At 36.9% G+C, this 92,091-nt stretch carries 90 protein-coding genes and 1 pseudogene; 33 read left to right on the top strand and 58 right to left on the bottom strand.

Annotation, left to right across the window (positions count from 1 at the left end; translation table 11 throughout):
• Together LNTAR_RS18410 and LNTAR_RS18405 are read right to left on the bottom strand one after the other, a co-directional pair.
• Positions 1-854: acetylxylan esterase (locus LNTAR_RS18410; RefSeq protein WP_007280263.1), on the bottom strand; the 854-nt coding region annotated here is incomplete at its 3' end.
• A 689-nt stretch (positions 855-1,543) separates the two neighbouring features.
• On the bottom strand, positions 1,544-2,413 hold the full coding sequence (locus LNTAR_RS18405) for an AraC family transcriptional regulator (RefSeq protein ID WP_083800084.1): 870 nt from the start codon (positions 2,411-2,413) through the stop codon (positions 1,544-1,546).
• Positions 2,414-2,531: 118 nt separating this feature from the next.
• On the opposite strand from LNTAR_RS18405, the gene LNTAR_RS18400 reads away from it, so the two are divergent.
• The gene (locus tag LNTAR_RS18400) at positions 2,532-4,937 is read left to right on the top strand and encodes a glycoside hydrolase family 31 protein (protein WP_007280261.1); all 2,406 of its coding nucleotides are present in this window, start codon (positions 2,532-2,534) and stop codon (positions 4,935-4,937) included.
• 92 nt (positions 4,938-5,029) lie between these two features.
• Here LNTAR_RS18400 and LNTAR_RS18395 read toward each other — a convergent pair whose 3' ends face one another.
• From LNTAR_RS18395 to LNTAR_RS18375, 5 genes are all read right to left on the bottom strand, one after another.
• Positions 5,030-6,175 (bottom strand): alpha/beta hydrolase family protein, encoded by a 1,146-nt coding sequence (locus tag LNTAR_RS18395; protein WP_007280260.1) that lies wholly within the window; start codon positions 6,173-6,175, stop codon positions 5,030-5,032.
• 155 nt (positions 6,176-6,330) lie between these two features.
• Positions 6,331-7,008 (bottom strand): ThuA domain-containing protein, encoded by a 678-nt coding sequence (locus tag LNTAR_RS18390; RefSeq protein WP_007280259.1) that lies wholly within the window; start codon positions 7,006-7,008, stop codon positions 6,331-6,333.
• Between the two features lie 2 nt (positions 7,009-7,010).
• Positions 7,011-8,006 carry a hydroxyacid dehydrogenase gene (locus tag LNTAR_RS18385; RefSeq protein WP_007280258.1) on the bottom strand — a complete coding sequence of 332 codons (996 nt, stop codon included), beginning with the start codon at positions 8,004-8,006 and terminating at the stop codon, positions 7,011-7,013.
• A 2-nt stretch (positions 8,007-8,008) separates the two neighbouring features.
• Positions 8,009-8,638 (bottom strand): SGNH/GDSL hydrolase family protein, encoded by a 630-nt coding sequence (locus LNTAR_RS18380; protein WP_007280257.1) that lies wholly within the window; start codon positions 8,636-8,638, stop codon positions 8,009-8,011.
• A gap of 1 nt (position 8,639) precedes the next feature.
• Positions 8,640-10,622 carry a hypothetical protein gene (locus tag LNTAR_RS18375; RefSeq protein ID WP_007280256.1) on the bottom strand — a complete coding sequence of 661 codons (1,983 nt, stop codon included), beginning with the start codon at positions 10,620-10,622 and terminating at the stop codon, positions 8,640-8,642.
• 171 nt (positions 10,623-10,793) lie between these two features.
• Here LNTAR_RS18375 and LNTAR_RS18370 point away from each other — a divergent pair, with 171 nt between their 5' ends.
• From LNTAR_RS18370 to LNTAR_RS18270, 22 genes and pseudogenes are all read left to right on the top strand, one after another.
• A complete protein-coding gene (locus LNTAR_RS18370) occupies positions 10,794-11,828 on the top strand; it encodes a GntR family transcriptional regulator (RefSeq protein WP_007280255.1) in 1,035 nt (344 codons plus the stop codon).
• Between the two features lie 441 nt (positions 11,829-12,269).
• Positions 12,270-12,470, top strand: coding sequence for an EF-hand domain-containing protein (locus LNTAR_RS18365; protein ID WP_007280254.1), 201 nt, complete (start codon positions 12,270-12,272; stop codon positions 12,468-12,470).
• Between the two features lie 420 nt (positions 12,471-12,890).
• A complete protein-coding gene (locus tag LNTAR_RS18360; protein WP_007280253.1) occupies positions 12,891-16,049 on the top strand; it encodes a beta-galactosidase small subunit-related protein in 3,159 nt (1,052 codons plus the stop codon).
• A gap of 32 nt (positions 16,050-16,081) precedes the next feature.
• Entirely contained in the window at positions 16,082-16,873 is a 792-nt protein-coding gene (locus tag LNTAR_RS18355; protein ID WP_007280252.1) for a carboxylesterase family protein, read from the top strand.
• A gap of 232 nt (positions 16,874-17,105) precedes the next feature.
• Positions 17,106-18,560 carry a glycoside hydrolase family 28 protein gene (locus LNTAR_RS18350; protein WP_007280251.1) on the top strand — a complete coding sequence of 485 codons (1,455 nt, stop codon included), beginning with the start codon at positions 17,106-17,108 and terminating at the stop codon, positions 18,558-18,560.
• 135 nt (positions 18,561-18,695) lie between these two features.
• Positions 18,696-19,736, top strand: a complete 1,041-nt coding sequence (locus tag LNTAR_RS18345) for a TRAP transporter substrate-binding protein (RefSeq protein WP_007280250.1) — start codon at positions 18,696-18,698, stop codon at positions 19,734-19,736.
• Positions 19,737-20,261 carry a TRAP transporter small permease gene (locus LNTAR_RS18340; protein ID WP_007280249.1) on the top strand — a complete coding sequence of 175 codons (525 nt, stop codon included), beginning with the start codon at positions 19,737-19,739 and terminating at the stop codon, positions 20,259-20,261.
• Positions 20,261-21,556: a TRAP transporter large permease gene (locus LNTAR_RS18335; protein ID WP_007280248.1), complete on the top strand. Its 1,296-nt coding sequence runs from the start codon at positions 20,261-20,263 to the stop codon at positions 21,554-21,556. The genes LNTAR_RS18340 and LNTAR_RS18335 overlap by 1 nt, the downstream gene beginning before the upstream one ends.
• A 35-nt stretch (positions 21,557-21,591) precedes the next feature.
• Positions 21,592-23,001 (top strand): glucuronate isomerase, encoded by a 1,410-nt coding sequence (gene uxaC / locus LNTAR_RS18330; RefSeq protein WP_007280247.1) that lies wholly within the window; start codon positions 21,592-21,594, stop codon positions 22,999-23,001.
• 156 nt (positions 23,002-23,157) lie between these two features.
• A complete protein-coding gene (locus tag LNTAR_RS18325) occupies positions 23,158-24,087 on the top strand; it encodes a hypothetical protein (RefSeq protein WP_007280246.1) in 930 nt (309 codons plus the stop codon).
• A 304-nt stretch (positions 24,088-24,391) separates the two neighbouring features.
• Positions 24,392-24,946 carry a glycosyl hydrolase gene (locus LNTAR_RS18320; RefSeq protein WP_007280245.1) on the top strand — a complete coding sequence of 185 codons (555 nt, stop codon included), beginning with the start codon at positions 24,392-24,394 and terminating at the stop codon, positions 24,944-24,946.
• Positions 24,943-25,538: pseudogene (locus tag LNTAR_RS26050) on the top strand (glycoside hydrolase family 26 protein). Before LNTAR_RS18320 ends, LNTAR_RS26050 begins: the two are co-directional and overlap by 4 nt.
• A gap of 109 nt (positions 25,539-25,647) precedes the next feature.
• A complete protein-coding gene (locus LNTAR_RS26730) occupies positions 25,648-26,400 on the top strand; it encodes a type II secretion system protein (protein WP_193363967.1) in 753 nt (250 codons plus the stop codon).
• Between the two features lie 255 nt (positions 26,401-26,655).
• Positions 26,656-27,417, top strand: coding sequence for a type II secretion system protein (locus LNTAR_RS18310; RefSeq protein ID WP_007280242.1), 762 nt, complete (start codon positions 26,656-26,658; stop codon positions 27,415-27,417).
• Positions 27,418-27,479: 62 nt separating this feature from the next.
• Entirely contained in the window at positions 27,480-28,178 is a 699-nt protein-coding gene (locus LNTAR_RS18305; RefSeq protein WP_007280241.1) for a carboxylesterase family protein, read from the top strand.
• Positions 28,179-28,192: 14 nt separating this feature from the next.
• Positions 28,193-29,425, top strand: coding sequence for a serine hydrolase domain-containing protein (locus tag LNTAR_RS18300; protein WP_052607341.1), 1,233 nt, complete (start codon positions 28,193-28,195; stop codon positions 29,423-29,425).
• A 16-nt stretch (positions 29,426-29,441) separates the two neighbouring features.
• The gene (locus tag LNTAR_RS18295; protein ID WP_007280239.1) at positions 29,442-30,959 is read left to right on the top strand and encodes an arylsulfatase; all 1,518 of its coding nucleotides are present in this window, start codon (positions 29,442-29,444) and stop codon (positions 30,957-30,959) included.
• A 4-nt stretch (positions 30,960-30,963) separates the two neighbouring features.
• Positions 30,964-33,486: a glycoside hydrolase family 95 protein gene (locus LNTAR_RS18290; RefSeq protein WP_007280238.1), complete on the top strand. Its 2,523-nt coding sequence runs from the start codon at positions 30,964-30,966 to the stop codon at positions 33,484-33,486.
• A 233-nt stretch (positions 33,487-33,719) separates the two neighbouring features.
• Positions 33,720-35,240: a sialate O-acetylesterase gene (locus tag LNTAR_RS18285; RefSeq protein WP_157473693.1), complete on the top strand. Its 1,521-nt coding sequence runs from the start codon at positions 33,720-33,722 to the stop codon at positions 35,238-35,240.
• Between the two features lie 34 nt (positions 35,241-35,274).
• Positions 35,275-36,792: a sulfatase gene (locus LNTAR_RS18280; RefSeq protein ID WP_007280236.1), complete on the top strand. Its 1,518-nt coding sequence runs from the start codon at positions 35,275-35,277 to the stop codon at positions 36,790-36,792.
• Positions 36,793-36,807: 15 nt separating this feature from the next.
• A complete protein-coding gene (locus LNTAR_RS18275) occupies positions 36,808-37,182 on the top strand; it encodes a hypothetical protein (RefSeq protein WP_007280235.1) in 375 nt (124 codons plus the stop codon).
• 57 nt (positions 37,183-37,239) lie between these two features.
• Positions 37,240-38,424, top strand: coding sequence for a hypothetical protein (locus tag LNTAR_RS18270; protein WP_162026427.1), 1,185 nt, complete (start codon positions 37,240-37,242; stop codon positions 38,422-38,424).
• A 122-nt stretch (positions 38,425-38,546) separates the two neighbouring features.
• Here LNTAR_RS18270 and LNTAR_RS18265 read toward each other — a convergent pair whose 3' ends face one another.
• The 6 genes from LNTAR_RS18265 to LNTAR_RS18235 form a co-directional block, all read right to left on the bottom strand.
• The gene (locus LNTAR_RS18265) at positions 38,547-39,113 is read right to left on the bottom strand and encodes a hypothetical protein (protein ID WP_157473689.1); all 567 of its coding nucleotides are present in this window, start codon (positions 39,111-39,113) and stop codon (positions 38,547-38,549) included.
• 245 nt (positions 39,114-39,358) lie between these two features.
• Complete coding sequence (locus LNTAR_RS18255; RefSeq protein WP_007280231.1) at positions 39,359-40,924, bottom strand: prenyltransferase/squalene oxidase repeat-containing protein; 1,566 nt, start codon at positions 40,922-40,924, stop codon at positions 39,359-39,361.
• 175 nt (positions 40,925-41,099) lie between these two features.
• Positions 41,100-43,505, bottom strand: a complete 2,406-nt coding sequence (locus LNTAR_RS18250; protein ID WP_007280230.1) for a DUF1592 domain-containing protein — start codon at positions 43,503-43,505, stop codon at positions 41,100-41,102.
• 1 nt (position 43,506) lies between these two features.
• Positions 43,507-44,724 carry a DUF1552 domain-containing protein gene (locus LNTAR_RS18245; protein ID WP_040915276.1) on the bottom strand — a complete coding sequence of 406 codons (1,218 nt, stop codon included), beginning with the start codon at positions 44,722-44,724 and terminating at the stop codon, positions 43,507-43,509.
• Between the two features lie 158 nt (positions 44,725-44,882).
• Positions 44,883-45,530 (bottom strand): prepilin-type N-terminal cleavage/methylation domain-containing protein, encoded by a 648-nt coding sequence (locus LNTAR_RS18240; RefSeq protein ID WP_007280227.1) that lies wholly within the window; start codon positions 45,528-45,530, stop codon positions 44,883-44,885.
• A 135-nt stretch (positions 45,531-45,665) separates the two neighbouring features.
• Positions 45,666-47,129 (bottom strand): sulfatase family protein, encoded by a 1,464-nt coding sequence (locus tag LNTAR_RS18235; protein ID WP_007280226.1) that lies wholly within the window; start codon positions 47,127-47,129, stop codon positions 45,666-45,668.
• 288 nt (positions 47,130-47,417) lie between these two features.
• On the opposite strand from LNTAR_RS18235, the gene LNTAR_RS18230 reads away from it, so the two are divergent.
• The 8 genes from LNTAR_RS18230 (at position 47,418) to LNTAR_RS18195 (ending at position 58,864) form a co-directional block, all read left to right on the top strand.
• Positions 47,418-48,671 carry a DUF1552 domain-containing protein gene (locus LNTAR_RS18230; protein WP_007280225.1) on the top strand — a complete coding sequence of 418 codons (1,254 nt, stop codon included), beginning with the start codon at positions 47,418-47,420 and terminating at the stop codon, positions 48,669-48,671.
• The gene (locus LNTAR_RS18225; protein WP_007280224.1) at positions 48,668-51,067 is read left to right on the top strand and encodes a DUF1592 domain-containing protein; all 2,400 of its coding nucleotides are present in this window, start codon (positions 48,668-48,670) and stop codon (positions 51,065-51,067) included. Before LNTAR_RS18230 ends, LNTAR_RS18225 begins: the two co-directional genes overlap by 4 nt.
• A gap of 10 nt (positions 51,068-51,077) precedes the next feature.
• Entirely contained in the window at positions 51,078-51,806 is a 729-nt protein-coding gene (locus LNTAR_RS18220) for a 3-keto-disaccharide hydrolase (RefSeq protein ID WP_157473685.1), read from the top strand.
• A complete protein-coding gene (locus LNTAR_RS18215) occupies positions 51,803-52,861 on the top strand; it encodes a lactonase family protein (protein WP_007280222.1) in 1,059 nt (352 codons plus the stop codon). The genes LNTAR_RS18220 and LNTAR_RS18215 overlap by 4 nt, the downstream gene beginning before the upstream one ends.
• 107 nt (positions 52,862-52,968) lie before the next feature.
• Positions 52,969-53,655: a type II secretion system protein gene (locus tag LNTAR_RS26045; RefSeq protein ID WP_007280221.1), complete on the top strand. Its 687-nt coding sequence runs from the start codon at positions 52,969-52,971 to the stop codon at positions 53,653-53,655.
• Positions 53,656-53,853: 198 nt separating this feature from the next.
• Positions 53,854-54,465 (top strand): RNA polymerase sigma factor, encoded by a 612-nt coding sequence (locus tag LNTAR_RS18205; protein ID WP_007280220.1) that lies wholly within the window; start codon positions 53,854-53,856, stop codon positions 54,463-54,465.
• A 1-nt stretch (position 54,466) separates the two neighbouring features.
• A complete protein-coding gene (locus LNTAR_RS18200) occupies positions 54,467-56,455 on the top strand; it encodes a serine/threonine-protein kinase (RefSeq protein WP_007280219.1) in 1,989 nt (662 codons plus the stop codon).
• A gap of 321 nt (positions 56,456-56,776) precedes the next feature.
• On the top strand, positions 56,777-58,864 hold the full coding sequence (locus LNTAR_RS18195; RefSeq protein WP_007280218.1) for a glycoside hydrolase domain-containing protein: 2,088 nt from the start codon (positions 56,777-56,779) through the stop codon (positions 58,862-58,864).
• 392 nt (positions 58,865-59,256) lie between these two features.
• Here the strand turns inward: LNTAR_RS18195 and LNTAR_RS18190 are convergent, their stop codons facing one another.
• From LNTAR_RS18190 to LNTAR_RS18130, 14 genes are all read right to left on the bottom strand, one after another.
• Entirely contained in the window at positions 59,257-59,568 is a 312-nt protein-coding gene (locus tag LNTAR_RS18190) for a type II toxin-antitoxin system RelE/ParE family toxin (RefSeq protein WP_007280217.1), read from the bottom strand.
• Positions 59,556-59,747 (bottom strand): hypothetical protein, encoded by a 192-nt coding sequence (locus tag LNTAR_RS18185; RefSeq protein WP_007280216.1) that lies wholly within the window; start codon positions 59,745-59,747, stop codon positions 59,556-59,558. The genes LNTAR_RS18190 and LNTAR_RS18185 overlap by 13 nt, the downstream gene beginning before the upstream one ends.
• A 134-nt stretch (positions 59,748-59,881) precedes the next feature.
• Positions 59,882-60,376 carry a hypothetical protein gene (locus LNTAR_RS18180; RefSeq protein WP_007280215.1) on the bottom strand — a complete coding sequence of 165 codons (495 nt, stop codon included), beginning with the start codon at positions 60,374-60,376 and terminating at the stop codon, positions 59,882-59,884.
• Positions 60,377-60,464: 88 nt separating this feature from the next.
• Positions 60,465-60,989, bottom strand: coding sequence for a DUF2262 domain-containing protein (locus LNTAR_RS18175; RefSeq protein ID WP_007280214.1), 525 nt, complete (start codon positions 60,987-60,989; stop codon positions 60,465-60,467).
• Between the two features lie 71 nt (positions 60,990-61,060).
• Positions 61,061-61,273, bottom strand: a complete 213-nt coding sequence (locus tag LNTAR_RS18170) for a hypothetical protein (protein ID WP_040915274.1) — start codon at positions 61,271-61,273, stop codon at positions 61,061-61,063.
• Positions 61,274-61,384: 111 nt separating this feature from the next.
• A complete protein-coding gene (locus LNTAR_RS18165; RefSeq protein WP_007280213.1) occupies positions 61,385-61,804 on the bottom strand; it encodes a hypothetical protein in 420 nt (139 codons plus the stop codon).
• Positions 61,805-61,807: 3 nt separating this feature from the next.
• The gene (locus tag LNTAR_RS18160) at positions 61,808-62,260 is read right to left on the bottom strand and encodes a hypothetical protein (RefSeq protein ID WP_007280212.1); all 453 of its coding nucleotides are present in this window, start codon (positions 62,258-62,260) and stop codon (positions 61,808-61,810) included.
• A gap of 95 nt (positions 62,261-62,355) precedes the next feature.
• Positions 62,356-62,805 (bottom strand): hypothetical protein, encoded by a 450-nt coding sequence (locus LNTAR_RS18155; RefSeq protein ID WP_007280211.1) that lies wholly within the window; start codon positions 62,803-62,805, stop codon positions 62,356-62,358.
• Between the two features lie 99 nt (positions 62,806-62,904).
• Complete coding sequence (locus LNTAR_RS18150; protein WP_007280210.1) at positions 62,905-63,579, bottom strand: hypothetical protein; 675 nt, start codon at positions 63,577-63,579, stop codon at positions 62,905-62,907.
• Positions 63,580-63,652: 73 nt separating this feature from the next.
• Positions 63,653-63,946, bottom strand: coding sequence for a hypothetical protein (locus tag LNTAR_RS27315; protein ID WP_157473683.1), 294 nt, complete (start codon positions 63,944-63,946; stop codon positions 63,653-63,655).
• 52 nt (positions 63,947-63,998) lie between these two features.
• Positions 63,999-64,532 (bottom strand): hypothetical protein, encoded by a 534-nt coding sequence (locus tag LNTAR_RS18145; protein WP_007280208.1) that lies wholly within the window; start codon positions 64,530-64,532, stop codon positions 63,999-64,001.
• Between the two features lie 72 nt (positions 64,533-64,604).
• The gene (locus tag LNTAR_RS18140) at positions 64,605-65,114 is read right to left on the bottom strand and encodes an ankyrin repeat domain-containing protein (RefSeq protein WP_007280207.1); all 510 of its coding nucleotides are present in this window, start codon (positions 65,112-65,114) and stop codon (positions 64,605-64,607) included.
• Between the two features lie 86 nt (positions 65,115-65,200).
• Entirely contained in the window at positions 65,201-66,451 is a 1,251-nt protein-coding gene (locus tag LNTAR_RS18135; RefSeq protein ID WP_007280206.1) for a hypothetical protein, read from the bottom strand.
• A 71-nt stretch (positions 66,452-66,522) separates the two neighbouring features.
• On the bottom strand, positions 66,523-67,038 hold the full coding sequence (locus tag LNTAR_RS18130) for a hypothetical protein (RefSeq protein WP_007280205.1): 516 nt from the start codon (positions 67,036-67,038) through the stop codon (positions 66,523-66,525).
• Between the two features lie 1,078 nt (positions 67,039-68,116).
• On the opposite strand from LNTAR_RS18130, the gene LNTAR_RS18120 reads away from it, so the two are divergent.
• A complete protein-coding gene (locus LNTAR_RS18120) occupies positions 68,117-69,433 on the top strand; it encodes an IS110 family transposase (protein ID WP_007280203.1) in 1,317 nt (438 codons plus the stop codon).
• A gap of 494 nt (positions 69,434-69,927) precedes the next feature.
• Here LNTAR_RS18120 and LNTAR_RS18115 read toward each other — a convergent pair whose 3' ends face one another.
• The 31 genes from LNTAR_RS18115 to LNTAR_RS17960 form a co-directional block, all read right to left on the bottom strand.
• The gene (locus LNTAR_RS18115; RefSeq protein ID WP_007280202.1) at positions 69,928-70,173 is read right to left on the bottom strand and encodes a hypothetical protein; all 246 of its coding nucleotides are present in this window, start codon (positions 70,171-70,173) and stop codon (positions 69,928-69,930) included.
• 92 nt (positions 70,174-70,265) lie between these two features.
• Entirely contained in the window at positions 70,266-70,466 is a 201-nt protein-coding gene (locus LNTAR_RS18110) for a hypothetical protein (protein ID WP_007280201.1), read from the bottom strand.
• Between the two features lie 1,062 nt (positions 70,467-71,528).
• Positions 71,529-72,032 carry a hypothetical protein gene (locus LNTAR_RS18105; protein ID WP_007280200.1) on the bottom strand — a complete coding sequence of 168 codons (504 nt, stop codon included), beginning with the start codon at positions 72,030-72,032 and terminating at the stop codon, positions 71,529-71,531.
• 83 nt (positions 72,033-72,115) lie between these two features.
• Positions 72,116-72,361, bottom strand: a complete 246-nt coding sequence (locus LNTAR_RS18100) for a hypothetical protein (RefSeq protein WP_007280199.1) — start codon at positions 72,359-72,361, stop codon at positions 72,116-72,118.
• Between the two features lie 127 nt (positions 72,362-72,488).
• The gene (locus tag LNTAR_RS18095; protein ID WP_007280198.1) at positions 72,489-72,824 is read right to left on the bottom strand and encodes an outer membrane protein assembly factor BamB family protein; all 336 of its coding nucleotides are present in this window, start codon (positions 72,822-72,824) and stop codon (positions 72,489-72,491) included.
• A 97-nt stretch (positions 72,825-72,921) separates the two neighbouring features.
• Positions 72,922-73,416, bottom strand: coding sequence for an SMI1/KNR4 family protein (locus tag LNTAR_RS18090; protein ID WP_007280197.1), 495 nt, complete (start codon positions 73,414-73,416; stop codon positions 72,922-72,924).
• A 417-nt stretch (positions 73,417-73,833) separates the two neighbouring features.
• Positions 73,834-74,049: a PF20097 family protein gene (locus LNTAR_RS18080; RefSeq protein ID WP_007280195.1), complete on the bottom strand. Its 216-nt coding sequence runs from the start codon at positions 74,047-74,049 to the stop codon at positions 73,834-73,836.
• Between the two features lie 65 nt (positions 74,050-74,114).
• Positions 74,115-74,498, bottom strand: a complete 384-nt coding sequence (locus LNTAR_RS18075) for a hypothetical protein (protein ID WP_007280194.1) — start codon at positions 74,496-74,498, stop codon at positions 74,115-74,117.
• An 837-nt stretch (positions 74,499-75,335) separates the two neighbouring features.
• On the bottom strand, positions 75,336-75,755 hold the full coding sequence (locus LNTAR_RS18070; RefSeq protein WP_007280193.1) for a hypothetical protein: 420 nt from the start codon (positions 75,753-75,755) through the stop codon (positions 75,336-75,338).
• A 664-nt stretch (positions 75,756-76,419) separates the two neighbouring features.
• Positions 76,420-76,836: a hypothetical protein gene (locus LNTAR_RS18065; RefSeq protein WP_007280192.1), complete on the bottom strand. Its 417-nt coding sequence runs from the start codon at positions 76,834-76,836 to the stop codon at positions 76,420-76,422.
• 79 nt (positions 76,837-76,915) lie between these two features.
• Entirely contained in the window at positions 76,916-77,299 is a 384-nt protein-coding gene (locus tag LNTAR_RS27600; RefSeq protein WP_007280191.1) for a hypothetical protein, read from the bottom strand.
• A 75-nt stretch (positions 77,300-77,374) separates the two neighbouring features.
• Positions 77,375-77,740, bottom strand: coding sequence for a hypothetical protein (locus LNTAR_RS18060; protein WP_007280190.1), 366 nt, complete (start codon positions 77,738-77,740; stop codon positions 77,375-77,377).
• A gap of 519 nt (positions 77,741-78,259) precedes the next feature.
• On the bottom strand, positions 78,260-78,574 hold the full coding sequence (locus LNTAR_RS18050; protein ID WP_007280188.1) for a hypothetical protein: 315 nt from the start codon (positions 78,572-78,574) through the stop codon (positions 78,260-78,262).
• Positions 78,575-79,087: 513 nt separating this feature from the next.
• Complete coding sequence (locus LNTAR_RS18045) at positions 79,088-79,381, bottom strand: hypothetical protein (RefSeq protein ID WP_007278965.1); 294 nt, start codon at positions 79,379-79,381, stop codon at positions 79,088-79,090.
• Between the two features lie 327 nt (positions 79,382-79,708).
• A complete protein-coding gene (locus LNTAR_RS27595) occupies positions 79,709-79,969 on the bottom strand; it encodes a hypothetical protein (RefSeq protein ID WP_162026425.1) in 261 nt (86 codons plus the stop codon).
• Positions 79,970-80,052: 83 nt separating this feature from the next.
• Entirely contained in the window at positions 80,053-80,691 is a 639-nt protein-coding gene (locus LNTAR_RS18040; RefSeq protein ID WP_007280174.1) for a hypothetical protein, read from the bottom strand.
• Positions 80,692-80,792: 101 nt separating this feature from the next.
• On the bottom strand, positions 80,793-81,215 hold the full coding sequence (locus LNTAR_RS18035; RefSeq protein ID WP_007280186.1) for a hypothetical protein: 423 nt from the start codon (positions 81,213-81,215) through the stop codon (positions 80,793-80,795).
• 110 nt (positions 81,216-81,325) lie between these two features.
• Positions 81,326-81,691 carry a hypothetical protein gene (locus LNTAR_RS18030; protein WP_007280185.1) on the bottom strand — a complete coding sequence of 122 codons (366 nt, stop codon included), beginning with the start codon at positions 81,689-81,691 and terminating at the stop codon, positions 81,326-81,328.
• Positions 81,692-83,101: 1,410 nt separating this feature from the next.
• Positions 83,102-83,467: a hypothetical protein gene (locus LNTAR_RS18025; protein ID WP_007280184.1), complete on the bottom strand. Its 366-nt coding sequence runs from the start codon at positions 83,465-83,467 to the stop codon at positions 83,102-83,104.
• 126 nt (positions 83,468-83,593) lie between these two features.
• Entirely contained in the window at positions 83,594-83,836 is a 243-nt protein-coding gene (locus LNTAR_RS18020) for a hypothetical protein (RefSeq protein ID WP_007280183.1), read from the bottom strand.
• A 419-nt stretch (positions 83,837-84,255) separates the two neighbouring features.
• Positions 84,256-84,435, bottom strand: a complete 180-nt coding sequence (locus LNTAR_RS18015; protein ID WP_007280182.1) for a hypothetical protein — start codon at positions 84,433-84,435, stop codon at positions 84,256-84,258.
• 72 nt (positions 84,436-84,507) lie between these two features.
• The gene (locus LNTAR_RS18010; RefSeq protein ID WP_007280181.1) at positions 84,508-85,404 is read right to left on the bottom strand and encodes a hypothetical protein; all 897 of its coding nucleotides are present in this window, start codon (positions 85,402-85,404) and stop codon (positions 84,508-84,510) included.
• Positions 85,405-85,865: 461 nt separating this feature from the next.
• Positions 85,866-86,186, bottom strand: a complete 321-nt coding sequence (locus LNTAR_RS18000; RefSeq protein ID WP_007280179.1) for a hypothetical protein — start codon at positions 86,184-86,186, stop codon at positions 85,866-85,868.
• A gap of 71 nt (positions 86,187-86,257) precedes the next feature.
• Positions 86,258-86,737 (bottom strand): hypothetical protein, encoded by a 480-nt coding sequence (locus tag LNTAR_RS17995; protein ID WP_007280178.1) that lies wholly within the window; start codon positions 86,735-86,737, stop codon positions 86,258-86,260.
• Positions 86,738-86,819: 82 nt separating this feature from the next.
• Positions 86,820-87,188 (bottom strand): hypothetical protein, encoded by a 369-nt coding sequence (locus LNTAR_RS17990; protein WP_007280177.1) that lies wholly within the window; start codon positions 87,186-87,188, stop codon positions 86,820-86,822.
• A gap of 307 nt (positions 87,189-87,495) precedes the next feature.
• Positions 87,496-87,864 (bottom strand): hypothetical protein, encoded by a 369-nt coding sequence (locus tag LNTAR_RS17985; protein WP_007280177.1) that lies wholly within the window; start codon positions 87,862-87,864, stop codon positions 87,496-87,498.
• A gap of 52 nt (positions 87,865-87,916) precedes the next feature.
• On the bottom strand, positions 87,917-88,384 hold the full coding sequence (gene lepB / locus LNTAR_RS17980; protein WP_083800080.1) for a signal peptidase I: 468 nt from the start codon (positions 88,382-88,384) through the stop codon (positions 87,917-87,919).
• Between the two features lie 93 nt (positions 88,385-88,477).
• Entirely contained in the window at positions 88,478-88,954 is a 477-nt protein-coding gene (locus LNTAR_RS17975) for a hypothetical protein (RefSeq protein ID WP_007280175.1), read from the bottom strand.
• Positions 88,955-89,022: 68 nt separating this feature from the next.
• Positions 89,023-89,490, bottom strand: coding sequence for a hypothetical protein (locus LNTAR_RS17970; RefSeq protein WP_007279322.1), 468 nt, complete (start codon positions 89,488-89,490; stop codon positions 89,023-89,025).
• An 83-nt stretch (positions 89,491-89,573) separates the two neighbouring features.
• Positions 89,574-90,212 carry a hypothetical protein gene (locus LNTAR_RS17965; RefSeq protein ID WP_007280174.1) on the bottom strand — a complete coding sequence of 213 codons (639 nt, stop codon included), beginning with the start codon at positions 90,210-90,212 and terminating at the stop codon, positions 89,574-89,576.
• A 104-nt stretch (positions 90,213-90,316) separates the two neighbouring features.
• Positions 90,317-90,571, bottom strand: a complete 255-nt coding sequence (locus tag LNTAR_RS17960) for a hypothetical protein (protein WP_007280173.1) — start codon at positions 90,569-90,571, stop codon at positions 90,317-90,319.
• A 639-nt stretch (positions 90,572-91,210) separates the two neighbouring features.
• Here LNTAR_RS17960 and LNTAR_RS17955 point away from each other — a divergent pair.
• On the top strand, positions 91,211-92,091 hold an 881-nt coding region (locus LNTAR_RS17955), incomplete at its 3' end, for a phage integrase N-terminal SAM-like domain-containing protein (RefSeq protein ID WP_007280171.1).

The raw sequence follows: 92,091 nt of genomic DNA, 5'->3' as shown, positions 1-92,091 counted from the left end.
TTTAGGGCCTGTAATACGCGTTTGTGTACATTGTAGTAGTAATAATTTTCTGGAGCAGAATAATCTTCTCCCTCACCATAGCCATTTAGATTTGGGTAGTTATCTGTACAGCAATCTTGGCCATGAACTTGTATATCTAAACTTACATAGCCATGTCGTGCGTGTTCGAGAGGGCGAGGACGAGCAGCGAAGCCAGCTCCTGGAAGAATGAGCATAGCGGGGAAGGGGCCTTCGCCTTGGGGCTTTGCGAGCCAACCATAAACGCGACCATTGTCGGGGCCTGCGAAACTTACTTTTTGGGAATCTACTGTGGGATGAGTAATGCCATCAGGATCGTAGGATTCAGGAAGAGCAGAATAAGCGAGGTTATATTTGTTGATGGCTTGTTCATCAAAGGTCTCGAGCTCGGATTCATAGCGTGCATCTAGATCAACTTGATCGATTTCTTCTTTGGCTTTTTGCCAAAACTCTTTAAAATCAGCTGGTCTGGAGTCGTAGAGAAACATCTCATCAGCTTTGTAAGCAAAGGTCGTTGAGCTTTTTTCAAACTCACCGTTACCTAAGTCAACATTTACTTTGAGATCATAAAAACCAGGATACAAATCTTTGGTGTTGATGTCTACAGCATAACGATTGCTGAGCTTAGCTTCAGCTTTGCCTTCTTGAAAAGCTGTACTAAAACCATTCCTGTGCAAAGACCAGATGGAGCTCACTGATTTGAGGTCGACTTGCCACATGAGGCTGAAGTCACTTTCGAAGTGAAAGTCTTCACTCTGTAGGCTGAAAAATGAGATGACTGGATTCACGGGTGGCGAACATTTTGTTCCGTGAGGTGTTGCTAGATTTAAATTCAACTTGATCTCCTTGGGATTCTAGGATCTGAAACATTAACTTATAACCTATAGTAACCTTATATTCTCCTTGTATCAAATAGATTTCATAGAAAATAACATAATAATTACAAGTTGTAAGAGATGTTGAAATTTGTTAATAACTTATTATTAACCTAATATAACTACATAGTGATAGAGGCCAGATGTCAGGACTTGACAGACAAGCTGCGCAGGATTCATTAAGTAGAATTATTTTGGTTAATTCATTATATAATCGGGAGTGTTCCGGTGTGCTGCTTAGTTTTCTTGTGTTTAGTTCACTAATTTCAATTGTAAAAGCTTAATCGAATTTAGGGCCGATGAGCTCGAAGAGGTGATTGCAGATGCCGAGGACCGTGTCGATACCGTTCGAAATTCAATTTTCTCTCAAGTCCCAATTTTTTATACTTAATTACCAAGCGTTTTCTACTCTAGACCAGCCGTCACTCATTACTTCTTTAGATATAGTACCATTCCTGACCAGTCACGTAGCTTAGAAAGTTTGAGTTGTGCGTTGATTACTTTGACTTCATTTGTCTGATCGCTGAACTGATCATGGACTGTAAATTCTTGAGGTATGGGTAATTCAATTGAATGTATAGAAAATTATCTAATATGCCTAATAGGTGAGTAGTAGAATAATTAAAATGAACTAAGCCTCTATAAAAAACTTACTCAGGTGTAAAGGTGCGATCGGGGGTCTCTCGCAAGTCTTTTGGTGAGTGATTATAGAGTTTTTTGAATTGTTGACTGAAGTAACTGGGGTTTTCGAAACCGCAGGACCAGGCGACCTCAGAGATGCTAAGTTGGGTGGATTGGAGTTGTTCTCTGGCGGCTTCTAAGCGGATTCGTCGAATATATTTACTGAGGTGTTCTTTACTTTCCTTATTAAATAAATGGGAGAGATAATCCGGATTACATTCTACGAGAGAAGCTAGCTTAGGGATGTTTAGCGAGGCATTGGAATACATAGTTCTAACGAGCTTTTTGACTTGCTCAACTTTAGCGTTGCCCAGATCTTTTTGGGGTTTTGAGTGGGTAATGATATCGAGAATACTGCTTAGTATAAAATTTTGCTGACTCATTTTGAGTGAGCTTGAGTAGGTGCTTTGATTGCGCTCTTGCTCTATGTAGTTATATACCATGGAATTGAGGAGACTGTGTTTTTTATAATTATATAAACGTATATTATTTGGACAGAAGCGATCATCGCTAAAATGCAGTTGCATGATGTTGGGGTAAAGCATAATGACAAAATGTTTGAAATGATCCTCGCCAAATTTGCTCTCTTTGTGAGAGAGCTGTGCAGGCACAATCATAATGTCGCCACTCTGCATGAGAATTTTACTATCCGGAAAACTAAATTCATTTGAACCAGATAATTGAATAAAAACCTCGTGATGACAATGGAACTCAGTTCCAGGAATCCTTTGCAGAAGTTTAGTTTCCAGCGGGACCTTAATTTTTAGTTCACCCTGGTTAACTTTTTGAATGGACATGCTAAGTAGTTGCACAATGTCCTCGTAATCACTATCTATCATAAATCTAAGAATATTTATATTTTACTAAGAATTATCATAGGATAACACTCTTGAAAGTTTTGTCTAATCGCATTAAAATACGTAAAGGTTAAAATAAGTTATAAGAGGATTTTAGTTTATGTATTTTAATAAATACCCTTATCGTTCAAATTTTGAATACCCACAAAATATCAATTTAAAAAAGACTGATTCAGGCGAAATATCAGCAGATTTTAAGGTCGTAGACTTTCAGCCAGATAATGATGAACCCATGCAAGAGATGTCGGTTCAAATGCACTGTACTCAACATGAGGGAGATGTTTACCACCTTCAGTTTAGTAGTAAAAAATGGCCTAAGAATTATTCACAGTCAGATTTAAACTTACCTAAGCAAATAAATACTCAGGAAGGGTCAACAGAGCTTGAATTAAATGATGATTTTTCTTTTTCACTCAAGGATGAGCAAGGACAGCTTCTTTTAAAAAGTGTTGAGAATCATGCTTTTGGCGTGAGCGGTAAATCATCAATCTTTCAATTTGAGCGCAATCCAGGTGATCAGTTTTATGGCATGGGTGAAAAAATGCTCGGTCTTGAGTTATCTAATGTTTCAACCAAGTTTTGGAATGTGGATGTATGGGCTGATAATGATCCAATGGTTTTTACTAATGGCCGTCCTGATCCCATGTACGTTTCCGTTCCGTATATTATTATTAAACGTGAAAATTCTTATATAGGTATATTAATCGACAACCCCTTCGCGACTTATATAATGACCAATGGTAAGGTCAATGTTGCAGGGCAGATGGATGCTACAGCTAAGTCCCATGAAGCGATTATGATGGGAGCTGAACACGGCCAACCCAACTTGATCATCATCAATGGGCCGAGCTTGGCTGAACTCACGCAAAAATTACAAAAAATTGTCGGAGTTACTCCTATGCCTCCTGCTTGGGCACTGGGTTACCAACAATGCCGCTGGGGTTACGAGTCTTTTGCTGACCTTCAGTACCTCAACGCCAGTATGGATCGGTTCGATATTCCTTGTGATGGTTTGTGGTTGGATATTGAATACATGCGTGGTTACCGAGTATTTACTTTCGAAGAAGAAAAGAATTTTCCTGACCTGAAGAATAATATAGCTGAAGTCCAAAAAAGTGGCCGACGCGTGGTTCCGATTATCGACCCAGGGGTGAAGAAAGAAGAGGGCTACGATATCTGTGAATCAGGTCTAAAAGAAGATATTTATTGTAAGAATCCCCAAGGCCAAGACTTTACGGGTTTGGTGTGGCCTGGCGAAACTTTATTTCCCGATTACTCAACCGAAAAAGGTCGCAAATGGTGGGCTGATCATGTTGAGAGCTTTGCCAAAGATTATGGTATAACTGGCGCATGGTTAGATATGAATGACCCGGCAACGGGTGATGCTTGTTGTGTGGATATGCTGTTTAATGGTGGTAAGGATAGTCACTACACCTACCACAATCAGTATGGCATGGGCATGTCGCGAGCTAGTCGTGATGGTTTTCAAGCTGCATACCCAGAGGATCGTCCTTTCCTCTTGTCACGCAGTGGCTTTACGGGGTCCAGCAAGTATGCAGCTATTTGGACAGGAGATAATGTCTCTAACTACCATTACCTCAAGGGAAGTATTGCCTGTAGTTTAAATCTGGCTTTATCAGGGATTCCATTCAATGGACCAGATGCCGGTGGCTTTGGTGGTGATACAACAGCTCAAATCATGAAGGATTGGTTTAAGGCAGGCTTCTTGTTTCCATTCTTTAGAAACCACAGCATAAAAGGTAGTGAACATCAGGAACCTTGGGTCTTTGATTCAGAAACTCGTGAAGTGTTGATTCACTACATTCGCATGCGCTATAAACTTCGCCCTTATTTATACAATCTCTTTGTCCAGCAAGAAGCCAGCGGTGAAGCTATTTTAAGACCGCTTTTTTATGATTTTGCGGATAGCGCAGAATTACCTCTCTCAACCATTGACGATCAATTCATGGTTGGACCCTACATTATGCAGGCTCCTTTTGTCGAAGAGGATCAAGAGATTAGAAAAGTTGTTCTTCCCGATGCTCAATGGTATTGCTTAGCTGAAGCACAGTGGTGTGAAGGTGCCGAAGAAGTGACTGTAATTAAAGATGACAAGACTTCGCCTATCTATATTCGCGAGGGCGCCATCCTTCCGATGTCAACAGTTGCTGATGGCGATCATACTTTCGTTTCCAATGACGTGGAGTTTCACCTCTTTAATAAAGTGGATTCTGAACTCAAAGCTGAATACACCTACACTTTTGACGATGGACAAACTTATGCTTATAAGAAGGGTGAAAGATCCCAAGTTAAAGTGAGTTCATACGCCGAAGGAAAAACACTTTTTATCGAGACGGAATTATTAGCAGATGGCTATGGCGACATCGCCGCTAGTTTTGTACTCTACGATCAATTTGAGAAGATTTACCTCAATGGTGAAGTGTTGAGTACGGCTAAGCATGACTTTACTTTTGCCGGCAAAAACTTAGAACTTTTAAAAACTTAAATTATCCTCTTAACTGGGGGGGGGTGGATTGCTAAAAATATATTTTAAGCTGATGAATAATTTTTAAATACAGCACTTATGTTCAGTTCTAATCATGAAAGCTCAATATGGGGCGATGAACATACAAGTCCGCGGTCATCGTAGACATTCAAAAATACAACTGTAGTCATATCTGGTATTTCAACCGATACCGTATTATTATTAATCTCAGCCTCCATAACATTAAACTTGCGATCCTGCCACATACCTGTTGCCCGAGTAAAAAGTATCTCTGCACGTATCAACGGCCGCGCGGACTCAAAACTAGCTTTGATGACCCAATTCTGGACTTTGTATGAAATCACTTGTGCCAAAGGAGTGCAATCTCTGAAAAGAGAATCGGTAAATGTTTGAATTTCTTCAGGCGCCCATCCAGCCTCGTGACCATGTTCCATTTCATGAATAAGGACAAGATCTGTAGTCCCCGGTACTGAGTTATACGATTTTTGAAAACTGTCTAAGGGATAGGCAAAGTCGTTGGTTCCAGTCACCCACAATGTCGGCATATTGCTATTCGGAAGATAATGCATTGGATCCCATTGCTTACGCCAAAGGAGCATTTCAGCTTCACTTGCTCCTTCATATTTTTGGTCTTTCCAAGTAGAGTTATCTGTAATAAATCCACAACCGTAAACCTGGATTGCCGCCGAATAACGGAAGTCGATCCCCATGATAAGCGAAGTAAGGTACCCGCCCCATGATATTCCAGAGACTCCGATACGCTTAGGATCTACTCCAGGCTGAGTAGCCAACAGAGTATGAGCTCTGAGTAAGGCTGTAACAGCGTGGTACTGCCATTGATCTTCTAAAGGATCACTCATTTGATGAAAAGAATTATGCCATCCTTCAGGACCAGAAAACTCATCTCTTAAATGAGGACTAGAATGATGCGCTGTAGGGTCAGGTCGTGATCCGCAAGTATCAATGGCTATCGCCGCATATCCCCGTTGATTCCAGAGACGAACCCATTGTTCAAAGGCTGTTCCACCACCGCCGTGAATTAGAACCATTGCAGGACAGTTTTGCCCCTCTTTTAAGTAGGGCATTCCCATATAGGAAAATACTCTAGTTTCTTTCCCTTTATAGGGCTCGTTAGTAAAATACAATGCCTCAACACCAGGTCGTGAATATTCACTTGCAGGAATTATCTCAGGTATTTGAGAGTATGCATCTAAGGGGAAATTAACGGGTAATGTCATAACTGGGGTCCATTTTTTAGTGTTGTAATAAAAAGACAATGAGGGGTATAGTCGGTTGAAAGTTATAAATAAACTGATTCTTTGTTATAATTAAACTCTTTGAGCTATAGAGCTTATTCATTATTTATGGGTATAAGTAAAAAACCTATAAGGCTTCATCGGGGAGTTGAAATCTGCTTGGAAGTTTTAATAAGGTCCTCGATAAGGACTTTGATATTACGAAAAATATTGGGGTGTTCTAATGTTTCTTTGCGGTGACCGGGGATAAAGGTGTGAATAATACCATCCCAGGGTGATTTATGAGTGAGGACTTGGGGGGCCGTTCCTTCATCGGTACTAATGGTCATGAGAACTTCCGTTGGGCAAACTTCTTGCAAGCCCATATATATTTCATCTTCATGTGAAATCTCTACTTCTTTGAGTTGAGTCATCAAGGGGTGCCTTGAGTCCGTCTTTAAAAGTTTGTAGGGGCGAACTGGATGAAAAGAAGCTTCTATGCCCTCTGGGTCGTTGGGACGGACCCAGCGGTATCCGACTATTTTTCTCCACCAAGACCACTCAGAAAAAGCAGCGCTTGAACCATGTAACAAAAGCATGGGCTTGCCACTTTGAAGGTATTTTTTAATCTCTGCCTCTGCGTTTTTATTTGGATGCGCTATATCACAGGTGCCACCAATGAGGTTGAGAATGAGCAAATCACAATCATCCGCAAAGGACTCCATTGCAGACCAGTCATCTTCGTAGAATTTTATCTTGTCATCATCAACGATTTGCTTGTATAGACTTAAACCTGGATGGGCTTGATAATGATTATCGGCAAAAAAGTAAATCATAACTAAGCTTTCTCCCCAATAGTTTTTGGGTCAACCTGGTAAAGAGTTTTTTCATTTTTTAGGTAACGTTTAAAGTCGGCAATCACAAAATCCGCCATTCGCACTACTTCATTGCCTAAACTACCAGCAATATGACCCGTTAGTTTAATATTATCATACTGATATAAGGGAGAATTTTCATTGGGTGGTTCTTCGCAGGTGACATCTAAAAGGGCATACAAATCTGTACGCTTTGATAGTGCTTCAACTAAGCCGTCTTCACAGACCTGTGCACCTCTGCCAGTGTTGATGAAAGTTGCCCCATTGCGCATACTGCTAAAATGTTTTGCAGTAATCATTTTTTGAGTTGCAGGAATGTTTGGTAAGTGGTTAGATACTACATAAGCACGTTTAAAAACTTCCTCTAGAGTACATATTTCGACGCCCAATTCTTGGGCTGATTGCTTGTCTAAACATGGGTCCACAACCAGAATGTTTACATCAAAGTTTTTTAATAAGTTTATTAAGACACGACCTATTTCACCAGCACCGATGATGCCCACACTTTCATTAAAAATACCGGGTGCTTTGTATAGGTAGGCATCCTTGTGACTCTTAGTTTTGTGAATCAGCTCGTTATCCTGAAAATAATTCTTTAAACAAAGTAAAATTTGGCCAAGGGCAAATTGAGCGACAGGTACAGCATTGGCCTTTGGGGCGCTAAAGATTTTTATCTGATGTTTAAATAATTGATCACAGAAGTCTTTGACTGATCCCGCAGCATAAAAAACGGCTTCTAAGTTTGGTAGTTGGGCAAGTTGTTCATCAGTAAACAAGGGGGGACCCCAAGTCGAAAAAACATATTTCACCTCACTTAATTCCCGACTATGTTTAGCAAGATCTTCGGTTTTTATGACTTCTGGATATAAATCACTGAGCTTACTAATAGTCTCCCGACGATCGGGAGTAAAAATCCTATTGATTTGCACAGGGGTGCCAATTAATAAACTTTCGTACATGTTTAGTTAAGAGCCTTTAACCAGGCTTCAGCCATGATTTTGTGACCAGCAATTGAGGGGTGAACACCATCGGGTGCCCAGTGATCTGCAGGAGCCTTTTTCATGGCTTCATCAAAAACTGATTGAAAGGGAACAAAAACAGTTTGGTAATCTTCGGCAATTTGTTTGACGATGGCACGGCGTTCGTCCAATACCTCGAACCATTCGTTAGTAATGTGACCACAGGGTAGGGCAAAGGGCTCACAGAGAATAAGTTTTATATCGGGATTTTCTTCTTTGGTCCAATCCAATAACATGCGGTAAAATTGATCGAAACGTTTTGCATCCACACCATTTTGGCTGCTAAATTCATGCCAAATATCGTTGATGCCAATGAGCAGGCTAAGTACATCGGGTTTTAAATTTAGGCAATCGCGTTTCCAGCGAGCATAGAGGTCGACAATACGATGACCAGAAACACCGCGATTAAAAATCTTATATTCTTTGTCTGATTCACTAGCTAGAAGTTCACCTGCTAAAAGATTGGCATAGCCCATGCCAAGTTGTTCGTTGTGAGCGGGGTTTTCTTTATTGCGATGACAATCAGTTATAGAGTCGCCTTGAAAGAGTATAGTTGAATCTTTTTTAAACATATTATTTCCTTGATTTATTAAACCATTCATCGATGCCTAAGAGTACCATATTGATACACCATGAGTGGCTAAAGCCCATGAAAGTTCCCTTTTGAACATGAGCTAAGCCGGGGTTCCAGCTGGCAAATATCGACCAGTCACAGATATAAAACTGTTCAGTTAGCATGCCTCTTTGGCCGTTCCACTGACCTGGCTCGCGACAAAGAAGCTGAAGTAAGAAGCAAAGATGATCCTTGGCACGCATGGCATAATGGGGGTCGTTTAATACTTCTGATAGTTTATACATATCGGAGATGCAGTTCACTTCATAACCGTGGAGATGGTTGTTGTGATTGCTGGCATAGTCGCCACCATTTGTTCTAAAATCAGCTTGAGTGAGCATGTTGTAGGGACTGAATTGAACGTTGTAAGCTTTGCGCCAAGTGAGCATATAGTCGGCAGCAATTTTCCAAGTTTTTAGCCATTTTTCACCGTCTAGATCATAGAGTCTACTATAAGCTAATACAGCATTGCCGGCATCTTCACTTGTTGGCGAGTTGCCCACGTCTTCCGGAGCACCGCACACCCACCAATCGTGAACCTTCTCTTGGTAAGCTGCACCAGCTCGACGAACACTATTTAAGAGAATTTGATTAAAATCTTGATCAGCACACCATTTTGTGACTTCTAACATGGCTGGAACCCATAGCAGGCCACCATCGCCATCAAAGCTGTAAGCCTCACCAGTTTCAGCCGAATAAATCTGTGGATGACGTCCATCTTCTCTTTGAACTTTTAGAACTGCTTTAAGAACTTTAATACAAGTTTTTTTCCAGGATTTTATTTGCGGAATTTGTCCATCTAAGAGATTAATAATACGGGCTAAATGCCAAAGTGCGTCGGCTTCGGTTCTAGCGTGGAGTTGCCCCTCTGGCAACCAGCATGAGGTGTAGCCATCTTGCTCAGGACCATTTTCATATTCACCATTTTGATTGCGTCCTTTTCCTGGGTGATATGAGGTATAGAAGAGACCACATGGTGCAAAGGCCTTTGTGGCTAGGCGATCCGTGTAGTTAATGAGGTCCTGTGACCAAGGATCACACAAAGAGATTTTTTGACGTTTGATACGACTGAGTAAACCATAAGCAATAGGGAAGCCACCAACAAAACCCAATGAGTCAAAGTGCCAGCACAGAGTTGTTCCCTTGTTATAGTTAGCATTGAACTCAACCGAGCGATCCATTGCTGCCGTGTAGATGAAATAAGCTGGTCGCCCATCTTCAGCTTCTTCTTGCCAATGCCAATCCTTTAAACCATCGTTTGCGATCTCTGCGTATTCTTCTGGTTCAATAACAAAATCTGCTGGTAGGTTATGAGGTCTAATTTCTTCTTCGACTTGGCGTTGAATTTGTGCAAAGTCATAACGTTGCCCTTCTAATTCATGCCATTGTAAATCAATACTAAAGCTACCGCCGGGCTCGAGCTCTAAATAGGGGAGTCGTTCATCAGTTAAAGGACTACGGACATGACGGGTAGGGCCTTCGACAGCAGGAATATTGACTTGTAGTTTAACAAGATCTTTTTGCCAAGAAAAACCAAAGCCTACTTGGGCTTCTTTGTCTTGGGCTCCTCTGAGCACCCCTTGTGTTAATTGATAGTGGGTATCGCTTTGCCAAATATACCATTTATTACCATTGTGAACACCAGCCATAGGTAAAGCCATACGTTCTAGGGCAAAGGACCAATGATTTTGTTGCCAAATATCTTTTGGATCGGGATCTAGGCATATCTGTGGATAAACCTTGATCAGATCTTGACGTCCAAGCCCTGAGAAAATGCCAGGAAGCATAAACCAAGGTGAAGTAATATTAAGTTCTTTTACTAGCGAAACCCTTCCAGAAAAGCCATCTTTCCCTGCTTTTGCAAAGAGTCTAATTTTTTTATTGGCTAGCTTTTGTAAGTCTACTTCAAGGGAGCCTGCAATAGTATCTATAAAATAATTCATGTATGCTTAGTCTTTAATAAAAATCACAATATAACTTATAATAACCTTATAGGTGGCGCTTTCAATCTACTTTTTTAAGTAAATTCTAAATACTAAAGATCTAATACACTTGCTTAGCTTAATAAAATAACTATCTTAATAACTAATTATAACTAGATTAAAAGATATATCATGAAAATTACAGCTCTCAAAAAACAGGGCAATCAACCCATGTATAAGCAGGTAGTTAACTGGTTTGAAGATCAGCTACGCTGCGGTGGCGTTCAACCAGGAGATAAGCTTCCATCCACAGATGAACTGGCAAAAAAAATGGGTGTGGGGCGGAAGATTATCCAGCAAAGTTTTGAAGAGCTATCGGCTCGCGGTTACCTGGATAGGGCGCCTGGCATGGGGACTTTTATTTCACCACATGTAAAAAGCAATACTATTTGTGTTGTGATGAATGAAGAATACCTGACTCAGAGAAATTTTGGTTACATGCGTTTAGTCTGTGCTGCCATGAATAAAATTGCACAAAATTATGAAGCGGAAGTTACCTACACTATTGTTAACAACAATGATATAGAAAAGACCAAGCGAGATATCGAGGCTCTAGCTGATAGCGGACGAATTCGCGCCGTATTGAAATGGGATAGTAAACTTGAATTAAAAAAATCTATCCCAACTTATAGTTTTTCTTTAAATACTGAGACTGTGCTACAAGATTCTATTCCTTATCGTGCGCTTTCGTACCTTATAGCACGTTCATGTAAGAAGATCCTCGTTATTGAAAACAGTAAAACGACTAATCTTGCCCAGCGATGTAAAGAGTCTATTTTGGAAGATTATTCCGCGGATTTAAAAATTGATTTAGAAGCTGCGAATAACGCTATAGGGCAAGAGCTCGATTTGCGTGAAAAACTACAGACTTGGCTCAAGAGAGAAAAATACGACGCTATTATTTCACTCGACGATAACTTGACTCGCAACATCATTCTCTTTCTTTATGAAATGGGAATCAAAATCCCCGATGATATCTACCTCCTGAGTCACGCCAATAAGAATAGCCCAATTGTCTGCCCAGTAGAATTAACTTTACTGGAAAATGATCCCGATTATTTAGCTGCAGAAACCATTAAAAATATTGTGGCATCATGGCGTGGTGAAGATTACCAAGTCCAAAAATACAAAGCAAAACTCATCATCGGCAAATCCTGCGGCGAATAAAATTTATAATGCTTTTATTAATGATCAGGCATCTTTATTGAGTTTTGCAACCTTTTTTTGAACATAAAAAAGCACTTACATTTCTGTAAGTGCTTGATTATCAAAGTCGGAACGACAGGATTTGAACCTGCGACACCATGTCCCCCAGACAATCATCTAAGCAGGAAACTGCTCCCTTTTTGGGTGGTTTTGCAACCTTTTTTTTGCTGTTTTCCATCAATAATATACCTCTACTCAATGCTCTCTTAGAAGCTTGAATTGTTGATACTTTTTATGATTTTTTTGAAATGTCTTTTTGGAGTTTTAGTGGACGTATAAGTATGGAGACGATAAAAAATCAAATGTGGATCATTAATGGTCTCATTTGTTGCGTCATTTGAAATTGATTTTTAAAAATCAAAGATTTATCAACAATGAAAAAATATTATTTCAGCTGTCCTGATGTTTGCGGGAAGCGTATTTGCATCAACGCTTGCGGATAAAGATACTGATAAAGACGGTAAGCTCTCTGTAGAAGAGTTTGCAGTTGATAAGAAAAAGTTAAAGAAAAAGTTTACTAAATTGGATGCTGACAAAGATGGCTTCCTCAATGAAAAGGAATTTGTCAAAAGTATGAAGATGAAAGGGGAAAAAGAGAAGTAGAAATTTGTTTTTTTAGTTTTCATATTTGTTTTGACAGAGGCCACTCCGATTTGGGTGGCTTTTTTTGTCCTCAAAAGAAAAAAGAATGAAGCTGAACCAGATGGTTACTAATTTCTTTCAGGTAATTTGACTTATACAATTTCAAGAGCTATTTACGATGAAGTGGAAGGTAACCTTGAACGAAACGTAACGATTGAATGTAAGGTTGTGCGGGGTGATCGTATAGTAGCCATTAGAAAAATGAATTAAGCTTTATGATCTGAGCTAATTTCATTTTGAAGCCTGATTGTGGTTTTAGCAGTCAGGCTTTTTCATTTTGTGAATGAGCAAAAGATTTTTTATGCAACTGTCTTTTATATGTACTGTCTTACGTATAGGTCCAACAAGAATAATATTTTTCAAATTGGAGCATTAAAATTTATGATTAAGCAATTCAATAAGACAAGGAGCAAAGCTCGTAGTTTGTTCAGCTACTTTTTCAAACAGACCTATATATCAATACTTGTCTTTGGGACGCTCAGCAGTACTCAGGCAGCTTCACCAGAATACTGGGAAACTCATAAGGTAGCTCAGGAAAATCGTGAGCCTATGCGTGCTTATGCACACCAATATAAATCAGAGAAAGATGCTTTAACAGGTGATTTTGAGAATGCTGATTTACAGCTTCTAAATGGTACATGGAAATTCAAATGGAATAAGTTTTGGGAAGAGAGTCCCAAAGAGTTTTATAAGGAGAATTTCGATGTTTCATCTTGGGATGATATTGAGGTGCCCTCAAATTGGCAGATGAAAGGTTATGGTAAGCCCCTTTATGCACGAGTGGGCTATAATGATTTCGATAAAGACAAATTCCCGGCTGTTGATACGCCTCACGGCCGTCCCTGTGCTGCTTATAAACGTTCATTTACTTATAATTCAGATTGGGATGGCAAGCAGGTTTTTGTCCATTTCGATGGTGTTGAATCAGCTTTTCAGTTGTGGGTAAATGGAAAATATGTGGGGTATTCTGAGGACTCAAAAAGCCCCGCTGAATTTAATCTGACAACATTTTTAAAAGCGGGTGAAAACTCAATTGCCTTGAGGGTATTTCGCTTTTGTGATGGAAGCTGGTTGGAAGATACAGATGGCTTCAATATGAGTGGTATTTTTCGTGATGTTTGGTTGTTTGCTACTCCAGAGGTGGCAATTCGTGATTTTTTCCTCAAATCAGATTTAGATCAGCAATACCAAAATGCGGATTTTAGTGCCGATATTAAAGTGAAGAATTACTCAAATAATAAATCTTCGGAAAGAGAAATAATTTGTAGCATTGCTGGGCTGATCCTTACGGCTAAGGTACCTGCACTTAAGGCAGGCGAAGAAAAGAAAATTCATTTAAAAACATTCGTGAAGGCCCCCCGAAAGTGGTCAGCAGAAGCACCCAATCTTTATACCGTACTTCTAAGATTAAAAGAAGATGGTAAAACAAAGCAAATTACTTCAACTGAATTTGGTTTTAGAAAACTAGAGATCAATGATCGTACTTTGATGCTTAATGGGCAACCTTATCTCCAGAAAGGGGTTAATCGTGTAGAACATGATCCAGTGAATGGGCATTACATCACTAAAGAACGCTTGGAACAAGAATTGATTCTCATGAAAAAAGCGAATATTAATGCGATCCGTACAGCACATTTTCCCAATAATTCTGAGTTCTACGTTTTGTGTAATCGTTATGGTTTTTATGTACAGGATGAGGCCAATATGGAAAGCTCTGAAAAGCGTACCCAGGATCCGTCTTGGAGAGCAGTCCACGAGGAGCGTATTAGTCGTATGATTGAACGTGACAAAAATCACCCTTGTGTGATTACCTGGTCAATGGGTAACGAAGCTCATCCACACGAAAATATGGCGGCAATGCATCGAGTTTCAAAGCGAATGGATGACACGCGACCAACGGCTTATCATTACCAGCAGGAGCCAGCTCCTTATGATATTATTGCTGGTGGTTCTCATAAAGGTGGGAAAGGTCGTTATTTTGATCACAATACTTGGGTAGAGCTCGGTAAGCAGGGCGTTAAAAAACCATATGTTCGTACAGAGGGTATGCACGCTGGCGGTAATTCACTTGGCAATTTTAAAGAAACTGTGGAAGTGATGGAGAAGTCTCCGTATATCAGTGGTCTTCATATTTGGGATTGGGTTAATCAAGGGATTTTAATTAAAGATGAAAAGGGTGAATACATTGGCTATGGCGGTGACTTTGGTGAAATCAATAGTGGCCTGACTGGGTGTTTCGATGGTATCATGCTTTCGGATCTGTCTGACTTTGGCGAATGGACTGAGCTCGCCTATTGTTATCAAAATGCTGATTTTGAATGGAGTGATTCCGGTAAAAAATCGATTAAAATTATTAATAAAAACTATTTTGTATCACTCAATAGTTTTGCAGGAAGCTGGGAGCTGTTAAAAGATGGTGTCGTAGTAAAAAGTGGTGATTTCAAAGTCCCGGATGTGGCTCCAATGACTTCTGCAATAATAGCAAGTCCAGTAGATCTATCGAATTGTTCTAATAAAAATGAATGGTTAATAAATATTTACCTCAATAACAAATCAGACCTTGTTTGGGCAAAAGCTGGTTACCCTGTGGCTAAAGAACAATTGATTGTAAGCAAATTTAAGTTTCCTACTGAAAAGACGTCCCATTCAAGTGGGATCAAAGCCGTGAAAAATGGCAATAAAACAACTTTCAGTGGGGATTCATTTAGTGTATCGCTCAATCATGCAACAGGGCTATTAGAGAACTATCAATTTAATGAGAAAGTACTTCTTGAAAAAGGCCCAAAATTAAATTTTTGGCGTCCGCCGACATGTAACGATGCAGGAAGTCGTGAAAAGTTAAACTTGAATAAATACGAGGGGATTTGGAGAAGTCGAGCGGGTTTAGACAAGCTTGAACACAAATTGATTTCCCTTGAAATTGAAGAGACAAAAATTACGGCTAAACATGAGATCTCGGGTAATAATAATGGCAGATTTATAACAAAAAGTGTAATGATAATTACTAAGGATGGACAAATTTCTTTTGATTATGATATCAAGCCTGAGGGGAATAAAAAATTCATGAATATTCCTTCGCTTCCAAAGATTGGAACGCAATGTGAACTTCCAAAATCTATCGATAACATGACCTGGTATGGAAAAGGTCCTTATCACAATTATACCGACCGTTCACGTAGCTCATTTATCGGTACTTTTAGCAAAACTGTAGATGAGATGTATATCAATTATCCTTATCCTCAGGAGTATGGCAACCGCACTGAAATTCGTTGGGTGAGTATGACAGATAAGAATGGTCTTGGGATCAAAGTGAATGGATCAGTTCCCCTTGAAACCAGTGTACGTAATTATTCCGATGAAAATATCGAGAATGCAAAACACACATACGAGCTTAAAAAAGCAAATGTCAATTTCTTCAATATTGACTACGCTCAGTGTGGTGTGGGTAATGATAGTTGTGGATCCAATCCTCCATTACCTGAATACCGTTTAAAAAATGAGCCTACTAAATTTTCTTTTACTATTAGCCCAATTAAGTAATTATTTATTCTTTTATAATTAGGTAAAATTTGATGAAATTTAAAAATATTATAGTTATCTTTGGTGTTTGTTTATTGAGCTTAACTCTCACAGCAGATAAGAAGTCATCAAAAAAGAAATTTAAGCTAGATCCGCAAGTTGAAAAGCTATATGAAAACTTGAGCGTTGACTCTATGCCCTATCGTTTGCTACGTCCCTTAAACTTTGATGACAATAAAAAATACCCAGTTATAATTTCTTTGCATGGGGCAGGTGAGCGCGGTAAGGACAATAAAAAGCAGCTCAAAGCTTGGCCCGCACAACTGACTGAGGATATAATACGCAAAGATTTCCCCTGTTATGTTGTGGCTCCTCAATCCAATAGTCATTGGGAGATTGATCGCTTTGAAAAAGTTAAAAATGTTATTCAGGAGCTTCCCGCTGTCGATAAGGAGAGAATCTATATCATGGGTCACTCAATGGGTGGACATGGCACCTTTTTGTGGATTCAGCACGATCCAAAATACTTTGCAGCTGCAGCGCCTTGTGCGGGGAGCGGTCGCAAGGGACGTGAATTTGTGAAGCCAGAACTGATTAAAGACCTTCCTCTCTGGGTTCTACATGGAGATAAAGATAATATTGTTCCCTATGAGATGTCAAAAAAGTTGTTGATTACTATGAAAAAATTAAATGGCAATATGAAGCTCACGACATGGCTTGGAGCCAAGCATGGTGTCGCGCAAAAAATTATTCCCGGGGATAAGTCTGCCATTACAGAGATGGCCTCTGACCGTTGTGATCCTGAACCCGACTTCTTGACCTGGATGTTTAAACAGTCACGATAATGACTTTAGCTTTTTTGTATTTAATGATTGATAAATGAGTGAAAAGCTATGGTCTGACTGTCTCAAGGGACCGAATCGTTTCGTACTAGTCATAAATACGGGAAACTTATGAGTATGCAGCTCTAAACTGTTGCTTTGACTCATGAAGTTTAAATGACTTCTATACTAAGATTCAAAGGTTTTTATTATGAGATTTATAAGCAGATTAAACACGTTTTTTTTCATACTTACAATGAGCTTAGCTGTGAATGCGGCTCAATACCTCGCCTCCGAAAATGGGGTTAAGGCAGATGGTGTAAGTAATAATGCATTGATCCTTCAGGGCTTGATTGATCGATGCGCATCGGAGGGAGGTGGAACAGTAGTTATAGACAAGGGTGTAGTTGTGTCTGGGGCAATTACATTGAAGAGTTATGTAACTTTGGAGATCGCAAAAGATGCGGTTCTACAAAATACCGGAGATAGGGAAGATTATCCCTATGTACCTGTAGATTTTTTATCCTATTACCCAGAGCGAAGAGCGATGATTTATGCTCAAAATCAGAAGCATGTCGCGGTAGTAGGCAAGGGGACAATAGAAGGGCGATCGGATAAGTTTAAGGCGCGCTCCTCTGAGTCGGCGAGGGTTTCTCTTATTCGTTTTGATGGCTGTGAAAACGTACTTATTAAAGACATCACATTGCAAAATGCCTCGATGTGGACGCAGCATTATTATCGTTGTGATAAAGTAAATGTATCGGGTATCACAGTTAAGAATTATATGAAAAATGATGATGGGCTCAATATCGATGGTTGCCATGATGTGAAGATTGATAATTGCGATATCAGGTCACATGATGATGCGATAACCTTAAAGACTTGTTCACGACGGGCAAACAAAAATATATTAGTGACTAATTGTCGCCTGAATTCTGTAAAATCAGCCTTCAAGTTTGGAACTGAAAGCCATGCAGGCTTCATCAATGTTACAGCACGAAATCTCAAGATTACTGGAGGTCGTGATGCCATCGCTTTATTTAGTGTTGATGGGGCCAAGATCGAAAATATCCTTATAGAAGAGATAGAAATTAAGGGTACGAAATGCCCCCTAATTGTTTACCTCGGTGAGCGTTTACGTGAAATAAAGGGAGATACTCAAGCAAGAATAGTCGGCTCGGTCAATAACCTAACAATACGTAATATAAAGGCTAGCGGAGCTGAGAGACCAATTATACTTTCTGGCATAGAAGGACATATCATTGAGAACATCAATCTCGAAGACCTAGACCTTCAATTCAATAAAGCGGCGATTTCAAAAAAGAGTAAGAGAAAGAAATCCAAAAAATCAAATGATAAAGCACTCTCAGCTTATGAGTTGAAAATTGATACCAAGGGCTACCCCTCAAGTAGTTTATTTGGCGAGCTCAATGCCTGGGGTACGTTGATTCGCTACGCAAAAAATGTGCAACTCAAGAATATCCATTTTTCTCAGGATCAGGGGATAAACAAACATGTCATGTTTATTGAAAAGGCGCAAAATATTCTTGTGAATAAATCAAATGTGGAGAGTTCTGAAAAGACGATTCCTTGGGTTATGGCCAAGGATGTTGAATCAGTAAAAGTAGAACTTAATTGGCCGAAAGACGCCATTTGGTTAAAGTCACAAGGTGATGAATCTAAAGGTCTTCATCTTGTTACAGAGTTTTAGGCTCAAAGAAGTGGATTCGAAGGGGGCTTGCAAAAGCCGCGGATATGAATTCTTCAAAAAAGTAAGTTCACTCAATCAATCTGTATTTACCCGCTCAGCATAAGTCAGCGGGCTTGGACAAAAGGGAAAAATCCTATGAAAAAAAATCAATCCTATTTTGTCGTGGGTTTATTATTGGGGGCGCTAATTGCCAGTAGCGCCTTTGCCATGTTCCTGCGCATGCAAAAACAAGATGCCCTAAATGACGCCTTAGCCGGTAAGGGTAATAGCGCAAAAATCACCCTTAAACTCGGTCATAGCCTGGATGTGAACCACCCCGTGCATCAAGCCATGAAACACATGAAAAAACGCCTGGCCGAATTATCCGGAGGTAGCGTGGATGTGGACATTTACCCCAGTAGTGTTCTGGGCAATGAAACCCAATGCCTGGAACAACTCCAAAACGGCTCCCTAGCCATGACTAAAACGGCAGCAGCAGCGATTGAAAACTTTATCCCCGAAATGCAGGTCTTTAGCTTACCTTATGTCTTTAAGAGCCGTGATCATTACTGGAATGTGCTCAATGGCGAAGTCGGCCAGGAGCTACTCCAAAAAGGTGAATCCAAATACTTGCGCGGGCTCTGTTATTACGATGGTGGCAGTCGCAATTTTTATACTAAAGAAAAAGCTATTCAGAGTCCCGATGATTTAAAGGGCGTCAAAATCCGCGTGCAAAATAATGCCACTGCCATTGCCATGGTCAAAGCCATGGGTGGCTCACCCACGCCCATCGCCTGGGGTGAGCTCTACTCGGCCTTAGCCCAGGGAACCGTGGATGGCGCCGAAAACAATTTACCCAGCTTTACTACTAACAAACACTACGAGATCTGTAAACACTTTTCTTTGGACGGCCACAGTCGCGTTCCCGACATCCTCTTAATGAGTAGCAAAGTTTGGGAAAAGCTTCCCCCGCAAGTACAAAAATGGGTTCAGCAAGCCGCCGATGAATCCCGTGAATTCCAGAAAGATCTTTGGACTCAAAAAACTTTAGAAGCCCTGGAAGAAGCTAAGAAACATGGTGTCACCATCTACGACGTCGATGTCCAGGCCTTTGCCGCCAAAGTAGCTCCCATGCTCGAACAAGTCGAAAACCCCAAAGTCAAAGACTTGCTCCACAGAATTAATGAGGTGGACTAAATGATTGCCTTCATTGTCAAAGGAAAATCTTTCCTAGTTAAGATTCTAGAACTCATGCTCATTTTCTCGGTGGGCGCCTTAGTACTGGACGTGGTTTGGGGCGTTTTTACGCGCTATGTCATGGGCGAACAAGCCAAGTGGACCGAGGAACTGGCAAGGTTTTTATTGGTTTGGGTATCGCTCTTGGGCGGTGCTTTGGCCTTCGGTACCAAGGGACACCTTGGTGTCGATTATTTTGTGGGCAAACTTCATTGCGATGCCCGCAAATTAATGACCCTCATTTCCCATTTTGTCGTACTTCTTTTTTCTGTCTCCATCTTCCTTTACGGTGGATCTTACATTGTCGCTGAATCCTTAAAACTCGAGCAAATGACCCCTGCACTCGGCTGGAAAATGGGCTACGTTTATTTGGCCTTGCCGATCTCGGGTTTCTTCATGCTTTTATTCACCCTGGAAAATATCTACGAGACCATGGTCACGCCTGCAGAGCAGCTGCATGAAGCTGACGGTGAGGAGCTCAACTAATGGAAATGACCGCTTTTATTTTAGTGACGGTTTTTGCACTGCTCTTAATTATGAATGTGCCCATTGCCGTTTCCATTGCTCTCGCAAGTTTTGCCGCCATCCTAGTTGAGGGCTCCGACCCCTCTATCGTTTTGGCTGGAAAAATGGTTAGTGGTGTAAATTCCTTTGCCTTGCTCGCCATCCCCTTCTTTGTCTTCTCGGGTCACCTCATGGGCAAGGGAGGCATGGCTCGGCGACTCATTGATTTTGCGGGCACGCTCGTGGGCTTCCTCCCCGGTGGCTTGGCTTATGTGAACACGCTCACCTGCATGCTCTTTGGCTCCATCTCAGGATCAGCTTCCGCCGCAGTGTCATCGGTGGGGGGCTTCATGATTCCCGAGATGAATCGCAAAGGCTACAATCGCGAATTCAACGTAGCGGTGACCACCACCGCGGCCACCACCGGTCTGATGATCCCCCCCAGTAATATCATGATCGTCTACTCCGTTGCGGCGGGTTCGGTTTCCATTGCCGCCATGTTTATGGCGGGAATACTGCCAGGCGTTTTAACTGGCCTCTTTATTATGCTGGTCTGTGGCTACTTCGCTCTAAAAAAGAAATACAAAGCCGAGCCGCGCTCATCTATCAAGGAAATCCTCGTGGCTTTTAAGCAGGCCTTTTTGAGTTTGTTTTTAATCGTCATTGTCATTGGCGGTATTCTCAAAGGCATCTTCACTGCAACTGAAGCCGCCGCTTTTGCCGTGGTTTATGCCTTTATTTTATCAGTTGTCATTTACCGCGAGATCAAGCTCAGGCAGATGCCGCAAATCATGCTGGAAACCGGCGTAACTACGGCGATTGTCATGCTGCTCATTGGTGCCAGCACGGGCATGAGCTGGATCATGACCATGGCCAATATCCCCCAAACAGTTAGCGCGGCGCTCATTGCTCTATCCGATAATCCCATTGTCATCTTACTGACCATAAATTTACTGCTGCTGATTGTGGGCACTTTCATGGATATGACTCCCGCGGTATTGATCTTCACCCCGATCTTTCTTCCCGTGGTTACAGCTCTAGGCATGCACGAAGTTCAGTTCGGCATCATGCTCATCGTCAATTTGTGTATCGGACTTTGTACTCCGCCCGTCGGGACCTGCCTTTTTATTGGTTGCGGAGTTGGCAAAACCTCAATAGCCAAAGTCTCGCCCATTATGATCCCCTTCTTTATTGCGATGATCGCAGCTTTGCTCTGCGTCACCTACATCGAGTCCATCACCCTGTGGCTCCCACGCTTACTCAACTTAGTTGATTAGCCCCCTCACATCTTAATTTACAAGGATACTTAAGTATGAATTCATTTATTCACGCTGACTTCTGCCTAGAGACAGAAGTCGCTCAAAATCTTTATCACAACTATGCGGCTAATCAGCCCATTATTGATTATCACTGCCACTTATCACCCCAGGAAATTGCCGAGGATAAATGCTGGGATAATATCACCCAGGTTTGGCTCTATGGCGATCACTACAAATGGCGTGCCATGCGCAGTAACGGCGTTTCGGAAAGACTCTGTACGGGCGACGCCTCAGATCGCGAAAAATTCAGTGCCTGGGCTGCCACCGTGCCTGCAACTCTGCGCAATCCGCTTTATCACTGGACGCATTTGGAGCTCAAGAAATACTTTGGCTATGAAAAACTGCTTTCACCCAAAACTGAAGATGAGGTATGGAACCTAAGTTTAGAACGCATGTCAGAAGAGAGCTTTTCGGCCCGTGGACTCATGAAAAGCAGCGGGGTTGAACTCGTCTGTACAACTGACGACCCCATTGATTCCCTAGAGCATCACATCGCCATTAAAAATGATCCGACTTTTGATATCCAAGTCCTTCCAACTTGGCGACCAGACAAGGGCATGGCCGTGGAAAATGCCGGCGAGTTTAATCAATGGCTCGATGCTTTAGCTCAGCGCTCCAATATCGACATCACCAACTTTGATTCCTACATGACCGCCCTCAATAAGCAGCACGACTTCTTCCATCAGGTGGGCTGCCGCCTTTCGGATCATGGCATAGAAACCGCTTATGCCCTGGATTATACTGACCAGGAAATCAAAATGATTTTCGATGAAATTCGCAGTGGCAAAGAACTCTCTGAACTCAAAATCTTAAAGTTTAAATCCGCCATGCTCTATCACTTTGGGGTCATGGATGCCGCAAAGGGCTGGACTCAGCAGTATCACCTTGGAGCTATTCGCAACAATAATTCACGTCTCTTCAAAAGCCTCGGGCCAGACACCGGCTTTGACTCCATCGGCGACTTTGATTTGGCTCGCCCTTTGGCTAAACTACTAGATCGCCTGGACTCCAATAATCAGCTCGCAAAAACAATTCTCTATAACCTCAACCCACGAGATAATGAAGTTCTAGCTACCATGATCGGCAACTTTCAGGACGGCAGCGTAGCAGGCAAAATGCAATTGGGATCCGGTTGGTGGTTCCTGGATCAAATGGAGGGCATGACGCGTCAAATCGAAGCCCTCTCTCAATTGGGGCTACTCTCGCGCTTTGTGGGCATGCTCACTGACTCGCGCTCCTTCCTGAGCTACACCCGTCACGACTACTTCCGTCGCATCCTCTGCAATATCCTTGGCAATGATGTCAAAAGAGGGCTGCTCCCAAACGATACCGATTTATTGGGTTCTATGGTGAGGGATATTAGTTACAATAATGCTGAAAACTATTTTGGTTTTGATCTGTAGTTGAGGATGACCTTGTAATTCATATCTTAATTTTTTTCATACTAATCAATAAAAATAACATAATAATAAATTTTAGCTGTCTTATATTAGTTTAATGTTACGAATCAGTACATAAGCCGGGGGAGGCATTTTTGAAACTTAATTAAGTGAGTACTGATGAAATATTTTATGATCATAATTATATTTTTGACAAATTTCGTGATCGCCACCGAGTTGGAATTTATAGATAGTAATGGATCGAAAGTTGATAAAGATTTAATTCCTGACCTTCTCGTAACTGAATATGTAAAAGATAAATGTAAGCTTGTCTCTGAAGGGCGTGTACAGAGAAGTTGGTCATCTTATGGTAGGTGTCAGGAAGTATGGCAGACTGAAGACTACACGATTGTATGTGGATCTTTGGGTATTTGGAAATACGACAGTAGCAATACGAGAAAAATCTTTTTTGAGCCTAAGATGCGCCCATTGGAAATTCATTCCTGTCAGCCTCTGGATGACGGGGGATTACTTGTGGCGGCAAACAAAACTCTTTTGGAATTAAGTTCAGAAGGCAAGATACGTAAATTGATTAAGATTCCTTATTTAAGGAGTCAGAAAAGACTTCAAATGAAGACTGCGCGGAAGTTAGATGATGGTGGTTATATCATTTCTGGGGCTGCCCAAAATAAAGTTTATATGCTAAATAAAAAAGGCATGGTGACTCGAATAATTGATTTATATAAACTACTAACTCCCGGTAAGGTCCGAAAAATTCATGCTGTTAAACTACTGTCAAATGGTCATGTTTTAATGAGTACAGCCAACAGTGGAAGCTTAATTGAAATTGATCAAAATGATAAAATAGTTTGGTCATTGAGCAGTGATGATGTACCTGCTTTGGGCTTGGAGTTTGTGGGAGGTTTTGAAATTAAAGGTAACGGCAATGTCATTGTAGCAGCTTACAACAGTGCTTATCCGATTTTTGAAATTGACAGAGATAAAAATATCATTTGGAAGTTGAGAAGAAATAAAGATCAGGGAATAGATCGACCTACTAGTTTGTCTCTAATTGATGAAAATATGAGTCAAGGATTAGTGTCGAACTGAGTGTCATCTTCAAAAATTTCATAATTTTTTTTATTGAGGTGTCTTTTTATATCTTTATCTATCGCATTTTTTTATAAATATTTAGAGGGGATGTCTTCTTTCAGTTTAATTGAGTTTTTTTGGTGATTGCGAACCAAGCAAGTTTACTTATGCCGATCTTAAAAAATATTCCCTATGTAGATCGAAATGCAGTATGCATATAATAATATTTCTCTATAAGCTCTATTTCGTCTTCGAGGTTTAAATTTATCAATGAATCTCTTATTAGCTTTATTTTTATCAACTTTTTTATCACTGGTGTATTATGAAAAAAATACTTTGTTTAATCTTTTGTTACGCGCTCTTGTCGGTTACAGGTAATGAGCTTTCACCGGCGGCAAAACCCATAGATGAGAAGGCAACGAAAGAGACCGTGGAACTTTTTAATTCTTTGCGTCATCAGATGGGAAAAGGAATTTTATTTGGTCATCAGAATACTACGCTTTACGGAGTGGGTTGGCACTCTCATAAGCAAGGCACAAAGACTAAATCTGATTGCTTTGAAGCTACTGGGCAGTATCCAGTTGTGTATGGTTGGGATATTAATAGCTTATGGAATCCAGTTATTCCTAAAAATAAAGTCAAAAGAAATCTGGACTGGATGAGAGAGCTGGTATTAAATGCTTATGAACGAGGAGGGGTTAATACTTTTAGTTGGCATTTATGGAATCCCATATCTCCTGAAGGTGGTAACTTCTATGATACAACTCCCGCAGTACATGAGCTCTTGTCAGGTGGTAAAAAGCATACTTGGTTTAAGGCAGAACTCGATAAGTTAGCCGATTTTTTTTATCGTGTAAAAGCAATAATGGCACGATAATACCTATAATTTTTCGCCCTTGGCATGAGCACAATGGTCATTGGTTCTGGTGGGGTCTTAAACACTGTGGGCAGAAAAATTATAATAAGCTCTTTCGTTTTACTGTGGAGTATCTAAGAGATGAAAAGCAGGTTCACAATTACTCTATGCTTTAAGCCCTAGCGGTAAGCCAGATAAAATAAAAAGTGAAGCTGATTATCTGAAAATCTCTCCAGGTAAGGATTATGTGGATTTATATGGTTTTGACTTCTATGGCAAAAGTAGTGTGGAGGCTTTAAGTGCATCAAGAACGGTGGTTAAACTAGCTGAATCCCATGGCAAAATTGCAGCGATGACGGAAGGTTGCTACCAAAAAGGAATAAACGGATTGAGTTTAAAGGACTACAGTTATACGAGAGATTTTCTTGATCCCTATAAAAATGATCCAGTTGCTAAACGCATTGCTTTTTTCATGATCTGGCAGAACTCAAAAAAAGAGACTCATTGGATTCCCATAAAAGGAGATGCCATTTATAAAGATTTTAAGAAATTTGCAAAAGATCCTGCAGTGATTTTCGGAGACCGGTCCCCTGATTTTTATGAGAAGAATTAAGATTTGTAGTTAAATAACTTTTTTTAAGATTTTTTTTTTATAAAGTGTCTTTTTACTTTTTTAGCTTACGTATGAGTAAATAATCAGCTTGGAGATTATTTTGAAAAAAGTGTTCCGCTTCAGCCTAATTGAGTTACTTGTTGTAATTGCGATAATTGCGATTCTCGCAAGTTTACTTCTGCCGATCTTAAAAAATGCTCGCCGTATAGCACGAAATGCAGTATGTGTTAATAATATTTCTCAAATAGTCCGTGGTACGCTCATTTCTACAGAAGACAATGATGGTGATTTTTGGGAACGGGGTAAAAATATTAAGCCAACACATATCGGTAGAGACGGTAATGGTGGTCAACATGAGTTTAATCTTTTTAATACATATGTTAACAGAGAGCTGTATTCTTGTCCTTTAGCGCCGGAACCCATGGATTTTGAATTTGTAGAGGGTTTAGACCCCTTAAAAACTGAGGCTCAATATCACCTACTATGGGGGCAGGACAGTGATCCAGCTTATGAATCACGATCCTTTTCAAATGTCAATGAGGGATCTTTTACTCACGTAGTGGACGGCACGACATCTAAAGAATTTAGAGTTTTGGTTATGGACTATATTTCAGAAAAACAAGGTGGCTATTATCAGGCCTCTCATGAAAACGGTCAGCCTAATGACTTTAATGATGGAGGACAATACATTCGTCGACGCGGGGGCCGTGGGGGACGAGATCCACTATGGCGAACTAATTTTGGATTTATAGATGGCGCAGTCCTGACCTATAAAAATCTCTATTGGCAGGATCCGCGTTTTGATTGGGTTAATGTGACCTCATCAGTTGATGGTTATAAAGCACCTATGCCTGCAAATTAAATTTTATTAAACATGACTTAGAAAGTTTGAAATTTAAATCACTTCATAAGTCGAAGTTTTCAGGCGATCAGGTCCTCATGCTAAGTAAGATTTAACGTTGTTTTAGCTAATTCTAAATCAATTTAGGGATGCTTTGTTTTTAAATGTAAATATTTACATATTAATGCTTTAAAAAATATATAATTTTTATTTATTTACCTGTCTTTTTCTCTTTTTTTAATACGCATAAGTGTATAAATAATTTCAGGAGAAAAAATGAAAAAACAACCTTTAAGTTTAATTGAATTTATGGTGGTACTTGCCATAATTGCTATATTGCTAAGCTTACTTTTTCCCGTTTTAGCTAGAGCGCGTAAAACTGCCCGTAATACATCTTGTGTGAATAATCTTTCACAGATTACTAAGGGGGCGATTGCCTATACAATGGACAATGATAACAAGTTTTGGAAGCGCGGCCAGGATCGTAAGCCAACTCACATAGGTAGAAGTGGTAACGGAGGTAAGCATGAATTTAATATTTTCGAAACTTATGTAACAAGAGAACTGTACTCCTGTCCTCTAGCACCGGAAGCTCTTGATTTTGATTATGTGGAGAATGAAAATTCAGAATTTACAGAGGCTCAGTACCATTTATTATGGGATCAGGACAGTGACCCAGCCTATGAATCAAGATCATTTTCAAAGCTGACTCAGAACTCTTTTACAAACATAGTTGATACTACTACACCCAAGCAATTTCAGGTTCTAGCTATGGATTACATTTCTGAAAAACAAGGCGGGACCTTTGAATCTTCTCACGAGAATGGCCAACCCGATGATTTTGGCGATGGTCGACAGTATTTTCGTCGACGTGGAGGTCGCGGTGGTCGCAATGCCATTCATAGAACCAACTATGCTTTTGTAGATGGTGCAGTTCTCATTTATAAAAATATTTACTGGAAAGATCCAAGGTTTCATTGGGTCAATGTCACTACGGCTGTGGATGGTTACAAAGCACCCATGCCATCAATGGATTAAAGGGAAGAAATCTCTTTGTGATATTTAATTTTAATTTTTTATAAGGCACTAGGGCAAAATTTATGCGTTTTCTCTTAATATTTTTTCTCATTTGTACAAAGGCTTCAGCTGATTTTCAAATTGGTCAATTACCTCAGGACGTGCACCAAAAAACGAAATGCTTAAATAAGCAGTTTTTAATTTCTAAGCCAAAAAATTCCAAACCGCAACCCGTTTTTATTTTTCTCCATGGTATCGGTAAAAGAGGCAGTGAGATAAATAAGTTAAAGAGTATGGGGAAGTTGATTTTAAAAAACACTGCTAAGTATGATATGCTCACGATTCTTCCTCAGTGTTCAATTAACAAACAAGGTAAAGGCTGGTGGGACAGTCAGGACCTCAACTTGCTTTTAGATTATTTAAAGAAAACTTATAAAGTTGATGACAAGAGAATTTACCTTTGCGGTTTCAGCATGGGTGGCTTTGGTACCTGGGACTGGGCCATGGCCAGTCCGAAAACCTTTGCGGCTATTGCACCAATAGCAGGCGGTAGTAGAAAGCAAAAAGTGGCTCAATTGAAAGAGCTTAATATATGGACTTTTCATGGTAAGAAAGATCAAACGGTGAAGTATGAAAAAACTAAGCTCTTGGTGGATGCCTTATTGAAGCTGAAATCAACAAGAGTCAAGTTCACCAGCTATGAATCTGAGGGGCATGGCATTGTTATGCAGACGCTCAAAAACCCAGAACTCTACAAATGGTTTACAGTGCAAAGTAAATAAAATCATCTGTACGAATGAATTATAAATTTAATAATATTGAGACTTCAAGAATGATAAGTTTGACTAAGTTTTTCCCACTTTTATTGGCCGGTGTTATCTTCTCGCCACATTTAAAAAACCATGCTTCAGACCAAGATAATGGTCTTAAAGAAGAAGTCGTTGATTTTAATAAAAAATCTAGCACGGAGGGGGAACTACCTCAACCTTCAGGAGAGCTGCTTAGTATTAGTCATGCACCTAAAAGTCTGGGCGATGGAATTCCTGTAGGAAGTCTTGGCATCGATGGTGGTAAGAAAGAATTGATTGTTAAGTTAGTTGATGAAATGTCTCAGGACCCGAAGAAGAAGTTTGATAGCCTACTTATTGCTTACAAGGGGAAACTGATTTCGGAGTCTTATTTCCGCAAAGGGCGTATTGATCATCCACATATTGTCATGTCTATATCAAAGTCTCTTACAGCAATGGCACTAGGTCGTGCCATGCAGCTAGGTTACATCTCTATGGCTGATCTGGATAAGCCAGTTTTGGATTTTCTGACTAAGGTCGATAAGACTAAGGTGGTCGACGGAGCGGAGCAGGTTACTCTAGCTGAAGTTTTGAATCTTCATTCAGGCATTAAGCTTGACAAAAATAAGATGAAGAAAGCAGGCAAGAAGTTGAAGGGACAGAAAATGGTAGAGGCCATGTTTAGTGCCAGTCAGCCAATTGTGAAAGAGAAACAGCAATGGCAATATGGCGGGATTGATCCAACGATTACGATGACTGTTGTAGATACCGTGGCACCTAGTAGTGCTCAAGAATTCATAAGTAAGGAGTTCTTTGGTAAGATGGGGATTAGTAACTATAAATGGCCCAAAGATAAAAATAACTTGCCGCGTGCTGCGGCAGGGGTTGAAATGACTTCGCGCGATATGCTTAAGATTGGTTTGATGATGATGGCTAATGGGAAATGGGATGGTGAACAACTCATTCCTGAGGAGTATATGAAAAAAGCGATGTCACCAATTTGGCCCGGCAAGCATAATGGAGCCTATGGTTTCTTCATTTGGAACAAAGATGTAGAAATTGGAGGTAAACGTTCTGGAGGGAAAAAAGTGAGCTGTATTTCCTGTCGTGGTGCAGCCGGTCAATTTATTTTAATTTATCCTGAGATGGATTTAGTCGTAGTTTCCAGTGCTAAAATTAAAGGTGGCGGCCCCATGCTTGACTTGGCACCTGAGAGAATTCTTCCTGCCTTTAATCAATAAACAAAAAGTTTGATCAATGAAATTAAATTTCACAAAACACTTCCACATTAGAAATATGCTAGGCCTTTTTATAAATACTTTTGCGGTGATCAGTTTTTCAAATTCAGTAATGGCGGAGAAGATTCAGCCTAATATAATTTACATCAATACTGATGACTGGGGGATTGGAAAAGTCCCAGCTTATCAAATGGATGAAGTTAGTCAGAAAATCATAAAAACCCCCAATATTGATCGACTGCGCAAAGGTGGAATGAAATTTACCCGAGCTTATGCAGGCAATGCGGTTTGCGGTCCCTCACGCTGTAGCCTCATGTCAGGAAAGCACCCTGGTAATGCCGCTTGGCGTGCCAATAGTAAAGAACCACCCGTTGAACTTTGGCCCCCAAAACATCCCATGTTGGGCAGTGTAGCCCGTGACGCGGGCTACGCAACAGCTGGCTTTGGCAAGCTCAGTGCCGGCGGTACAGAAAAACCTGAAACCATAACGGGTTATGGCTTTGATTACTGGCTTGGTTTTTTAAGTCATTTTGACTGCCGTGATTATTATCCCCACCACATTTATGAAAATGGTCAGCAAATCGAACTCCCTAAAAATAGGCCTGACTTACTGGAGGGGACAATCATCCCCTCAAATAAAAATACTTCTGGCGGTGTGGTTCCACCTGGTGTTGGAACTTTTACCGAAAATCTTTATGTTGATAAAGCTATTGAGTTTATTAAAAAGAATAGCGAAATCAAGAAACCTTTCTTTATTTATCTGGCTTCAACCGTGCCTCATGGAGGCATGCCCGGTGGTATGCGCGTACCGGACATGGCGGGCTATGATCAATATGAAGAACTTACTTTGCGTGAAAAGGTTTACTGCGCACTGATGACTCATCACGATCGTAATGTGGGTCGAATTATTGATGCTGTAGAAGACTTGGGAATTCAAAATAATACCATAATTATGTGGACTAGTGATAATGGTGATGAAGATAGCTACTATCTAAGAACGGATACTTTCAAGGGGAATGGCGATTTGCGAATGTATAAACGCTACCTCTATGAGGGAGGTATTCGCGTACCCTTGATAGCTTGGTGGCCAGGTACTATTGAATCGAACAGTACCTGTGATCTTCCCACGACTCAGTATGACCTTATGCCCACGCTTGCGGATGCGGGTGGTAAAGCTCTCACGGAGGAAATGGATGGTATTTCAATTATGCCCACTCTACGAGGTAAAAGCGAGCAACAAACTAAACGAGAGTACCTTTATTGGGAATTTTATGAACGTGGTAAACAGCAAGCCGTTCACATGGGGAAATGGAAATCCTACCGCAAGAATGGACTTAAAGGAAAGACTGAACTTTATGATTTAAGCACCGATATAAGCGAGGCAAAAAACATCGCCAAGGATTACCCGGAAATCGTTGCACGCATGGAAAAGATAATGGAAAAAGAGCATACCGTACACCCACGCTGGAGGCTTCCGGGTATTGATCCTGAGCTTGAGGGAGATCAAAAAAAGCGCAAACGAGGAAAAAATAAATAAGCAAATGAGCAAAAAATTGACGAGTATAAAATCTTTTTCATTATTGATGATTACAGCCGTAGTTTTCATGATACCCAATCTTGAAGCCGCGCGTAAAAATCGTAAAAGCAAGCAAGATAGTTTATTTAAGATACGTAATAAAGATACTAGAATTGAAGCCATAGCTAAGGCTAAATGCCGTTTGTCAGGTGAAGCTGTGGCTCCGGCTAATGACTTGAGTCTTTGGTATCGAAAACCAGCGAGTCATTGGGTCGAGGCCCTACCAGTGGGTAACGGTCGTCTCGGAGCGATGGTTTACGGCGGGATCAATAAAGAATGGCTCCAGCTCAATGAAGACACAATGTGGTCAGGTGAGCCAGTGGAGCGCGATAAGCCCAATGTTCAGGCCGGCATTGCAGAAGCTCGGAAGTTACTTTTTGATGAGAAGTATGTTGAAGCTCAGAAAGTGGTTGAAGAAAAAGTGATGGGTACAAGTTTGGGTAGGGGGACTCATAATTATCAGATGATGGCGGATTTGGAGCTTATTTTTCCCAAGCGAGACGAGGTTAGCAACTATCGTCGCGACTTGAACCTTGAAAATGCCATCTCAAGTGTGCAGTATGAATTTGCGGGCACAACGTACAAAAGAGAACTTTTTTCATCTGCCGTTGACCAGGCAATTTACCTTCGCTTGAGCAGTGATGAAAAAGCAAAAATTTCTTTTTCAGCGAGTTTAACTCGCCCTCAAAGTAGTCAGCTGAAAATGATGGAAAATGGAGCTTTAGTTTTAAAAGGTCAGGCTCGGACATCTAAAAAGAAAGTTATTGAACAATTCCCCAGTGCCGCCAAGGGCGTGGCTTTTGAAACCCATCTAAAGGTTTTAAATGAAGGGGGTAAGATTTTTTATGAAGAAGATTCAATTCGCGTCGAAAATGCCGATGCGGTTACCTTGGTTTTAGTGGCTAGTAGTGATTATTACGGCGACAAAAAGCTTACGGCGAGTTGCCAAAAGCAATTGAATCATGCGACTCAAAAAAGCTATCATCAAGCGCGCACGGATCACATTCAAGATTATCAAAAATTATTTAAACGCGTTGACCTCGACCTCGGTGCTTCTCCCTCTGCACATAAGCCAACAGACCAACGACTCATTGACCTTATAAAGGGACAGTATGATGCACAGCTTTTTGAACAGTATTTTCAGTATGGACGTTACCTACTCATCAGTAGTTCAAGACCGGGTACCATGCCAGCTAACCTTCAAGGGCTGTGGACGGATGGACTCATGCCAGCGTGGAACTCGGACTTCCATATCAATATTAACTTTCAAATGAATTATTGGCACGCTGAAACGACTAACTTAAGCGAATGCCATATGCCAGCTTTTTATTTATTGGAACGTCTTCAAGAACGGGGGCGGGAGGTCGCTCAGAAGAACTTTGGCTGTCGTGGTTGGACCGCGGGTCACACTACCGATGCTTGGTTCTTTGCCAGTCTCATTGGCAAGCCACAGTATGGCATGTGGCCGGTGGGAGGAGCTTGGTGCTCGCGTCACTTGTGGGAACACTACGAGTTTAATGGCGATAAAGATTTTTTAAGAAATCGTGCTTACCCGATCATGAAAGGGGCAGCTCTTTTCTGTATGGATTGGCTAGTGGAAAACCCCGCTACGGGCTTGTTAGTCTCTGGTCCCTCAACCTCACCGGAGAACCGTTTTAAAACTCCCGATGGTAAAGAGGCTAATCTAACAATGGGCCCCACCATGGATCATCAAATCATGCGCGACCTTTTTACCAATACTATTAAAAGCGCTGAAATTCTCAACATCGATCAAGAGTTTCGCAAGGAGCTCAATCTCATACTACAGAAGCTAAGCCCCACAAAAATAGCTAAAGATGGTCGCATTATGGAATGGGCCGAGGAACTCGAAGAAGTTGATCCAGGGCACCGTCATATTTCACATCTCTATGGACTTTATCCCGCCAAGGAAATCAATACGGCACGTACGCCAAAACTAGCCCAAGCCGCCCGTAAAAGCTTGGATCATCGCTTGAGTTCGGGAGGAGGGCACACGGGGTGGAGCCGTGCCTGGATTATCAATTTCTTAGCCCGATTGAACGATGGAGAAAAATCCCATGAAAATCTTTTGGCTTTACTTACAAAATCAACGCTCCCCAATTTATTCGATAATCATCCCCCCTTTCAAATTGATGGCAATTTTGGCGGAACTGCGGGGATCGCAGAAATGCTTTTGCAGTCTCACGCGGGAGCCATAGAGTTTTTGCCTGCCTTACCAGCTGTTTGGAAGAATGGTTCGGTGAAAGGCTTGCGTGCTCGCGGTGCTTTTGAAGTGGATGTAGACTGGAAAGAAGGCGCCTTGTATAAGGCTAAAATAAAGTCTCTAAAGGGGAATGTTTGTTTCATTCAGTCGAAATCAGAGTTGAGATTCGCGATTAACGAAACTGAACTCACACCACAGAAAGTGGATGTGGAGCTTTATAGTTTTCCAACACAGACAGGCGATGTGATTAGTATTAAACTTAAATAAATTTTTATACAGCCTTATTAAACAGACATCGGAATGAATTAACTTTATACTTTTACCCAAAAGTCTGTCTTTTTTTAATGACTCTTAACGCATAGGTATTTAAGAATCAGGGCTTTTGCTAATATCGCCTCAACGCCCAACTATGAACTAATTTATTAGAGAGTTATGAAATGAAGAAATTAAGAATTCTTTTGTCGCTTGCAGCTACTATGAGTGCCACCGCGGATGTGAAAATGTCGAAGATGTTTGGGGATGGCATGGTCTTACAACGGGAACTTCCTGTTCCTGTTTGGGGTCAAGCAGATCCGGGTGAGCAGGTGAGTGTTAGTTTTGCCGGTCAGGAAAAAACTGTAACTACAAGTGATAATGGCTCATGGCAGGTCGTTCTTGATCCGCTAGAGACTGCTAGCAAAGGTCAGATTTTGACCGTGAAAGGTTCTAATGAACTGAGTTTCAATGATGTACTGGTTGGTGAGGTGTGGCTCTGTGCCGGTCAGTCAAATATGGCAGGACGTTTTGGTGATAAAAGTCCTTTCCCTGCAAAATATGATAAAAAGAAAATCAGCCGGATGCGCTATAATGGTAAAGGAAATAAAGGCTGGGATTCAATTGATGAAAAATCAGCCAAAAGCCTCTCTCGTGTTGCTTTTTACTTTGGGGTTAATCTCTACGAGGAATTAAATATACCTATTGGTTTGATCACACGCCATAATGGTGGGACTCCGATGCAAGCATGGATGAATGCGGACGATGCAGAAGTGGCGCGTAAAGCCTTGAATATTCCAGAAGGATGGCGTGAAGAAGCCAAGAAGCAGCGCAAACCAGGTTATCAGTATAATGACAAGCTAAAAGAAGTTATCCCTTACGCAATCCGTGGTGCCATATGGTATCAGGGCGAGCGCAATGCCAAGTCGAATACGGCTCTGGAGTACGATAAACTGACGGTTCATTTTCTTGATAGCTGGCGCAAGGACTGGGGAGAGCGCTCTGGTTTAGAAACGCGTAAATTCCCGTTCTACTATATCCAGATTCCTACAGATATTCACCTGCGAAATTACGAATTCCCCTGGGTTCGCGACCGTCAGCGCCGTGCCCTCGAAATTACCGAGAATACAGGGATGGCTATCTTCTGGGAGCAGGGCCCTGGCTTACATCCAGCGGATAAAAGCCTTGCCGGAAAACGTTTGGCATTGTTGGCTTTAGCTAAAGATTACGGTCAGACTGATCTCGTCTACTCCGGGCCGCTTCTTGATCAGGTGACTTACTCTCCAAATACGGCTCGTCTTACGTTTAAACATGTTGGCAATGGACTTGTAGAACGCAAGGGTGAGAAGAGCCTAAAGTATTTTGAATTGGCTGGCGACGATGTGAAATATCACCCAGCCGAAGCTGTGATTGATGGTGACGAAGTGCTTGTCACGTGTGACGCGGTCAGTAATCCCAAATACGTGCGTTATTTATTCAATGCCAATCCTCCTGTCAAAGAGAGTAAAGAGGGGGGAGCGGGTGATAAGGCCGCGTCAAATTTCAGTTTAATGAATAAAGATGGTATACCTGCATCAGCGTTCATGACGGATGATGAAATACCTGGTCCAAGGGCAAATATTCGTTTAAAACCCAGTAAAGAAGAGAAAGCAGCAAGAAAAGCAAAACAGCAGGCTCAGAAGGAGAAAAAAGATTTGCGAGAAACGCAAAAAGATAATAAAGCTCAGCAAGAGGTGGTCGAGAATGAAAAATCTAGTAAGCATTCCTAGTTAATAGTTTGACTGATTTGAGGTAAACACGTTAATGAAAATCAAGATATATCAGCTGCTTATTTGCCTTGTTGTCTTTGCTGCATTCTCTGTTGAGGGGCGTCAAAGTGATGATAAGCAACCCAATATTATATTTTTCTTTATCGATGATATGGGGTGGAGAGACTGGGGGGGCAATGGCAATACTTTTTTAAAAACGCCTTCGATTGATCGCATTGCTAAAGAGGGAGTGATTTTTGATCAAGGTTACGTGAATGCAGCTAATTGTGCCCCATCTCGCTGCGCCTTGTTGTCAGGCCAATACAGTCCTAGGACTCATTTCTATAATGTTTGGGGAATAAACCGCGGCGATAAAAGAACTGATCGTTTATCTCTAAATGAGGTGACAGACGGTCAGGTTTTGGCAGATGAGAAAATTACTTTTGCAGAAGCCTTAAAGAAAGCTGGTTATGCCACAGCTATGTATGGTAAATGGCATGTCAGTGGACACGGTAAAGATGGCAGTGGTGTCAATGGTGGTGTTTCACCTGCAATGCAAGGCTTTGATGATGTTTTGGAGCATTCTGCTATTGAATTAAAAAAAATCGAAGATGTAGACATAGATCCAAAAAAGATTTTCACCTACACCAAACGGGCCATTTCATTTATGGAGCATAGTTATCAGCAAGATAAACCCTTTTTGATTTACATGGCTCATCACGCAGTCCATGGCCCTACGAGATGCCGCCCGGCCAGCGAAGAGCTTTTCCAGTTAAATCACGCTGAGAATACACATAATAACCCAAACGATTATGCAGGAATGATGTACGATACAGATGAATCTATCGGCATGATTTTAGATAAACTTGAAGAAATGAAAATTAAGAACAATACGGTTGTAATTTTTTTATCCGATAATGGTGGTGTGCCATCAAGGTGTACTCAGGCGCCTCTCAGAGCATACAAGGGTTCATACTACGAGGGTGGAATTCGAGTTCCGTATATTATCAGTTGGCCAGGTGAATTTAAGCCGGGGCGATCTGATGTACCTGTTATGGCGATTGATTTATATCCCACTATGATGGAACTCGCCGGAGTCGAAGATATAAAAAGTCACATCGGTTCATATGCGATAGATGGCGTCAGTCTAATGCCTTTACTCAATGGAGGAGATTTAAAATCTCGCGCAATGTATTGGCACTTTCCCGGCTACCTAATAGGTAATTCTAAATACACAGGTACGCGTGATCCTGCTTATCGTCAACGTCCTGTTTCAGTTATTCGCAAAGGTGATTGGAAATTACACCTCTTCATGGAGGAATGGAGCCTTGATGGTGGTTTTGATAAATTGACTACAAATAATGCTGTTGAACTCTACAATTTGAGAGATGATATAAGCGAATCTAATAACTTGGCTAACTCAAATCCTGAAAAGAGGAATGCCTTATTAAATGAGCTTCTAAACTGGCATGAACAAATAAAAGCCCCTGTTCCCAGTGAGCTTAACGAAATGAAATCTGATCAACCGTCTTTGAATAAACGATCTAAAAGAAAAAAACGAAAATCAAAATAAAAGAATGGTGATGACATGAAAAAGTACGTGGTATTTATGTTTGTCTTTGCTGCATTTTCGCTTTATGCAGAAAATAAGCACAAAAATGCTGCCGAAGAAAGGCAAAAGAAAAAAGAAAGTATGTCTTCTAAGGAGTGGAAAGAATTTCTCAAGGAAGAAAAAGCCAAACGAGAAGCTATAAAGGCGAAGCGTGAGGCTAAGAAAAAAAAACAGGACGTCAAGAAGTCATTACACCCATCGGGAAATGATGAAAATCCTATGATACAAAAAGAAAAGCAAACTCAATTAAAGGTAGAAGAAGAGGCTGTAGAACCTAAAGTTCAAAAAGCAACTAAAAAGATTCCGGGCGTTATTAAACCTACGAAAGTTGGTCAAAAGATCTTCATATAGATGAAAGCAAAGACCCTATATTTTATGCGATACTATTTTCTAATATTTACCTTATCAATGATGTCAGGTTTAAATGCCGATACTTCTAAAAAGCGCGATTTCGAGAAACTTTCTTTACTAAAGCCCTCAGAATTACAATCTATTCCCTCTAAATGGCAAAACAGAATTGGAACTTCATTAGCTGCGCCCAAGTATCATTTTACGAACAAACCTATTCTTATTGAAGGTGTAAAAAAAACAAAAGACTTGGGGTATGAGCTCATTAAATTATTTATCCCAGAGTTAAAAATTAGTCATGATGGAAATGCGTTAGATTATTTTTACAATTCTGATTGGGAACTCAAGCAGGGAATGACTTTGAAAGAAGTTATTTCACACGAGTATTTTCAAAAAACTTTTTCGTCTGGCTTAAAAGTTTTTGCACTCGACTGTGTGCATTCCTGGGAGGCTTTTAAACATGGTGACCCTACCGTTACTGAAAAAAGCATAGAAAATGAAATGTATGAAGCGGTCATTTACTTACTCAAAAAGTATAAAAATCAGGATGTAACCTTTATTATTCAAAACTGGGAAGGGGACTGGATGATGAGAGCTGCATTTGATGAGTGGGTGACCATCGGCGTCCCTAAAAACTGGAGAGAAAAGTCTAATCTTTTGACCAAGTGGTTAATGGCAAGACAAAAAGGTGTTGATAGAGCAAGGTCCGAAATAAAAAGGTCTAAATGTAAAGTTTTTCATGCCGTGGAAGTGAATAAAGTTTTTGATGCTAAAAAGGGCGTTCCTACCGTAGCTTCTCACATACTGCCAAAGATAAAAATTGACATGGTCTCTTGGTCAGCCTACGATGGGATTAAATATGGACATGATGATGGCTCACTAATGCATGAGGGGATAGGCTATTTGAAGAAGCAAATGAGCCCGTCTGAGTACATGAATGGCAAAAGAATAGTTTATATTGGCGAGATTGGCTTAAAAGAAAATGATCAGCAGGCTAACTCAATGAAGAAAACCAAAGAGCTATGGGATACATGGATGGCGGTTTATATGTACCATGATGTGCCGTTTATTTTTCAATGGGCTCTGTATGATAATGAGTTACTTAGGCATGACCCTCAGCTTAAACCAAGTAAAGTTTATAAAAATGAGGATATGAAAGGGATGTGGCTCATCAGAGCTGATGGAACTAAGAGTTACACACAAAAGTATTTTGATGCCTTTTTAGGAAAAGCTTCAGCCAATTGATGTATAATTTCTGGTTTCAATTGCTAGATCTCAAAGGGACTTACCTGTGATGTGTGGGGAATAATAAGCGCGAATAATACTGCGTTTATTGAAAAGTTGAGATTGGTATTGGAATAATGGCTTTATTTCAAAGCCTGTTGCCAGTCTTGCTTGTTTCCTTTAGATTCCCAAAAGGTGATATCATCCATTTTAAGTGTTCCCTGAACCGTAGAAGCAATCTGAAAAGAGTTGTTAGATGATGTTTTGAACTTTGGATTATGGCATTGAAATTTGGTGACTTGGCCAAGCTGATCTTTAATTTGGACAAATAGATGTTCTTCTCCAACTTCAGCAAGAACCTCGTACCATTTATAGGGCTCTAATTTAAATCCCTTAATCTCCATATGTAGTTTTTTTGTGACTGGCTTTGCTGTATCACTTAAAAGTTGAATTCCGTTATCTCCAAAATAAATTCTAGAAACATGATGACCAAACTCGAACATAGGCGTTTTATCATTCCCCATTTTATCATCCACCTGAAACTTAAAGTTCATGATATATGACCTTGGCATTTTACCTAGGCCAATTCTAGGGAAATCACCTAAATGGCCCTTGCCAAGTTTTTTTTCTTTTTTTGGTACTCCATGGTAGCGGGCGTACCGACAAGTTCTCCATTTTTTACTTTCCAACGCGTATTTTGCTTGATCCAAAACCGAGGTTTCTTTATGGGGATTTGTTCAGAAAAGTCGGTATGGAAAAGAAGTTTACCTTTATTGAGCACGTGAGTTTCCAAGGCTAAAAGTGAATGACACAAAAAGGTAAGAGTAAAAATAAAGCGGTACATTGTTTAAACTTATTGATGATTATTAAATTGCTGCGGGGAGCGATTGAGCCTAGTTAAAATAACTTTATCGACTAAGTAAATAACACTCATACAGGAAGTTTGATATGATGACTAAAAAATATCAATAATTTCCTCTCCATCATTAACTTTAGGGCTCGCTTTTGTCGCCCCAGATTTTTTTATAACGGAAGAGGGTAAATAACGATAATAAACAGTGAGTTGCAAAGCACAGAGCGTGGTTGAATAGACTTTGTTATCAATATCAATCATGGCATTACGGTCTGTTTCAATACCTTTTGTAGCAGGACTCAACCAGTAGCCATCTGGGTGCTGATTATCGACGAGTTGTTTTTGGAATATTTTATTCCATTTCGTCCAATCACTACCCCCGCGTTGAAAAACTGCCTGAGTTGCATAGTACATCCAATAAAGATAGAAGCCGGCAGGGGCGTTGTGTTTACCATGTTCCTCCCACTTTAGTAGCTTGATATCTTCTTTCACAATGAGGTTACCTAGTCTGCGGCAGGCAGGATCATCTTGCGCACCTAAAAGCTGCATACAAAGAACACCAACGGCACGCATTGAGGGGTCGCGTTTGTCTTTGTTCTGTAAACGATAATAAAAGCCTGTTGCAGTAGCATGTTTTTTCATGTGAGCGACTGATTTTTCAATCGCAGCTGGTAGTTCAGGTACATCACAGCCCGCAACTTTTGCAGCTTTCATGGATTGCCAATTCCAACATGCATTAGAAAAATTGGAGTCTCCAGTCTTTTTATAACTATACATATAGCCACCATTTTCATGCTGATTATTACAGATGAATCTGATGGTGTTATTCATGGGTGTTTTTAGGTTAAAGTTCCCAGTCATGGCGTAGGCTTCCGATAGTGCATAAGCCACAAGAGCATGTTCATAAACATTTCTCTCTTTTGCTCTTCCTAGAGGGAAGCTACTCGTTGAGTTTCCCCACTTTGCAAGATTGGATATACCTTTTGAAACGATCTTTCCATAGCGCTTTGATTTACCTGTTTCACCATGGGCAAGATACGTTAAGACGGCAAGACTAGTCATAGAGTGAGGGTGTCCGCTACCCCAGGTGCCATCCGGGTTTTGGTTTTTTGCCAGCCAGTCAAGAGCTTTGCCAAGTGATTGTTGTGCGACACCAGAACCACCATACTTTCTTATTGCATTAGCTTTGGCGTTGGGTGAGCGGGAAGAAAACATCTTCGCAGAAGTTAACGGAGAAGTTGAGGGCTTTACATCTGACATGAGTTCTACATCGTCCATGACTTCTGCAGCAGGTGGTTCATCAGTAATTTCGTCTACCTCAGTAGCAATATCTTCTGTTACATCTACCGTTTCGGTGATGTCGGGGTTTATTGTTTCTGCCTCAGTATCCATTTCTGGCTCAGGTGGAGGAGGCGGTGGAGGAGGCGGTGGAGGAGGTTCGTCAATAACTTCTTCCATTTTTTGACTGATTTCGACATTGGCATTTTTGGCTTTTGTTTCACCTTTAAAAAATGAAGCACAAATGATAATTATGATGTGGATACAAGTCGATATTATCGGGCCGGTTAGAGTATCTTTTAACTTTTGTTTTCGGTACTGTTCCTGAATCTCTTTCAATTCTTCGGAGCTTAAAACTCCGTAAGATTCATCGTCAAATTCTTCACTCATGTATAACCTAAGTATTGCTATATAATTTAGTTTTTAGTGATTTTCTAGTGTCATTAAAGACGATTTTATATGTCAATAATTTGATCACTAAAAAATCCTTTAAGCCATATTCGATAACTGAGGCTAATGAGAGACAGTTAAATTCAAAAATACTGACTATTTTTAGTGATTTTTTTTAGCGAATATATGGACTTTGAAAAACGGCAATCATGGTATTGATGATTTTGTAGTTTTGTTGCCTCGATAAAGTTACGATTCGATCAATCTCAGTATCCATTTCGTAACCTGGTTCTTGGCCATTAATATAAGTGATGAGTTTGCGAATGAAGCAGGCGACAATTTTGCGATCTTGACTTGCCATTATTTTTTTAAAATCATGAATGTCCTCATATTTTCTACCATCGGCTAGTTGTGATGAAGCATCGACAATGTCAGCTTTTTTACTAGTAGGGCCTTTTCTTCCTTGGTTAATTTTTACATAGTGATCACGCCACTCGCCAGCGGGCCCAAAATTTTCGAAAGCCCAGCCCCAAGGGTCAATCTTTGCGTGGCAACTTCGGCAATCGGCTTGTGAGGTGTGTTTAGCTAAAGCCTCGCGAATATTTTTGGAGTTTCTGATGTCGGGCTCTTCGATCATAAGCTCGGGGGGTGGCGGAGAAGGGTGGCTGCCAAAAAGGTTTTCTTTGAGCCAAACGCCGCGGTGAATTGGCGAAGTGACTTGTGTGTCGGAGCTTAAACTTAGAATAGCTCCCATGCCTAGGATGCCACCACGCCGACCGTCTTTAAAGTGGTATTTGCGCAGCATTGATCCTTTGATGTTTGTAATGCCATAAATTTTGGCTAAATCTTCGTTGATGAATGAGTAATCGGCCTTGATGAAATCCATTAGGCTCAAGTTTTCTTTAAGCGCGTGAGCAAAGAAAGTTTTGACTTCATTTTTCATATCTATCATCAGATCTTTTCGATGAAAGTAATGGTACAAATCTGGATCTGGAGGCATAAAACCCAGCATGTTTAGTTCAAACCAAGCATTTGGGAAGTTGTCAATAAAAGCCTGGCTCTTGGGACTTTTAAGCATGAGGCGAACCAACTTATCTAAATTGGCATTTGAGTTTAATTTATTTTGCTTTGCCAGCTGCATAAGAAGTGTATCTGGCGTAGATGACCAAAGGGCGTAACTCAATTTCGAGGCCAATGAGTATTGAGGCGATGATTTTTGATTGATGTAAAGGAAGGACGATGAACTGAGAATGAGTGTAAGCCCTTCTTTAATAGCCTCCTTCATACTGGTTTTCTTGGCTAAGGAATGGGTGTAATTGATGATCGGCAAAATCTCTTTGGAGCTCACTTCCCGTCGATAGGCTTTTTGGGCAAATTCAAGCAGAGTCGTTTTTATATTTTGAGTACTAGGCTTAGCGCCGATGAGCTTGGCTTCGACTTCAGGTGGCCAGGATTTATAGTAGGGGCCCTCAAGCTTAACACCAAAGATACGCACTCTTGGTCCACGCCAGTATTTCCAGCTCCAAGAGTTTGATTTTGCCGTCGTTTCATTAGGGTATTTTTTAGCTTCGGCCTTTATCCCAGGATGAATTTCGGGGTAGCGCTTGGGAAGACTTCCATAAAACTTGAAGTTGCCATTAAGCACCATTTTAAGGCCGTCGGTATCGAGTCCGAAGCCTAAATCGGAGCCTTTGGAAACCCATGTATTTAGGGTATAAGTCTTTCGCTTATCCTGGAGGGGCTGAATGAAGTTTTTTGAGCCAATTTTTATACTCATTTTAATGGGGTCGCTTTTGTGGACTCCTATATGCTCTTCTTTATAGGGGTAATTGCGATCAATGGCTTGAGCATCGATGGTGATTTTATAATAACCTGTTTCGGGAAATTCAGGGAAGCGGGCAATACTTTGATGATGAGAAGGCGCAATTAAATCTAGGTGATCTTTACCATTGCCAGGAGATCCTTTTGTCGTCCATCGTACTTTTTTAAAATAATGGGGTTTAAAATCATATTTTTTTGACTCAGGTTTTTGGTCGTCTAAAATGAAATTGTCTAGGATTTTGCGAGCGGTGTTGAGGTAGGCGTTCATGTGATATGAACTCATACTTAAGTTCTTGGCATTGTTATTAAAGCCATCCTCATAGGCATCTTCTAAAAGTTCTTGACTGGGAGAGTTGGTGCCCAGGTGTTCGACTCCGAGCAAGTCGCGGAGCGTATGTTGATACTCCTCCAAAGTCAGTCTTTTGGTCAGTGGTTTTTTGACTTGGCTTGGTGTGGAAGCATTGTACTGAGCAATTTTAGATTTGACCCAGCTTAGCATGAGTTTACGATTTTGGGGTGCAATTGGTGCTTGATCTTCTGGTGGCATTTCATGGCTTTCAAGCTGATCTAAAACATCGTGCCATTTATCTATGTTTTTAGCTTTGACTCCACCACTTAAATCACTTAAAGAAAATTTCCCTTTAGACTTTTTAGGATTGTGGCATTCTTGACAATTTTTAATAAATAAAGAACTCGGGCGTATCGCTTCTGCGTGTAGGCCTATGGCTAGGCTTAAGAAAAAGGGGAGTAACCTAAGCATATTAAATGTCCACAGTGCCGACGCTGGTATTGAAGCTCTCGCGTTCAATGCCAAATTTATGAAGAATGCTCAAGTAGAGATTGCAGAGCATGGTGTTTTCGCCATTTTTCCTTTTCATATCGACATGGCCTTTGTGTTTTAATCCACCACCAACAAGAAGAATAGGTAAATTGCGATTACTATGTGTTCCACCATATCCCATTGAACTGCCAAACATAACGATGGTATGATCCAGCATGGAGCCATTTTGACCGGGTTCTTTTATGGCTTTTAACTTTTTAATAAAGCGCGAGACTTGTTTGAGCTGGAAGATCTCTATTTGTTGTAAGCCATTTACAGCATCGGGCTTTTTGCCATTGTGGGTGTAGGAATGATAATTGCCTGCGAGTCCAATATCTCGAGTTTTGAATTGTCCCGGAAAAGTAACTGTAGCAACGCGTGTCGAATTTGACTGCAGCCCTAGGACGAGCATATCGAAAATGGTGTTGTACTCCTGCTCATAATCGATAAAGCTGGGCATATTAAATTTTGGCTTGGCTTTATTTTGCCACTTGCGCATGGAATTAATCTCGCGGTTTAAGTCACTCAAAGAGCTTAAGTACTGATCCATTTGTACCTTGTCATCTTGACCTAAATTTCTAAATGAATAAGCGTGTTGACCATGAAGTACTTTGAGCATTTCCTGATTGCGCTGCCATACCTCGAGTTCAGCTTTTTTTTCGCTAGCTGAGCTATTATTAAAAAGCTTGTTGTACATCTGCGTCGTATTTAAAATGGGCGTGGGCACGCCAGTGCGACTCCAACTTTCTTGAATGCTTGGACCCGCACTCACGTTCAAAGTTGGAAAGCGTACTTCGCTGCGCAGGTATTCGCCAATCATTTGATCGAGACTGATGTTGCCGTCGGGATATTGACTGGCATCACGCTTTAAAATTCCCGAAAGAAAGGCCGATTCTTTGTTGTGTCCACTCTCCATTTTGTGATCTATATGAGAAAAAATAGTCATCTCATCACGAATCCAATCAAGGCACTGAAGTTCGATGGTGGTTTTATAATCCTTGCCAAAAGTTTTTGGGAAAAAGCTTTCTGGATGCATTCCATAGGGATTACCTACAACGACCAAGCGCATGGGAGCCTTTTGCTTTGGAGCTCTGTTAAAAGCTAAGAGAGGAAGTGGCAGGCTAAATCCTGTAGCTTTGATGAAATTTCTTCTGTTCACGAAAAATACCTATGCTTACGAGTTGGCAGAAAGTAATAAGACTTTTTAGACAAGTACGTAAGATTTGTAATACATGAGACAGTAGTCTGATATTTTTATTGAAATTTCTGAATAAAACAATCGAGACTTGTGTGGAAGTAAAGTTTCAAATTTTCTAATTAAGGAATCCAAAATTCTGTAGTATTCGCCTCGCTGCCAATGATGAGCAATTGACTGCCTGTTAATGTGCTAGCATGTCCATCTACATAAACGATGTTGGCTTTACTCTGATGACGGGCAATGGCTTTTTCTTTATTTGAATCGTAAATCTTAGCTTCTGAAAAATAAGATTTGAAGAGGTTGTTTTTAACGTTCCAGGCATCCATATAAAAAGCTGTTTCATTGCTGTGACTACTTGTTAATTGATAAGGAGTGTAAACTGCACCACCACTATCTATTTGGCCTAAGCGGTAGTTTTGGGAATAATTGTTGGTGTAATAAGTATCGAGCGCTGCCCCATTGGGACATTTGTAGGGACTTCCATTTTCATTACTGTTTGCTGCAGTAATCGCTGGGAGATAGCCACCTTGGGACATTCTTTTTGACCAATAGTTACTGTTTTTAGCGTCGTTAAGTGGGGCAAAATTATCGTTATCTTCAGCGTACATAAATGAAGCTGTGGAGATTTGCTTGAGCTTGTTTTGGCATACGGAACTTTGTGCTTTTTTTCTAGCTTTACTCAGTGTAGGAAGTAAGAAACTCGCAAGGATTCCAATTATCGCCACGACAACAAGGAGTTCAATTAAGCTAAACTTTGTTTTCTTCATAATGCGCTCTCATAAATTACAATTTATATAAACTTTTTCGTAACTCAGTGTTCTACAAGGACAGTAATAATGAAAAAACCTTTGGTTATTTCAAAGCCAGATCACGGGGTAAGGTATTTTTTGCTAAAGAATGATTTATGGATTTGACCACTTGCTGATGTCTTTCTCTCTTTTTGGAATATTTCCCACAAAGGTTCCACTTGCTTGAACTTTTTCGTAGGCCGCACGCATTTTTTTGACATCCTTTGTTTCCTGATAAGTTTTAAAGACTGGGCTGACAAAATCTTTTGTTTTTTCCATATTGGTGGCCATGGCCTTACGGAATTTATTCATAAGTTCTTTGTATTCGGGATTATTTGCTAAATTGTTAAAACCATAGGGGTCTTTTTCAAGGTCATAGAGCTCTTCTGGAGCACGTCTTAAAATAAATTCAGCGCGTTTATTCCAGTAGGGATCAGTTTTTCCTTGTTGCACTATGGATGTGAAAAAGTTGCCGCCGAGTGAAGAGGTGGCGTAGAGTCTTTTTCCAGTGTAAAAACTGTTGAAAGTATAAGAGTACTTATGATCAAGTGCGGTGCGCATATTGTAGTGACTGTTGCCATTTTTAGCATAAAAATACGTAAAAAATAGTTTGTTTCGATCTTTTAATTTTCCGCCACTAAATACTGCCTTTAGACTTTGACCATCAAACCCTCCTGGTGATTCTATTTCAGCTAAATCAAGCATAGTGGGGAAAAGGTCAAGTACAGAGCTAAATTCTTTATGAACAGAACCCGCTTTAATTAAAGTAGGGTATTTTATGATCATTGGCGTTTTTGTGCTGTTTACATAGGCATTCGCTTTTGCGGAAGGCGCACCCATTCCGTGATCAGAAAGAAAAACAATCATAGTATTGTTCTGCAAACCTTTTTCTTGAATCATGTTCACTAGACGACCAACTAAATCATCGCATCGACGAACAGAACAGTAATAATTGGCCAATTCATGACGGATCTCCTTAGTGTCTGGTAGGAAGGCAGGAACGATCATGTCTTGAGGTTTAAAAACTTTACTGGGGTGAGAGTTAGGGTTTTTCCCCTTGTGATTTCGTTGCTTTTTGCCTTCGTTTTTCCAATTGTAATAAGGGCGGTGAGGATCATGTGAGTTTACGATGAGGTAAAATGGTTTGTCTTCATTAATTGCTGAGTCCGCAAAGGCGGCGGCCTTTTTGGTGATCTCTTCTGTATTGCGCCCCACTTCTTCCGCATGATCCCAGGGTGTGTCTTTATAGGGTGTACTATGACCAACCTTACCGAGAATGCCGACTTTGTATCCATTCTTACTTAAAACAGATGGTATCGTGGGAACATTGGGAATGGTAAAGTGGTGAAAGCCCTCTCCTCCGCTTCTATGTGGGAGGCGCCCTGAGTTGATGGCGTTTCGAGAAGGCATGCAGACAGTTGTCGCCACATGAGCGTTGGCAAAGCGCATCCCTTCTTTAGCAAGTTGATCAATCTTGGGGGTAGTTTCTTTGATTTCGGCACCAAAACAACCAACACTGTTCCAATTCATATCATCTGCTGTAATGAAAAGGAAATTAACTTTTTCTTTTGAATACATAAGGTTTGTAAAGATTAAGAATATACAAAAATATCTCATTAATTATTTTTCTCCGTAAAGTGTGTTTTTAAAATTTTCTAGAATAGTAGATGTCCCGTAAATATTGATCGGGAAAACTGTTAACAGAAGTTTTTCTTCTGAATGATTTTAATCCTGCTTATTTTAAGACCTTTACGTTTTTGATGAAACCTGAAAGACAGTAGTTGAAATAATTTTAAAAAATCACTGCTGTCTTTTTATATACTTTGGATTCGTATAGGTCTACAAATTAAGACGGAAGGTTTTTTCATGAATCGAAGACATTTTTTGCAGGGCGCCGGCGTGCTATTAACTTTACCAATGCTTGAGACTTATGCTAATGAGAAGAGTGCAGGGGTGCCGCTTCGCCTTATGTTTATTGGCTTTCCGTGGGGAGTAACTAATAAAGATAATTGGTTTCCAAATTCAACAGGTAAAAATTTTCAGATTACAAAAGGTTTGAAACCGCTTGAGAAACATAAAGATGATCTCACCATCTTTAAAAATATTTCGCCCTTGCACAATGCTCATCACCCCCATAATACCCTGGCTTATTATTTGACCTGCATGAACTTTAGGCAGCCTAAGGATGGGGCTTATGATTTAATTTCCTGTGACCAACTCGCCGCAGAAAAACTTGGGAAGGATACGCGTTATTCCTCACTGCAATTAAGTTGTTTAGGCAATGAAGGTGCAGGAGCTGGTTTGTCTTTATCCTGGGATAAATATGGCAAGCCTGTGCCTGGTTATACTGATCCAGTAGCCTTGTTTAATGAGTTGTTTGGGGACGGCAAAGTGACCGTTGAACAACGTCGCCAAATGATTCAAAAAGAAAGAAGTATCATGGATGCGTTTCGTTACCAGAGTCGTCTTTTAGAGAAAAGAGTCTCAAAAACGGATAAGGATAAACTAGATGAGTATTTTACCTCTATCAGACATATAGAAAAAAACTTGGCAAAATCGGAGCAGTGGATCGATACACCAAAGCCTAAAGCGGGGGTGCCACGACCCAAAAAAGGTTTGCAAGGAAAAGAGCAAATAAAAGTGATGTATGATCTCATGGTGGCGGCACTTCAAACAGATCTAACACGAGTCATATCCTATAGACAACCGCTCAACGCCTTGTTAAAAGAGTTGTCTTTAAGTAATGCTCATCCCATTAATCATCACGGTGGAAACAGTTCGTTAATAGAACAATCCATCATCAAAGATCAGGCTCAGAGTGAGTTGTTTTCGTACTTAATAGATCGTTTGAAGGCAACTAAAGATTTTGATGGTTTGAGTCTTTTCGACAATACAATTTTGACTTATGGCAGTGGTGTTCGTAGTGGTCATATGAATGCCAAATTACCCTTGATTGTAACCGGGGGAGGGCAGGGTAAGATTAAACCCGCAGGGTATGTTGAACTCCAAGAGGGTAAAAATCGCTTGAGCAACCTTTGGCTAACACTCTTGCAAAGTGCTGGATTGGAAATGGAGACCTTTTCTCATAGCAATAGCCTCATAGAGCAAATACGCGCATGAAATACTTTATTCTAACTTTGTTTTGTTTGGCCTCACTTCAAGCCGGTGATTTTGAGCAAACAATTAAGCCCTTTTTTGAGCAGCACTGCATTTCATGTCATGGTGTTGAGAAACAAAAGGGGAAGTTGCGTTTAGATAATATCTCTATGAATTTTTCAAGCTTAGAGAGCGCCGAGCAATGGCAATTCATTTTAGATGAATTAAATGGTGCGACAATGCCACCTGAAGATGAACCGCAGCCATCAAAAAAAGAATTGACCGAAGTTCTTGAGGTCTTGACTTACGAAATAGAGAAGGCCAAAAAACACCATTATGGGAAAAACCGTGAAGTAGTGATGCGTCGCCTTAATAAACGTGAATATATCAACACCATGTTTGAACTCACTGGAGTGCGCTTTGATGAAAAAGATATAATCGACGATCAATCAACTGCAGAATACGATAATCATGGTGAAGGTCTTTATGTTTCTTCTTTTTTATTAGGGAAATATCGTGAATATGCCAATGAAGCCTTAAGCAAAGTTTTTGCTCAGGAAGCGCCAAAAGTCACAAGCTATAAAAAGAAAAATTTGGCTCAGGAAAAAAATGATTGGATTAAAAAGAAGTTGGCAGGATTTGAAAAGGATAAGTCTCAAAGCAAAAAGAGTTCAGGGAAAAAGGGCCGAGTCGAAGAGCAAAAAGCCGAGTATGATTATCTCAAGGCTTACCTGAAGCAAGCTGAAGCTCAAAAGGGGCTTGTCATTGAACATGACCAAGAAGTTAAATTTACGACGAAAGAGGGCAGAAATGGCTTATTTAATGGCTTGGGAAATTATAAAATAGCGATCGAAGCTCAGCTAAAGAATCTCAAAACTGGGGATAAGGCCTATTTAGTCATTGGGGATCGTCACTTAGATATTTCCGAACTGTCGACTAAGAAGCAAGTGCTTGTTTTTGATGTTTACTGCAGTATAAAAACAGTTTTTAAGCTAAAGTTTTTCGCGAGTCAGACGCAACAGAACAGGGGAAAACGAAAGAGGAAAAATAAATCCAAAGGTGGTTTTCCCGATATAAGTGTGGGGGGACCTAAGCTCATTTTAAGTTCTTTCGCTATAGAACACAGAGAAACGGGAGCTACTGAAGCTTCTTACAAAAAGATTTTTCCAGTTGGTAAAAAAAGTAGCGAATCACATGAACGTTACGCAGGTAAAGTGATCAAACATTTTGCACTTAGAGCTTATCGGGGACGTCAGATTACATTTGATTTTTATAAGTTTTTGATGGGGATATATAAAGAAAATGTAAAAAATGGCATGGACGAAATTGCGGCCATAAAGGAGCCATTAGTGATCATCCTTTCCTCACCAAAGTTTGTCTACCTAACAGAAGCCTCCGGCAGTAGTAAGAGTATTTCTGATTTGGAATTGGCGATACGACTTTCTTACTTTCTGTGGAGTGCCCCACCAGATAAGGAGTTGTATAAGCTAGTTTCTAGTAGGGAATTAAGAAGTAAAAGTGTTTTAAATCAACAACTTATAAGAATGCTAAAGGATCCCCGTTCACGAGCCTTTAGTGAGGGTTTTTTCAAGAAGTGGTTGGAGATGGAGAACCTAGATCTTATCGAAGTTAAAAATGCTCATGACTCGGGCCCGCAAAAGTACAGCCTGCAATTGGAACAACTCTTAAAACAAGAACCTCTTGAATTCTTTAGAGCTTTAATTCTGCGCAATTTGAGTATAAGCAATTTGTTGGATTCAGAATTTTTGGTATTAAATCAAACTTTGGCATCCTACTACAAGCTACCAGTAAAGGTTTCGGAGAACAAATTTCAAATAGTGAAATTGCCAAGTGACTCTCCCAGGGGAGGGCTTATGGGAATGGGGGCAATTCTTGCAATGTTGGGCAATGGGGATAGAAGTTCACCCGTCTTGCGCGGGAATTTTGTTTTGACAAAAATGATGGGCATGGCATCGCCTCCGCCTCCGCCTAATGTGCCAGATCTGGAAATTCAAACTCAGGGCAATATCAAAGATAAGTTAAAGGCGCACCAGGAACAAGCTCAATGTGCTTCTTGCCATAAAACAATTGATCCAGCGGGCTTTGGCTTGGAATCCTTTGATCAATCAGGTCAATGGGTGGGGATTAATAAACAGAATAAAAATGTAGTCGAAGGCAAACTTCCGGGTTTAGGCTCCTATAAAAATTATTTTGAGCAACGAAAATTACTTTTGAATAATAAAGATAATTTTGCTAAGGCCTTCATTGAGCAATTGTGCTCCTATGCCTTCGCACGGAAAGTTGGATTTGCTGATGGGGCTTTAGTTGACCAGTTATCGGCAAAGGCAAAAAGCAATGACTATAAGCTAAGAGATATTATTTCTGATATAGTTCTTAGCAATGAATTTACTATGAAATAGGAGAGCAAAATTGAGATTACATTTAATATGTCTTTCTGTATGTCTGTTGATGTCCAGTTATAATTCTGTAAATGCAACAACTGAAAATGACTGGAAGGATTATTCACCGAGCAACTTTGAAGAAGATTGGGAACTCAAAGAAAATGGTTTTAATAGCCGTCGCTTAAATAAAAAATCACCCAAAAATTTTAGCGTAAAAGAAGATGCTTTTGTGGTTGAATCCCATTATCAAAGCATAGGAAAGTTTCTCTGTACAAAGAAGACTTATAATAACTTTATCTTCGAAGCGGAAGTCATGACAAGTGATCTTAGAAGCTGTGCCTTTGTGGGTTATCATGGTCAGTTTCTGGATACTCAGTGGAAGGGAAAGGGGCGCAAGTATAAAAGCCTTCACGGCTTTTCTTATGGTTTCGGCAATTGGCCAAAAACGACTGGTGAAGCCGAGATACGTTATACGGGGAGTAAGAGTCTGATAGCAGATCACAAAGAAGTCGAGTTTCAAAAAAACAAATGGCACAAAGTCAAAATTGTTGTGAAGGATAACTCAATTCAACATTGGTTCGATGACCTGTTAGTTGCGGAACTCAAAAACGTGAGAGAGACTCTAGAAAAAAACAGTTTAGTAAAAAGTGAAGAGCCCATGAGTGGTCCAATTGTACTTGGTATGACGGGGCATCCTAAAGGTCAAAAACAAGTCATTAGTGTTAAATGGCGAAATGTTAGGGTCAAAGCCTTATGATTCGGTTCTTACTAATCATTTTTATCATTCCCTTTGCTAATGCGGATCAGTATTTTTACCTCTCTAAAAAGAGTGAAAATCTGATTGAACAGTACCTGCTCAAAGATAATGGCGATTTACATTTGCTTAATCAACTGGGTATTCCAGGTGGCCCGGGTGGACTCACGCTTTCACCCGATGGGAAACACCTTTATTTCTCGATCAGCAATGAGAGTTCAAGTGAATTGGGAACAGCTCTGATCGGGGATCAAGGTAAGCTCACTTTTTTAGGTAAAGCAGCTATCGCAAGTGGTGGTAGCGGTACTATTTCTAGATGTGGTCGTTTTTATTTTAAGTATAATTACAAAGCTAACACGGTTTCGGTATTGGAGATGAAGGATAATCTTCATACGGGCAGGCAGTTCCAGGAGATCACGACAACTAAAAACCCTCATGATATCGGAGTTTCCAATGATGGGGCATTGGTATTTGTCCCCCATAATGGGCATAATCGACTTTATCAATTTAGTCTTAATGCAGATTCCGGTAAACTTCAGCCTTTGAGTACACCATATATCGAGGGGGCAAAATTTGAAGATAAGGGTTTTTCGGCTTTTCGTAGCTTGGCTTTTCATCCCCACAAAAATGTCCTTTATTGTACCTATGAAAAGGGGGGTGGGCTAGCTTCTTTGAAGTATGATGAAAATGGCGTAAAACTTTGGCAGGAGTTTTCGACTGTTGATGAGGGAGTTCATGTCCTGCCCACAACAGTAGTTTTATCTCCTAATAATGAATTCTTGTTCACACCCAATAGGGGGACAAAGAAAAAAAAGTCTCCTACATCAATAACGACGTTTCGCCTTGATCCCCAAAGTGGTGAGGTTATATCTCGAGTGGGTACTTTTGAAATACCCGCTAAAGGCCCAAGGGGAATTATTGTGGATAAAAGTGGAGGGTTTTTGTTTACCTCATCGGTGAAAACTGACATGACCTATCAATTTAAAATTAATAAGGATGGGTCTTTGAAGTTATTTAAGGAACATAAAATTGGTTCAGGTTCAATGTTAATTCTTTAAATATCGAAGCTTAAAATAATTTTTTATTTTTTTTTGTATATAACTGTCTCTTTTGCTGTTTTGATTTCGAACTTGTTTATTAATAATAAGCTAAGAGAGTCACAAAAATGAAAAAATTCACCTTAATTGAACTACTTCTTGTTGTCGCCATTATCGGTATTTTGGCCTCCTTACTTATTCCAGGCTTATCAAAGGCTAGGCTCAAAGCAAGAGCAGCTGTTTGTAAATCAAATCTTAAAAATATTTCTTTAGCAACAACTCTGTACCAAGAAGATAATAATGAATATTATCCAAGTTTTTCTGGACTAGATTCCTCTATTTCTGAAAATAATGGGACTCATTGGTTCGGACAAAAAGGAACACAGGCTAAACACGCAATGGATGTAACGGAGCGCCCTGTGAACACTTATTTGGGGCATGATTCTGACGGTGAAGAGGTGCCAGTAGCTAACTGCCCAATTGCAGAAAGTAATGGGTATAAATATTTCTCCCAAAAAGGTTGTTATTACCATGGAGTACAAAGGAAAGAAACTGCTGACGATTTAGATTCTGACGAAGGTAGCTTAAGAAGTTCTGATATTTATAATACCAGCACCATGGCGGCTATAGTTGAGAAAGACTATTATATATGGATATTTGAGCCAAGTTCTCAATATTTACGTTTTAATCATGAGCCGGGAAACCCAAGGTTTGTAGCTGCTTTTGTCGATGGCCATATTGCCGAGAATAATGTAATCAGCGGCGAGGGTTATCAGTTCAAATCAAGTCGTATTAACCTTATTAATTTCGAGTAATTTTAGGCGTAAGATAATGGTGAGTTAAGTCATGTTTTACTAATTAATTTCTCTAAAGGATTCGAGTAGACTAAAAATGGGTGGATTTTGATAGTATATTTATTTGAGTTCGAAATAAATTTAGTGTAATTAATGCTGAGTATAAAAATTGAATGTGTATTTTAGTAACAAACCAATACTTAATTAAAGAGTTGAATTATGAGTGAAAATAATTGGAATACTCGCCTCTCATTATTGCAAAGAGCTAAAAATCCGAATGATCATCACGCTTGGGATGAATTTACTTTTTATTACTCAAATTTTGTTAAAGTGGTCTTAAGTGAGATGGGGGTGAATTCAAATGATAAAGATGACCTTTCTCAGATCGTTCTTCTCTCCCTATGGAAAAGTCTCCCAACTTTTGAGCTGGATAAAAGCAAGGCTCGTTTTCGGACTTGGATGAGTACAGTAATACACAATAAAGTTATTGATTATTACAGAAAAGTTAATAGTCAGGCAAACAAGACTTCAAAGTTCTGGGATGAAAATAAGAAACAACTTTCTGTTGTTCAGCCTGATATAGAAAAGATTATTCAAAATGAATGGGAAGTTTATGTCGTCCAGACGGCTCTTGAACGTATTCGAAATAATTTCTCAGGTAAAGCTATGGCCGTTTTTGAAATGAGTATGGATAACGTACCCTCAACCGAAATAGCTGAGAAATTAGATATTGCATTTACGTCAGTAAGTAAGCTTAAAAATCGCGTTAAAGAAAGGCTTGTCGTTGAGATTTCTAATCTCAAGTCAGAAATGTATTTATTTGGAGAATAAAATGCCAGATGATAGGGCTTTGGCAAAAAAATTAAAAAATTTCTTTCATGAAGAACCCGCTGATTTTCAAGACTCTCCAATTTATTCCGAGCTCAGTGATATTGAAGAGCGTTATACTGAATTAAAGCAGGTGGCTACCGGAGGAATGAAATCAATTAAACGTGCCTTTGATTTATCAACCTCTCGTTACATAGCCTTTGCAGAATTAGGTAAGCCCAACGATAAACATTTGTATGAAGTTTTTTTAAGAGAGGCACGCCTCACCGCTTTACTTGAGCATCCAAATATTATTTCAATTCACGATGTGGGACTTAATGATTTGGGGCAACCTTATTTTACCATGGATCTTAAAGAAGGGGACTCATTGGGGGAAATCTTTAAAAACTTAAATACCAAAGACGAGGAGTATTTAGAGACTTATTCATTGCATGAACTCCTTATGATTTTTGTCAAAATATGTGAAGCTATCTCCTATGCCCATTCTAAAAATATTATCCACCTAGACCTTAAACCGGACAATATTCAGGTGGGGCATTTTGGTGAAGTTCTCGTTTGTGACTGGGGACTAGGCAAAATATTAAATAATACAGAAATAGTAGGTGTTGAAGAAACATTATTAGAAGTTGACTTATTAAATCATATAAGTTCTAAAAATAAAGTAGTTGGCACACCTGGTTATATGTCTCCTGAGCAAATTAATCTGAATGGAGAGTCTGATAAACGCTCAGATATCTATTCTTTAGGCTGTATTCTGTATTCGATATTAACTCATCATCGACCTTTGGAAGGTAGTGTTGAATATATACTAAAGAGCACCTTAAAGGGGAATGTTAGAGACCCTCAATCGCTAGTTGATTTCTCATTACCAAATAGCTTGATTGCAGTGGTGAAAAAAGCCATGGCCTTAGAACCCGATCATCGTTATAGTAGCGTACTTGAGCTCAAAGGCGATATTCAAAAATACTTGGCAGGCTACTCAACATTGGCTGAAGATAGTAACCTGTATAAAGAATTTAAACTTTTTATAAAACGCAATAAAGCGACTTCTTTTGTTAGTTTTTCGGCATTACTAGTGATTGTTTTTATAAGTTTTTATTTTATAGATGCCCTTAAAAAAGAAGTCAATGAGACGAGAATAGCTAGCGAAAAGGCACAATCTGCTGCAGCTAAAGCGAGTAGTTTACTCGATGAACTAACCTCGACTTTTTTGGAAGAAGCTGAGCTCGCCTCAAAAACCTTTATCTACCAATATCCATCTGAATCATTGGCCCGAACTCTTGATCAGTCACAAAAGATTTTGACAACAATTCCAGGGCATCCAGTTGCGCAAGAACACTTTATTTATGCGCTATTTATTATGCAGCGTTTTGATGATGTACTTCGTTCTCCATATACAAATAATTATCCTGAAATTTCACAGCTATGTGAAAAATATGCGCCATTAATTAGTGCAAAAACAAATCAATTGACGCCAATAAACCTTGCTCAATTGATTGGGGAATTAAAGGGCAAAGTCAAGAATCATTATTCAGTAGGTGAGAAGATGTTGGCTTACGTTTCTGAAAAGTCAAAATATACAGCTAGCTTTGGACATGTAGTGAAGGAACTCATAAAAATTCTTAATCCGCAATGGGATGGTAGTGGTTATGAGTATTCGAATAATCGTAACAAACTGGATTTAACTTCCCCTCAAATTAAGTATCTGAAAGGTTCGGATGACGAGAGTTCAGGCCAATCAATCTTAAGATTTATGCGGATAGATAAGTTGAATCTCAAAGGTTCAGCAGTAGAAGATTTAGCTCAACTCAAATCCATCAAAATCCAAACACTAGATATTAGAGACACTCCAATTAAAGACTTAAACAAGCTTTATACATTAAAAAAACTCTCTGAGTTGGTAGGCTATGAAGGGCAGTTAGATGATAAACAAATATCTAAATTACCAAGATCAATCCGAGTGAGAGTAGTTGAAGTCGTACCTAAAGAGTAGAATCAATTAAGTAGCTAAGGCAGTTGGAAGACTGCAAAGCAGCTTATTTACCGGTTCAAGGACCGGCAGGCTCTTGCGGGGAGCGTGAGGGGGGACAGGTCCCTCATGTGCGAAGCATTAAAGAAAACGACTAGCAGTACTATCTACCCAATCGAAAAAGTAAATGACTGTGATGGGATGAGGTAAGTTATGATACGCGATAACTAGCTTAATGAATTTAATTTTATTTAGTGTCTTTTTTTGTCCTAAACATTCGAAATAGGTCTACAAAGAATATTCATATTATTAATAACGCTTTTTGTTAGCTGGAGATCTATCACCATGAATTTCACAAAAATACTCTGTTCCTTATCAATAGGGATTTTGAGCCTAAGTGCTCAACAGGGTCACCTGAACGAGGCGCTAAAATACGCCGACCCTTTTTATGGTAATGCTGGTACGGATATCCCACCTGCAAAGGGCGTGGCAGCAGCCTGGAACTGGGAAAAAGCCCAGCAGGGGAATACGCACCCTGGGCCGCAAATGCCCTTTGGTATGGTATCAATCATTCCTTACACCGGTGCTTATCCGACTGGCTATGGAGCTAATAAAAAAACTTTTACTGGTAAAGCTCAGTACTTTGATAAGTATAAAGATGCTGCCTATGGCTTTACTCACATGCAGCAATCAGGCACGGGTACAATAGGAATTTATTATAATTTTCTTCGCGTTAGTCCTACGACAAACTACAACAAAGAAACACGTAAAACTCGTTTTAAAATGAATGAGCAAAATGCTCATCCAGGTTATTTCAACTGCACTATCGCTGAAAATGATGTGAAGGTCGAATTAACTGCTTCGCAAAAAGTTGGCTTTCATCGTTATCATATCCCAGCGAATATGGAGAGCCCACAAATTTCTATTGACTTTTCTGAGGGGGGCTTAGATACACGTGAGGATAATGTTCGTAATGTCAAAGCGCAGAAAGAAAGTGAGACACTTTTAACAGGTGAGTTCAATCATATAGGTTTTAATTATTATTTTGCCGTCAAGTCGAGTGTTTCCTTTAAAAATGGTTCCTTCTATCATGTGATTGGAGAAAGGCCAGAGCGAAGTAAAGGCAATAATAAGAAAAGAAAAGTTGTGATTCCAAACCCAGATCCCGAAAAGTCCACGGATAAAGCTGAAATTAAAATCAATAAACTTACGAGAAAAAATAGCCGTATGTTCTATCTCGATTATGTCTTTGACGCAGAGCCTGGCTCCAATATTGAGTTAAAGATTGCCTTTTCGTTCAGGTCTGTTGAGCAGGCCAAAGCCAATCTTATGAGTGCACCAAACTCATTTGACGAAGCCAGGTCTCAAGCAGAATCGACTTGGGAGCAATGCCTTACACGACTTGATTACAAGGCTAAGGATGAGCGCGATAAAAAACTGTTCTATTCCAACCTCTACCATTCATTAGTCAAACCATCCATTTGCGATAATGAGAGCCCATTTTGGGAAGATGAAGTTTTTGTTACGGATTTTTCAACTCTTTGGGATGTGTACAAAACGCAAATTCCTCTGCTTGTTAAATACTACCCAGAATACGGATCAAAAGTTATTAAGGGCATGATTAATGCCATGGATACCCATGGTTACTTCCCTTGTGGTTATCAGAAGTGTGACCCCAAAAACATGAAGAAATTTGACGGTCAATGTACGGGCATGGAGTGGGTTACGCTAGCCTATGCCTACAAACACAAGGGTAAACTTGGTGGCATTGACTGGAAAAAAGCATTGAAAAATGCGGATAAATTTGCTCAGATGGACCGCGTGCAAGAGATACTTAAAAATGGTCATGCTGAGGGTTTATCTAATACCCACACCCTAGATGTCTCCTCTGCCTTTGCGGCGATTTGTTTTATTGCAAAAGGAGAGGGTCTTCAAAGCCTATATGATAAATATGCAGAACACCGCAATATTTGGCAAAAAGTATATGACTCTGAAACCGGTTTGCTCAAAGAGGGCGACTACTATGAAGGGACTCAGTGGAACTATTCTTTCCGACCGCATTTTGCCATGGAGGAGCGCGTGAAATTAGCCGGTGGAAAAGAAAAATTCACGGAACTTTTGGATACCTTTTTTGGTTTTAAAGATATTGAAGCTGGTACAGTTTCACCAGATGGAATAGAGGGCTTCCCACGTCAGTTACGTAAGTTTCGCTTTGAAGGACTCAACAACGAATGTGATATGGAGGCGCCTTATGCCTATCAATGGTCTTCGAAGCCTGAAAGAACTCAGGAAGTTATAAAAGCAGTTATGAAGTACCAATTTCAACCGGGTCCAAATGGCATTCCTGGTAATAACGACAGCGGTGGAACGAGTTCTTGGTGGGTGCTTAATGCGATTGAGGATTTTCCCTTAGTAGAGAACTTTGAGGACTGATTTTATATCAAACTCTGATAAAAAATGCTCTTTACAGATTTTTGTTAGATCTTTTCTCTTTTATTGTTGATAATTAGCGATTAATTTATAAATATGTGTGCTTCGCCAAACATTTCGATTCTTGTTTGACTCCAGATAATTTGATTTGTATTTCGATTCTTAGATTCGTTTACTTTGCGTTCCACATTTAAGATAAGATTGATTCGCATGTGTGCTATGCGTCGCATTTAGATAATTCTCGACTTTGTATGTTTGACATGCATTTAGATAAAAAGATTCTTCGCATTCTTAATGCTCTAAATCTTTATTTTTATTCTACTCTAACGACCGAGATTAGGGATTTCGAGCGAAGCGAAGAAATTCCTCTGCAGCTCATGGTTATAGATCGTTTTTTATATCGTGGATCTAAGGCCGTTTAGACTTTTGTTGAATAGTTGAGAAGAGTGGTGAATTGTTAGTATTTCAGGGCGCTCTTTTTCTATTCTATAGATAATGCGATAATTACCTAAAATGATTTCTCTGATATTAGGTACTTCAAACTCAGGAATCATTCTTCCTGACTCAGGAAAAGTCTCGAGTCGTTCAACTGTGTTGAACAATTCGGTAACAAATATTTTTGCGTAAAATTCTGAATCTCTAGCAATGAATTCAGCTATAGCTTCTACATCTTCACTAGCTTGTGTACTCCACCTTATTTCAGCCATTTACCAAGTCTATTCTTTACTTCTGTATGTGATAATGTTTGCCCTGCATCAGCTTGATTAATACCTTTTTTAATTTTAGATATTAAATATAATTTTTCAATCGCTGCTTCTACGCTTGTTTCTTCAGGGAGATCCTGAACGGCTTTTATTATAGTTGATCGTTGTATAGCTACAGACATGATGTTCTCCATTTGTTGTACTATAGTTCTGTACTTATATATTTACCATATAGTTGTGGTTTTTTCATTTTATTCTATAACGATTTAAATGAGGGAGATTTGAGTGGAACGAAAATCTTCCTTCGATTTGTTGGTTAGATCTTTTTTTCGTATTTTATTTCTAAGATTTTATTACCTGAAACAGTGTAGTAATGAATTATATTTTTAGATTTAATATAAACATAATTTTGTTTTTTTGAATGATAAATAATTTGATCATTACAGTATAGTTGTACAATGGAACGAACACTTCCTTCTGCAATATGTTTCATGTTTCGTTCCCACTTGAAATAGGAATAGTTGTCCATTTTTGATGTAAAGAGTAGTATGACGGCATCCATTGAAGGCTTTGTTTTTTGATTTTGAATAACCATTTCTACAAGGTTGTCTTTCAAACGTGTCTCTTCCCATGTAGACGTAATGTTATCAATGAATACCTGATCAGACTGATCTACTTCCTTAAGAGTGAAAGTAATACTGTCATCTTGAGCTTTAGTTTCTTCATAGATATTTTTGATAAATACGTTGAGGCCTATAAATGCGCTTAGGATTAATACTATAATTATTGTGATTACTGCGAATATTTTCATTGTTTTTTATTTGATCTAACGACTTAACTGAGGGAGATCCGAGCCTTAGCGAGGATCTTCCTTCCAGTTTTTGGTTATGAGTTTTCTATTATGCTAATCCAACACTCATTATTTCATTTTTTATATTCAAAGAAACACTGATTGAATGTTCAGTAAATAAATCATTTACTGTATTTATATATACTTGTACGGGGTACTCGTATGGATCATCTTCGTTATAATCAAAGACTATACCTTTGTAATATAACCTTTTGATAAAATCTTTTTCCGTTAATTCTGGTAACCTTTCTCGAGTTTCCACAATTTCTATTTCGTCTCCTTTTTCACCAGGATACTTTGCATAGAATTCTGAAATGGTTAAACCATTCCAGTAAACTTCGTCAAATCTCCAACCTTCATTATATGTATTTAAAAGTTTATCAGATGCACTTTTGTAAATGAAGTCCAAGTTACTTTCTACATATTTAATGATTTCTTCAATTATATCAAAAGTGTATTTGTTTAAAAATTCTTCATAAATAGAGTAATCATAGTGATCGTTTTTTAAGAAGTATTTTTCGTCTTCTTCATTGAAGACAAATATGCCATATATATTTTCAAGGTTTTCTTTCATATTATATTATCTCATAACGATTTAAATGAGGGAGATTTGAGTGGAACGAAAATCTTCCTTCGATTTGTTGGTTAGATATTGTCCGTTTCTTTATTTCTTTTTACAGTGAATGCTCTATATCCATAAACTAGACCGAATGAAGTAAATAAACCTGTGATTATCATACTTGTCGTTTGAGCAGAGTTTTGTCTTGTGTTTAGTGATTCTTTTTTAGAAATTAAGTTCTTTCCAAAAAAGCCAGATATGCATAAAAAAACTATACATAGGATTAAATTTTGCTTCATTTCTTACCTTAAATTTTATGATTATCTAACGACTTAAATGAGCTGTATTTTCTATTTAAAATTTGATTCAAAACGAAAATATCAGTTCGATTTTTTGGTTAGTCATGTTCATTACATGCGGAAACCCCATAGACCATTTTTCATTTCATACAATGTATAAGTTTGTCCTGGTTTCCCTTTGAAGTTTGCACTTTCACCAGTTTCAGTGGGTTGTACCCATTTTGGATCTGTTTGTGAAAAGTTTGGTTCTGTGTTTTGTACAGATTTAAAGAATAGAATCATTTCTTCATATTTTTTTTCATTAGAAATGTATTTTGTTATTTTATTAATCACTTCTTGTTTATCTTCTTCATTTTTAAATTTATGAATTTCTGTATATCTTTCGTTAACAAGTTTAGTAATGTTTTTAGTTTCATATAAATCTATGATTGCTTCTAACCCCTCTTGTGGGGTTTCTTCATTTTGTTGTGAGCATGATGTTAATAAACAACTAATGCATAAGGCTAATAGTACGTTCAAACTAGTGGTCATGTTTTACTCGCCGTCCATATTTGTAAAGCGGTATTTACCATCAATTTTTTTAACAAAAAAATCTCCTGTCGTTTCTCCCTCAGATTTTATGATAATTTGTCGCGAACCAGTTTCCTTATAGTCACGTGATTTTAAATCAAACCTTTTAGTTAGATCTAATTTCTTTATACTCTCAAATTTTCTCTTGGGAGCAAATTTATTCGTAATTAATTCTTTTTCCGTATAAATAGCTGTAAAATCTTTTAAAGTCATTTGTCCGCTATTTACCTTTTTAAATGTATTGATCAAAAATTCTTCGGGACTATCTGCTACCGGCACATAACCATCGAGCACATTTCCTACGATCTTATTTTCATTTTTTTTTATTTCTGTAGTTGGAGCTGATGATGTCTCTGTTTGTTCCGAACAAGAAAATAAAAAGAAACTTATGAAAGATATAATTAAGTATTTGTTCATGATGTTTTTCCGTTGTTGATTTTTTTGACTAACGTTTTAAATGAGGGAGATTTGAGTGAAACGAAAATCTTCCTTCGATTTGTTGGTTAGGATTCTTACATTTCTATCCATTTTAAATAACATCTATATATTTTACCTTTTTGAGTTACAAATATTTTGCTATAATCGTTGCCATTCACTCTAGCTACTGAATATAATCCAGATGTAGCATTTTCTGCTTCTTTCCATAATTTACCATTTCCGTAAATTGGGAACTTTATATTGTCCTTGTTATCTACACTATATTCTATTTTTTCTTCTTCATAAAATGGTGAATGGTACCAAAACCATTTTATATTTTCTTTTGGTATATCAAATACTATTTCCATCCCATCATCTTGAAAACCAGGGGAATAAGTGAAATCAATGAATTCAATTTCTTGATCATATATAATTCCGGCCAAATTGAGTGCCTCTCGTTCAGTTTTTGGTTCTTTCGTAGATGTAACTTCTATAAAGTCACATGACGATACAAGTGCTAAGAGTATGATGAATATTGTTTTCATATTTTATATCCTAACGACCGAGATTAGGGATTTCGAGATTGGCATCTAAAAATGTTTCATTTTTTTTGCCAAGCGAAGAAATTCCTCTGCAGCTCATGGTTAGGTGTTGTTTTTATGCTCAATTTCGTCTAAATTCAGCTTTATCAGTGGTTCACTTGTTCGACTAGTTACAATTAAAAAATTATCTTCAAAAACAATGTCTTTGTATCTATAGTGGAATGCTAGTTCATCAGGATCTGTTTTTAAAATTATTTTTGAATAAACACTTTCTTTTGATTTTTGTATATCTAGTTTTAAAACGAACTCACTAACCGTGAGGGTTTGCTCGAGGATAATTTTTAATTTTTTATCTTTATTTATTTTCTTTTTATAAATGAATTTATTTATGGATCCTTCATTTTCAAAATCAGTTATTATATCAAATAATTTATTTGCTTCTTGATTACAGATATTAGGTTCATTTGTGATATGCTCTTTCAAAAAATTTACCATGTAAGCATTGTATTCATGTTCTTTTAAAAGGTCATATGTTTCAGGATTAAACGGAACATTTAAACAGGCGATATTCGAAGAATTGATATAGAATTGACTGTTTTCACGTTTTTCTCCTGTAATCACAATTTTAGTAGAATCGATAAGTTCAACTATTTCTTTTTTAAGTCTACGTTCAATGTAATTACAAAGGCATCTTGACCGTAAAAGAAATTGATAACCATAATCATTTGGCCAATCAGATCTATTAAGATTTAATGCTATTTTTCGTAGTCTTTTCATTTTTCTATTTTCCACCTAACGACCGAGATTAGGGATTTCGAGCGAAGCGAAGAAATTCCTCTGCAGCTCCTGGTTAGTGTTTGTTTTTAGTTTCAATATTCTGTTCATTTGGTATTTCTTCGATTGACCATTCTATAGCAAGTTCATCAAGTGTTTTGTCTGAATATCCAATCGTTCCGCTTTCAAAATAATCACCAGACTTATCATATTTTGAATATTGTCCCATACTACATGAACATGTCCAAGATTCAGTATATGAACCATCTTCGTGTATAGTTGTTGTAATATCACTCACTCTGTAATGTTCTGATTTTGATGAACATGACATAAGAGTAATAAGCAGAGTAATGTATAAAAGTTTTTTCATTTTTATTCTACACTAACGTCTGGATTGAGTGATACTCGAGGTACGAGAGTATTCACTCCGATCTTTTGTTAGCTATTGTTTTTTTAATGATTTCGATATAGCAAGTATTGTTTTTCTCATTATGAATCTTAAGGGTTAAGTCATTTTGTTGGCAGTATTTTTTTATTTCTTGGATATAGGTTTCATCTATTTTTATCCAAAAACAGAGGGATTCATTCTTTTTCTTTTTTGTGATAGTTTGATCATAAACAACTAAATTTATTGTTTGCTTAGGAATAGGTACGTTATAAATACTGCTATTTAATTTTATAGTGAATGCATCTTTGTTGACGGTAGATAAATTCCATTGTTTTTCATATGATGAATAAGCATAAAAATCTTTAGGACATATAAAACCATAAGAATGAAAATTTGGACACATACTGCGATTCCATATAGTTATGTTCTTGCTTGGTTTAGATATATCATCTTTTATATCAATAGTTTGAGAACATATTTCTTTGCAAGCGATACAACGGATGACTTGTTTATCTGAGGCAAACCCTAATAACGAGATGAATATAATAAGTAGAGTTGTGGATCTCATTTTTCATTCCTAGCTAACGTCTAAGCTGAGGGAGATTTGAGCCTAAGCGAAAATCTTCCTTCCAGCTTTTGGTTATGAATTTTTGATTATTTGTTGTTCGATATAATTAATTATATTTTTCCACCCATATTCTTTAGATAATATCAAAGGCGTAATGACTTTGTTATCATTTCTTATATATGATGAACTTAGATTAGCACCGTATTCAATAAGTAATTTTACTATTTCTAAATTACCTTCTTGAATAGCTATCATAATATTTGTTTTACTATTATCTATTTTTGCATCTACATCAGCACCGTTATCTAGTAAATATTTTGCAATTATAAGTTGGTTATGGGATACAGCGCGAGTTAATGGAGTTTGAGAATAGTCATCTCTTTCGTTAATATTTAAGCCATAGTTTAAAAGTAATTTGACAACTTCCAGGTTATTTTCTTCACAAGCCATATGTAACCATGACCAACCTGCTGGTTTTTGATGTATTAACGTTTTGTTTTCTTCAAAAAGTTCAATGATTTTTGAAGCTTTCCCTTTGTGTATGAACTCGGAGATCAATGGTATTTGTGATTGTATTGACATAATTTTTTATTTCATAACGATTTAAATGAGGGAGATTTGAGTGAAACGAAAATCTTCCTTCCATTTGTTGGTTAGTCTTTCATTTTCTATTTAATATTGATTCCAAAATCTGGTGACATATGATTAAAAATTTTATCAATTTGACCATTTTTTGATTCAGATTTATAATCACCAGAATCATCCAGTTTATTGCTACCGATAGAATATAATTTTTTTGTTTTTACTGAATATTTATATTCAGATTTATAGTTAGACCAAGCATCTTTTGGGAGATCAATATTTAATTGATCTAAAGAAACAGGGTACTTACCATTTATAAATTTATATTGTTTTAAATAAGTATAAATAGTTACGATATCACGCTTTATTAACATTCTTTTTATCTTATATAAAAATGTATAAATAGGAGGTGTATTTGCTGACATATACATTCTGCCTATTGCGTTTCTACCAGAAAAAATATCCGACATATAACCTTCGATTCTATCACTATATTCTATGAAATATTTATCGTCTAAATATAATTCATCTCTATTTAATGATTCAAATATTGGAAACATTAAATCTATCCAGAATTTTTTAGTTCTGTTTTCACAATACGCTATACGTTTTATACCTTTTGTGTTATTGGCATAATATTCAAAACTTAATTTATAATCCCATTTTAATAACTCACGCATTTGTGAGGTTATATAAGGTCTATCTTGAAATTGAAGTAATTGTTGAAAATTATCTTTAGTTAAGTTTTTAGTTTCTAAAATTTCTAATCTTGTATTATCTAGGGCATCGTGCATTGCAGTCACTGTCAGAAAATAGTGATAAGTACGTCTTTGACTTCTAAGTTTATTGATGAATTTATCAATCGTCAGTAGATTTGATAGTGCTTCATGTCGTTTATTTACTTTCCATAAGTGTAATGAATATTTACATATGATATCAGTGAAATATTTAGACGATAATAAATATGGTCTTTTCCCTAAATAATCTGTTAGTATGTTTTCTTGATATTCTTCATCTAAATTAATTTCGTTCAGTCTGTGAGGTAATTTTTTTACAAAGGGATGTTTAAATAATTCTTCATCATTAATTTGCTCGAATTTGATTTTATTAAATAGACTGGGAGTATACTTAGTGGGATTAGATCTAAACTCCTCATCTAATTTCAATAAAGACGTATATCCGTTACTGTGATTTGAAGGATTTGAAATAGGCGTTGGTAAATATGCTTTGTCCTCAATTGGATCAATATCATATGAATACCATGAGATAAATATAATGATTAATGTAGTTATAATTATGCTACTGATTATTATAAATCTTTTAATTTTCTTCTTCATATTTCCTTTTAGACTAACGATTTAAATGAGGGAGATTTGAGTGAAACGAAAATCTTTCTTCGATTTGTTTGTTAGGTCTTTTTTTCTTTTGTTTTTAATAATTTAAACCATATTTCTTTGGTCTCATCATCAGGAAATATTTCATTATGCAAGAGTGCCATTCCTGAATGCCCAAAATCTACTTGAATGTCAGATGCATGCATTTTCACTGTTTCTAAGTTCTTCCATGAAAAATGTGATTCGTCATTACAAAATTTATAAATTAAAAATTTTTCGGTTATTTCGTATTCAGCATCTAATGGGCTATCAGTTCCTCGTGAATCTAAACCGAATTTATATAAGTTTTTAATGGTATTCTTATCGTAGGTATAAAATGAATATAAAGAGTAAATAATTGTGATAAGAATTGAATAAATCATAGTGTGATAACCTAAAGTAATATTCATTGAAAACATCAGAAGAAATAAGAAAGAACTTTTGACTAATATTGATGTTTTTTTGTTTTTATCATAAACATTATTGATCTTCAATTGTCGTATTTGACAATCGACTCCTTGCTCAATAGTTGATTTGAAATTTAATTTCATTTTATATCTGACCTAACGTCCGGGTTTAGGGATCTCTGAGCGAAGCGAAGAAATTCCTCTGCGACCCATGGTTAGATATTGATTTTTTCTTTGAGATATGTTGACCATTTAGATTGTTCTTCTAGTGATGAAAAGAGTTCTGATACCATGTAGATTTGATAACTATCTGAAAATGTAAGAATTAAACGTCTCTCATCATTTTCTACATTTATTAAGTTTTTCAAAAATAAGGAATAAGAATTTCCTAAATCCATCCATATAAACTGAGTGTCAGTAATTACATATTCTGAATATGGATGATCTTCACTTCTGGAATTATGATCCTTGATTATTGATTTAAGTAATTGTTTATCATATCTAAGGTAATAATTCATCCCTAATATAGTGAGAATGAAAAGCCAAAATAGAATTATAAGAATTTTATTTGGAGGGAAATTCACACATAGGAACGGAAGAAGGATTAGAGAAAGGTACAAATTAATACGAGCTAGATAATTTAAAGAGTGTAATCGTTTAGTTTCTTTATGTGGACTAGCTTTTTGAATATACGAATATTCACGAGTAAGTATTGTACTTGAATTGGATTTATATTTAAGTTTCATTTTTTATTATCTAACGTCTAAGCTGAGGGAGATTGAGCCTTAGCGAAAATCTTCCTTCCGGCTTCTTGTTAGATCTTTTCTTTTTTTACTGTTGATAATAAGATTAATTTTTCTTTTTTATTGCTGATTCCGCATATACTCGGAATCGTATTTGATGCATAGTTTGCGTTCACTTCTGGTGAATTGCTGACTTCGCATTTACTCAGCTTAATTCCGTGACTCAAAGAATAGAGTGGATTGCTCACAAGATGACGTATTAAGACAAAATGTATTTTAAATTTATTCTGATCTAACGACCGAGATCAGGGATTTCTGAGCGAAGCGAAGAAATTCCTCTGCACATACTATTAATGAAGTTTAAAATTTCAGTGAGATAGGTTCTTGCCATATATTGTCCTTCGAAGAGAAAAAAAGAAAGGAGCCACCGACCAAAGTTTCTCCTTTCTAAACCTTCAACAAATCTAAGTGAGGTTAGAATGAAAATAACAGAAAAAACATTAGAAGTCAATGCCAATCACATCCTAAATATTGGCGTAGATGTCTCCAGTCGCAAACTGGATGTTCATTTTGAGTGTCCCCTGCAACTTAACAAGCGCGAAGTCTATCGAGAGCAAATCCTTAACCGTAGTGTAGAAATAGAGAAGGCGTTAAAAAACTACTTATCATTGGCACAGTCTAAAGGCTTTTTGAATTTGCGAATTGTCTGTGAACCAACGGGGCCTTATTCCTTGAACCTTCTGTCAATGGCGACCCATTTAAACTGTTTGACTGCCTACGTCAGTGGTGAGGCGGTCAAGAATTCAAAGATCATCGAATTCAATGGGACGAACAAAAACGACTTAGTGGATGCGGAACTCATTAATAGTTTAGCCGAGCGTAATAAGGTGCTGATTCATCGGACTTACTCAGCAAACTACACGCGCTTACGAATGCTCAATAGCCATTACGAAGATGTTGACAAAGCCTATGTTTCGGCACGTAATCAAGTTCATAATACACTGAAGCAGCTGTGGCCTGATTACTCCTCAAAACTATCTCTACTGTATGCTAGTACCGGTCAGGCCCTATATCGGTGTTACGGTTTTAATCCCTGGAAAATAGTCTCCTATAATTATAGTTATTTCGAACGGCGTATGCGAACTCATTGCAAAGGTGTGTGGTCATCAACTCTGAAGCAAATTTATCGAGATGCTGAAGAGAGTGTCAGAAATCATTGTTCTGATGCAGCTTCAACTCTAGAATCTATTTTGAGTGATCACTATGAAAATTGTCTACGTGGACTTGAGCGTAAAGCGAGCTTGAAAACGGAGATGAAAACAATTCTAAGTGAAATCCGTGAGCAAGATGATCGCATTCCTCAAGCACGTGTAAACTTCATTTCCGAGTTCCATATAGCGAGGTTGCTTGCAGAGACCGGTCCCCTTAGTGATTTTAAGAATTTAAAGCAACTTACAAAATATCTAGGACTCAACCTACGTGAACGCCAGAGTGGCGAATATCAGGGTAGGGTACGTTTAAGTAAACGAGGCCGTTCCCTCGCTAGAAAAGTATTATCCTTAGTTGTGCTACCTTTGACGACACAAAAGGCTCTTTATGGTCCAGATTATCACCGTATCAAAACTCAAAAAGATAAACCGGGGAAATTAGTTATGTGTATTTTTATGAAGAGGTTTTTGAAATCATTTTTTGGGATATATCGAAGTCATCAAAGCTTTGATTCGAGGCGACTTTTTATTGATCGAGGGAGTTATGAAAAACTAAATTCTCAAGAAGTACTCGAAGCCATTAGTTGAACTCTCAAAACAAATCTTAAATACAAAATATCAATAAAAAAACTCTAGCATCAATCAAATAGGATTCTTACAATTTATCAGTTTACCTACGCCAAGATGATCACCATGAGCTTATCATTCTCCATCTGAGAAATGATCGTCAATGCACAATTCCCGTCACTTGGTGTAGGCCTTTTTTACATGTTCTGAAAAGTATGACCGATGGTCGAAATCGACACATCCAAATGGGTAGACTCGTCAGTGAAAAGGACTTTCTGAAACCTTGTTTTAATCCCTCTAAAATGGAAGTAGATCTCATGCCTTAATTTAATATTAGAAGTTATTGCCCTTCGCGGCATTTAGAATTTGTCAGAATCGCTAAAAACTTAGGGTTTTTTAAAGACAAAAGCAAAATCATTCAGCCATCCTTAATAAGAAAAATGTTTCTTTTTCTGCAACTCAATTGGCAAAAGTAGCCTAAAGGTAGCTCATGGTTAGTGTTTATTGTTTTTCAATTAGATGTTCATTTCAATGCTATCAATTGTGCATTTATAAACATTCTTTAATTCGTCATTTTCTTCTTTGTCTTCCATCATTTTTGTGTATCTCTTAAAATCGTTTAAAATTTCTGGATCTAAATGACATACTTCATAAATAATTTGCTCTAATTGTTGAACTGCTACATCAGGATCAATTGAATCATCATCGGATAATTCATGAAATGCTAGTTGATTTAATATGATTTGGAAAAGTTGGTTCATTCTATTCAATTTTTTATTAATTTATTTTTTACACTAACGACCGGGTTTAGGGATTTCTGAGCGAAGCGAAGAAATTCCTCTGCGACCCATGGTTAGGATTTTTTATTTTTTTCTTGTTTTAGTAACTCAGATATATCATGATACGAATCTTCATATCCATTTGATTTTCTATCAAAACTTATGTAAACCTTACCATATTTCGAATCAAACTTCCATGAGTCCCATTGATCCATTTCTTCCTCACTATATTCTTTCATGAGTTTGAACATTGTTTTAATATCTTCTTCATTCATAATATTTTTTATTCTATCCTAACGATTTAAATGAGGGAGATTTGAGTGAAACGAAAATCTTCCTTCGATTTGCTGGTTCTGTATTTTTCTATTTTTCATTTCTATAAGATAATTGCTGACTTCGCATCTACTCAGGTTGTTTTGAGGTATGATTTGCGTTTAAGTTTGGTGAAATACTGAGTTCGCATCTACACAGCTTAAAACTGAGTTTTGTAGAGTAGGGGATTCACTTTGATGTGATTGATTTATGTTTCGTGTTTTCTTGTAATGATAGATTAATTATTGAGTCTTTGGAGATACGCTTTTTTAGATCCGGTTTACTTAAAATTTATTTTTTATTATCCCTACAGAACGATTTAAATGAGGGAGATTTGAGTGGAACGAAAATCTTCCTTCGATTTGTTGGTTCTGTATTTTTCTATTTTTCATTTCTATAAGATAATTGCTGACTTCGCATATACTCAGATTGTTTTGAGGTGTGAGTTGCGTTTAAGTTTGGTGAAATACTGAGTTCACATCTACACAGATTAAAACTGCGTTTTGTAGAGTAGGGGATTCACTTTGATGTGATTGATTTATGTTTCGTATTTTCTTGTAATGATAGATCAATTATTGAGTCTTTGGAGATACACTTTTTTAGATTCGGTTTACTTAAAATTTATTTTTTATTATCCCTACAGAACGATTTAAATGAGGGAGATTTGAGTGAAACGAAAATCTTCCTTCGATTTGTTGGTTCTGTATTTTTCTATTTAGTTTATTTGCATAATTAAGTGCAATATAAATCCGATGATACTGAAACTACCTAAAGTACATACAGTTATCATGATTTTATTACCAAAAGAATCGTTCCATTCTTTTTTTAATTTTATCCGATGTGTTTTGCTAAAAGTTGCCATAAACAAATCAAATAAGTGTCTTACTGCACTTAGAAAAAGATCGAATAAGACTTCAAATGCTGCGAAAATTAGTGATCCAGTTATATCCATTATTTATTTACAGAACGACCGAGATTAGGGATTTCGAGCGAAGCGAAGAAATTCCTCTGCAGCTCATGGTTAGCTATTCATTTTTTTTGTATTGATAGACAGTAACTGATTTCATGTATTCAGTGTTATCTGGATTATAGGAAATAGAGCTTAATATTAATTGTTTTTTTGTATCAAACGATGTTTTTGTTATCATATATTTTATGTTGCCATTTAAAATGACGGTATGGTATTCTGTTTCAGATATGACTTTTATAAATCCAGTAAGATTAAGCCCTTGATTACTTTTAAGTGTAAATTCGTAATTTCCATTTTTGTTTGTAACTAGTGAAATGTTCGTCATTAATTTAATGGTATTATCGGCTTGTTTGTAACTTCCTTCGGATATTAGGATTTTTTCTTTTTTATTAATATGATTTTTAATTTCTAGTCCGTTTCCAGTTTCAATTTTGTTGTCAGGGAATTTATAAGTCGCTTTTCCCGTAAACGAGCCTTCCTTGAAGTATGGAAGATCAGTTAAATCTATTGAATAACCTTGTACAGTAAATGTGAGTATGAGGATTAATATTTTTTTCATTTTATTTCCTTAGCTAACGTTTTAAATGAGGGAGATTTGAGTAGAACGAAAATCTTCCTTCGATTTGTTGGTTAGTTGTTTTTCTATTTTTCATCTGTTTTTAAGAATTCAGTGAATTGTCCATAAAATTTAAATCCAACAAAAACAGTTCCAACAAATGTAGCCCAAAATCCAAAATTGAAATACAGTTTAATTGTTTCCCAATCTTTAGTGAGTACTTGTCTTCTGTGATAACTGTCTGGATCATATAAATTATATATTCCTACTCCTATTCCGAGTAATACTCCCATGAATATAATAGTGATCCAGTAAATTATTTTGTCTTTCATTTTTTCTCCTTTCCTCCATTTCTATACTATATTTAATCCCCAACTAACGTCCAAGCTGAGGGAGATTTGAGTGAAACGAAAATCTTCCTTCCGGCTTATGGTTAGTTGTTTTTCTTTCTTAATTTCTTTAATGTACTGTCCCAGCTGCTGACGCTGTGGATGATGATTGATCTGATTGCATGGCTTGATATACAGTTGGATTTACTTCGTTTCCATTATTAATTGCGATACTCGCATACCCGTATCCTAGACCTGATAAACCGTTTTTCCATAATAACTTACCAGACTTCTTCTGAAGGCAAAATAACTCACCATTTGTGTGAGCATAAACTTGTTCTTTATCTTGTGTTATAGTTACATATTGACTGGACTTTAGGTGTGTTTTCCAAATCTGTTTTCCTGTCTTTTTATTGAGTGCTACTACACTTCCTTTTATACCTAAAAATAATACATTGTTTTCCATTTGTTTACCTCCTTGTTTCTTGTTCAACTAACGACCGAGATTAGGGATTTCGAGCGAAGCGAAGAAATTCCTCTGCAGCTCATGGTTCTGCTTGTTTTTAATTGTCGATAGAATCGAGTAGATCTGAAAAGCTATTAAATGCTTTTTGATATTCCATTGCACTTCCGTCCCATCTGTAGATAGGATCATTAGGTGTGGAATCATGATTTATTACAAGGTAGCCATAACCTGATGAAGCTATTGGATAATGTTTTGAGTTGACCATGTCTGGAATAAAAAATGGATAATACTCTAAAACGTTTTCCCATCCTGTTAGTTCTAAAAATTCATGTTCTTCCATATACTTTTCTTCGGGTTCAGGTGCCAAAAAGAATAAACCACTTAGTGGTAAAGACTTTAAAATACTTGAATACCACTCAGGACATATAACGAGAGGTGAATTAGGTTTCCAATTTTCGTCTTCAATCTTAATGTCGTAATTTTCTGATACTTGTATAGTTCCAGGTTCATCTTCACAACTGATTTTATTTATTGTGTCAATGATTTTATTATTTAACTCTGGAGTTACTTGAGGTGATAAATTATTTTTCATATTTTTATTTCTGCAGAACGACTTAACTGAGGGAGATCCGAGCCTTAGCGAGGATCTTCCTTCCAGTTTTTGGTTAGTCTTTTGTTTTATTTCTTTTTAATATTCTGAGATCATTTTCATTTTGTAGAAAACCAAATGAACACAATAGGGCAAAAATGATGATCAAATTATATGAACTATTTTGTAGATAATCATACACTGTAAAACCAATTAGTATGAAAATGGAAATCAAATATTTAATTCTAGTAACTTGATATTTTTTAATCAGTTTTTGTCTATAATCATCATCAATCATAGCTTTACAGAATTGATCGTGTTTGTGTTTTTTCTTCATATTTTATTATAGACTAACGATTTAAATGAGGGAGATTTGAGTGAAACGAAAATCTTCCTTCGATTTGTTGGTTAGATCTTTTTTCATTCAATTTCTATATTGTTTAATGTAATTTGTTTACAGTTTGGACAATAGTTACCTTTGACAGATAATCCTTCTCCAATTGCTTCGCCTATAGTCAGAAGCTTTGTTATAAAATGATCACTATCGTTTATCCATTTTATTAAATGACCAGACTCTAAATAGCCTGTTGTTAATTTGCCTTCACATATCAGGCAATTTTTTGGTTCTTCGTTCATTTTATTTATTATTATCTTGATCTAACGACTCAGCTTAGGGAAATCTGAGGTACGAAGATTTTCCTCTACAGCTTTTGGTTATGTGTTTTTTTTTGTATAATTGAATTTAATGTTTCGTTGCTAAGAATTAATTTCTTTTTAGAATGTGCATTAATAACTTTATCGAATGTATATAGAATTTTTTTCTTTAATCTTTTACTTTCTATAGATTCAAGTGTGTGTACTAACATGATTAATTCTATTTCAATATTCTGTTTAACTTCAACCTTTTCATATTCATCTGGATTTGAAGAAAGTTGATCAACTATTGTGTTGATTAAGTCAGTTTGCCTTTTTACATCCGAGTTTAATGATAAGTCATTTTTGTTGATGAGCCATATTATGCCAACAACTAGCCAATAGAGAAAACTACCGACTGCTACAATGAGAATTAATACTGAAAATGCCATTTTTTATTGTTCACATAACGTCTAAGCTGAGGGAGATTGAGCCTTAGCGAAAATCTTCCTTCCGGCTTCTTGTTAGATCTTTTCTTTTTTTACTGTTGATAATTAGATTAATTTTTCTTTTTTATTGCTGATTCCGCATATACTCGGAATCGTATTTGATGCATAGTTTGCGTTCACTTCTGGTGAATTGCTGACTTCGCATTTACTCAGCTTAATTCCGTGACTCAAAGAATAGAGTGGATTGCTCACAAGATGACGTATTAAGACAAAATGTATTTTAAATTTATTCTGATCTAACGATTTAAATGAGGGAGATTTGAGTGAAACTAAAATCTTCCTTCGATTTGTTGGTTCTGCTTTTTATATTTTCCAATTTGGATCTAAGACTTGTTCAATTACTGAATTAAATTGTATTCCTACTAATACTAACATGATGATTAATGAAACTAATATACCAAAATAATAATTAATGAGTTGTTCACGTTCATTAAAGATTCGTATGATGATAAAAATTAAATTTGTTATTAACCAGATCAAGCAAGTTAAGATTGGTTGTAGTTTGATAAACATAAATAAGTCATATGTAGATTGTACATAATCTCTAATTGAATGAGGTCTGTATGATGTGAAAAAACGTTCTAGTTTTTGAAATTCAACTACAGAGTAATTCATGGATAAGTAGATAGAAAAGATTATAAATAAACCTAACCCTGTACTTAATAGTATATAAAATATATGATCTTGTTTTGTTTCTTTATTCATTTTATTGCAGAACGATTTAAATGAGGGAGATTTGAGTGAAACGAAAATCTTCCTTCGATTTGTTGGTTAGACTTTTTAATATTTCTCCAATGTTTCGATAATGCCTCTAATATGTGATTCTAATTTTTCGTTTTTTAATTTTAAAGATTCTAAATCTATATTTTTGTTGTTTAAACGTTTTTTACATGAAGTTAAAAGGCTATCTAAATTTTTTTCGGAGATTATGAAATTAAATGCCTTATCATTTTTTAGTGTATTAATTCTATCAGTATAAAAGTATAAGTTAGAGATACATTTATCTCTGACAGCACTTGGTTCTTGATCTTTTACTGTTTCTATAGTAGATACTAAATAGTGAAGGTGTCGTCTACTTGAATCACCATATATCATCCATAAAGCTTGTTTTGATATAAAATAAGTTGCGATGACTCCAATAAGCATTCCAACTATTAAAAAGCTGAATTGCTTTAAGGTTTTTTTTATTTTTTCTTTCATATAATTTTCTTCTATCTTGTCAGTCTAACGACCTAAATGAGCTGTATTTTCTATTTGAAATTTGATTCAAAACGAAAATATCAGTTCGATTTTTTGGTTAGTATTTCGTCTTTTTTTTGTTTTTTAATTTATAAAATCTGATCATTTGAGATAATTATTTCTGATTCAATTTAGTTCTAAAATTATCTAAGTTCTGATCATTGTAAATGTGTGCATCTGCGATTCATGAGATAATCGTTTCTAACATTTAAATTTATTCTATACTAACGACCGAGATTAGGGATTTCGAGCGAAGCGAAGAAATTCCTCTGCAGCTCATGGTTATGTATTGTTTGTTTTTTGATCTTGAATATCGTGATTTAACTTCGTATTTGGTCTATCTTTTTCAGATGTTTCATTCTAAGATCAGCTGCCAAAATGATATTTAATCGAATAGTCAGCTGCATCGTTATCATGTTTCTTCAGATTTAGAATAGGTCGTTTTGTTGTTCTTTAATTCTTGTGAGATTCCATGTTTCAAATTATCTGAAATTCTTTCTGATACTAACTGACTACGTTTCGATTCTTGAATATATCGTTATCAAAGATCATCATTTTTTATCTACATAACGTCTAAGCTGAGGGAGATTTGAGCCTAAGCGAAAATCTTCCTTCCAGCTTCTTGTTAGATTTCGTCTTGGATTTTGATGTTTAATTTTACTTCATTTGGATAACCAAAATTGTTTACTTGAAGTTGGTAGACTTCTGTTTTTACAATTTCTTGAAGTCTTTTATCAAATTCGTAACCAATGTCTAGAAATCCATTATCAAATGCTTCAACTATAATTCCGTCTAAAACATCAAATTGATATAAATCGTCATTCCAATCTTTTATTGTGTCTCCAACTCTTATGAGAGTGTAACCATTATCAAATTCTTGATAACCGTCAAAGTTTAGTCCACCATTTGAGTCAATCCATATAGTAATATCAATTACATTTTCAACGACTTTACAGTTGTTGAATAGTGTAGGTAGTTTGTCTCTGACTTTTTCTTGAAGTTTACTCCAAGGGAAGCGGTTTATGAAATCTTCTTGTGTCATGCTTGCTCTTTTTTTATTAATCTAACGATTTAAATGAGGGAGATTTGAGTGAAACGAAAATCTTCCTTCGATTTGTTGGTTAGAGATTGCCTATTTCTGTATTAATTGGTTTATTTGCAATGTATGGTGTTAATAATTTGGCAGATCTGTATGAAATGATAGATATGCTTATATATAAAATTGTACTAAGTATTGATATGACTATAGAAGTATTTTTTTCGATCCCCCAACATCCAATGGATGCGATCCCATATATTACGGAATAAAGATATAATCCAGTTTGAAGAATTGTTATTGATCTGAATTTTGGGTTTTGTGTTAGGGTGCATGCAGAGTTCATAAGTATTAAACTAAAAATATCAATATTTAAAGCATCGTACCAGTAAGCAAATATAAATGGTGCTACAAAAATAAGACCAAGGGCCTTCAAAATTTTTGACTCAATTTGTTTTAATTCATTCATTATTTTTTATTTATTCTCTAACGACCGAGATTAGGGATTTCGAGCGAAGCGAAGAAATTCCTCTGCAGCTCATGGTTAGGTGTTTTTGTTTTTTATGAATCTTGTTCCGATATAGCTACTGAGTCCAATATTGATGGATAAAATTATAGCGATTAATATTGCATCTACTATTTTCATAAGAAAGAGAAGTAATAAATATGGAGCCATAGCAGAGATGAAAAATATAAGCCAACAATTTTTTCTTTTGCGAGTTACATATCCTGCTAATAGCATTATTGGGAAAATTATAAGAGAAGGGATAATAAGACTTTCAAAAATTGTAGCGCTCTTGGTGTCGGACATCATATCTCCCATTAGACAAAAGAGCTGTACTAAGCCTAGAAAGATTGCTAGAATACTAAATCCAAAGATTTTTCCTGATTCTTTATTATCATTTTTCATTATATTTTTATTCACCTAACGACCGAGATTAGGGATTTCGAGCGAAGCGAAGAAATTCCTCTGCAGCTCATGGTTAGTGATTGTTTGTTTTTTGAATTGGGATCAAATATTCTTCTGTGTCGACTAGTTCGATATTGTCTTTTTTGAACGACTTTATTATGTTTGTGCTATCTTGATCACACTGTTTATAAAATGATTTATAGTCCATTCTGAAAAATAAGATCGGACAAAATGCACCATGAAATTTTATGGAATTAGTTTCTTCTGAATATTGTGCGTACAATGGTCCTTTTTGAAAATCTGATTCGTCATTAGTTACTTTTCTAATTTTGAAACCATTGTTGAGTAAGGTATTATTAACAATAGATTCATCTAGTTTAGTATTGTTTTTATCAGATAGTTCACGGGTATATATGGCACATGAACAACCTGTTAATACAGTGTTTATTATTAGAATTAATAAGAGTTTTTTTATCATTTTTTTTCTCACTAACGACTTAACTGAGGGAGATCCGAGCCTTAGCGAGGATCTTCCTTCCAGTTTTTGGTTAGAGTTTTGTCTTTTTTAATTAATTGCTGATAAAATTTAATGGTTTTTATATGTTTCAATTTAGACCTCAAATACTCGAATATGAGATAGTTGACTAATAAATATACAAAGATTTTATCTTCATCCTGTTCAGGATGATCTTTTAAAAACACCCAGAAAAAGAATAGTGAGATTAATCCAAAAATAACTGCTGAAACAAGATAAAACCAACGATACTTCAATAAGCGTTTATCGTTTGAAATGGTTATTGTTATAATGTCTTCTGAGAATTGATTATCTTTCATTATTTTTCTACTCTAACGACCGAGATTAGGGATTTCGAGCGAAGCGAAGAAATTCCTCTGCAGCTCATGGTTAGTTTTTGTTTTTTTCTTTATTTTTATCTGGAAGTAAAATGGCAATTAATACCAGTATCAAGATAGGGGAAAGAATTATACCTGAACCTGATAATACCTTTAAGAGGTCATAGAATATTCGTTCTGAATGACCTGTTAAAATTACTAAAAATGAAATCACTGAGTTCATGATTATTATAATCGAATTCATTTTTGATTTGTTACTTCCAAATAGTAGAGGACTCAAACAAAGAAGAAATACAAAACCTAAAATCAATGATTTAAAACTGATAAAAGACTCAGTTGGTAAAATATTAATTCGATTGATTAAGGTATGAAAAAATACCCATGGACAAAGTAAAAATGGTATTGAGTGTAAATCTATCATATTTTATATTAAACTAACGTCTAAGCTGAGGGAGATTTGAGCCTTAGCGAAAATCTTCCTTCCGGCTTTTGGTTCTACATTTTCGTTTCTTTATTTCTAATTTCTTCTATTCGTTTATTCATCTTTTTAATTGAGATAGGGAGCAAGATTGAATAGGGAATCCATATCAAATGATTATATGGCTTTGGTAAATAAAACAAGAGTCCTAAAAAGGCTAAAACACCAAATGTAAAGACAACACTAGATTTAATAACATACTGTCGTTCATCTTCTGATTTACTCTGGCTTATACTGCAATAGACACCAATAAATGATCCTAATAAGCCAATTATTGCTCCAGCAATTGCACCAATAGTTCCTGTGTCCATTATCAAATTCTATCCTTTATTTTATTCATGTAGAACGACCTAAATGAGCTGTATTTTCTATTTAAAATTTGATTCAAAACGAAAATATCAGTTCGATTTTTTGGTTAGTATTTCGTCTTTTTTTGTTTTTTAATTTATAAAATCTGATCATTTGAGATAATTATTTCTGATTCAATATCGTTCTAAAATTATCTAAGTTCTGATCATTGTGAATGTGTGCATCCGCGATTCATGGGATAATCGTTTCTGACATTTAAATTTATTCTATACTAACGACTTAACTGAGGGAGATCGAGCCTTAGCGAAGATCTTCCTTCCAGTTTTTGGTTATGTGTTTTCTTCTTTCTTTATTTTTGTAGGATCTACCCATGGTTTTCGTAAAGATCGAATAATCCATAATAATGCAGATAAACAACATATAAATATGATGATCAATTCTTTATTAGATTCTCCAGTAAGTCCAAAAAAATAAATTTCTGTATGACTAATTTTGAGTAAGTTACAAATACTTGCAACTGTACCTAGACCGAAAAAAATCAAAAAGATATAGCATGTAAATCTGTGTATTACTTTGATAATTTCATTCATTTTTTATTCTCACATAACGACCGAGATTAGGGATTTCGAGCGAAGCGAAGAAATTCCTCTGCAGCTCCTGGTTCGATATTTCCTTATTCATCTTCCCATTCATCATTATCATCATCCCAAAGTCCCTTCCATTTAACTTCGTATGTTTCTCCTTCACAATACTCATCTAATATTCGTTGATTCACTACTTGATTAAATTTTCCGTACTCTTCAAGCAGAGATATGTCAGGATCTTTACCATCAAGAATATAAACTAGATACCAATAGCTGTCGTCATTTGGTCTTTTAGCAGACTCTTCAATTAATACATTTAGAAATTTTAATATGGCTTCAAGACCAATTTTATGTATACCTTCGAATGCGTTACCTTCTTTAATAGAACCTTCGAAACGTTCCTTAAATTCACCGTTTAATAAGTCTTCTTTTTTAGCCAGTATAGCATTTCTCACAGTAGTACATATACGATGAATTTCAGTATTATTAGTTGTTTTTACAGCATGATGTATTTCATCAAAACTTTGACAGAACCATTCACTGTCATCATCTGATATACCCAGGTAGTATGGGTTTATGAGTGAAATAAAAGCTATGGGAGAAGTCGGTAATTGGATGCCATTGAAAACATATAAATATATTTCTTCGTATTTATACGGTTCACTATCTGTTCCAAGCATTTTCCATTTAGGACGTTCATTCCAGTATAAGTTAATTTCAGAGTTCATTGTGATTCACTATATATGATTGTTTTTTATTTCTTATCGAACGACTTAACTGAGGGAGATTTGAGTGAAACGAAAATCTTCCTTCCAGTTTTTGGTTCTGCTTATGTGTGATTCCATTTCCATAAAATATTTAATAAATATTCTTTTAATGAGAACTTAGATTCGTATAATAATTCTGGTTGATTTCGATAAATTTCTATTTCCATAGTTCGATTGGAATTTACTTCAATTACATGAGTATTTTTGTTGTCTCTCCAATCAACTTCGACCAAATATATATTCTCTTTTAGTTTTCGATATGTTCCTATTTTATCTATCCAACCATCTATTTCTGCGTGAACCGCAAATACCATTTCAATAGTTCCATTTTTAAAAACTAATTCTCCTCTATGGTTACAAGTACACCTGAATTTCTCATTCGTGTACTTACCTTCAATAGGGTGTTTTGGAATTAAACAAGAGATAAGAAAAACAAGTAGTACAGCTATGATTGTACTGTTTATTATTTTGTATTTCTTTTTCATTATTTTGTTATGCAGAACGACCTAAATGAGCTGTACTAGATTGGCGTGAGAAATGCTCCGTATTTCGAGTGCCAAGCTGAAGTATCAGCTCGATTTCTTGGTTCTGCTTTTTATATAATTTGTTTTAATCCCAGTAGTGCTAACCCTAAAATTGAAATAACAATTAGTGTGAGAATTATAATAGTGATCCAACATCCAATACCTAATGAATTGTCCATTTCAACTTCTTCCTCAGGATCATCTTGAAATTTGATATGATTAAATGGTACTTTTTCTAGATCTTGTGATTCCGGGTAATTTATTTGGAAAAAGTCATCTTCATCATTTTGGTTTAGAATTTCTGTGATTTGTTCATTCAGTTTTTTTAAAGAATCTCTATTAGTGATAAGAGTTGAACTTTCTATCTCTTCACCATCATCTACAACTACATCGTAGCTATAGTCCATTTTATAAAATTGTTGAGTGTCTTTTTTCATTTTTATTTATGCAGAACGTCTAAGCTGAGGGAGATTTGAGCCTTAGCGAAAATCTTCCTTCCAGCTTTTGGTTCTGTATTTTCTATTTTCTATTTTTTATTTCTATAAGATTATTGCTGACTTAGCATAATTCTAAATTGAGGATTCAACTTTTGCTCTAGAATTTCTAGGTTCAGATAAGATTAAATGTGTGCATCCGCGATTTATTGGATCGTCGTTTCTTTCATTATTCTTTATTCTACAGAACGTCGAGGATTACCTGTACTAGATTGGCGTGAAAAATGCTTCGCATTTTGAGTGCCAAGCTAAAGTATCAGGTGCATCCGTTTGTTCTGTATTTTCTATTTTTTATTTCCGATAAAACTACATTCTATTTGCTGACTTCGCATATACTTGGAATCGTATTTGATGCAAAGTTTGCGTTTACTTCTGGTGAATTGCTGAGTTCGCATTTACTCAGCTTAATTCTGTGATTCCAAGAATAGAGTGAGTTGCTTTTTAAGATTCGATTTACTCTAAAATTATTTTCCCATTATTCCTACAGAACGACCTAAATGAGCTGTATTTTCTATTTAAAATTTGATTCAAAACGAAAATATCAGTTCGATTTTTTGGTTAGTATTTCGTCTTTTTTTTGTTTTTTAATTTATAAAATCTGATCATTTGAGATAATTATTTCTGATTCAATTTAGTTCTAAAATTATCTAAGTTCTGATCATTGTGAATGTGTGCATCTGCGATTCATGGGATAATCGTTTCTGACATTAAAATTTATTCTATACTAACGTCGAGGATGATCTGTACTTTCTATCTAAATTGTGACTCACAACGAAAGTATCAGATCGATCCGTTTGTTAGATCTTTTCTTTTTTATTGTTGATAATTAGACTTATTTTTCTTTTTATTTGCTGACTTCGCATCTACTAGGAATTGTGATTGATGCATAGTTTGCGTTTAATTCTGGTGAATTGCTGAGTTCGCATTTACTCAGCTTAATTCTGTGACTCCAAGAATAAAGTGAGTTGCTAAGTAGATGACGTATTAAGACAAAATATATTTTAAATTTATTCTGATCTAACGTCTAAGCTGAGGGAGATTGAGCCTTAGCGAAAATCTTCCTTCCGGCTTCTTGTTAGATCTTTTCTCTTTTATTGTTGATAATTAGACTTTTATTTTTTTTATTTGCTGACTTCGCATCTACTAGGAATTGTGATTGATGCACAGTTTGCGTTTACTTCTGGTGAATTGCTGAGTTCGCATTTTCTCAGCTTAATTCTGTGATTCCAAGAATAAAGTGAGTTACTAAAAATATGACGTAATAAGATAAAATATATTTTAAATTTATTCTGATCTAACGACTTAACTGAGGGAGATCCGAGCCTTAGCGAGGATCTTCCTTCCAGTTTTTGGTTAGGGTTTGTTTAATTCAATTTCGATAATTGTTTTGTCTTTTATTTTGAATTCTAAATTTTGTTCAGATGTCCATATAATTTTTCCTTGAGAGTACCAATTATATCTATCTGTTCCATGTTCATGTTTTTCGTATTTAAGTAGCTTTCCATTTTTGTCTTTTATTTTTATTGTAGAGTAATTTCTATCTCCTCCCCAAAAATGTTCCACATTGTGTTCGTGTATATGAGCTACTTTAGATGCATTTGGTGAACGCTCATAGATCCCTGTAGCTATAAAAGAAAGAGTTGTGTAAAATCTATATGTAATTACACTCAGTATTGAGCATGTAATTAATATAAGTATGATCTTCTTTCTTTTTGTCATTATATGTTACCCTAACGTCTAAGCTGAGGGAGATTTGAGCCTAAGCGAAAATCTTCCTTCCGGCTTTTGGTTAGGTATTGTTTTTAATTTTTTTATTCGATGATTCAAATGAGTAAAGAGTGCATTTTAACCGTTTGCAATAAATGCATCAATACCTTCATTTTTTACATCTTTAATAAACTGCTCAAAAGCTAATTTATCTGTTTTAAACTCATCGTCATAGACGTTAGAATTTCCTGATTCATCGACTATTTCTAGTAGCCAATCATCTTTACCACTACTATAAATTTCAATCGAAACAGTTTTATTGTCTTCAGTGTATTCTTGTGAGAGTGATGAATGTATAAGTTCTAGAGATTCTTTATCCATTTTGATTCCTTTATTTTTATTCTTACCTAACGTCTGAACTGAGTAGTACTTTCTATTTAAAATTTGACTCGAAACGAAAGTATCTACTCCAGTGATTTGTTAGATCTTTTCTCTTTTATTGTTTATAATTAGACTTTTATTTTTTTTATTTGCTGACTTCGCATCTACTAGGAATTGTGATTGATGCACAGTTTGCGTTTACTTCTGGTGAATTTCTGAGTTCGCATTTTCTCAGCTTAATTCTGTGATTTGCTAAGTAGATGACGTATTAAGACAAAATATATTTTAAATTTTATTCTGATCTAACGACTTAACTGAGGGAGATCCGAGCCTTAGCGAGGATCTTCCTTCCAGTTTTTGGTTATGCATTATTCCCATTAAATTTTCTGCATAATATTTGATCATATTTCTTGATAAGATTACTGATCAAAGTTCTGCTTTCTATTAGCTTTTCGTTTACGTTTTATGTCTTTTTTTATTTGACTTTTTTCTACGAGTTGATTTAGATCTGGATCATCATTTGTGATCATTTCATTTATTTGATTTATAGACTTTCCGCCTAAAACACTTTTATGTGTTTGATGATAACTTCTACTCATAAATTATTCCTGCATAACGTCTAAGCTGAGGGAGATTTGAGCCTTAGCGAAAATCTTCCTTCCGGCTTTTGGTTAGGCTCTGTTATATATTTCTGTCATTAGATCTGTATGATTAATAGAAGTGGGTAATGTATTAATCCAGTTATTTATAACTTCACTTTCGTATGATAAATCAAATGATTCATGTTTTTTTACAGTTTTTAAGTGGAGATTTAATTCTTCATCAAATGGAAGTTTTGAGTAATTATTAAATTTTTCACTCTCTCCATTTAATCTTTCATATAAATTCTTAAAAGCATGAGCTGTTAAGCAAATCATTTTTTCAAGACTTGAATGAGAACTTTGTCTTTTGTTACCTTTGATTAACCCTTCATACCCTCTGAAAAATACTTCATCATTTTTTTCTAATAATGAATACATACAATCATACATAGCCCTGAAAAATGAGGATTCTTTTCTAGATTTAAGTTTTTGTATAATTACATCAGGTGCAGGGTGTTTTCCTAAAATTGCATAAAGGCCATTACACAGTAGTACCGTTGATTGATGACCATTTTTAAAAGGTGGCTTTGTGTTTTGCAAATATGCATTTATTACATTTGTTTCATTTATAGAGAGAGCTTTAAACATGTTAAAAACATGTAAACAATCATAACCTCCAGAATAACTTGGATCTGCAAGTATATCTGCTGTATAAGATAATCTTGTACTAGTTGAAATTGCTTTTATCATGAAAGGTAAATTTTCGTTTAGAACTCTTGTAAATATCCCTTTATCAAAAAAGTATTTACTTAAATGTCCTAACGCACTAACTATAAAATTAATCTGTTTATCTGGTTCAGAGTTAATACAGAATTTCTGTAATAGCATTATTTCTGCTAATAGTTTTTCACCATCTTCTTCAAAATCTTCATTATAAATGTCTAAGATTCTTTGGGCTTCATTAGTGTCTTTTTTGTTGAATTTCATAATTGTTTATTGTTGCCTAACGATTTAAATGAGGGAGATTTGAGTGAAACGAAAATCTTCCTTCGATTTGCTGGTTCTGTGTGTTTCTTTCCATTGTTTCATAATAAGTTTTATCTGAGGATTGGGGTACCTTGTAGTTTGTTCCAATCCAGTAAAAAGTACATTAATAAAATAGATGCAATAAACGCTAAATACATAAATACATTCATGTTTACAATTGCATTATTTTTTGTTTTTCTTGAGATAAGAAAAAATGCGATGATCGCAATTAAATGAGTTATCATTGAGAAGGGAAAAGGAGTGTATACGTATGCTCCAAAACCTGTAATAATTATGTACAGGAGGAATGAATTTTTATTGTTAATTTTTTTCATTATTTATTATCACAGAACGTCTAAACTGAGTTCGTACTTTCTATCTAAATTGTGACTCACAACGAAAGTATCAACTCCAGTTTCTTGTTAGGTATTTTCATTTATTTCTAATTTATTATGGGAGTTAATATCCATTTCTTTTTTGATATTATCTAACTCATTTATTAATTCAGTTTTTTCTTTTTCGCTGATTTCTTGATCATTTTCTACATGTGTAATCATATATTCAATATCTTCAATTGTAGCTTCAGATTTATCATCTTTTTTAATTTTTTTGTATATAAAGTGTGTTAGAAATAATAGAATAAGAAATGTGATAAAAATGATGTCATATACTGGATGATTACCTACAGCAAAAAAGGGTAATAGAATGATGAGAAAAATTATATTTTCTTTAAGTTTCTTCATTTTCATTATTACCTAACGACTTAACTGAGGGAGATCCGAGCCTTAGCGAGGATCTTCCTTCCAGTTTTTGGTTAGGATTTAGTTCTTATATTTAATTTCAGTTTTGTAATGAATTCATCCCATTCATTTCCTTCAAGTTCAATATTTGTATTTATTTCGTCTAAGAAATAATCTAAGTATGGGAATTCAACATATTTATTGATTTCAATTAGTTCATCATCTTCCCATCCAGCATAAATATACCCAAGAAACAGTTCACAAATAAACTCATTGTAATTTTCTCCTAAAACTTGGTATTTATCAGTAGGGTCTTCAAAATAATGTTTTATAAAAACCTTTTTATTTTCAAGATAGCCTGTGATTGAATCTCCATTTGTTTCCCATAATGGGATAAGGAATTTATGTATATCACAATCTTCAGGATATTCCTTTTTTAGGTACTCATAAGTTGTAGGTTGTTGACATTCTGTATTGAGTTCTACAGGTATGTTTCCATTCAATATGTTTTGAAATATATTGGGTAGATTTAGTTCTTTGAGCTTGTTATTCATTATTGTTTTTATTCTATCCTAACGTCTGGGTTTAGTGATACTCGAGGAACGAGAGTATTCACTGCGACCCTTGGTTCTGTGTTTATTTTATAATTAATTTTCCATGTCCGTTAATGATAGTTTGAATATAAGTTTGGAGTTTTAGATATATCTCATAAGAAGTGTCAATATAGATTTCAATGATTTCTCCGTCATTCAATTTTATAAGAATACAGTCTCTAGAAATTATTATTTCTGTAATAGAGTTACTTCCGTGATGTTCTTTGTCATTTGAGTCATACCATTGAATAGTAGCTGGTGAGTTTGGGAATTCGTAGTTCCTACTAAGGTTTATATATGGATAGTTATACTCAAGATCACCTTGTACTTCATATTGTGATGATATGTATAATTGAACGATATCATCGGTGATATCTTCACTGAATGTTATGTCTATTGCTTTGAATTTCATTTTTTATTACCACAGAACGTCTAAGCTGAGGGAGATTTGAGCCTTAGCGAAAATCTTCCTTCCAGCTTTTGGTTCTGTATTTTCTATTTTCTATTTTTTATTTCTATAAGATTATTGCTGACTTAGCATAATTCTAAATTGAGGATTCAACTTTTGCTCTAGAATTTCTAGCTTCAGATAAGATTAAATGTGTGCATCCGCGATTTATTGGATCGTCGTTTCTTTCATTATTCTTTATTCTACAGAACGTCTGGGTTTAGTGATACTCGAGGAACGAGGGTATTCACTGCGACCCTTGGTTCTGTGTTTATTTTATAATTAATTTTCCATGTCCGTTAATGATAGTTTGAATATAAGTTTGGAGTTTTAGATATATCTCATAAGAAGTGTCAATATAGATTTCAATGATTTCTCCGTCATTCAATTTTATAAGAATACAGTCTCTAGAAATTATTATTTCTGTAATAGAGTTACTTCCGTGATGTTCTTTGTCATTTGAGTCATACCATTGAATAGTAGCTGGTGAGTTTGGGAATTCGTAGTTCCTACTAAGGTTTATATATGGATAGTTATACTCAAGATCACCTTGTACTTCATATTGTGATGATATGTATAATTGAACGATATCATCGGTGATATCTTCACTGAATGTTATGTCAATTGCTTTGAATTTCATTTTTTATTACTACAGAACGTCCTAGATCACCTGTGCTCGAGGTACGAGAGTATCAGGTGGATCTAATGGTTAGAGCTTTTGATTTCTTTAGTTTAGATACAAATTGATTTGTTCTTATAGGGCCTAAAAATCGTGAATCATTACTATTAGTTGTATTATCTCCCATTAAATAGAATTCATTTTCTTTCAGTGTGATATTATTAAATTTTGCTTCTAATTCAACATATTTTAGATCGTTAGGAATATCTAAGTTTTTACCATTTATATAAACTGATTCACCTTCTAATTTTATATGTTCTCCAGGAAGTCCTATTACTCTGAAAATAAAGTAATTTTCAGGGAATTGGTCAGGGTTAAACACCATGATGTCAAATCTATTTACTTCATTATAATTTTTTGTAAGAGTGACTATAGACCCTTTCGTAATTGTCGGCTCCATTGAAGAGCTTTTCATCTTCATTTCGTGAGTGCTACAACTAGTAAAAAGAACTGATAAGATTGTGATAATTACTGTTTTCATATTTATATTAATTCTGCTCTAACGACCTAAATGAGCTGTATTTTCTATTTAAAATTTGATTTAAAACGAAAATATCAGTTCGATTTTTTGGTTCTACTTTTTCAGTTTTTCCATTTCGATTATTTTAGGTTTATAAAATCCACCTAGTATTCGTTCACCATTTATTTTCATAATATAATTATCTGGGATTTGAACACTTTTATAACCTTCTGATTGTATCATGATTTTGGCTTTCTGATTTTTTAAATCAATCCATGTGATTTTAAACTTTTCATTAGTTAATTCCATGATGCTTTTTTCGGAATCTATAGAGTTATCTTTTTTTAGATAATTAGAGATTTTTAACTGATGCCTTATCACACTTATTTTAATGGGTTGCTTAGTTTCTTTATCGATTACTTTTATGTAAGTCTGATAAAGAGTTATATCTCTTGCATCAATTAAAGTTTCATTTGAGCTAGCTATGTGTGAGAATATAAAGAATAGTGTGATGATTATGTGTTTCATGATTTTGTTATTTTGATTAGTAGAACATCCAGAATGAGCTGGTACCTGTTTGGCGTGAAACATGTTTCACGTCAAGAGATGATACCGTAACATGTTGCATGACATACATAGGTATCAGCTCGATTCGTTGGTTAGTCGTTTATTATTTCTTCAACTTCTTTTTTATATGATTCATTTCCAAGTCCTACTTGTGCCCAAATAACTCTTGATTCATTTTCGTATCTATCATATTGTTCTTGAGCATCCCATAAAGTAATTATTTGATCAGGGAACATAAATTCATAATCATTATAAGGTTTTAATTCTGATTCGTTTTGGTTGATTAATTCGAATAATTCAGTTGCTTTTGTGTTAAAAACGTTTACATCATTATAAATGACTGTGAAGTGATTAGGTTCACATGATGTACCTATAAATTCTACAATTCCTGTTTTTGAATATTCTATTTGAATACCAGAATTACAGAAATAATCCATTACGTCTATGGAGTGTTCTAATTCAAATCCAATTTGTGATAATGCAGTACGTGCTTCTTCTTTTGTAGATCCTAAGAGAATAGGTCCTATTCCAATATGTGGTTTTATTTCTAATCTAATCATTTCTTATTACCGACTAACGACCGAGATTAGGGATTTCGAGCGAAGCGAAGAAATTCCTCTGCAGCTCCTGGTTCGATATTTCCTTATTCATCTTCCCATTCATCATTATCATCATCCCAAAGTCCCTTCCATTTAACTTCGTATGTTTCTCCTTCACAATACTCATCTAATATTCGTTGATTCACTACTTGATTAAATTTTCCGTACTCTTCAAGCAGAGATATGTCAGGATCTTTACCATCAAGAATATAAACTAGATACCAATAGCTGTCGTCATTTGGTCTTTTAGCAGACTCTTCAATTAATACATTTAGAAATTTTAATATGGCTTCAAGACCAATTTTATGTATACCTTCGAATGCGTTACCTTCTTTAATAGAACCTTCGAAACGTTCCTTAAATTCACCGTTTAATAAGTCTTCTTTTTTAGCCAGTATAGCATTTCTCACAGTAGTACATATACGATGAATTTCAGTATTATTAGTTGTTTTTACAGCATGATGTATTTCATCAAAACTTTGACAGAACCATTCACTGTCATCATCTGATATACCCAGGTAGTATGGGTTTATGAGTGAAATAAAAGCTATGGGAGAAGTCGGTAATTGGATGCCATTGAAAACATATAAATATATTTCTTCGTATTTATACGGTTCACTATCTGTTCCAAGCATTTTCCATTTAGGACGTTCATTCCAGTATAAGTTAATTTCAGAGTTCATTGTGATTCACTATATATGATTGTTTTTTATTTCTTATCGAACGATTTAAATGAGGGAGATTTGAGTGAAACGAAAATCTTCCTTCGATTTGTTGGTTCGGTTTTTTAGTTCATTTCACTAGGTAGTAGTTCATTAAATTCATTTCGTCTAACATTTATACCAATGTCTATATTAGGGTTATTCCAATCAAAATTTATATCTTTGATATTTTCTTGTTTTGTTGAGTTACCATTTATCTGTGTATACACTAAATATAATTGCTTTGATACTTCAACATTAGTTGGATCTTTAGTTAATATTTTTTCTAATATGGCACAACTTTCTTTATATTTTTTTTGTTCAATAAGTATTCTTGCCATTTTCAATTCAGTCTGAGGTTTCGTACATTTTTGAGAAGAACAGGATGTGGTAAGTAAAGAGATTATTATGAGTAGTGATTTCATTTTTATTATTACCGAACATTGTTATTAGTGGACATGTCCGGAAATTACCTTTTTTTTGGGAGTTTGGGCTGATTTGGCTTTTTTTTCGAAATTTGGGTGATTTCTGGACAGTGCTAATTTTTTGTTTTTGAGTGTGGTGGTAAGGTTTACTTTTTTGCTTGTTATTGTTGTCTGGACGAGACAGGCTCCGCATCAAAAGTGCTGAGGGCACCAATGTAAAAAGGGGCTATGGTCAGTATGTGTATAAAAACTCCTCTCCAGTTTCATTATGTTTTAGGATAGTATTTTGCTGTGTTTTTTACAAGTGTAAAAATGCTGATTGAAAGCTGAAATCACTGTTTCCTAACAGGTTTAGGGTAATTAATGGACATGTCCATTAATTACCCTGAAAAATAGGAGAGGGTATGTCCAGAAATTACTCTTTTGTTAAGGAAAGTTTGTTTTTGAAGCTTTGATCTTCTAAGTTTTACTGAGTTTTGAACTCAAAAATGAGGATTAGGGTAATTAATGGACATGTCCATTAATTACCCTCGATGAAATAGGAAGTGTGGAAAAGTGAAAGGATTTAAGGAGTTTTTAAGAGTGCAAGGAGTGAGTGAAAAACAGCTCAGTCATTATGTCGCCTGGGTGATGAATTATGCAGATTTTTGTGATGATCGTCATCGGGATTATTGGGGGGAAGACAGTATACAGGCATACATGAAAGCGAGTGGCCGTTTAAATGCAGAATGGAAAGTGAGTCAAGCAGAAGATGCTGTGCGACAATATATTTTTTGGAGAAAAGGGCAGAAAGAATCGCTATATGTGAGTTTGTTGAAAGAGCTAGAGAAAGAAATGGGGGCTGCGGCTAATTCTTTTAAGACTTTAGAAGCCTATATGTTTTGGGCAGAAAAGTTTTTATTATGGAGTGGGAAAGAAAGAGGGTGGGATTTTGATGATTTTAGGACTTTTATTAAAGTGATTGTGGCAGACCAGGGGGTGTCTATTGCGAGTCAGAATCAAGCTATTTCTGCTTTGAGATGTTTTTTTGAAAAGGTATTGAAGGTGGATTTAGCCTCTAAGCCTCAAACTTTGCGGGCAAAAAAGCTTAAGGTGCTACCTAGTATTATGAGTCGGGAGTTGATTAGGGAACTTTTTCAGTATTTGGAAGGTGTGGATTTACTGTTAGTGAAGTTGATGTATGGCTGTGGCTTACGTTGTGGAGAGGTTTATAAACTTAGGCTTGGGGATGTGGATTTGCGGAAGGCAATGGTGAGAGTGATGAGTGATAAAGGGGAGATGAAACGTGAGGTTTTTTTACCGAAGGGTTTATGTCTGGAATTAAAGCGTCATTTAATCTTTGTGAAGGAACTTTACTTGAGTGATCAAGGCTTGGGTTTGTCAGGGGGATGGGAGGAATATTATTTATTTCCATCACTTAGTTTATCTAGAGTAGA

This window comes from Lentisphaera araneosa HTCC2155, assembly GCF_000170755.1.
GTDB classification, from domain to species: Bacteria; Verrucomicrobiota; Lentisphaeria; order Lentisphaerales; family Lentisphaeraceae; genus Lentisphaera; species Lentisphaera araneosa.
Note: the sequence above shows the minus strand (reverse complement) of the source record. Positions and strands in the feature narration are given on the sequence as shown.

What these genes read in the sequence shown, in the direction of transcription:
- LNTAR_RS18405 (WP_083800084.1), bottom strand. Translation starts at nt 2,413, where the DNA reads ATGATAGATAGTGATTACGAGGACATTGTGCAACTACTTAGCATGTCC.
- LNTAR_RS18400 (WP_007280261.1), top strand. Translation starts at nt 2,532, where the DNA reads ATGTATTTTAATAAATACCCTTATCGTTCAAATTTTGAATACCCACAA.
- LNTAR_RS18395 (WP_007280260.1), bottom strand. Translation starts at nt 6,175, where the DNA reads ATGACATTACCCGTTAATTTCCCCTTAGATGCATACTCTCAAATACCT.
- LNTAR_RS18390 (WP_007280259.1), bottom strand. Translation starts at nt 7,008, where the DNA reads ATGATTTACTTTTTTGCCGATAATCATTATCAAGCCCATCCAGGTTTA.
- LNTAR_RS18385 (WP_007280258.1), bottom strand. Translation starts at nt 8,006, where the DNA reads ATGTACGAAAGTTTATTAATTGGCACCCCTGTGCAAATCAATAGGATT.
- LNTAR_RS18380 (WP_007280257.1), bottom strand. Translation starts at nt 8,638, where the DNA reads ATGTTTAAAAAAGATTCAACTATACTCTTTCAAGGCGACTCTATAACT.
- LNTAR_RS18375 (WP_007280256.1), bottom strand. Translation starts at nt 10,622, where the DNA reads ATGAATTATTTTATAGATACTATTGCAGGCTCCCTTGAAGTAGACTTA.
- LNTAR_RS18370 (WP_007280255.1), top strand. Translation starts at nt 10,794, where the DNA reads ATGAAAATTACAGCTCTCAAAAAACAGGGCAATCAACCCATGTATAAG.
- LNTAR_RS18365 (WP_007280254.1), top strand. Translation starts at nt 12,270, where the DNA reads ATGTTTGCGGGAAGCGTATTTGCATCAACGCTTGCGGATAAAGATACT.
- LNTAR_RS18360 (WP_007280253.1), top strand. Translation starts at nt 12,891, where the DNA reads ATGATTAAGCAATTCAATAAGACAAGGAGCAAAGCTCGTAGTTTGTTC.
- LNTAR_RS18355 (WP_007280252.1), top strand. Translation starts at nt 16,082, where the DNA reads ATGAAATTTAAAAATATTATAGTTATCTTTGGTGTTTGTTTATTGAGC.
- LNTAR_RS18350 (WP_007280251.1), top strand. Translation starts at nt 17,106, where the DNA reads ATGAGCTTAGCTGTGAATGCGGCTCAATACCTCGCCTCCGAAAATGGG.
- LNTAR_RS18345 (WP_007280250.1), top strand. Translation starts at nt 18,696, where the DNA reads ATGAAAAAAAATCAATCCTATTTTGTCGTGGGTTTATTATTGGGGGCG.
- LNTAR_RS18340 (WP_007280249.1), top strand. Translation starts at nt 19,737, where the DNA reads ATGATTGCCTTCATTGTCAAAGGAAAATCTTTCCTAGTTAAGATTCTA.
- LNTAR_RS18335 (WP_007280248.1), top strand. Translation starts at nt 20,261, where the DNA reads ATGGAAATGACCGCTTTTATTTTAGTGACGGTTTTTGCACTGCTCTTA.
- uxaC (WP_007280247.1), top strand. Translation starts at nt 21,592, where the DNA reads ATGAATTCATTTATTCACGCTGACTTCTGCCTAGAGACAGAAGTCGCT.
- LNTAR_RS18325 (WP_007280246.1), top strand. Translation starts at nt 23,158, where the DNA reads ATGAAATATTTTATGATCATAATTATATTTTTGACAAATTTCGTGATC.
- LNTAR_RS18320 (WP_007280245.1), top strand. Translation starts at nt 24,392, where the DNA reads ATGAAAAAAATACTTTGTTTAATCTTTTGTTACGCGCTCTTGTCGGTT.
- LNTAR_RS18310 (WP_007280242.1), top strand. Translation starts at nt 26,656, where the DNA reads ATGAAAAAACAACCTTTAAGTTTAATTGAATTTATGGTGGTACTTGCC.
- LNTAR_RS18305 (WP_007280241.1), top strand. Translation starts at nt 27,480, where the DNA reads ATGCGTTTTCTCTTAATATTTTTTCTCATTTGTACAAAGGCTTCAGCT.
- LNTAR_RS18300 (WP_052607341.1), top strand. Translation starts at nt 28,193, where the DNA reads ATGAATTATAAATTTAATAATATTGAGACTTCAAGAATGATAAGTTTG.
- LNTAR_RS18295 (WP_007280239.1), top strand. Translation starts at nt 29,442, where the DNA reads ATGAAATTAAATTTCACAAAACACTTCCACATTAGAAATATGCTAGGC.
- LNTAR_RS18290 (WP_007280238.1), top strand. Translation starts at nt 30,964, where the DNA reads ATGAGCAAAAAATTGACGAGTATAAAATCTTTTTCATTATTGATGATT.
- LNTAR_RS18285 (WP_157473693.1), top strand. Translation starts at nt 33,720, where the DNA reads ATGTCGAAGATGTTTGGGGATGGCATGGTCTTACAACGGGAACTTCCT.
- LNTAR_RS18280 (WP_007280236.1), top strand. Translation starts at nt 35,275, where the DNA reads ATGAAAATCAAGATATATCAGCTGCTTATTTGCCTTGTTGTCTTTGCT.
- LNTAR_RS18275 (WP_007280235.1), top strand. Translation starts at nt 36,808, where the DNA reads ATGAAAAAGTACGTGGTATTTATGTTTGTCTTTGCTGCATTTTCGCTT.
- LNTAR_RS18270 (WP_162026427.1), top strand. Translation starts at nt 37,240, where the DNA reads ATGATGTCAGGTTTAAATGCCGATACTTCTAAAAAGCGCGATTTCGAG.
- LNTAR_RS18255 (WP_007280231.1), bottom strand. Translation starts at nt 40,924, where the DNA reads ATGAGTGAAGAATTTGACGATGAATCTTACGGAGTTTTAAGCTCCGAA.
- LNTAR_RS18250 (WP_007280230.1), bottom strand. Translation starts at nt 43,505, where the DNA reads ATGCTTAGGTTACTCCCCTTTTTCTTAAGCCTAGCCATAGGCCTACAC.
- LNTAR_RS18240 (WP_007280227.1), bottom strand. Translation starts at nt 45,530, where the DNA reads ATGAAGAAAACAAAGTTTAGCTTAATTGAACTCCTTGTTGTCGTGGCG.
- LNTAR_RS18235 (WP_007280226.1), bottom strand. Translation starts at nt 47,129, where the DNA reads ATGTATTCAAAAGAAAAAGTTAATTTCCTTTTCATTACAGCAGATGAT.
- LNTAR_RS18230 (WP_007280225.1), top strand. Translation starts at nt 47,418, where the DNA reads ATGAATCGAAGACATTTTTTGCAGGGCGCCGGCGTGCTATTAACTTTA.
- LNTAR_RS18225 (WP_007280224.1), top strand. Translation starts at nt 48,668, where the DNA reads ATGAAATACTTTATTCTAACTTTGTTTTGTTTGGCCTCACTTCAAGCC.
- LNTAR_RS18215 (WP_007280222.1), top strand. Translation starts at nt 51,803, where the DNA reads ATGATTCGGTTCTTACTAATCATTTTTATCATTCCCTTTGCTAATGCG.
- LNTAR_RS26045 (WP_007280221.1), top strand. Translation starts at nt 52,969, where the DNA reads ATGAAAAAATTCACCTTAATTGAACTACTTCTTGTTGTCGCCATTATC.
- LNTAR_RS18205 (WP_007280220.1), top strand. Translation starts at nt 53,854, where the DNA reads ATGAGTGAAAATAATTGGAATACTCGCCTCTCATTATTGCAAAGAGCT.
- LNTAR_RS18200 (WP_007280219.1), top strand. Translation starts at nt 54,467, where the DNA reads ATGCCAGATGATAGGGCTTTGGCAAAAAAATTAAAAAATTTCTTTCAT.
- LNTAR_RS18195 (WP_007280218.1), top strand. Translation starts at nt 56,777, where the DNA reads ATGAATTTCACAAAAATACTCTGTTCCTTATCAATAGGGATTTTGAGC.
- LNTAR_RS18190 (WP_007280217.1), bottom strand. Translation starts at nt 59,568, where the DNA reads ATGGCTGAAATAAGGTGGAGTACACAAGCTAGTGAAGATGTAGAAGCT.
- LNTAR_RS18185 (WP_007280216.1), bottom strand. Translation starts at nt 59,747, where the DNA reads ATGTCTGTAGCTATACAACGATCAACTATAATAAAAGCCGTTCAGGAT.
- LNTAR_RS18180 (WP_007280215.1), bottom strand. Translation starts at nt 60,376, where the DNA reads ATGAAAATATTCGCAGTAATCACAATAATTATAGTATTAATCCTAAGC.
- LNTAR_RS18175 (WP_007280214.1), bottom strand. Translation starts at nt 60,989, where the DNA reads ATGAAAGAAAACCTTGAAAATATATATGGCATATTTGTCTTCAATGAA.
- LNTAR_RS18170 (WP_040915274.1), bottom strand. Translation starts at nt 61,273, where the DNA reads ATGAAGCAAAATTTAATCCTATGTATAGTTTTTTTATGCATATCTGGC.
- LNTAR_RS18165 (WP_007280213.1), bottom strand. Translation starts at nt 61,804, where the DNA reads ATGACCACTAGTTTGAACGTACTATTAGCCTTATGCATTAGTTGTTTA.
- LNTAR_RS18160 (WP_007280212.1), bottom strand. Translation starts at nt 62,260, where the DNA reads ATGAACAAATACTTAATTATATCTTTCATAAGTTTCTTTTTATTTTCT.
- LNTAR_RS18155 (WP_007280211.1), bottom strand. Translation starts at nt 62,805, where the DNA reads ATGAAAACAATATTCATCATACTCTTAGCACTTGTATCGTCATGTGAC.
- LNTAR_RS18150 (WP_007280210.1), bottom strand. Translation starts at nt 63,579, where the DNA reads ATGAAAAGACTACGAAAAATAGCATTAAATCTTAATAGATCTGATTGG.
- LNTAR_RS27315 (WP_157473683.1), bottom strand. Translation starts at nt 63,946, where the DNA reads ATGAAAAAACTTTTATACATTACTCTGCTTATTACTCTTATGTCATGT.
- LNTAR_RS18145 (WP_007280208.1), bottom strand. Translation starts at nt 64,532, where the DNA reads ATGAGATCCACAACTCTACTTATTATATTCATCTCGTTATTAGGGTTT.
- LNTAR_RS18140 (WP_007280207.1), bottom strand. Translation starts at nt 65,114, where the DNA reads ATGTCAATACAATCACAAATACCATTGATCTCCGAGTTCATACACAAA.
- LNTAR_RS18135 (WP_007280206.1), bottom strand. Translation starts at nt 66,451, where the DNA reads ATGAAGAAGAAAATTAAAAGATTTATAATAATCAGTAGCATAATTATA.
- LNTAR_RS18130 (WP_007280205.1), bottom strand. Translation starts at nt 67,038, where the DNA reads ATGAAATTAAATTTCAAATCAACTATTGAGCAAGGAGTCGATTGTCAA.
- LNTAR_RS18120 (WP_007280203.1), top strand. Translation starts at nt 68,117, where the DNA reads ATGAAAATAACAGAAAAAACATTAGAAGTCAATGCCAATCACATCCTA.
- LNTAR_RS18115 (WP_007280202.1), bottom strand. Translation starts at nt 70,173, where the DNA reads ATGAACCAACTTTTCCAAATCATATTAAATCAACTAGCATTTCATGAA.
- LNTAR_RS18110 (WP_007280201.1), bottom strand. Translation starts at nt 70,466, where the DNA reads ATGAATGAAGAAGATATTAAAACAATGTTCAAACTCATGAAAGAATAT.
- LNTAR_RS18105 (WP_007280200.1), bottom strand. Translation starts at nt 72,032, where the DNA reads ATGAAAAAAATATTAATCCTCATACTCACATTTACTGTACAAGGTTAT.
- LNTAR_RS18100 (WP_007280199.1), bottom strand. Translation starts at nt 72,361, where the DNA reads ATGAAAGACAAAATAATTTACTGGATCACTATTATATTCATGGGAGTA.
- LNTAR_RS18095 (WP_007280198.1), bottom strand. Translation starts at nt 72,824, where the DNA reads ATGGAAAACAATGTATTATTTTTAGGTATAAAAGGAAGTGTAGTAGCA.
- LNTAR_RS18090 (WP_007280197.1), bottom strand. Translation starts at nt 73,416, where the DNA reads ATGAAAAATAATTTATCACCTCAAGTAACTCCAGAGTTAAATAATAAA.
- LNTAR_RS18080 (WP_007280195.1), bottom strand. Translation starts at nt 74,049, where the DNA reads ATGAACGAAGAACCAAAAAATTGCCTGATATGTGAAGGCAAATTAACA.
- LNTAR_RS18075 (WP_007280194.1), bottom strand. Translation starts at nt 74,498, where the DNA reads ATGGCATTTTCAGTATTAATTCTCATTGTAGCAGTCGGTAGTTTTCTC.
- LNTAR_RS18070 (WP_007280193.1), bottom strand. Translation starts at nt 75,755, where the DNA reads ATGAAAGAAAAAATAAAAAAAACCTTAAAGCAATTCAGCTTTTTAATA.
- LNTAR_RS18065 (WP_007280192.1), bottom strand. Translation starts at nt 76,836, where the DNA reads ATGACACAAGAAGATTTCATAAACCGCTTCCCTTGGAGTAAACTTCAA.
- LNTAR_RS27600 (WP_007280191.1), bottom strand. Translation starts at nt 77,299, where the DNA reads ATGAATGAATTAAAACAAATTGAGTCAAAAATTTTGAAGGCCCTTGGT.
- LNTAR_RS18060 (WP_007280190.1), bottom strand. Translation starts at nt 77,740, where the DNA reads ATGAAAAATGATAATAAAGAATCAGGAAAAATCTTTGGATTTAGTATT.
- LNTAR_RS18050 (WP_007280188.1), bottom strand. Translation starts at nt 78,574, where the DNA reads ATGAAAGATAATCAATTCTCAGAAGACATTATAACAATAACCATTTCA.
- LNTAR_RS18045 (WP_007278965.1), bottom strand. Translation starts at nt 79,381, where the DNA reads ATGGACACAGGAACTATTGGTGCAATTGCTGGAGCAATAATTGGCTTA.
- LNTAR_RS27595 (WP_162026425.1), bottom strand. Translation starts at nt 79,969, where the DNA reads ATGAATGAAATTATCAAAGTAATACACAGATTTACATGCTATATCTTT.
- LNTAR_RS18040 (WP_007280174.1), bottom strand. Translation starts at nt 80,691, where the DNA reads ATGAACTCTGAAATTAACTTATACTGGAATGAACGTCCTAAATGGAAA.
- LNTAR_RS18035 (WP_007280186.1), bottom strand. Translation starts at nt 81,215, where the DNA reads ATGAAAAAGAAATACAAAATAATAAACAGTACAATCATAGCTGTACTA.
- LNTAR_RS18030 (WP_007280185.1), bottom strand. Translation starts at nt 81,691, where the DNA reads ATGAAAAAAGACACTCAACAATTTTATAAAATGGACTATAGCTACGAT.
- LNTAR_RS18025 (WP_007280184.1), bottom strand. Translation starts at nt 83,467, where the DNA reads ATGACAAAAAGAAAGAAGATCATACTTATATTAATTACATGCTCAATA.
- LNTAR_RS18020 (WP_007280183.1), bottom strand. Translation starts at nt 83,836, where the DNA reads ATGGATAAAGAATCTCTAGAACTTATACATTCATCACTCTCACAAGAA.
- LNTAR_RS18015 (WP_007280182.1), bottom strand. Translation starts at nt 84,435, where the DNA reads ATGAGTAGAAGTTATCATCAAACACATAAAAGTGTTTTAGGCGGAAAG.
- LNTAR_RS18010 (WP_007280181.1), bottom strand. Translation starts at nt 85,404, where the DNA reads ATGAAATTCAACAAAAAAGACACTAATGAAGCCCAAAGAATCTTAGAC.
- LNTAR_RS18000 (WP_007280179.1), bottom strand. Translation starts at nt 86,186, where the DNA reads ATGAAGAAACTTAAAGAAAATATAATTTTTCTCATCATTCTATTACCC.
- LNTAR_RS17995 (WP_007280178.1), bottom strand. Translation starts at nt 86,737, where the DNA reads ATGAATAACAAGCTCAAAGAACTAAATCTACCCAATATATTTCAAAAC.
- LNTAR_RS17990 (WP_007280177.1), bottom strand. Translation starts at nt 87,188, where the DNA reads ATGAAATTCAAAGCAATAGACATAACATTCAGTGAAGATATCACCGAT.
- LNTAR_RS17985 (WP_007280177.1), bottom strand. Translation starts at nt 87,864, where the DNA reads ATGAAATTCAAAGCAATTGACATAACATTCAGTGAAGATATCACCGAT.
- lepB (WP_083800080.1), bottom strand. Translation starts at nt 88,384, where the DNA reads ATGAAAACAGTAATTATCACAATCTTATCAGTTCTTTTTACTAGTTGT.
- LNTAR_RS17975 (WP_007280175.1), bottom strand. Translation starts at nt 88,954, where the DNA reads ATGTTTCACGCCAAACAGGTACCAGCTCATTCTGGATGTTCTACTAAT.
- LNTAR_RS17970 (WP_007279322.1), bottom strand. Translation starts at nt 89,490, where the DNA reads ATGATTAGATTAGAAATAAAACCACATATTGGAATAGGACCTATTCTC.
- LNTAR_RS17965 (WP_007280174.1), bottom strand. Translation starts at nt 90,212, where the DNA reads ATGAACTCTGAAATTAACTTATACTGGAATGAACGTCCTAAATGGAAA.
- LNTAR_RS17960 (WP_007280173.1), bottom strand. Translation starts at nt 90,571, where the DNA reads ATGGCAAGAATACTTATTGAACAAAAAAAATATAAAGAAAGTTGTGCC.